Origin of the sequence: Pseudomonas sp. A-RE-19 (assembly GCF_019956555.1) — a bacterium.
Lineage (GTDB): Bacteria > Pseudomonadota > Gammaproteobacteria > Pseudomonadales > Pseudomonadaceae > Aquipseudomonas.
Genome location: NZ_JAHBDQ010000020.1, coordinates 1 through 97,537 on the forward strand (window position 1 = coordinate 1; position 97,537 = coordinate 97,537).

Annotated in this window: 87 protein-coding genes and 1 pseudogene; 35 read left to right on the forward strand and 53 right to left on the reverse strand. The window is 60.0% G+C overall.

The window, feature by feature from the left end; genetic code table 11:
• Window positions 1-155 precede the first annotated feature (155 nt).
• A complete protein-coding gene (locus KGB14_RS14130) occupies window positions 156-923 on the reverse strand; it encodes an SDR family oxidoreductase (RefSeq protein ID WP_052964181.1) in 768 nt (255 codons plus the stop codon).
• Between the two features lie 38 nt (window positions 924-961).
• Window positions 962-2,029, reverse strand: coding sequence for a phosphotransferase family protein (locus tag KGB14_RS14135; protein ID WP_223487432.1), 1,068 nt, complete (start codon window positions 2,027-2,029; stop codon window positions 962-964).
• Window positions 2,030-2,218: 189 nt separating this feature from the next.
• Between KGB14_RS14135 and KGB14_RS14140 the strand changes: the two genes are divergently transcribed.
• Complete coding sequence (locus KGB14_RS14140; protein ID WP_223487433.1) at window positions 2,219-2,614, forward strand: DUF4280 domain-containing protein; 396 nt, start codon at window positions 2,219-2,221, stop codon at window positions 2,612-2,614.
• A 202-nt stretch (window positions 2,615-2,816) separates the two neighbouring features.
• Here the strand turns inward: KGB14_RS14140 and KGB14_RS14145 are convergent, their stop codons facing one another.
• The 13 genes from KGB14_RS14145 to tssB all read right to left on the reverse strand — a co-directional run bounded on the left by KGB14_RS14145 (window position 2,817) and on the right by tssB (window position 17,419).
• Entirely contained in the window at window positions 2,817-3,359 is a 543-nt protein-coding gene (locus tag KGB14_RS14145; RefSeq protein WP_223487434.1) for a toxin-antitoxin system YwqK family antitoxin, read from the reverse strand.
• Between the two features lie 12 nt (window positions 3,360-3,371).
• A complete protein-coding gene (gene tssI / locus KGB14_RS14150) occupies window positions 3,372-5,381 on the reverse strand; it encodes a type VI secretion system tip protein VgrG (RefSeq protein WP_223487435.1) in 2,010 nt (669 codons plus the stop codon).
• A 43-nt stretch (window positions 5,382-5,424) separates the two neighbouring features.
• Window positions 5,425-6,093 carry an endonuclease/exonuclease/phosphatase family protein gene (locus KGB14_RS14155; RefSeq protein WP_223487436.1) on the reverse strand — a complete coding sequence of 223 codons (669 nt, stop codon included), beginning with the start codon at window positions 6,091-6,093 and terminating at the stop codon, window positions 5,425-5,427.
• A gap of 73 nt (window positions 6,094-6,166) precedes the next feature.
• On the reverse strand, window positions 6,167-7,183 hold the full coding sequence (locus KGB14_RS14160) for a hypothetical protein (protein WP_223487437.1): 1,017 nt from the start codon (window positions 7,181-7,183) through the stop codon (window positions 6,167-6,169).
• Window positions 7,184-7,245: 62 nt separating this feature from the next.
• Entirely contained in the window at window positions 7,246-7,995 is a 750-nt protein-coding gene (locus KGB14_RS14165; RefSeq protein ID WP_223487438.1) for a hypothetical protein, read from the reverse strand.
• Window positions 7,996-8,071: 76 nt separating this feature from the next.
• Window positions 8,072-8,959 (reverse strand): hypothetical protein, encoded by an 888-nt coding sequence (locus tag KGB14_RS14170; protein ID WP_223487439.1) that lies wholly within the window; start codon window positions 8,957-8,959, stop codon window positions 8,072-8,074.
• Window positions 8,960-9,011: 52 nt separating this feature from the next.
• On the reverse strand, window positions 9,012-11,555 hold the full coding sequence (gene tssH, locus KGB14_RS14175; RefSeq protein ID WP_223487440.1) for a type VI secretion system ATPase TssH: 2,544 nt from the start codon (window positions 11,553-11,555) through the stop codon (window positions 9,012-9,014).
• Between the two features lie 2 nt (window positions 11,556-11,557).
• Window positions 11,558-12,583, reverse strand: coding sequence for a type VI secretion system baseplate subunit TssG (gene tssG / locus KGB14_RS14180; RefSeq protein WP_223487441.1), 1,026 nt, complete (start codon window positions 12,581-12,583; stop codon window positions 11,558-11,560).
• Window positions 12,547-14,340: a type VI secretion system baseplate subunit TssF gene (gene tssF / locus KGB14_RS14185; RefSeq protein ID WP_223487442.1), complete on the reverse strand. Its 1,794-nt coding sequence runs from the start codon at window positions 14,338-14,340 to the stop codon at window positions 12,547-12,549. Before tssF ends, tssG begins: the two co-directional genes overlap by 37 nt.
• The gene (tssE, locus tag KGB14_RS14190) at window positions 14,324-14,767 is read right to left on the reverse strand and encodes a type VI secretion system baseplate subunit TssE (protein ID WP_223487443.1); all 444 of its coding nucleotides are present in this window, start codon (window positions 14,765-14,767) and stop codon (window positions 14,324-14,326) included. Before tssE ends, tssF begins: the two co-directional genes overlap by 17 nt.
• 15 nt (window positions 14,768-14,782) lie before the next feature.
• Window positions 14,783-15,280 carry an Hcp family type VI secretion system effector gene (locus tag KGB14_RS14195; protein ID WP_223487444.1) on the reverse strand — a complete coding sequence of 166 codons (498 nt, stop codon included), beginning with the start codon at window positions 15,278-15,280 and terminating at the stop codon, window positions 14,783-14,785.
• 74 nt (window positions 15,281-15,354) lie between these two features.
• The gene (tssC, locus tag KGB14_RS14200; protein WP_223487445.1) at window positions 15,355-16,842 is read right to left on the reverse strand and encodes a type VI secretion system contractile sheath large subunit; all 1,488 of its coding nucleotides are present in this window, start codon (window positions 16,840-16,842) and stop codon (window positions 15,355-15,357) included.
• Window positions 16,843-16,870: 28 nt separating this feature from the next.
• Complete coding sequence (tssB, locus tag KGB14_RS14205; RefSeq protein WP_223487446.1) at window positions 16,871-17,419, reverse strand: type VI secretion system contractile sheath small subunit; 549 nt, start codon at window positions 17,417-17,419, stop codon at window positions 16,871-16,873.
• 228 nt (window positions 17,420-17,647) lie between these two features.
• Here tssB and KGB14_RS14210 point away from each other — a divergent pair, with 228 nt between their 5' ends.
• The 5 genes from KGB14_RS14210 (at window position 17,648) to tssA (ending at window position 25,314) form a co-directional block, all read left to right on the forward strand.
• Complete coding sequence (locus KGB14_RS14210; protein ID WP_223487447.1) at window positions 17,648-18,097, forward strand: type VI secretion protein; 450 nt, start codon at window positions 17,648-17,650, stop codon at window positions 18,095-18,097.
• Window positions 18,098-18,284: 187 nt separating this feature from the next.
• Window positions 18,285-19,616: a type VI secretion system baseplate subunit TssK gene (gene tssK, locus KGB14_RS14215; RefSeq protein ID WP_223487448.1), complete on the forward strand. Its 1,332-nt coding sequence runs from the start codon at window positions 18,285-18,287 to the stop codon at window positions 19,614-19,616.
• A gap of 18 nt (window positions 19,617-19,634) precedes the next feature.
• The gene (locus KGB14_RS14220) at window positions 19,635-20,402 is read left to right on the forward strand and encodes a DotU family type IV/VI secretion system protein (protein ID WP_223487449.1); all 768 of its coding nucleotides are present in this window, start codon (window positions 19,635-19,637) and stop codon (window positions 20,400-20,402) included.
• Window positions 20,399-24,229: a type VI secretion system protein gene (locus tag KGB14_RS14225; RefSeq protein WP_223487450.1), complete on the forward strand. Its 3,831-nt coding sequence runs from the start codon at window positions 20,399-20,401 to the stop codon at window positions 24,227-24,229. The genes KGB14_RS14220 and KGB14_RS14225 overlap by 4 nt, the downstream gene beginning before the upstream one ends.
• Entirely contained in the window at window positions 24,226-25,314 is a 1,089-nt protein-coding gene (tssA, locus tag KGB14_RS14230) for a type VI secretion system protein TssA (protein ID WP_223487451.1), read from the forward strand. The genes KGB14_RS14225 and tssA overlap by 4 nt, the downstream gene beginning before the upstream one ends.
• On the opposite strand, the gene KGB14_RS14235 is transcribed toward tssA, so the two are convergent.
• Window positions 25,311-26,282, reverse strand: coding sequence for a 2-hydroxyacid dehydrogenase (locus KGB14_RS14235; protein WP_223487452.1), 972 nt, complete (start codon window positions 26,280-26,282; stop codon window positions 25,311-25,313). The two genes, tssA and KGB14_RS14235, sit on opposite strands and share 4 nt — an antisense overlap.
• Window positions 26,283-26,747: 465 nt before the next feature.
• Between KGB14_RS14235 and KGB14_RS14240 the strand changes: the two genes are divergently transcribed.
• Complete coding sequence (locus KGB14_RS14240) at window positions 26,748-28,028, forward strand: serine/threonine transporter (RefSeq protein ID WP_223487453.1); 1,281 nt, start codon at window positions 26,748-26,750, stop codon at window positions 28,026-28,028.
• A 205-nt stretch (window positions 28,029-28,233) separates the two neighbouring features.
• Complete coding sequence (locus tag KGB14_RS14245; protein WP_223487454.1) at window positions 28,234-29,910, forward strand: SulP family inorganic anion transporter; 1,677 nt, start codon at window positions 28,234-28,236, stop codon at window positions 29,908-29,910.
• Window positions 29,911-29,961: 51 nt separating this feature from the next.
• Here KGB14_RS14245 and acnB read toward each other — a convergent pair whose 3' ends face one another.
• Complete coding sequence (gene acnB / locus KGB14_RS14250) at window positions 29,962-32,562, reverse strand: bifunctional aconitate hydratase 2/2-methylisocitrate dehydratase (RefSeq protein WP_032835413.1); 2,601 nt, start codon at window positions 32,560-32,562, stop codon at window positions 29,962-29,964.
• Between the two features lie 565 nt (window positions 32,563-33,127).
• Here acnB and KGB14_RS14255 point away from each other — a divergent pair.
• The gene (locus KGB14_RS14255) at window positions 33,128-33,598 is read left to right on the forward strand and encodes a DUF1289 domain-containing protein (protein WP_223487455.1); all 471 of its coding nucleotides are present in this window, start codon (window positions 33,128-33,130) and stop codon (window positions 33,596-33,598) included.
• Window positions 33,599-33,692: 94 nt separating this feature from the next.
• On the opposite strand, the gene KGB14_RS14260 is transcribed toward KGB14_RS14255, so the two are convergent.
• Window positions 33,693-34,556 carry a universal stress protein gene (locus KGB14_RS14260; protein WP_223487456.1) on the reverse strand — a complete coding sequence of 288 codons (864 nt, stop codon included), beginning with the start codon at window positions 34,554-34,556 and terminating at the stop codon, window positions 33,693-33,695.
• A gap of 159 nt (window positions 34,557-34,715) precedes the next feature.
• Here KGB14_RS14260 and KGB14_RS14265 point away from each other — a divergent pair, with 159 nt between their 5' ends.
• Window positions 34,716-35,324: a tRNA-(ms[2]io[6]A)-hydroxylase gene (locus tag KGB14_RS14265; protein WP_223487457.1), complete on the forward strand. Its 609-nt coding sequence runs from the start codon at window positions 34,716-34,718 to the stop codon at window positions 35,322-35,324.
• A gap of 117 nt (window positions 35,325-35,441) precedes the next feature.
• On the opposite strand, the gene KGB14_RS14270 is transcribed toward KGB14_RS14265, so the two are convergent.
• The 6 genes from KGB14_RS14270 to KGB14_RS14295 form a co-directional block, all read right to left on the reverse strand.
• Window positions 35,442-35,930, reverse strand: a complete 489-nt coding sequence (locus KGB14_RS14270) for a GFA family protein (RefSeq protein WP_223487458.1) — start codon at window positions 35,928-35,930, stop codon at window positions 35,442-35,444.
• A gap of 199 nt (window positions 35,931-36,129) precedes the next feature.
• Window positions 36,130-36,747 carry a DNA-3-methyladenine glycosylase family protein gene (locus KGB14_RS14275; RefSeq protein WP_223487459.1) on the reverse strand — a complete coding sequence of 206 codons (618 nt, stop codon included), beginning with the start codon at window positions 36,745-36,747 and terminating at the stop codon, window positions 36,130-36,132.
• Between the two features lie 75 nt (window positions 36,748-36,822).
• Entirely contained in the window at window positions 36,823-37,635 is an 813-nt protein-coding gene (locus tag KGB14_RS14280) for an isocitrate lyase/phosphoenolpyruvate mutase family protein (protein WP_223487460.1), read from the reverse strand.
• 45 nt (window positions 37,636-37,680) lie between these two features.
• On the reverse strand, window positions 37,681-38,763 hold the full coding sequence (locus KGB14_RS14285) for a bifunctional transcriptional activator/DNA repair enzyme AdaA (protein WP_223487461.1): 1,083 nt from the start codon (window positions 38,761-38,763) through the stop codon (window positions 37,681-37,683).
• A 112-nt stretch (window positions 38,764-38,875) separates the two neighbouring features.
• Complete coding sequence (locus KGB14_RS14290; protein WP_223487462.1) at window positions 38,876-40,912, reverse strand: bifunctional DedA family/phosphatase PAP2 family protein; 2,037 nt, start codon at window positions 40,910-40,912, stop codon at window positions 38,876-38,878.
• Between the two features lie 298 nt (window positions 40,913-41,210).
• Window positions 41,211-41,423 (reverse strand): DUF1059 domain-containing protein, encoded by a 213-nt coding sequence (locus KGB14_RS14295; RefSeq protein ID WP_223487463.1) that lies wholly within the window; start codon window positions 41,421-41,423, stop codon window positions 41,211-41,213.
• A 281-nt stretch (window positions 41,424-41,704) separates the two neighbouring features.
• Here KGB14_RS14295 and KGB14_RS14300 point away from each other — a divergent pair, with 281 nt between their 5' ends.
• Window positions 41,705-42,514 carry an NYN domain-containing protein gene (locus KGB14_RS14300; RefSeq protein WP_223487464.1) on the forward strand — a complete coding sequence of 270 codons (810 nt, stop codon included), beginning with the start codon at window positions 41,705-41,707 and terminating at the stop codon, window positions 42,512-42,514.
• 14 nt (window positions 42,515-42,528) lie between these two features.
• Here the strand turns inward: KGB14_RS14300 and arsA are convergent, their stop codons facing one another.
• From arsA to KGB14_RS14330, 6 genes are all read right to left on the reverse strand, one after another.
• Window positions 42,529-44,289, reverse strand: a complete 1,761-nt coding sequence (gene arsA, locus KGB14_RS14305; protein ID WP_223487465.1) for an arsenical pump-driving ATPase — start codon at window positions 44,287-44,289, stop codon at window positions 42,529-42,531.
• A gap of 151 nt (window positions 44,290-44,440) precedes the next feature.
• A complete protein-coding gene (gene phnE / locus KGB14_RS14310; protein WP_223487466.1) occupies window positions 44,441-45,208 on the reverse strand; it encodes a phosphonate ABC transporter, permease protein PhnE in 768 nt (255 codons plus the stop codon).
• Complete coding sequence (locus tag KGB14_RS14315) at window positions 45,205-46,032, reverse strand: PhnE/PtxC family ABC transporter permease (RefSeq protein WP_223487467.1); 828 nt, start codon at window positions 46,030-46,032, stop codon at window positions 45,205-45,207. The genes phnE and KGB14_RS14315 overlap by 4 nt, the downstream gene beginning before the upstream one ends.
• Window positions 46,026-46,829, reverse strand: coding sequence for a phosphonate ABC transporter ATP-binding protein (locus KGB14_RS14320; RefSeq protein ID WP_223487468.1), 804 nt, complete (start codon window positions 46,827-46,829; stop codon window positions 46,026-46,028). The genes KGB14_RS14315 and KGB14_RS14320 overlap by 7 nt, the downstream gene beginning before the upstream one ends.
• Complete coding sequence (locus tag KGB14_RS14325) at window positions 46,826-47,677, reverse strand: putative selenate ABC transporter substrate-binding protein (RefSeq protein WP_223487469.1); 852 nt, start codon at window positions 47,675-47,677, stop codon at window positions 46,826-46,828. The genes KGB14_RS14320 and KGB14_RS14325 overlap by 4 nt, the downstream gene beginning before the upstream one ends.
• Before the next feature lie 250 nt (window positions 47,678-47,927).
• Window positions 47,928-48,995 carry an alpha/beta fold hydrolase gene (locus tag KGB14_RS14330; protein ID WP_223487470.1) on the reverse strand — a complete coding sequence of 356 codons (1,068 nt, stop codon included), beginning with the start codon at window positions 48,993-48,995 and terminating at the stop codon, window positions 47,928-47,930.
• Window positions 48,996-49,286: 291 nt separating this feature from the next.
• On the opposite strand from KGB14_RS14330, the gene KGB14_RS14335 reads away from it, so the two are divergent.
• Entirely contained in the window at window positions 49,287-49,631 is a 345-nt protein-coding gene (locus KGB14_RS14335) for a cupin domain-containing protein (RefSeq protein ID WP_223487471.1), read from the forward strand.
• Window positions 49,632-49,651: 20 nt separating this feature from the next.
• On the opposite strand, the gene KGB14_RS14340 is transcribed toward KGB14_RS14335, so the two are convergent.
• The 4 genes from KGB14_RS14340 to KGB14_RS14355 all read right to left on the reverse strand — a co-directional run bounded on the left by KGB14_RS14340 (window position 49,652) and on the right by KGB14_RS14355 (window position 53,118).
• Window positions 49,652-50,323 carry a class I SAM-dependent methyltransferase gene (locus KGB14_RS14340; protein ID WP_223487472.1) on the reverse strand — a complete coding sequence of 224 codons (672 nt, stop codon included), beginning with the start codon at window positions 50,321-50,323 and terminating at the stop codon, window positions 49,652-49,654.
• A 123-nt stretch (window positions 50,324-50,446) separates the two neighbouring features.
• Window positions 50,447-51,079, reverse strand: coding sequence for a TetR/AcrR family transcriptional regulator (locus KGB14_RS14345; RefSeq protein WP_223487473.1), 633 nt, complete (start codon window positions 51,077-51,079; stop codon window positions 50,447-50,449).
• Window positions 51,066-51,917 (reverse strand): 3-hydroxybutyryl-CoA dehydrogenase, encoded by an 852-nt coding sequence (locus tag KGB14_RS14350; protein ID WP_223487474.1) that lies wholly within the window; start codon window positions 51,915-51,917, stop codon window positions 51,066-51,068. The genes KGB14_RS14345 and KGB14_RS14350 overlap by 14 nt, the downstream gene beginning before the upstream one ends.
• Window positions 51,918-51,933: 16 nt before the next feature.
• Complete coding sequence (locus tag KGB14_RS14355; RefSeq protein WP_223487475.1) at window positions 51,934-53,118, reverse strand: acetyl-CoA C-acyltransferase family protein; 1,185 nt, start codon at window positions 53,116-53,118, stop codon at window positions 51,934-51,936.
• Window positions 53,119-53,249: 131 nt separating this feature from the next.
• Here KGB14_RS14355 and KGB14_RS14360 point away from each other — a divergent pair, with 131 nt between their 5' ends.
• Window positions 53,250-54,260: an AraC family transcriptional regulator gene (locus tag KGB14_RS14360; protein ID WP_223487476.1), complete on the forward strand. Its 1,011-nt coding sequence runs from the start codon at window positions 53,250-53,252 to the stop codon at window positions 54,258-54,260.
• On the opposite strand, the gene KGB14_RS14365 is transcribed toward KGB14_RS14360, so the two are convergent.
• Complete coding sequence (locus KGB14_RS14365) at window positions 54,202-55,173, reverse strand: LysR substrate-binding domain-containing protein (protein ID WP_223487477.1); 972 nt, start codon at window positions 55,171-55,173, stop codon at window positions 54,202-54,204. The two genes, KGB14_RS14360 and KGB14_RS14365, sit on opposite strands and share 59 nt — an antisense overlap.
• Window positions 55,174-55,399: 226 nt before the next feature.
• Between KGB14_RS14365 and KGB14_RS14370 the strand changes: the two genes are divergently transcribed.
• Genes KGB14_RS14370 through KGB14_RS14380 form a run of 3 tightly spaced genes read left to right on the forward strand, consistent with a single transcriptional unit; the run spans window position 55,400 to window position 58,787 of the window.
• Window positions 55,400-56,695 carry a dicarboxylate/amino acid:cation symporter gene (locus KGB14_RS14370; protein ID WP_223487478.1) on the forward strand — a complete coding sequence of 432 codons (1,296 nt, stop codon included), beginning with the start codon at window positions 55,400-55,402 and terminating at the stop codon, window positions 56,693-56,695.
• 10 nt (window positions 56,696-56,705) lie between these two features.
• A complete protein-coding gene (locus KGB14_RS14375; RefSeq protein ID WP_223487479.1) occupies window positions 56,706-58,232 on the forward strand; it encodes an amino acid racemase in 1,527 nt (508 codons plus the stop codon).
• A gap of 12 nt (window positions 58,233-58,244) precedes the next feature.
• Complete coding sequence (locus KGB14_RS14380; protein ID WP_223487480.1) at window positions 58,245-58,787, forward strand: DinB family protein; 543 nt, start codon at window positions 58,245-58,247, stop codon at window positions 58,785-58,787.
• 81 nt (window positions 58,788-58,868) lie between these two features.
• Here KGB14_RS14380 and KGB14_RS14385 read toward each other — a convergent pair whose 3' ends face one another.
• Together KGB14_RS14385 and KGB14_RS14390 are read right to left on the reverse strand one after the other, a co-directional pair.
• Window positions 58,869-59,198: a DHCW motif cupin fold protein gene (locus KGB14_RS14385; RefSeq protein ID WP_223487481.1), complete on the reverse strand. Its 330-nt coding sequence runs from the start codon at window positions 59,196-59,198 to the stop codon at window positions 58,869-58,871.
• A 127-nt stretch (window positions 59,199-59,325) separates the two neighbouring features.
• Complete coding sequence (locus KGB14_RS14390; protein WP_223487482.1) at window positions 59,326-59,607, reverse strand: hypothetical protein; 282 nt, start codon at window positions 59,605-59,607, stop codon at window positions 59,326-59,328.
• Window positions 59,608-59,838: 231 nt separating this feature from the next.
• Here KGB14_RS14390 and KGB14_RS14395 point away from each other — a divergent pair, with 231 nt between their 5' ends.
• Window positions 59,839-60,426: a LysE family translocator gene (locus KGB14_RS14395; RefSeq protein WP_223487483.1), complete on the forward strand. Its 588-nt coding sequence runs from the start codon at window positions 59,839-59,841 to the stop codon at window positions 60,424-60,426.
• Window positions 60,427-60,477: 51 nt separating this feature from the next.
• On the opposite strand, the pseudogene KGB14_RS28555 reads toward KGB14_RS14395, so the two are convergent.
• The 3 genes and pseudogenes from KGB14_RS28555 to KGB14_RS14410 form a co-directional block, all read right to left on the reverse strand.
• Window positions 60,478-60,567, reverse strand: a pseudogene (locus tag KGB14_RS28555) (metal ABC transporter ATP-binding protein); the annotation flags it as partial.
• A 21-nt stretch (window positions 60,568-60,588) separates the two neighbouring features.
• On the reverse strand, window positions 60,589-61,422 hold the full coding sequence (locus tag KGB14_RS14405; RefSeq protein WP_223487484.1) for an AraC family transcriptional regulator: 834 nt from the start codon (window positions 61,420-61,422) through the stop codon (window positions 60,589-60,591).
• 34 nt (window positions 61,423-61,456) lie between these two features.
• The gene (locus KGB14_RS14410; RefSeq protein ID WP_223487485.1) at window positions 61,457-61,960 is read right to left on the reverse strand and encodes a VOC family protein; all 504 of its coding nucleotides are present in this window, start codon (window positions 61,958-61,960) and stop codon (window positions 61,457-61,459) included.
• A 345-nt stretch (window positions 61,961-62,305) separates the two neighbouring features.
• Between KGB14_RS14410 and KGB14_RS14415 the strand changes: the two genes are divergently transcribed.
• From KGB14_RS14415 to KGB14_RS14430, 4 genes are all read left to right on the forward strand, one after another.
• Window positions 62,306-62,761: a (2Fe-2S)-binding protein gene (locus KGB14_RS14415; protein ID WP_123359700.1), complete on the forward strand. Its 456-nt coding sequence runs from the start codon at window positions 62,306-62,308 to the stop codon at window positions 62,759-62,761.
• 24 nt (window positions 62,762-62,785) lie between these two features.
• Window positions 62,786-64,954 carry a xanthine dehydrogenase family protein molybdopterin-binding subunit gene (locus tag KGB14_RS14420; RefSeq protein WP_223487486.1) on the forward strand — a complete coding sequence of 723 codons (2,169 nt, stop codon included), beginning with the start codon at window positions 62,786-62,788 and terminating at the stop codon, window positions 64,952-64,954.
• 1 nt (window position 64,955) lies between these two features.
• Window positions 64,956-65,534, forward strand: a complete 579-nt coding sequence (locus KGB14_RS14425) for a hypothetical protein (RefSeq protein WP_223487487.1) — start codon at window positions 64,956-64,958, stop codon at window positions 65,532-65,534.
• A gap of 73 nt (window positions 65,535-65,607) precedes the next feature.
• A complete protein-coding gene (locus KGB14_RS14430) occupies window positions 65,608-66,231 on the forward strand; it encodes a GGDEF domain-containing protein (protein WP_223487488.1) in 624 nt (207 codons plus the stop codon).
• On the opposite strand, the gene KGB14_RS14435 is transcribed toward KGB14_RS14430, so the two are convergent.
• Window positions 66,222-67,499 carry an amidase gene (locus KGB14_RS14435; RefSeq protein ID WP_223487489.1) on the reverse strand — a complete coding sequence of 426 codons (1,278 nt, stop codon included), beginning with the start codon at window positions 67,497-67,499 and terminating at the stop codon, window positions 66,222-66,224. The genes KGB14_RS14430 and KGB14_RS14435 overlap by 10 nt on opposite strands.
• Entirely contained in the window at window positions 67,496-67,921 is a 426-nt protein-coding gene (locus tag KGB14_RS14440; RefSeq protein WP_052964256.1) for a VOC family protein, read from the reverse strand. The genes KGB14_RS14435 and KGB14_RS14440 overlap by 4 nt, the downstream gene beginning before the upstream one ends.
• A gap of 114 nt (window positions 67,922-68,035) precedes the next feature.
• Here KGB14_RS14440 and KGB14_RS14445 point away from each other — a divergent pair, with 114 nt between their 5' ends.
• Complete coding sequence (locus KGB14_RS14445; protein ID WP_223487490.1) at window positions 68,036-68,902, forward strand: LysR family transcriptional regulator; 867 nt, start codon at window positions 68,036-68,038, stop codon at window positions 68,900-68,902.
• A gap of 179 nt (window positions 68,903-69,081) precedes the next feature.
• Here the strand turns inward: KGB14_RS14445 and fabI are convergent, their stop codons facing one another.
• The 8 genes from fabI to gloB form a co-directional block, all read right to left on the reverse strand.
• On the reverse strand, window positions 69,082-69,876 hold the full coding sequence (fabI, locus tag KGB14_RS14450) for an enoyl-ACP reductase FabI (RefSeq protein WP_007906751.1): 795 nt from the start codon (window positions 69,874-69,876) through the stop codon (window positions 69,082-69,084).
• A gap of 21 nt (window positions 69,877-69,897) precedes the next feature.
• A complete protein-coding gene (locus tag KGB14_RS14455; RefSeq protein WP_223487491.1) occupies window positions 69,898-71,508 on the reverse strand; it encodes an ABC transporter ATP-binding protein in 1,611 nt (536 codons plus the stop codon).
• Between the two features lies 1 nt (window position 71,509).
• Window positions 71,510-72,529, reverse strand: coding sequence for an ABC transporter permease (locus KGB14_RS14460; RefSeq protein ID WP_008074378.1), 1,020 nt, complete (start codon window positions 72,527-72,529; stop codon window positions 71,510-71,512).
• A 1-nt stretch (window position 72,530) separates the two neighbouring features.
• Entirely contained in the window at window positions 72,531-73,604 is a 1,074-nt protein-coding gene (locus tag KGB14_RS14465; RefSeq protein WP_223487492.1) for a microcin C ABC transporter permease YejB, read from the reverse strand.
• A gap of 4 nt (window positions 73,605-73,608) precedes the next feature.
• A complete protein-coding gene (locus KGB14_RS14470) occupies window positions 73,609-75,450 on the reverse strand; it encodes an extracellular solute-binding protein (RefSeq protein WP_223487493.1) in 1,842 nt (613 codons plus the stop codon).
• Window positions 75,447-77,279: an extracellular solute-binding protein gene (locus KGB14_RS14475; RefSeq protein ID WP_223487494.1), complete on the reverse strand. Its 1,833-nt coding sequence runs from the start codon at window positions 77,277-77,279 to the stop codon at window positions 75,447-75,449. Before KGB14_RS14475 ends, KGB14_RS14470 begins: the two co-directional genes overlap by 4 nt.
• A gap of 218 nt (window positions 77,280-77,497) precedes the next feature.
• A complete protein-coding gene (locus KGB14_RS14480) occupies window positions 77,498-78,943 on the reverse strand; it encodes a transglycosylase SLT domain-containing protein (RefSeq protein WP_223487495.1) in 1,446 nt (481 codons plus the stop codon).
• Window positions 78,944-79,042: 99 nt separating this feature from the next.
• Window positions 79,043-79,810 carry a hydroxyacylglutathione hydrolase gene (gene gloB, locus KGB14_RS14485; protein ID WP_223487496.1) on the reverse strand — a complete coding sequence of 256 codons (768 nt, stop codon included), beginning with the start codon at window positions 79,808-79,810 and terminating at the stop codon, window positions 79,043-79,045.
• A gap of 65 nt (window positions 79,811-79,875) precedes the next feature.
• Between gloB and KGB14_RS14490 the strand changes: the two genes are divergently transcribed.
• The 5 genes from KGB14_RS14490 to KGB14_RS14510 all read left to right on the forward strand — a co-directional run bounded on the left by KGB14_RS14490 (window position 79,876) and on the right by KGB14_RS14510 (window position 85,277).
• Entirely contained in the window at window positions 79,876-80,634 is a 759-nt protein-coding gene (locus tag KGB14_RS14490) for a methyltransferase domain-containing protein (RefSeq protein WP_223487497.1), read from the forward strand.
• Between the two features lie 91 nt (window positions 80,635-80,725).
• Window positions 80,726-81,178 (forward strand): ribonuclease HI, encoded by a 453-nt coding sequence (gene rnhA, locus KGB14_RS14495; protein WP_003180633.1) that lies wholly within the window; start codon window positions 80,726-80,728, stop codon window positions 81,176-81,178.
• A 209-nt stretch (window positions 81,179-81,387) separates the two neighbouring features.
• Complete coding sequence (gene dnaQ / locus KGB14_RS14500) at window positions 81,388-82,146, forward strand: DNA polymerase III subunit epsilon (RefSeq protein WP_223487498.1); 759 nt, start codon at window positions 81,388-81,390, stop codon at window positions 82,144-82,146.
• 246 nt (window positions 82,147-82,392) lie between these two features.
• Window positions 82,393-84,648 (forward strand): Orn/Lys/Arg decarboxylase N-terminal domain-containing protein, encoded by a 2,256-nt coding sequence (locus tag KGB14_RS14505; RefSeq protein ID WP_223487499.1) that lies wholly within the window; start codon window positions 82,393-82,395, stop codon window positions 84,646-84,648.
• A gap of 14 nt (window positions 84,649-84,662) precedes the next feature.
• Window positions 84,663-85,277, forward strand: coding sequence for a GNAT family N-acetyltransferase (locus KGB14_RS14510; protein WP_223487500.1), 615 nt, complete (start codon window positions 84,663-84,665; stop codon window positions 85,275-85,277).
• On the opposite strand, the gene KGB14_RS14515 is transcribed toward KGB14_RS14510, so the two are convergent.
• Together KGB14_RS14515 and KGB14_RS14520 are read right to left on the reverse strand one after the other, a co-directional pair.
• Complete coding sequence (locus KGB14_RS14515; protein WP_223487501.1) at window positions 85,243-86,136, reverse strand: LysR substrate-binding domain-containing protein; 894 nt, start codon at window positions 86,134-86,136, stop codon at window positions 85,243-85,245. The two genes, KGB14_RS14510 and KGB14_RS14515, sit on opposite strands and share 35 nt — an antisense overlap.
• Before the next feature lie 88 nt (window positions 86,137-86,224).
• Window positions 86,225-86,461: a hypothetical protein gene (locus KGB14_RS14520; RefSeq protein WP_223487502.1), complete on the reverse strand. Its 237-nt coding sequence runs from the start codon at window positions 86,459-86,461 to the stop codon at window positions 86,225-86,227.
• 184 nt (window positions 86,462-86,645) lie between these two features.
• On the opposite strand from KGB14_RS14520, the gene KGB14_RS14525 reads away from it, so the two are divergent.
• Both KGB14_RS14525 and KGB14_RS14530 read left to right on the forward strand, forming a co-directional pair.
• Window positions 86,646-87,206: an NADPH-dependent FMN reductase gene (locus tag KGB14_RS14525; protein ID WP_223487503.1), complete on the forward strand. Its 561-nt coding sequence runs from the start codon at window positions 86,646-86,648 to the stop codon at window positions 87,204-87,206.
• 261 nt (window positions 87,207-87,467) lie between these two features.
• Window positions 87,468-88,751 (forward strand): arsenic transporter, encoded by a 1,284-nt coding sequence (locus KGB14_RS14530; RefSeq protein WP_223487504.1) that lies wholly within the window; start codon window positions 87,468-87,470, stop codon window positions 88,749-88,751.
• A 107-nt stretch (window positions 88,752-88,858) separates the two neighbouring features.
• Here the strand turns inward: KGB14_RS14530 and KGB14_RS14535 are convergent, their stop codons facing one another.
• Window positions 88,859-89,809 (reverse strand): DUF1853 family protein, encoded by a 951-nt coding sequence (locus tag KGB14_RS14535; protein WP_223487505.1) that lies wholly within the window; start codon window positions 89,807-89,809, stop codon window positions 88,859-88,861.
• 122 nt (window positions 89,810-89,931) lie between these two features.
• On the opposite strand from KGB14_RS14535, the gene KGB14_RS14540 reads away from it, so the two are divergent.
• The 6 genes from KGB14_RS14540 to pepN are packed head-to-tail and all read left to right on the forward strand — an operon-like array spanning window position 89,932 to window position 96,449.
• On the forward strand, window positions 89,932-90,822 hold the full coding sequence (locus tag KGB14_RS14540; RefSeq protein WP_007988608.1) for an NAD(+) kinase: 891 nt from the start codon (window positions 89,932-89,934) through the stop codon (window positions 90,820-90,822).
• On the forward strand, window positions 90,819-91,793 hold the full coding sequence (locus KGB14_RS14545) for a metallophosphoesterase (RefSeq protein WP_223487510.1): 975 nt from the start codon (window positions 90,819-90,821) through the stop codon (window positions 91,791-91,793). The genes KGB14_RS14540 and KGB14_RS14545 overlap by 4 nt, the downstream gene beginning before the upstream one ends.
• Window positions 91,790-92,662, forward strand: a complete 873-nt coding sequence (locus KGB14_RS14550) for a rhomboid family intramembrane serine protease (protein ID WP_223487506.1) — start codon at window positions 91,790-91,792, stop codon at window positions 92,660-92,662. The genes KGB14_RS14545 and KGB14_RS14550 overlap by 4 nt, the downstream gene beginning before the upstream one ends.
• A 31-nt stretch (window positions 92,663-92,693) precedes the next feature.
• Complete coding sequence (locus KGB14_RS14555) at window positions 92,694-92,954, forward strand: YeaC family protein (RefSeq protein ID WP_223487507.1); 261 nt, start codon at window positions 92,694-92,696, stop codon at window positions 92,952-92,954.
• Window positions 92,951-93,781 carry a DUF2797 domain-containing protein gene (locus tag KGB14_RS14560; RefSeq protein WP_223487508.1) on the forward strand — a complete coding sequence of 277 codons (831 nt, stop codon included), beginning with the start codon at window positions 92,951-92,953 and terminating at the stop codon, window positions 93,779-93,781. The genes KGB14_RS14555 and KGB14_RS14560 overlap by 4 nt, the downstream gene beginning before the upstream one ends.
• A gap of 10 nt (window positions 93,782-93,791) precedes the next feature.
• Window positions 93,792-96,449 carry an aminopeptidase N gene (pepN, locus tag KGB14_RS14565; RefSeq protein WP_223487509.1) on the forward strand — a complete coding sequence of 886 codons (2,658 nt, stop codon included), beginning with the start codon at window positions 93,792-93,794 and terminating at the stop codon, window positions 96,447-96,449.
• Window positions 96,450-97,537: the final 1,088 nt, after the last annotated feature.

Sequence of the window (97,537 nt, forward strand, 5' to 3'; positions counted from 1 at the left end):
GCCGAAGGCTGCGATCTTTTGATCTTGTTTCTAAAAGCTGAATCAAGATCAAAAGATCGCAGCCTTCGGCAGCTCCTACAGAGGGAATTATGTGCGCACACGGGAAACAAAAAAGGCAGCCTTTGGGCTGCCTTCGGTTTATTCGCAGAACCGGATCAGGACAAGAACCCGCCATCCACATTCAACGAAACCCCGGTCGTGTAGCTCGACGCATCACTTGCCAAGTACAACACTGCACCAGCCATTTCACTCGGGTCCGCCACACGCTTGAGCGGAATCTGTTGCAGCGCCGTTTGCAAAATGGCGTCGTTCTTCACCAGCGCCGAAGCGAATTTGGTATCGGTCAGACCCGGCAGCAGGGCGTTGCAACGGATGCCAAACTGCGCGCATTCCTTGGCGAAGACTTTGGTCATGTTGATCACGGCTGCCTTGGTCACCGAGTAGATGCCCTGGAAAATCCCCGGCGAGATGCCGTTGATCGAGGCGACGTTGATGATGCTGCCGCCACCGTGTTCGCGCATCAACTTGCCGGCTTCCACCGACATGAAGAAGTAGCCGCGAATGTTCACGTCGACGGTTTTCTGGAAGGCGCTGAGGTCGGTGTCCAGTACGTTGCAGAACTGCGGGTTGGTCGCGGCGTTGTTGACCAGAATGTCCAGGCGCCCGAATTGTTCGCGGATGGCGGCGAAGACTTGGGTGATCTGCTCCATTTCACCGATGTGGCAGGCAATGGCGGTGGCCTTGCCGCCGGCGGCGATGATCGCGTCGGCGACGTGCTGGCAACCGTCGAGTTTGCGGCTCGAGACGATCACGTGGGCGCCTTGCTGCGCGAGCAGTTTGGCGATGGCTTCACCGATGCCGCGGCTGGCGCCGGAGACGAAAGCGATCTTGCCGTCGAGGTCGAACAACTGAGTCTTGGACATGATTTTTCCTTGTTTTTGGGCCCGATCAGCGGCCGTGATCAGAGGCTGGATTTCGAGATGACTTGCAGGCTCATCTGCTCCAGCAGTTTGTTCATGTGAATGAACTGCGCGAAGCGTTTGTCCTGGGTCTGACCATGGAAGAAGCGGTAGTAGATCTGCTGCACGATGCCGGCCAGGCGGAACAGGCCGTAGGTGTAGTAGAAGTCGAAGTTGTCGATCTGGATGCCGGCGCGCTCGGCGTAGTAATCGACGAACTCACGGCGAGTCAGCATGCCGGGCGCGTGGCTTGGCTGGCGGCGCATCAATTGCACCGGCGCCGGGTCGTCGGCTTCGATCCAGTAGGCGAGGGTGTTGCCCAGGTCCATCAGCGGGTCGCCGAGGGTGGTCAGTTCCCAGTCCAGCACGCCGATGATCTGCATCGGGTTGCTCGGGTCGAGGATCACGTTGTCGAAGCGGTAATCGTTGTGGACGATGCTTGACGTCGGGTGATCGGCCGGCATCTTGTCGTTGAGCCAGTCCTTCACCGCCTCCCACTTCGGTGCATCCGGGGTCAGGGCTTTTTCGTAGCGCTCGCTCCAGCCTTTGATTTGCCGGGCGACATAACCTTCGGGTTTGCCCAGGTCACCCAGGCCATAGGCCTTGTAGTCGACCTGATGCAGTTCTACGAACTTGTCGATGAAGCTCTTGCACAAGGCTTCGGTCTTCGCTGAATCAAGGCCCAGCTCCGGCGGCAGTTCGGCGCGCAGGATGATGCCCTTGACCCGTTCCATCACATAGAACTCGGCGCCGATCACCGATTCGTCAGTGCAGTGCACATAGGCTTTGGGGCAATAGGGGAAACCGTCCCGCAGCTGATTGAGAATGCGGAATTCGCGGCCCATGTCGTGGGCGGACTTGGCCTTGTGACCGAACGGTGGCCGGCGCAGGACGAATTCCTGTTCGGGGTATTCCAGCAGGTAAGTCAGGTTCGACGCACCGCCCGGAAACTGGCTGATCACAGGCAAGCCGCTCAGGCCCGGAATGTGCGCCTTGAGGTACGGATCGATCAGGCTGGCATCGAGCTCTTCGCCGGAGCGGATACGGGTGGACTGGTCAGTAAGCGCCATGCTTATCCCTTCTGCTTATTTTGGAGGCCAGACATCATTGGCTAATCTAATGGTGCGCCGGGGTGGTCACAAGCGCGGCACGGTCTTATAGGTTAGCGTGTTGCCGGATAATCAGCGTTCCTGATGTGCGCGAACAGGCTCGGCGGACTATGGTTCAGGGGAGTACCGCTTCGAGGAAGGAGATTCGACATGGGCTGTCCGCAAGTTTGCGCCACCGCGACCCTGCAATGCAGTTTCGGCGCGGCGCCGGCAGTACTCAACGTGCTGCCGGTGAACCGCATAATGACCGGTGGCATGCCGGCGGCGAACATCATGGACCACATTCCGCTGGTGAACGTCATGCCGTTCGGCACATGCATGAGCATGGCCAACCCGATGGTCGCGGCCGCCACCGCCGCAGCGCTTGGAGTACTGACGCCAATGCCATGCATCCCGGCCACCGCCACCCCCTGGATTCCTGGCGGCGCGCCGACCCTGCTGCTGGGCGGCATGCCGGCCATCGACGCCAACAGCACCCTGATGTGCAACTGGGCCGGAGTGATCAAAATCGCGATGCCGGGCCAGATGCAGATGCTGATTCCCTGACTCACACGATCAAACTGTGGGAGTGGGCTTGCTCGCGAAGGCGGCATGTCGGGCGGCATTGAAGTTGAATGTGCCGGCCTCATCGCGAGCAGGCTCGCTCCCACAGGGGATTTCGGTTGAACACAGTATTGGTGTAAGACTGAGATCAAAATGTGGGAGCGAGCCTGCTCGCGATATGGCCATGACATTCACCACAACAGGCTCAGGCCTCAGCAGGATCACTCCAGCGCCTGAACCACCAGCGCACCCTCGAAATCGGCTTGCCCTCGGCGTCCAGTGGTCGCCCATCGGCGGCGAAGCCTTGTTCCGGTTCGAGCAATTGGCCGTTGAGATAACGGGCCTCGACGGCGGGTTTGCCATTGGGATGAAAGCGCTGATACCGGCCCTCGCGCACACCATCGCGGTAGAACTCGGCTTCGGCCAATTGCCCATCGGGAAAGTAATTGAACGCCTCGCCATGCAGCAGCCCTCGGCGGTAAGTCGCCTTGCGCTGCAGCCAGCCTTGCGCCGCATAGAAACTGGCGATCCCCTGCAGCTTGTCACGGACAAACGGCAGCTGCGCCGAGACCTTGCCGTTAGGGTGGTAGAGCAGCGTCATGCCTTGAAGCTCGCCCTGGCTGTAGTGCAAATCGGCTTGTGCGCGCCCGTCATCCTTGATGTGCAGCGCCCCGTCGAGCTGGCCATCGAGTAAGCGACCTTTGAGCTGTTTATCGTTCTGCTGCAAATCCAGCGGCGTGACGGCCATGGGTTCTCCTTGTCAGTTGACCTGCACCAGACCACCCTTGATGGTCAACATGCCGCCACCATCCACGGTTTGCGAAGCGGCGCCCTTGTTGGTCAGGCTGATCCCGGCATCGTTGGTCATTGTCGTGCCGGCCTTGTTCTCCAATGAGGTGCCAGCCTGATTGCTCAGGGACGTACCGGCCTTCTGACTGATCGAGGTGCTGGCCTGAGCCGCCAGATCGGCGCCACTCTTGATCGTGAAGCTGCCGCCGCTTTGCAGGGTCAGGGTGCCCGTCACTTTGATGGTCAGATTGCCGTCCACCGTCAGGCTGTAATCACCGGTGACCTTGTGCGTGTAATTGCCACCGGTGCTGTGGGTCTGATCAGCACCCACGGTCACCGTGCGACTGTCCTTCACATCGAGAGTGTCGCTCCCCGTCTGGATGGTCACGCTGCGTTTGCCTTTCTCCAGGGTCACGGTCTCGTCGCCTTCTTTCACCGTGCGGGTGCGGGCGTTCTGTACCGTGAGGGTTTCGTCGTGGCCGACAGTGGCAGTGGTGTCGTTCAGCACGTTGATCTTGAAATCCTTCTGCGCCTGGAGAAACACCTCTTCGGCGTCCTTCTTGTCCTCGAAGCGCAATTCGTTGAAACCGCCGCCGCCCTTGGACGATTGGGTCTTGATCCCGGACTGGGTCTGATTCGCCGGCAGCGCATAGGGCAGGGCGTTGTCGCCGTTGTAGACGCAGCCGGTCACCAGCGGTCGGTCTGGATCACCATCGATAAACGTCACGATGACTTCCTGGCCGATCCGCGGTACGAACTGCATGCCGAAACCCTTGCCGCTCCAGGGCAACACCACCCGCACCCAACAGGAACTGGCCTCGTCGTTCTTGCCGTCGCGATCCCAGGGGAACTGCAACTTGATGCGGCCGTATTCGTCAGTCCAGATTTCTTCACCGGACTTGCCGACGACGATGGCGGTCTGGGTGTGCATTCGCGGCTTCAGTGTGGTTCTCGCCGGGCGAAAAGGCGTGGCCTTGGGGATGGCTTCGAAGCGGTTGCGATAACTGTCATGGCTGGCTTCGTGAGTCACCGCTGTCACCACCCAATCGATATTCAACGTCGAATCATCGTGCCCGGCGAGGGTGAACCAATGCCCCGGCACCAGCCAGCGGCAGTCGCTCTCACCGACAAAGCGCTTCTCCTGACTGCGCAAACCGTCGACCCGTTGCTTGGTCAGCGCATCGCCCCGAGCCTTGGCGTTGTAACCGCCTGGATGCTCGTATATCGACCGTGGCCCGGCCACCGCTTCAGCCTGGCCGTACAGCGAAGTGGTCGGGGTGGTGAACTCGTAATCCGTCGCTCGATACACCCCGGCCACCGCCTGTACGCAGACCTGCCCGGAGCGAATGCCGTGCAGTTCACGTTCGCCCAACTGCTGGCCGAGATAGCTCACCTTGGGTCCATTGGGTATCGGCACAAACGCATCGTTACTGTCACCCAGCACCAGCGTGTGCTTGCCGGCTTCGTGGGTGAAAAACCAGAAAATGCCTTCTTCTTCCAGTAACCGCGAAACGAACGCGAAATCGGTTTCGCCGTACTGCACGCAGTATTCGCGCGGGGTGTAGCTGCCGGTGAGTGAGAGTTTGTAGTCGGTGAAGGCGTGGGCCTTGAAAATCGTGGTGACGATGTCTGAAGTGCTGAGGTTCTGGAACACACGGTTGTTGCTGGCCAGGGTCAGCCACCAGAGCCAGGGCCGTAGCACGAGTTGATAGCGTTCGGCGGTTGCATCGGCGGGCAATTGGCGGATTTCGGCGACCAGCGCATCTATCGGGCGGGTGAGGGCGTCGTTGTGCAACGTGGTAGTGAGGTGGGTGGCGATGGCGCTGGTCAGAGTGAGCGAGGCGCCATCGTTGAGTCCGTTCAAGGTCTGCGAACCCAGCGCATTGAGGGTTTCTTCGCCGGACAGCGACTCAGGGAATAGCGCCGACAGCGAGGCGGCGGTGAGGGAAAGGCTGGTATTGCTGTCGGTGGTGCGGGGCATTGGGTGGCCTCAAGTGGATATAACCGATTGCGGGGCATCTGCTTCAGGACGAGACGTCAAACAGAATAGGACGATGATCCGGCCCGCTCATATCGAATTCATTGGCCAGCCCGGTGATGTCAATTGTGGTGACTTTCACGTCTGCGGATGCGAGTACCCAATCCAGTATTCCGCCCTTGGCGTGGGTCTGTTGTCCGCCCCAGCATTCGTATGCGAGCCCCGCGGTTTCCACTTGACCGACATTGGCATAATCCAGGTTCATGTCTCCCGTCACGACCCAGCGCCCACCCAGAGCTGTGCAGGATTTGAGCTGGCTTTTGGTGAGACCGTTCTGTCCGGATTTGAAGTGTGCGAGAAAAACATATCCGGTGTAGCCGTTCACTCCTGTCGCCGCGATGGCAATCAGATCCCTGTTCAAACCAAATAGTTTGCCTTGACTACAAATCTCGATCTGCGCGAATTCACTGACCATGACAATGTAGGCGTTCGAGTATCCACCCGCAAAAGCGGCAACCCTGTAGCTTGGATAAATTTCCGCCAGGTTGGATGCATAGTTATTGACTTGGGCTGAATGCACTTCGCACAAAAACAGAAGGTCAACGTTCCACTCCTTGTTCGAACAGCACTTGCTGATGAAAAAGTCCACCTGCGCCTTTTTTTCGAGTGTAGAAGAACCGCCATTCTTTTCGATGTTGAAGCTTGCGATTCGCATGTGTCACCCTTGTTTAAGTCACGACGGTGGTGTGAGGATTGCATTGGCTGTTCTTATAAGAAGTCCATCGGCGTCATGCCCTGTCTGGAAATTTTGTTTTCACAAATAATCGAAGCGCTGCCCGTGACACAGTCGGTATGGGGCAAAGGATCTCGAGCCCGGCCTCGGACCAGTAAGTGAAGTTTTTTGCGAGGGGGTGGGTCGAGGTGCTCGATGGTTTCGCGGGGTTATTGGAATCCCACACATCAATCGCAATACCCAGTCCTGTCTGTATCACCCCCAAGCTGGAGCCCACGCAAACAAAATAATGGTCATATTCTGTCGACCCCATAACAGCGATTTCATAATTGTCGAAAAACTGGTCGAACACCAAGCTATGCACGACCGCGGCTGAACAGTGCAGGCATCTACCGAATTTTTTTGGGGCCCTCATGACTATTGCACCGAACAGAGCCCAGAACTCCGGAGCGCGTAGCCCTTGTTTGTCGATGATCGGTTCTCTTTTTAATAGACCCGATACGACGCCTCTTGGGATATCAGCGTATTTGTTGTCATCGGTGTATTTGTAGACGCCATGTTTGCCGGTGGGCAGATCAGTAATAGCTATTTTCGACCATTCTGCTTGATGCCTGCTGATTTGAACCAGCAGGGCTGATGGGTCTTGGCTGGAGGAGCTGCTGGAGGAAGTGGCTGGGCTGCTGGAAGAGGAGCTTGCAACGTTCAAGCCGACAGGCGGCCGCGAAGGAGCAATAGCGACAGTTGGTATCCCAAGGCGTGGCGAAGACGAGCTGGTTACCACCGGGAGAGAGAGGATGGGTGGGTTAGCCTCCCTAGTGTATTTGTTCAGGTTTGCGTAAAGCGCCGAGGTGGGCTTGAGCTGAACATAACTGACCCCACTGTAGTTGAATGCTTCAAGGCAGGCGCCGAGGAATGTGTCGATCGCTTGCTTGAGGAGCCTGTCATCGCCCTGGATTTTAAGCAGTAAACGAAGGACGAAGGCTGCAGACTTGCTTTGTTCACTTTTATTGATGTGCCAGCGGATCGAGTCCCATGCTTTGATTGCCTGATCTATTGCCTCTCGGTAAGTCATGATCAATCGCCTTCCTGTTTTAGAGTGGCACTCGGGCTCTGGTATCGAGGTTCCTGAGTTCTCTAATAAGTGAAAAATGGCACGTAATCGACCCAGGATGTCCATTGCAAAGACTGCGTGCTATAGGTCTCTGTCAAACCGTTTCGAATACTGGTTTGGAGGTAAAAGTTAAAGGTTCCATTGATATTGATGCCGATGACCTGGCATGCATTTCCCCTTCGTGCTGTATGTAATGACTGCACGAGAATATAGGCGTCGGGGTTTTGCCCATTACCGGACTGTTCAGCCACTTCAGCGACTTCGGGTCTGAGCCAGGCGTTTTTTTGCAAAGCCATCCCAATGTCGGATTGATTGATGAGTTTACCCAGTCGGTTGAACTCATTATCTGCATTGGGCTGCAAATGCACCATCGAGTAGAGATTTCCGGTCCACTTCAAAATTAATACGGAACAACCGGTCTGTTGTTCTGTTACCCATAGTTTATTCGTTGCGGCCGGTACTTGTGCGGTCAGATTCAGGCGAGTGGGTGTCGTTGCAATATGGCCGCGCATCGGACTGATCAGGCCAGTGCAGCGGACGACGGCATCGGGTACGACTACCGGCAGGCCGGTATTGAGGAACGTCGAGACATGATGTTGAGTGGGTGAAATACGTATTTCACCCTGATAGGCCCCGAAATACAGAGGGACGCTTTGAGTATCTGCGCCCGCTAACCCAATAACATAGACAGCATTTGCATTCAGAACTCCTAGTGGTTGAGTGCACAGGTTGTGGAGCATGCTCCGTGCGTGAAGCGTATCCGCGGCGGCCATCGTTTATTCCTTTTTCTGAATACAGGTTGTTCCGATGTCGGGGCGGCGTGTTTTGGCATTCAGTCCCGATAGTCGTTTACACATTGGAAATCAAGGTTGTTCTGCCCATGCAGGCGGTTTGCCCACAGGCGCGAGTGCGATCATTCCAGGCCCGTTTACCCAGCAGTGCTGCGCCGTGCCTTGGGCAATAAATCGCTCCGCAGGTCGTGCATCGGTGCCAGGCATGAAATGGATTGCTGCGCAAATACCCATGGGCCTCGCCGCATTCAACACACAGATCACCATATGTGTTGACCATGTTGATGAAGGCAATCTGGGTGGCATGCAACTCGCCGATATTCAGGGTGACTTCCTCCAGATGTTCATCCCAAATGTCCCAACAGGCATGCTTCAGGGGCTTGTCGTTACCGGTGACCTTTTGAATAAAGATGCGTGGTCTGCCCGGCTGTGCCGGTTTCAGACTGATGGCGAAGTGGTCCCAGGCGAACCATGCATGGGTTCGCATGTGCAACTGGTACTGATCGCTGACAACACCTGGCCGCAAACCGTTACGCTTTGCGATGATACTGGCGAGCGCCTCTAAACACGTCGCTTGGGCGCCCGGGTTGCCGCCGCTGGCGGCGGCAAAGTTGGCCCGGAGTGTGTTCAGTTCGTTTGCGCAATTAGGAAAGGTCGTAACTGTCGCTGTCCGTTTTATACCGTGATAAAGAAAGAATTCGACATTTTCTTCTTCGTCGTCCGGAACGAACACTTTTTGCACTTCTTCATCCAGTGTGATGTCGAAAAGGGCATCGCATATCATTTGAGGGGAGTTCGCGTCGCTCATCGCAAGCACTGTTCCCGTCAGCGCGAAGTTCCAACAGGCCCCCGGACCTATGGCATGGGCGCCGGGTATGACGATGCCATCTCTGGAAAGCGTGAAACTACCCAGCCTTTTGATTTGTTTGGGCGTTAGATGTGGCATACGCAAAATCCGTGGTTTAGAAAATGATCATGAACCGGGCGTTTCTCATTCCTTACTCCAACACCCACTCCGCCAACTTCCCCGTCACCTGCGTCATCAACACATTCTCAACATCCCTCGCACCCGCCGCACTGCACTTGGCCAACACCGCCTGCACAATCCCGGCGTCAAATTCAAACTGCTTCCCGGTCGCGGCCTTATACCGCCCGCGCAATTTCTCCAGCTTCGCCAACACAATCCCTTCCAGCGTCGCCTCATCCAGCGGCCGATACGCCACCACCGTCATGCGTGCCAGAAACGCTGGCCGAAACGCTTTCAGCAACACTTTGTGCAACGCCTCGTTGAAGGCATCGGTGCCCAGTTGCGCGGTCGGCGTATCGAGCAGCAATTCAGCACCGACGTTGCTGGTGGCCAGCATCACGGTGTTTTTGAAGTCCACCACCAACCCGGTGCCATCTTCCATGACGCCTTTGTCGAAGACGTTGTAAAAGGCTTCGAGCACATCCGGGTGGGCCTTTTCGATTTCGTCGAGCAGCACCACCGAATAGGGTTTGCGTCGCACCGCTTCGGTGAGCACGCCGCCACTGCCGTAGCCGACGTAGCCGGGCGGGGCGCCTTTGAGTTGGCTGACGGTGTGGGCTTCCTGGTACTCCGAAAGGTTGATGCTGATCAGGTTACGTTCGCCGCCATACAGCGCGTCGGCCAACGCATAAGCGGTTTCGGTCTTCCCCACGCCAGTAGGGCCGACCAGCAGGAATACTCCGACCGGTTTTTGCGGGTCGGTGAGGCCGGCGCGGTAGGCTTGCAGGCGTTGGGCGATGGTGTTCAGCGCGGTGCTTTGGCCCATGACCCGCAGGCCCATGCGCTGGCCGAGGGTACGTACGGCATGGGCTTCGTCGGCGAGCATTTTGCCCACAGGAATGCCGGTCCAGCCGGCGATCACGGCGGCCACGGTTTTTGCGTCGACCTGTTCCGGCACCAGCGGATCATCCTGGCGAATGGCGTCCAGACCGGCCTCGAGTCGTACCAGTTCGGCGGCCAGATGATCGATGCGGCTATCGGTGGCTTCGTCCGGTTTGTCGTTGTCGGCGCGCTCACTCAAGGTGAGCAGTTCGCGGCGGGTTTCCAGCAGTTCGCGCACGGCAATCCGTTCTTCGTTCCAGCGGATTTCCAGGTCGCGAATAGCCTGCACGTTACCGACGGATTCGGTTTCCAGCAGGGTGATGCGTTCACGGTGATCGAGCCCCGTGGCCTGTTCGCGACGCAGCCGCTCGACTTCGTCTTTGAGGCTTTGCTGGCGATGGCGCAGGCTTTCCAGCGGTGGCGGCACGTCGTGCTGGCCGAGGGCGACCCGGGCGCAGGCGGTGTCGAGCACGCTGATGGCCTTGTCCGGCAACTGGCGTCCGGAGATGTAGCGGTGGGACAGTTTCACCGCTTCGTGAATCGCTGCGTCGAGTACCTGAACGCCGTGGTGCTGTTCGAGTTTCGCGGCCACGCCACGGAGCATTTCCACGGCGGTGGTTTCGTCCGGCTCCTCGACTTGCACTAACTGAAAGCGCCGGGCGAGGGCCGGGTCTTTCTCGAAGTATTTTTTGTACTCAAGCCACGTGGTCGCGGCCAGGGTGCGCAACTCACCACGGGCCAGCGCCGGTTTGAGCAGGTTGGCCGCGTCGCTGCCACCTTCCGCGCCGCCAGCGCCAATCAGGGTGTGGGCTTCGTCGATAAACAGAATGATTGGTTTATCGGCGCTGCGTACTGCGTCAATCACGCCTTTGAGCCGCTGTTCGAACTCGCCTTTGACCCCGGCACCGGCCTGCAACAGGCCGAGGTCGAGTACCCGCAGGCTGACTTCCTGCAGCGACGGCGGTACATCGCCGGCGGCAATCCGCAGGGCCAGGCCTTCGACTACTGCTGTCTTGCCCACGCCCGGCGCGCCGACCAGAATCGGGTTGTTCTGCCGACGCCTGAGCAGGATGTCGATGCACTGACGAATTTCGCCGTCACGCCCGACGATGGGGTCGATGCGCCCGGCGTGGGCGTCGGCGGTCAGGTCTTGGGTGAACTGGTCGAGGACCGAGTCCTGTTTCGGCTGCGGATGGCCGGCATTGACAGGCCGCGTGCCGCCGACGTGTTCGCGCGAGCTTTCAGTCCATTCCAGCAGGTTGCTGCGTAATGCTTCCCGCGGAATTTTCAACAGTGAAGAGGCGCTATTGAGCAGCAGGCTGCGGCGTTCATCGCGGTCGAGCAAGGCCAGCAGCAGCAAGCCGGAACGGATGCTCTCGAGGCCGAGTACGCTGGCTTGAACCACTGCGTCTTCGAGCAGGCCGATGGTTTGCGCCGAGAGCGCCGGGGTGCGGGTGCTGCCGGATTTGAACAGCTCAAGGGCCTTGTTGATCTCCGCCGTCAGGGCATCGCGCTCCAGACCGAAGCGAGGCAGCAGCCAGGCGAAGTCACCGCCCTCGATGTCCAGCAACTCAAGCAGCAGGTGTTCGATTTCGACGTAATGGTGACCCCGTTGCAGGCAGCGTTGCGCGGCTCGTTCGAGGGCGCGGCGGTTGTCCGGGTTGAGGCGTCCGATCAGGCTGGCCAGTTCCATGTTCAGGTGATCTCCAGCTGACGAAGGCGGGTCTCGATCTGTTGCACGGCGAGGCTGGGCTGGCGTTGCAGACCGCCGTTCCAACTGAGCAAGGGCGGGGCCTGGCGACCGAGTTTCATCGGGCTGGCACCACGCACCAACAGCACCAGCGTGCAGTCCAGATCGGGGCCGAAATACAACGCGCTGAGGCTGGCCAGTGCTGGATGGGATTCGCCGTCCGGCAGAAACCGCGCCGCCTGTACCGAGGTCAGCGGGCCGACGGTCAGGCGGATGCCGGCGTGTTCATCCCAGACCCGGGTGCCGGCGACGGCACTGCGACCCAGCTGCAGATTGCGCCCACCCGGTTGCAGGCGGCTGCGACTGGCCGGTGGAATGTCACGCCAGGCACCTTCGTAGGCGCTGAGTGCAACCGGCAGTTCGAAGTGCTCGCGCACGATCGCGGCGAAACCGGCGAGGGAGCGACGACCGTCGGCAAACAACGCGCTGCACGCCAGTACGGCGGAATCGGGGACGGCCTGACGTTCTTGCAAGGCTTTGGGCAACAACCCGGTCAGCGCCCGCAGTTGCGCCTGCACCGGGGACGCGCCGGGGGCCGTGAAGCCGACGGCAATCCGGTGTTTGCGCATCACCTTGTACAACAGGCTGAGCAAGCGATGCTGGAACAGGTCGAGGAACTCGGCCGGTGCATGGTCCTTGGCGCGGGCGCGTTGTTGCAGCCATTCCTGGTAGGCGTAGGGCAGGGGGCCGTCCGGTCCGCCGAGGCCAAACACGGGGGTGGTGAGCGTCGGTGGCTGGCCCGCGTCCTGGGTCAGGCTTTCGATTTCGCTGGCGGAAAAAAGCGGCGTCAATGGCCCGCGCAGACGCAGGGCTTCTGCCTGGGGCGCGGTGCCGTTGCCCAGGGATTCGGCTTGCGGGTGTTCGCGCTCCAGCAGCAGTAATGCCTGCAACAATTCGAACGCCTGCGGATCGCGTCGCAGCTTCTGGCTCAGGCTCAGAGGGACAGCGGCATGCCGGCTTGGGGTTGCCATGTCTTGACCTCCTTGTCTGACTGGACCAGTACCGTACGCACGAAGCGATTGGCCGTGGCATAGAGTGAAAAGAATTGCGCCAGCACCGCTGAGAACAACACGGCGCTGCTGCCGACAAAATGCTGCGGATCGAGTTGCAGTTGAACTTCCAGCCCATTGCGCCAGCCGCGCCAGGCGTCTTCGCCGACATGGGCGATCACCCGTTCGCAACCAAGACTTAACAAGCCTTCGATCTGCCGCAGGGCGCTGGCCTCGTCGCGCAGGTTGTGTAACTGGAGGATTTCCTTGAGGGCATCCAGCGCCTGCGGCCCCTCGACCAGAGACAAATGATTGAGGGTCAGTTGCGACACCAACCGCCAACGGGATTCACCATCCAGTCGCGGCGAACTCTGCGGGCTGGGTGGGTTGCGCAGGCGGGCCCAGGCCACTGGCCCCGGTCGTTCAAAACCCAGTGGTGTGCCGGCCGGCAGGCTCTGGGCCAGGTGTCGGTTGGTACACAGCAGTTCGGCGGTGAGGCTGTATTCAGTGGCCTCGGACAACGGATCGAGCCGGGTGTCCACCAGGCTCACCATCAGGTCGGTGCCCAGACGATTCGGGGTCATGCCGCTGACCCGTCGCGCGTGCCAGTAGCACTGCTTTTCACCACCAATATGCTGGCTGCCGTAATAGGCGGGAACGCGTTGCACACCCTGACTGGAACTGGCGCGCATTGCCCGGATGCTGTGGATCTCGACGCTGTTTTCCCGGTGGCTGTCGGCGACCAGGCGATATTCGCTGCGGGTGCCGTCCGGGCGCAGGGGCTCCGAGGTGCGTGGAAACAGGTTGATCACCGGCGTGCAGCCCAGGGCAATGTCACTGGCCTGAAGATGCAGGCGGTTGGCCGGGGCGCGGTCGAAGACGATGTACAGGTACAGCGTCTGGCTGTCGCTGGCGGCTCCGGCCAACGGGATATCGAAGAAATTGAATTTGTCCGGGAAGGCGAAATACTCGGCGAGCAGGCGCATGCCCGGATGCACACCGTCCTCGTCCGGCAGCAGCACTTCGTCGCTGGCGAACCCGACGATAGCTGGCAGCCCCGTCAGCACTTTCGGCACGCTGCCGACGGGGCCGGCCAGCACCTTCACCGCATGGGCGCCGAGCAGGTCATACAGGCAGGCGTTGATCACCGGGGAGGCAGCCAGGTGCACGCGCAACTGTTTGATCGCCAACGCCGACCACTGGCTTTCGCCGAGGCAGCGCAGGCTCAGGCGCAGGGCCGAGCGCGCTTGCGCCACGCCGGTCAAGGCCTGGGCTTCGTCGCTGCCCAGCAGCAGTGCTTCATTGATTTCCACCGGCCACAATCGAACCGCGGCGCTGGTACGAAAGTGGATGCTTTCGCCTTTGAGGGTGGTGACAAACAGCGGTGTATCCCTGGGTAGCGGGTAACCGCCGGCCAGGTTGCCTTTGCTCGGATCCGGTTCGAACTGCACGATCGCGCAGGACGGCAACGGTCGCATGGCCAACGGGTAAAGCTGTTCGAGCAAGGCATCGCTGAATTCGGCGTAGTCGTCATCGAGCCGCCGTTGCAAGCGCGCGGCGAGCAAGGCGAAACCTTCGAGCAGTCGTTCGACATGCGGGTCGGGGCATTCACCGGGGGACAGTTCCAGGCGTCTGGCGACCTTGGGATAACGTTCGGCAAAAATACTCCCGGCGTGCCGCAGCCAGGTCAGTTCGCGCTGGTAGTAATCGAGCAGTTGCGGGTCAATCGAGTCGCTCATGACGCACCTCAAGGCCATCGCTGACCTTCTCGATGACAAATGCCACGGGCCAGTGCTGCTGGCCGCTGCGCAACTCGCCCAGTAGCCGAATGCTCAGTTGCTGCGGATGGCCGGGGACCGGATTGACCTGAACCTCGCCCAGTCGCAGGCGCGGTTCAAAATGGGTGATCGCCTCGCGGATTTCCCGCGCCAACTGACGACGGTCATCGCTGCGCTGCTGTTGCAAGGCGGTCCAGTCAGCGATGCCGTAGTCGAGAATGCTCGGCGGAGAGGTCAGTGGGCGTTGGCCGCGTCGGGTATTGAACAGCCGCAGCAATTCCGTGTGCACCGAGTCGAGCAGCCCCTGGCGATCGAACACCTGCACGGTGTCGACCTCGCTTGAGGCGAGGCGCTCGAACAACGGTGGGAGAATGCCGGTGCCTGCCATGGCCGACGCGTCCGCTTACTTGACGAGCTTGTTGGCGGCCATGTCCCAGGTCGAGGCGGCCGTGCCTTCCTTGGTACCGTCGTCTTTCTGGGCCGTGAGTTCCCACTTGATCTTGGTGAAGTTCAGCGACAGGGTTTCCACCGGTTTGCCACCCGTACCGCCGCTGACGCTGACGTTGGACAGCACGACGTTGTTCAGGGTGTAGATGATGAACGGCATCAGCTGACCGCTGCCTTCGGCGGCGTTGCGGCCGATGGTGATTTTGGCTTCGGGGATCGGTTTGCCGGCGCAGCAATACTCGTTGAGGGAGGGCGTCGAGCTGTCGACGAATTTGGTCAGGGTGAACTCGCCGATGTGCGGCTTGCCGGAGGTACGCTCCGAGTTGCTGACGTCGTTGGTCACCTGCATCGCCACGTTGTGGCTGTATGACATGACTTCGATCTTGTCCTTATAACCCTCGAGCAGGCTATCGCCTTTGATGTCGCCGCCGAGGTCGAGAATGATTGCATCCATCGCATGAAACTCCTGAAAGTAATCGTGCTAGATAAGCAGGGGGAATCCCGCCGGGTTGGCCGGCGGGAGGCAGGTCAGGCAGCTACCGGTGGTGGCAGGGTCGCGACCAGGCGGATCGACGCGGTCAGCTCTTCGAGCTGGAAGTGTGGCCGCAGGAACACCGTGGCTTTGTAGGCGCCCGGTTTGCCGGCCACCTCGGTCACGTCCACCCGGGCTTCACGCAACGGGTATTGCGCCTTGATCTCTTGCGGCGCGTTGTCGTTGATCAGCACGTAGTCGGCGATCCAGTTATTGAGGTACGTCTGCACATTGTCACGGGTCATGAAACTGCCGACCTTGTCGCGCATGATCACCTTCAGGTAGTGCGCGAAACGCGACGCCGCGAGCACGTATGGCAGCATCGCCGAGATCCGCGCGTTGGCGTTCGCCTCATTGGTGTTGTAGAGCTTGGACTTGTTGGTGGTCTGGCCACCGAAGAACACCGCCACGTCGCTGTTTTTCTTGTGACACAGGGCAATGAAACCGAGGTCGTTGAGTTCCTTCTCACGCCGGTCGGTGATCGCCACTTCGGTCGGGCATTTGAGCGACAGATCGCCAGAGGTGGTGCGGAAGGTATGGGCCGGCAGGCCTTCGACCGCACCACCGCCTTCGGCACCGCGAATCGCCGCGCACCAGCCGTATTTGGCGAAGGCTTCGGTGATCCGTTGCGACAAGGCCCACGCGGCATTGCCCCACAGGTATTTGCCATGGTCGCTGCCGTTGACGTCCTCGACGTAGTTGATGCCTTCCACCGGTGATGTGTCAGGACCGTAAGGCAGGCGCAGCAGGAAGTGCGGCAGCACCAGCGACACATAGCGCGAGTCTTCGCTTTCGCGGAACGAGCGCCATTTGATCAGCTCCTGGCTTTCGAAGACTTTCGACAGGTCACGCGGCACGGCCAGTTCGGTGAAGCTGTTCATGTCGAACAGTCGAGGGCTGGCGGCGGCAATGAACGGCGCGTGAGCGGCCGCGGCGACGTTCGAGAGTTTCTCCAGCAGGCCGATGTCCTGCGGGTGCCGGCCGAAGGTGTAGTCACCCACCAGCAGGCTGAACGGGTGGCCGCCGAAGGTGCCGTATTCCTCTTCGTAGATCTTCTTGAACAGCGCGCTCTGGTCGAACTCGACGGCTTTTTCCAGATCGTTCTGCAGCTCTTTCTGGGTCACGTTGAGCAGGCGAAGTTTAAGCCGGGAACTGGTTTCGGTGTTCTTCACCAACAGATGCAGGCCGCGCCAGGAGGCTTCGAGTTTTTGCAGGTCCGGGTGGTGCAACACTTCGTTGAGTTGAGCGCTGATCAGCTCGTCGATCTTGCTGATGCGGTCGTTGATCATCGCCACGGTGTCCTTGTCGATGGCCATGCCTTCGTCGAGTACCTGGGTGGCGAATTCCGCGAGCATGTCGCGGGCGTAATCCTGCTGGCTGTCGTCATGGGCCATGCGGCCTTTGGCGATTATTTCATCGAGCAGAGACAAGGTCTGGGCGGCACTGTCGCTGGCTTGGCTCTGGGCGGCGGATGAGGCGGGCATGGCGAATTCTCCCTAAGTGGATGAACGATCAAGCTTGCGGTTCGGCCGGTGCTTCTGCATCGCCTGCGGGGGCAGGGGCGGCGGTTTCCGGGCGGGCCGACTTGATCTCTTGCAGTCCCTCGGTGTTGGCGATCACATCGCGCAACAGCTTGTCCAGATCATCGTTGCCATCGAGCTTGGTCAGCAGATCGCGCAGACGCTGGCGCGCTTCGAACAGGCGCCGCAGCGGAGTGACCTGCTCGACCACCTTGACCGGGTCGAAGTCGTCGATGTGTTTGAAGTTGAGCTCGATGTTGAGTTTGCTGTCGTCGCCGCTGAGGGTGTTGGTGACCTGCAAGGTGGCGCGCGGGCCGATCGAGGCGAGCACTTCGTTGAAGTTGTCGCGGTCGATTTCGGTGAAGCGCCGTTCATTCAGTTTCGGGAGTGGCTCCAGAGGCTTGCCGGAGAGGTCGGCAAGGATGCCGACAACCAACGGCAATTCTTTCTTCTCGATCGCGTTGCCGATTTCGACGTCGTAGGTGATTTGGACCCGGGGCGGGCGAACCCTGTCGAGCTTGTGCTGAGTACTTTCTGCCATGGTGGCTGACTCCGATGCATGAGGCGGGCGCAATGCATCGGGAGGCCCGTTTCATCGCATTCCCTTACTGGACCGTAGGTTAGAAAGGGAGGGCAGAGGACCTGTCATTCCTTTGACGAACCTTCCACATTCGTCGTGCCGACCGAACTACCCAAGACGCTAGAACAGGTCTATAAAAAAGCAAACAAAAAACAATTTTGGACCGTGTCGAGAAAAGGAAAATTCATTTTGGACACACGTTTTTTTTCGTTCGTTTTGTTCCTGTCACTCGCCGGGTGTTCGTTGTTCGGGCCTCGTGTCGATCTCGATAGCCTGACGCTGGACGTCGCCCCCCGCGCCAACGATGACACGCCGATCGCGGTGGACTTCATTGCGGTGAACGATGTGGATCTGCTCAAGCAGTTGTCGGGCATCACCGCCCGGCAGTGGTTCGCCGAACGCGAGCAGTTCCAGCGCGACTACCGACAGCTGATGACGGTCTGGGGACTGGAGCTGGTGCCCGGTCAATTCATCGACAAACAACCCTTCCCGCTGGGGGGCACGCGGGCGGCTGGACTTTTAGTCTTCGCCAGCTATAACACTCCCGGAGCACACCGGTTACGGCTGGATGATCAGAGCAACGCCTGGCTCAAGTTCGACAGTCGCGAGATGACGCTGGTCAGCGACCACCCGAACTGAACACAGAGGTCAAGGTGCGCAAACATGTGGGAGCGAGCCTGCTCGCGATGACAGCAGCACATCCAGCATCCATGTTCGCTGACCCACCGCTATCGCGAGCAGGCTCGCTCCCACAGGGGCTACGGTGTTCAAGCAGGGCCAGGCCGCCATTCCTAGCGCGGCGCCACGAGAGGTCGAAGGGAATCGTATGAGTCTGCTACCTGACGCGGTTTGCTGGCATGAGGGCATGCAGTTACTGCCCCAGCATTTTCAGTTGCAAGGGCTGCGGGCCGAGGCGCTGGTGGCGCATTTTGCCCAGGCCTGTAATCCGTGGTTCTGGGGCGTGACTCGCGTTGAATTCGATCCCTCGGCATTGAGCGGCGGGCTCGTACGACTGATCAATTTACAGGCGACCTTGCCGGACGGTTTGCCGGTCAATCTGCAAGCCGGTGTGGGGCCGATGCTGGAGCTCGACGTCAGTGAAGCGATCGACGCCACGGACAACGCCACCGTTACCGTTTACCTGGCGATCAGTCCCCTGTGGCGCGCCGGTCAGCTGCTACCGCTCAAGGGCCGATTGCAATCGGTGGTCGGCGATGCGTTGCCGGACCTCACGAGTGGCGAGTACCCCGAATCGATCACGGTCTGGCGTCCGAATCCGCGTTTGTGCACGCAGTTGAACAAGGCAGATTCCGTCTGCCTGCCACTGCTGAGAATTCGCAAGGAAGGCGGTGGCTTTCTTCAGTTGCCTTACACCCCGCCGACACCGTGCCTGTTGCCCGAGTCGGTACTGGGGCGACGCGTGGCCGGGCTGTGCGCCAGGGCGCGGGAGAAATGCATGTTCCTCGCCGGTCGTTTGCGTCAGGCGCAGCAGGCCGGCAATCAGGACGACTCGCTGGAAATTCGCCGCCAGTTGACGGCGCTCTGGGCGCGGCTGCCGGAAGTCGAAGGCCTGTTGAATAGTCGAGTGGCCACGCCTCAGGCGCTATATGGCTTGTTGCTCGGGCTGGCCGGTGCCTGGTCGGCGCTCGATCCACTGGCCGGTGTTCCGGCGTTCGCTCCATTGGATTTTCTTGAGTTGCAGCGCGGCTATGAGGCGGTGCTCGACTGGCTTGAAAAGACCCTCGAACTGATTCGCGCCGGTTATCGCAGCCTGGCGTTCGAACGCAATGAACAGACCTTCTCGATTCAATTGCCCGACGACCAGCCGAGCCAACGGCTGGTCATCGGTTTGCGCATGCCCAACGGTGCCAGCGAGCAGGCCGCGAGCGAATGGTTGGGCGGGGCGATCATCGCGTCGCAGCCGCACATTGCGCTGCTCAGCCGCCAGCGCATGAGCGGTTTGTCCCATCAAGCCATGAGTCGCAATGAACAAGTGGCCTACAGCGTTGGCGACGACACGCGATTGTTTGTGGTGACGGCCGAAGGCCAGTGGTTCGACGGGCAGTTGCCGTTGCTGATTGCCGCACCGGCTTCCAGGCTGGCCAGCAGTCCATGGCAAGTGGTGTTGTTTGTGGCCCAGGCGAGTGAAAGTGCCTGATCAAGGAAGGAACGTCCTATGTCTGAGGGCAATGTCGGTTCGGGTACACGAGGTCTCCACGAAGCGCCGCTGAGCAGTGCTTTTCGCCAGGCCTGGCAGCAATGGTCCCAGGACTGGAACCAGTTGCCCAAGGACAGCGAGGACGAGGCGCTGGTGGACGCGGTGGTCGAACTGTCGACGCAGATCTCCCAACGACTCTGGCGAACCGCATTCGCCAAAGTCGGTGACGCCGCCACCGAGCAAGTCAAAGCGCTGGTCTACGCCTTTGTCGCGCTGGTCGATGAAACCTTGCTGTTTACGCCTTGGCCGGGCCAGTCGGCCTGGCAGGAAAAACCCCTGGAGTCGCGGCTGTACGCCAGCCGTCAGGCCGGTGAACGGATACCGCTGGCGATCAAGGAACTGCTGGACGAGCAAATCCCCACCACCCGCGATCTGGCCAATGTCTATTTGCAGTGTCTGGTGCTGGGATTTGAGGGGCGCCTGCGCGGTGAACAGAATCAGGCCCAGCATGAAAAATGGCGCTTGGCGCTGTTCACTTTTGCCTGGCAGCACGAGGCGGATTATGCCGACGTTACTGCCCGGCTCGAACAGCCTTCAGTCGTGCCGCCGGTGCAATTGCCGATGCGCCTTTCGTTGCCCGATGGTTTTCGCCTGGGCCTGGGGATTTTCGCCATGGTGTTGCTGCTGACCGGGTTGGGGCAGTTGTTCTGGCGTGACATTCGTCTGGAGCTCGAACCGGTCTTGCAGATGACCGATTCCGTCGCCGCCTCGGAGCAAGACTCATGAGCACGCTGGGAATTATCGGCCTCATCATCGCCGTGCTGTTGGTGCTGGCGATTGTCGGGGTGGCGGTCTGGTGGTTGCGCACGCAAAGCGGTGCGGCGATTCGCAGTTTTTACCTGGCGGTGCGGCACATGGAGCAGGAGCAGGGCGCCCAGGACCGCTACCAGATTCCATGGCTGTTGATGCTCGGCAACGAAACCCAGGGCACCCAGTTATGTACTCAGTGGCGCTTGCAGCCCACCGACAAACCGGCCTGGTTCGGTCGCTGGTGGTCGGACCCTGAAGGTGCCGTGTTGGTGGTGCCACAGGCGCTGTTTTTGCCGGATGAGGGTATGAACCTGCAACGGGGCGGCTGGTGGCGCTTGTTGGGATTGATCCTGCGTTTGCGCAGTCAGCGTCCGCTGGACGGGGTGATCTGGACGGTGCCGGTCAGTCGACTGGGCAACGTCGAGCAAGCCGCGACCCTCGGGTTGGCGGCGCGTCGACGCTTCATTGATCTGTTGCAACGGTTCGGGCTGAGCCTGCCGGTGTACGTGATCATTACCGGCATGGAAGAGTTGCCGGGCTTTCAGGAATTGATCAGTGCGCTGCCGGTCGAGGCCCGCGAACGCACATTGGGCTGGTCCTCGCCTCACGGGCCCGATGCGGTCTGGCAGACGCAATGGAGCGATCAGGCGCTGGATCAGGTCAATCGGGCCTTGTCGGAATCGATCATCGAAATCGGCGCCTTGTCCGGGCAGTTGAGCAGTGAGCTGTATGGCTTGCCGGAACGTTTCGAAGCCTTGCGGCGCCATCTGCAAAGCCTGCTGGAGCCGGTTTTCCAGGGCAATGCGCAAGGCGAGGCACCGCGTTTTCGTGGTGTTTATTTCACCGCCAACCAGCCTTCGGACGACGCCGCTGACGGGTTTTCGGCCTACGACAGCGGGTTGCAGCAGAGTGCTTTTGCCCGGCAATTGTGGCAGCGGCGGGTGGTCGCCGAGCGCGGTCTGGCTCAGGTGGTGCCACGCCTGTTACGTCTACGTCAGCGCTGGCAGCGCGTGACCGGTGGGGTGGCGCTAGTGGTCGCGGTGGTCTGGAGCGCGGGCATGCTGTGGGTCTGGCAGGACTCGGTCAAGGAGGCCCATGAACTGTCGCGCCTGTTGCAAGGGGCGCAGAAAAATTACGCGGCGGTCACGGATGAGTCTCATCGGCTGGAGTCGACCCGGCGCAATGTCCAGGGTTTCTGGCGAGTGCTGGAAAAGGCGCCGGGCTGGAGCTTCACCTCGGTGGTATTCCCGACCTCCTGGTTCTCATCGCTGGATGTGCAATTGGAAAACGAGTTGCACCTGACCGCCCGCAGCCATTTGTTGCTGCCATTGAGCGAGCTGTTGAGCGCGGATCTGGCGCAACTCAAAACCATCCGCAACACCGAACGACGGGGCAACGTCGAAAGCGAAGATCCGGCCCAATGGCAAAACTACGTCAAGGCCACGGATCTGGTGGAGCGTGCGGTGAATCTGGAACAGCAGAACCAGTGGTTTCATCAGGCCCTGAACAACACCAAGGCGCCTCTCGAAGACCTGGTGTTGCTGAGCAACCACGCCTTGTCCTTGAACCTCAACGCCGGCACCTTACGTCGCGCCGGCTTTTACAACCGGGTACTGCTTGATGCCGACAACAGTGACTTGAAAGCGCTGGACCTGACCGTCGAGCGCCCGGTGATCGAGGAGAATTTCCTCGGCCTGATGGAGCGCTGGCTGGACCAGTATTTCCTGGCCGACAATTTCGTGCGCCAGGCCGGTTATCTGCGCTTGCATCTGGAGCGGCTGGAGGCCGGCAGTGGCAATTCCCTCACCGAGCTGGAAGATCTGCGCGCGCTGATCGATGACTTGCAAGCGCTGATCGGCCTGACCAACTCAGCATGGAGCCGAGGCAAGGGGCAGGATCTGGTGCCCGGTTACCGCGTGATGATGGACAAAGTGCGCCAGAGCACTCTGCTTGGCCCACAGGTCGAACAGCAGTTGGATCAGCAGGCGTCGAAGCTGCAACAGAGCTTTCGTGATCAGTGGATCGCACAGGCCGGTGCCAGAGGGAATTTGTTGGTGCAGCAAGGCAGCGGGCAGCTGGAGTTACAGGAGCATGTGAGCCAGCTGAACAACGCGGTGCAGGCGCTGTTCAAACGTGACTTTGTGGCCATCGCCTTACAGGCCGATCGGTCCGAAGCCCCGGATGGGCAGGGGCAGGGCGTTGATGGCGATGACCTCGACAGTGCGCTGAACTATTTCGCCAGCTACAAGAGTTACGCCGCCGAAGAGCTGCCGCGCATTCCCCCTGCGTATCGCGGGGCCTTGCTGCAAGCGGCCGAAGGCGCCGTGGTCAAGGCCATGTTGTCGAGCCTGAGCGAGCACAATGCTCAGGTGCATAGCGGTGTTTTCAATGTGCAGGCTTCCCAGGCGATTGCCTTGCAGAAAGCCTTTATCGAGGTGCGTCGCAGCGATCTGGCCACGCGTTTGCAAAGTGCCTTGAACCGCCGCGCCCTGGCCGAAGTCGCCAGTGGCCTCGATGAGGTCGTCGCCCAGCCGCTGTTCAGCGGGCGCACCGAAATCAGCCAGTGGGACGGCTCGAAAAACCTCGGGCTGCAATTGTATGGCGCCAACGACGTGCAGGATTTGAAACTGAGCCTCAAGCAGCAATTCAACACCATGCTCGGCATTACCGAGCGACGCACCTCGGCGCTGGAGTGGCTGAAAGTGCAGCAACAGAATCTTTCGGCGCTGGACTATGAGCGCGTGACGCAGTTCATTGCGCTCAACGACGAACTGCTCAAATACAAGGAGCAGAATCCCGCCAGCTCGCCGGCGCAGATCGAGCAGTTGGTGAGCCGCGACTTCATCGAAATGGACGCGACGTCCTGTGTCCAGATCCTGCAAACCGCCAACCTGTCTGGCGGACGCGGAACATTGGCGTTGCGGGCGGTGGAGCTGCAACAAACCGCCATGCAACGCTGCCAGTTTCTGCAACAGCAACAGGCGGCGGCAGCGTGGAACGACCTCGCCAACTATTTCAATCAGTACCTGGCGGAGCGCTTTCCGTTTGCCAATGGCCTTCAGGCCTCTGATGCCGACCCAGCCCGAGTCCAGCATCTGTTGGAACTGATCGACAAGCGTTTGCCAGTGGCGCAGGCCGGATTGTTGCTGAGCCAGACCCCGGAGCGCCTGGCCGCCGAGGACTTTCTCAATCGTCTGAAGCAAGCCAGCACCTGGCTGGGCCCGATGTTTGTGCGCGATAAAAGTGGGGTGCTGGGGGTGGAGATGGACGTGCGCTGGCGCACCGACCGAGAGGAAGAGCGCGGTGCCGATCAGGTCATTGCCTGGGGCTTGAATGCCGGCAATCAACAGATCAGCTACCCCGGCGAGCCCCAGCAGAACCTGCGCTGGATGGTCGGCCAACCGATTCGGCTGAGCTTGCGTTGGGCCAGAAACGGCTACCAGCGCCCGGCCAACGATCCGTTGCAGCCGAGCCTGGTGGTGCGGGATCTGGAAGCGGGCTGGGAGTACGGCGGTCCGTGGTCGTTACTGCGTTTGATGCGTTCGCATGGGTCGGTGCAGCGCCAGCCGAGCATGGACTACACGGATTTTCCGTTGACCTTGCGCCTGCCCGTGACGACGCAGTCCAGCACTGCTGAGCAAACCCTGATGTTTGTGCGCCTGTCGTTGATGACCCAGGGCTCGAAATTGCCGCTGTCCATTCAGCCCTTGCCAACCCGGGCTCCGCGCTCACCGTTCACGTTGACGAGATCGACCGCGGGCATTGAAGCTCCTGACATCGACCCCCAAAAGGAGGGCTTGTGAATCAACCTTCAACACCGTTGCCGGAACTGATTACCCAACTGCTCGAACCGATCAGCGTGGAGGCCCCCTGTGGCCAGGACCTGCGTTATGAGCCTGAGTTCGACCGGTTGCGCGAACTGCGTCGTGAAGATGACACCAGTTTGCCCACGGGGGTGTGGCAGTCGTCGATCAAGCGCGCCCAATGGCCGGAACTGGAAAAACTGACCACCAGCCTGCTGCTTGAACGCAGCAAGGATTTGATGCTCAGCGCCTGGCTGGGTGAGGCCTGGCTGCATCAGGACGGACTCGAAGGCTTGCCGGGCAGCCTGGCGCTGGTTGCCGGGTTATGCGAGCGCTATCCCGAGCATCTGCACCCACAGGCTGAGGACGGCGATCAGTCATGGCGGGTGATACCGCTCGAATGGCTGGCTCGACGCTACGCTGAAGTGTTGCTGACCCGAGTGCCGTTGTTCGAGCCGCGCAACAATGAATTCGATAGTTTCTGCCTGGATGCCTGGCGTCGGTTGCAGCTGCAACAGGTACAGGCCAGTGACAGTAAAACGGCCAAGACTTCGGCCGAGAACGCGCGTAACGAACAGAAAAAACTCACCGAACAAATTCGCGCCACCCCGTTGTCCTTCTGGTTGCGCAGCCAGGGCACGCTGCTGCTCAGCCAGCAGCACCTGCAACGCCTGGAGGTGTGGAGCGACGCCTATCTCGGCAACCAGGCCCCAGGCTTCAAAGCGTTGCAGGATGTGATCGAAGCATTGTTGACGCTGGTTCAGGAGTTCATCGCCATGCATCCACGAAAACCGACCCCGGCGCCTGTCGAAACGCCTGCGGTAGCGGCATCGAGCCCGGTCGCCGTGCCGGACCTCATCCCCGCACCTCAGGCGTTCAGCGAGCCGGCGAGTCGTGAAGAGGCGTACAGGCAACTGCTGTTGATCGCCGACTACCTGGCGCGCACCGAACCCCACAGCCCGGTTCCCTATCTGATCAAACGGGGCGTGGAGTGGGGCAACAAGCCTTTGAGCGAGTTGCTTGGAGAACTGATCAGCGCCGATGCCGAATCCCGGCGACTCTGGACGCTGTTGGGCGTCCTTTAATGGGTGTGCTGGACGGCTGCCGACGGCGGCGGTAAAGCAATGGGCGTGAGTACCGGTTGACCGGAAAAGTACGCCGTCAGGTTTTTTCCGACCAGTTCCACAGTGCCTTGGGTGGCCTCCGGGGACAATCCAGCGACATGCGGGGTCAGAATCACGTTGGCCAACCGCTTGAGGGCGTCCGGCACCTGGGGTTCGTTATCGAAGACATCCAGCGCGGCACCGGCAATCCGTCGTTGCTCCAGCGCGCTGACCAGGTCCGCCGTGACGACCACACTGGCCCGGGCGATGTTGACGATAAATCCGTTGGGCCCTAGAGCGTCGAGTACCTGTCTGTTGATCAGGTGTTGGGTGCCGAGCCCGCCGGGGGCGGCGATTATCAGAAAATCCGAGTGGCGTGCCAGTTCGGCAGGCGTCGAGCAGAAGCTGTAGGGCACGTCGCTGCGATGCTGGCGGTTGTGGTAACTCACCGTCATGTCGAAACCGTTGGCGGCACGTTTTGCGATAGCCATGCCGACGGCACCGAGGCCCAGGATGCCCAGGCGTTTGCCGGCCAGGGACGGGCGCATGATTTTCGGCCACTCGCCCCGACGCACGGCGGCATCGGCCCGAGGGATGTCCCGGACCAGTGACAGCAACAACGCCATGGCGTGGTCGGCGACGGAAGATGCATTGACGCCGGCACCGTTGGTAACGGTGATGCTGCGGTCGGCGGCGGCTTGCAGGTCGACGTGCTCGTAGCCGGCACCGATCACGCAGATGATCTTGAGGTTGGGCAGGGCGGCGATTTCATCGGCGTACAGGCCCAACGGGCCGCGCGTCAGCACCGCATCGATCTGACTGCCCTGTCGGGCAATGGCGGCGGCGCGTTCGGCCGGGGTCGGGGCCAGGATCAAATGAAACCCCTGATGTTCGAGAATCGGCAGGTATTCATTGATGGTTTCAACCAGTACCAGAACAGTTACAGGCATGCTGGGCTCCTGTGGGCAGCGGAATTTCGGGGGCTCGAACGTCGCTTCAGATTGCTGACCTCAGAGCGGTTTGGCAATGGCCAGGGTTTTTGGCTCCCGGAGGCGGAGCTGGCGAAGCCTGCGATCCTTCTATAGACAACACTAGATCAGTGCGAGGCAGATTGAGAGGATTTGTCCGCTGCTCGTAGGAGTGAGGCTTGCCCGCGAAGAACGATAACGCGGTATTGCTGATGGACCGAGGCGACTGGTTCGCGGGCAAGTCGGATCGCCGCACCGCTCGCTCCTACAGGAGGACGCAGGCGCCAACGGCATCTGATCCGCATAACCGTTGCTCAGCTAAGTCTTTGCTTCTGCTGATTAATCCCGGACAATCGCGCCCCTGTTTCGGCCAGGGCGCTGCCTGTCGGGTTTTTCCGACTCGTCCTGACCGGGTGGCAAGTGACCGGAAAGCGGAGATCCGACCGGATGAATGATCAGGCCAATAGCGTCGACGAACGCTATGTAGCGGCAACACCAGCAAGCCTCGAAAGCTGGAATCGCCATGACACCACCTGGATGCTGGGCCTGTTTGGCACGGCGATCGGGGCGGGTACCCTGTTTTTACCGATCAACGCAGGCCTGGGCGGCTTCTGGCCGTTGCTGGTCCTGGCGGTGTTGGCGTTCCCCATGACGTTTTACGCCCACCGTGGCCTGACCCGCTTTGTGCTGTCCGGTCGCGAAGGCGCAGACATCACTGAGGTGGTGGAAGAACACTTTGGCATCAAGGCCGGTGCGCTGATCACGTTGCTGTATTTCTTCGCGATCTTCCCGATCCTGCTGATCTACAGCGTGGCCCTGACCAACACCGTGGGCAGTTTCCTCGAACACCAACTGCACATCATGCCGCCGCCGCGCGCCGTGCTGTCGTTCGTGCTGATTCTCGGCCTGCTGGCGGTGGTGCGTTGCGGTGAGCAGGTGATCGTCAAGGCCATGAGCCTGATGGTGTATCCGTTCATCGTTGCGCTGCTGTTCCTGGCGGTGTTCCTGATTCCCCATTGGAATGGCGGCATCCTCAGCACCGCGTCCACGCTGCCTGAGCCCTCGGCGCTGCTGCACACCCTGTGGTTGGCGATTCCGGTAATGGTGTTCTCGTTCAACCATTCGCCGATCATTTCGGCGTTCTCGGTGGACCAGAAACGTCGCTATGGCGTGCATGCCCAAGAGCGCAGCTCGCAGATCCTGTCCCGTGCCCACGCCTTGATGGTGGTGATGGTGCTGTTCTTCGTCTTCAGCTGCGTGCTGACCCTGTCGCCCGCGCAACTGGCGGAAGCCAAGGCGCAGAACCTGTCGATCCTGTCGTACCTGGCCAACCACTTCAGCAATCCGACCATCGCCTTTGCGGCGCCGTTGATTGCCTTCGTGGCCATTTCCAAATCGTTCCTGGGCCACTACATCGGCGCCAGTGAAGGCTTGAAGGGCCTGATCGTCAAGAGCGGCAAACGCCCGACGCCGAAGACCCTGGACCGTATGACCGCGGCGTTCATGCTGGTGGTGTGCTGGATCGTCGCCACGCTGAACCCGAGCATTCTCGGCATGATCGAAACCCTCGGTGGCCCGGTCATCGCGGCGATTCTGTTCCTGATGCCGATGTACGCGATCCGCAAAGTGCCGGCCATGGCGCGTTACCGTGGTCAGGCGTCCAATGTCTTCGTGACGGCGGTGGGCCTGGTGGCGATTTCCGCGTTGGTCTACTCCCTGACGGCTTGATGCATGCCCTGTAGGAGCGAGGCTTGCCCGCGAAGAACGATAACGCGGTATGCCTGATGGACCGAGACGACTGGTTCGCGGGCAAGCCTCGCTCCTACAGGAATCAGTGCAACCTGATCCAGAGCACACCATTCCAGGGGATTAACGACTAAGCTGCGGGTTGCATTAGCGCATCATCGTGGAGCGCTTTCTCTGGAGACGCTTTATGGCAGGTGCCACTGGCGCAGCGGCGCAACCCCGTGCCGATACACCCAATCGCTGGCTGGACGTTTTGGCCGGCCTGTCGATTGCCGGTTTGTTGTTACCCGAGGCGGTCGCCTATTCCAGCATTGCCGCGTTACCACCCCAGGCCGGGGTCATTGCGTTGTTTGCCGGTCTGCTGTGCTACGGGCTGTTAGGCACCAGCCGTTTTGCCATCGTTTCCGCGACTTCTTCCTCCGCCGCCGTTCTGGCTGCTTCCACTGCCACGCTGGCCAACGGTGATTCCGCCCTGCGTATGACCCTGGCGATCGGTCTGGTACTGGTAACCGGTGGGTTCTTCTTGCTGGCCGGGCTGCTCAGGCTCGGCAGCGTGACCTCGTTCATTGCCAAACCGGTATTGCGCGGCTTTGCCTTGGGCCTGGCGATGACCATCATCCTCAAGCAGGTGGCGAGCGCCGTCGATGTGCATTTGAACAGCGGCAGTCTGATCCACCTCGTGCCCCAGTTGCTGGAGCAGTTGCCACAATGGAATCGCGTCGGCGCGCTGGTGGCGGTTGTGTCATTGGTGGTGCTGTGGCTGTGCGCGCGGGTCCGGCGTTTGCCCGGAGGTTTGCTGGTGGTGGCGCTCGGCATTGCGACCGGCCAGTGGCTGAACTTGCCGGCCTACGGGGTGAATCTGATCGGTGTGATCGACCTGAGCCTTGAAGTGCCCGGGCTGCCAGTGTTGCCGTTTACCGACTGGCTGCGTCTGGGGGAATTGGCGATTGCCATGGTGATGATTCTGTATGCCGAGTCTTACGGATCGATCACCTCGTTTGCGCTCAAGCACGGTGACCGGGTTTCCTCGAACCGCGATCTGCTGGCCCTCGGTGCGGCCAATCTGTTGTCCGGGCTATTCCATGGCATGCCAGCGGGTGCCGGTTACTCCGCGACGGCGGCCAATGAGGCAGCGGGCGCCAGTTCGCGCATGGCCGGCGCGGTGGCGGCGGGGGTGGTCTTGCTCATCGTATTGACGGTACTGCCCTACATCGCCCTGACCCCCGAGCCGGTGCTGGCCGCCATCGTCATTCATGCCTTGGCGCGCGGTTTGAGCCTGCAGCCATTGGGGCGCTATTTCATCTGGCGCCGCGACCGTTTGCTGGTGATCTGCGCGGTGGCGGCGGTGCTGGTGCTGGGGGTGCTGGACGGCTTGCTGGTGGCGGTGGTGATCAGCGTGATGCTGATGCTGAAACAAATGTCTTCGGCGGATATTCAAGTGTTGGGGAAAATGGGCAGCGGTCACGATTACGTCGATCTGCAACGTCATCCTCACGCCGTGGAAACCCCCGGCATATTGATCGTCAGGCCCAGCGAGCCACTGTTTTTCGCTAACGTGGAACGCATTCTGGGTGGTGCGCTGCACCTGGCCCGGCACTCAGAGTCACCGGTGCATACGATTATTCTCAGTCTCGAAGAGTCGCCCGACCTGGACGGCACCAGCATCGAAGCGCTGGAAGCGTTCTTTTTGCAGGTGCGGGCGCTGAACATGTTGTTGATCCTGGCGCGGCTCAAGGACCAGGCTCAAGCGGTACTCTCGATATTGCCCGCACGGGAGCGCGAACAGGTCATTCTCAGCGACCTGAGTGTCGACGTTGCCGTACAACAAGCGCTCACGTTGGCCGGACGGGTGTCGCAGGCATAAAAAAACGCCGCTCATCTCACGATGGGCGGCGTTCTTTATTGCTGTGTAACGTTAGGCTTGAACGACCGGGATGTTGGCGTTCGCAGCAGCTTCACGGAACTCGGCGATCTGGTCGAAGGACAGGTAGCGGTAAACATCGGCCGCCATGCTGTCGATCTTGCCAGCGTATTCCATGTACTCCTCGACGGTCGGCAGGCGACCCAGGATGGACGCAACGGACGCCAGCTCGGCCGAAGCCAGGTAGACGTTCGCGCCGTCACCCAGACGGTTCGGGAAGTTACGGGTCGACGTCGACACCACGGTGCTGTTCGGCTCAACGCGTGCCTGGTTACCCATGCACAGCGAGCAGCCTGGCATTTCCATGCGTGCGCCGGCCTTGCCGTAGATGCCGTAGTAGCCTTCTTCGGTCAGCTGGTGAGCGTCCATTTTGGTCGGCGGCGACAGCCACAGACGGGTTGGCAGCTGACCCTTGACCTGTTCCAGCAACTTGCCGGCAGCGCGGAAGTGACCGATGTTGGTCATGCACGAACCGATGAACACTTCGTCGATCTTCTCGCCAGCAACGCTGGACAGCAGACGGGCGTCGTCCGGATCGTTTGGCGCGCAGAGCACAGGCTCTTTGATGTCGGCCAGGTCGATTTCGATGACTTCGGCGTATTCGGCGTCAGCGTCGGCAACCATCAACTCAGGGTTGGCGATCCAGGCTTCCATCGCTTGAGCACGACGTTCCAGGGTACGCACATCACCGTAGCCTTCACCGATCATCCAGCGCAGCAGGGTGATGTTCGATTGCAGGTATTCGGTGATCGACTCTTTCGACAGCTTGATGGTGCAACCGGCAGCCGAACGTTCGGCCGAGGCGTCGGACAGCTCGAAAGCCTGTTCGATGCTCAGGTTGTCCAGGCCTTCGATTTCCAGGATGCGGCCGGAGAAGGCGTTCTTCTTGCCTTTCTTCTCGACGGTCAGCAGGCCAGCCTGAATCGCGAAGTAAGGGATGGCGTGAACCAGGTCACGCAGGGTGACGCCCGGTTGCATCTCGCCTTTGAAGCGCACCAGGATCGATTCCGGCATGTCCAGCGGCATCACGCCAGTGGCAGCGGCGAATGCGACCAGACCGGAACCGGCCGGGAACGAAATGCCCATCGGGAAACGGGTGTGCGAGTCACCACCGGTGCCGACGGTGTCCGGCAGCAGCATGCGGTTCAGCCAGCTGTGGATGATGCCGTCGCCCGGACGCAGGGAAACGCCGCCGCGGGTCATGATGAAGTCAGGCAGGGTGTGGTGGGTGGTCACGTCGATCGGCTTTGGATACGCCGCGGTGTGGCAGAACGACTGCATCACCAGATCAGCGGAGAAGCCCAGGCACGCCAGGTCTTTCAGTTCGTCACGGGTCATTGGACCGGTGGTGTCCTGAGAACCCACGGTGGTCATTTTCGGTTCGCAGTAAGTACCAGGACGAACGCCTGCGACGCCGCACGCCTTGCCGACCATTTTCTGCGCCAGGGTGAAGCCCTTGGTGCTTTCGATCGGGGCATCCGGTTTCTTGAACAGGTCGAACGCTGGCAGACCCAGTTCGGCGCGAGCCTTGTCGGTCAGACCACGGCCGATGATCAGCGGGATACGACCGCCGGCACGGACTTCGTCCAACAGCACAGGGGTCTTCATTTCGAAGGTGGTGATGACTTCGTCGGTACCGTGCTTGCAGACTTTGCCAGCGTGCGGGTACAGGTCGATCACGTCGCCCATGTTGATGTTGGTCACATCAAATTCGATTGGCAGTGCGCCGGCATCTTCCATGGTGTTGTAGAAGATCGGAGCGATCTTGCTGCCGAAGCAGAAGCCGCCAGCGCGCTTGTTCGGCACGAAAGGAACGTCGTCGCCGAAGAACCACAGCACCGAGTTGGTGGCCGATTTACGCGACGAACCGGTACCGACCACGTCACCGACGTAGGCGATCGGGAAGCCGCTGTTGCGCATTTCTTCGATCTGCTTCATCGGGCCGATGGAGCCTTGTACGTCCGGCACGATGCCGTCGCGGGCCATTTTCAGCATGGCCAGGGCGTGCAGCGGGATGTCCGGGCGGGACCAGGCATCAGGAGCAGGGGACAGGTCGTCGGTGTTGGTTTCGCCAGTCACCTTGAACACACGCAGGCTGATCTTGTCGGCCAGCACAGGGCGGTTCTTGAACCACTCGCCGTCGGCCCAGGATTGCAGAACGCCTTTGGCGTGAACGTTGCCGTTCTTGGCGCGTTCAGCGACGTCGTGGAAAGCGTCGAACATCAGCAGGGTGTGCTTGAGTTCTTCTGCGGCTACTGGCGCCAGTTCGGCGTCGTCCAGCAGATTGACCAGCGTCACGATGTTGTAGCCGCCCTGCATGGTGCCGAGCAGTTCAACAGCGCGCTTCTTGTCGATCAGAGGGGATTTGGCTTCGCCTTTGGCGAGGGCAGAGAGGAAACCGGCCTTTACATAGGCCGCTTCGTCCACTCCAGGTGGAACGCGATTGGTGATCAGGTCAACGAGGAAAGCTTCTTCGCCAGCCGGGGGATTTTTCAGCAGCTCGACCAGGCCTGCAGTTTGTTCGGCGTTAAGCGGCTGGGGAACGATACCCAGTGCTGCACGCTCTTCGATATGTTTGCGGTAGGCTTCAAGCACAGTTATTACCCTCATCAGTGGTCCCAAATGGGTGTCCGGGACGCTCATCCCGAAATTGCCGTACTCATGCGCTGCGTGGCGTTGTGGGCCGCTTAGCCAGAATTACCGGCAATTCCTTACAGAAGCTGCTTTCAAAGTTTTACGCCTGCAGAACGGGGAGCTGATGAGGGTTGGCGTTGGGCTTTTCACCGCTGAAAAACCCTTCGCCAACACCGCTCTGAAGGAACGACTGTGCTCGTGACGCTTTGAAAACAGCTTCTAACGGACATTGGCGCCTTAAAAGGCTGGCTGATTCTACGGCAAAAAAAAATTAAAGGTAAGTGAGGGTCTATTGGACTTTGGTGGCGAGGCGCGTTGTGGGCCTACGTGTGCGAGGCAAGGCGCGGGATGCTGCTAATGGTTGTTCCCTTGGCAAATCCCGCAACGCAGCCTCGCGCACGTAGGCGCGCAACGCGGCCGTCACTAAAGTCCAATAGACCCTCCGCCCTGAATTTTGAGGGGTGATGAATGTTAGACAAAGGGCTAACATGCCGACCTGTTCTGCTTTCCCGTGTTTTGCCTACCTATGCCCAATCAGACCATCAAGACCCCCTGCGTCGGCCTCTGCTCCACTGTTTACGGTGACCTGGTGTGCCGTGGCTGCAAGCGTTTCCACCATGAAGTGATTCACTGGAACGGTTACAACGAGGAAGAAAAACGCGCGGTGTGGCTGCGTCTTGAGCAACTGTTGTCGCAGGTGATGGCCAGCAAGGTAGAGATTTTCGATCCCGCGTTGCTGCGTCTGCAGCTGGAACAGCGCAAGATCCGCTTTGTGCCGCATCAGTCGCAATATTGCTGGGCTTATCAGCTGATCGCCCGGGGCGCGCGGGTCATCAACAATCTGGAAGCCTACGGGATGGTGCTGCTGCCGGAGTTTCGCGACTGGAACCTGCCGGAACTGCGTGATGCCATTGATCGGGAATTTTTCCTGCTTTCGGAGGCGCATTACCAGCGCTACATTGCGCCGGGGTTTCTCAAGGATGCCTTTGGCGGCTGATTTTTAAAGTCAAAAGATCGCAGCCTTCGGCAGCTCCTACAGGGGAATGCGATCCATGTAGGAGCTGCCGAAGGCTGCGATCTTTTGATCTTGCTTAATGCTGGGTCACGATCTCCTCCAGATGATCCATGATCGTATCCGGCTTGAGCACCAACACATCGCTTTCCAGCGCATCGAGCACCACTTCCGCGGTATTACCGATCAACGCCCCCGACAACCCGGATCGTGCCACGGTGCCGATCACCGTCACGGCCGCGCCCAGTTTATGGGCCATGTGCGGAATCAATACATCCGCCGGACCTTCCGCGATATGCAGGTGTTCGTCATCAATGTCGAACTCGGCCTGAAAGGCTTTGCACTGCTCGCGATAGCGGGCCTCAATGGTTTCGCTGAGCTGAAACGTCGGGTCGGCCGCCGACAGCATCGGCGACGGATGGGCACTGATCACATGCAAATGAGCCTTGGCCAGGCTGGCGATGTCGTAGCCATGGTCGACGATGCTGGTATGCAAGGTGCGGTGTTCGCCGTCGACGTTACCGACATCAATGGCCGCCAGGATCACGCCGCCGGTCCAGGGTTTCGAGGTTTTCACCAGCAGCACCGGAGTGGGGCAGGAGCGCAGCAGTTTCCAGTCCGCCGGGGTCAGCAGGGCCTTTTTCAGCGGGCTGTCGGGGTAATGCTGCTTGACCACCAGCCCGCAGCCTTCGGCTTGCTGCACAATGACGATGGTTTGGTGCAGGCTTTCGTTCCAGGCCTGTTCAGTGGTGACGCTGTAGCCGTCAGCCACCAAGGAGGCCTTGAGCACGCCGAGCATGCCGGCGTGGTCATGCTTTCTATCGCAGACCAGCAGGTGCAGATGAGCCTGGGTCACGCCCGCGATCAGTTTGGCCCGTTTGAGCGCCAGGCTTTCCGAGTGTTCGGGTTCGATGACCACCAGAATGCTGCGAATGGCTTGCATGATCGGGTTCTCCTGAAAGGTAAAAACACTGCGTTGGACAACTATAGTTGCTGGTCGGACATTCGTGACTTGATGCATATCAACGGTCGCGACTGGTGGTCTGTCGGCAGGCCGGTATAATCGGCGCCCTTCGTTTTGAACCTTTTATCCGTGAGCCCCATGATCCTTCCCGAAATTCACGAGTTCCTCGGTTGCCCCACGCCCGATGGCTGGGTCCAGGCTGCGCTGGCCGATCAGGAAACCTTGCTGATCGACCACAAGAACTGCGAATTCAAGGCCGCCAGCACCGCGCTGAGCCTGATTGCCAAGTATCACTCCCACGTCGACCTGATTAACATGATGTCGCGCCTGGCCCGGGAAGAACTGGTGCACCACGAACAAGTCATGCGCCTGATGAAAAAGCGCAAGATCGAGCTGCGTCAGCTGTCTGCCGGGCGTTACGCCTCGGGGTTGCGCAAAGTGGTGCGCAGCCACGAGCCGGTGAAACTGGTGGACACGCTGGTGGTCGGTGCCTTCATCGAAGCCCGCAGCTGCGAGCGTTTCGAGGCGCTGGTGCCGCATCTGGATGAAGAACTGGGCAAGTTCTACTTCGGTCTGCTGAAAAGCGAGGCGCGGCATTTCCAGGGTTACCTGAAACTGGCCTACCAGTACGGTGACGCCAAGGACATCGCGCAGGTGATCGACAAGGTCCGTGACGCCGAGCAGGCGTTGATCGAGTCGCCGGATGTGGAGTTTCGTTTCCATAGCGGTGTTCCAGCTGCAGCATAATTCCCCGTAGGAGCTGCCGCAGGCTGCGATCTTTTGATCTTGATCTTTGTTCGTTTCACCGCCGCCAGGATCAAAAGATCGCAGCCTGCGGCAGCTCCTGCAGGGTGTGAAAGGAGGCTAACGGCTCAAACCCAGGCGCTCATGCCATTGGGCGATGGATTCTTCGGGATAGACGTCGAATTGCTGGTCGCCCGGATGCGCCTCGACTTCCACCCACGGTGCCTTGGAGCCGAGCATCAGATGCGTGTGTTCCGGCGGTACCGGCAAGGGCGTGTCGATGGCCGAGGCAAACGGATGAATCAACTCCGGCCATTCAGGGCTGAACAGCCATAATCCCGAGCCGCAAAGCGCGCAGAAATGCCGCTCGGCAGTGCTGTGGCGGGCGCGCTTATCACCGTCCTCCTTGAGCCGCGCATGGTAAATCGAGACGTGCTTACGGCCGCGCACCTTCAGGCTGCCGGCATCGCCCCCCAGGTTGATCGCATAGCCGCCACCGCCCTGGGTCTTGCGACAGATTGAGCAATAGCAGCGCTGATAAGGGTAGGGGTGGGCGCTGGTCAGGCTGAACGACACCGCGCCGCAATGGCAGGAGCCTTCGAGCTGCATGGGAACCTCCGACGGGGCTTGGGATGGTTCAAGACAGCCTAGACCGTCAGGGTTACTGGGTCGTTGAATTTGTGCGGGATGTGCCGGCGTTATCGCGAGCAGGCTCGCTCCCACAGGGGATTTTCGGTGAATACATTATTTGTGAGCATTGAAGATCAAATGTGGGAGCGAGCCTGCTCGCGATGAGCGATAACGCGGTCTACCGGTTAGGCACCCGCCACAAATACCACGCCGCCACCGTCCGATAAGGGCTCCACGCCAAGCCGATATCAATCATCTGCTTACGAGTCGGCTGTACCTCCAACCCCTTCAGCCGTCGATAACCTTCGCGCACGCCAAAGTCATCGGCCGGCAAAATGTCCGGCCGCTCCAGGCTGTAGATCAGCAGCATTTCCACCGTCCAGCGACCCACCCCGCGCAAGCTGATCAAGCGCTCGATCAACGCTTCATCGTCCATGGCCAGGGCCGTGGCGTAATCCGGCACCACGCCGTCCAGAGTCGCTTGAGCGATACCCTGAATGGTCGCGATCTTGCTGGCGGAAAATCCGCAACCGCGCATTTGATCGAAGCCTGTCGCCAGAATCTGCTCAGGTCTGGGGAAGGTGCTTGCCGGAAATAACGCCAGCAGCCGGCCGACAATCGCATCGCCGGCCCTTGCATGCAGTTGCTGATAGGCAATCGCCCGCACCAGCGACTCATAAGGATCGCGGGCCGCATGGGGCTGATGGAGGCAGGGGCCGATGGCGCTGATGTGGCGTTGCCAGTCGGCATCGAGGGCCGAGAGAAATTCGCTAGCCAGTAGGTAGGTGTCGGGCATGGAGCATCCTGAAGCGCGGGTGACTGCGGGGAAGATTAGCCCTCACCCCGCAGCGCCGCACTCCATTGCTTGCGGTCAAACTTTGCCGGTTGAGGTCAGCAAGGCATTCACTTGGCCATAAGTGAAGGCCTTGAGGTCACTGCTATCGAGTTTTCCGGTTTCCAGAAAGCTTTTGGCCAATGACGCCATGGCGCCGTAGAGGAATTCGGCGATGCTTGAACCGGCGCTCAAACGGCGTACACCAAGGGCTTGCAGTTCTTCAGGCGAAGGCAGGCCCGAGAAACCGAGCACATTCACCGGCAGCGTCGTGCCATGGCACAGCGCTTCGATTTCATACGCCGCCGTGACACCCGCTGCGAACAGCCCGTCGGCACCGGCCGCCTGATACAGCGCGGCCCGCTTGAGTGTCTCTGCGACGCGATCTTCGGCCGGCACCAAGCCCCTGAGGTACACGTCGGTGCGAGCGTTGATGAACAGCTTCACGTCCCGGCGATGGGCGACCTGGCGAGCGATTTCGATCTTGCGCGCCAGCAGCTCGGGCGGCGAAGCACCGTCCTCAATATTGATTCCCACAGCACCGGCGGCAATGACGGCATCGATCACTTCTGCGACGCGACCCAGATCATCGGAATAACCCGCCTCAATATCCACGCTCAACGGCACGGTGATGACCCGAGCGATGGATTCGACAGTGGAAACCAGCCGTTCAAGCGGCAGGGTGTTGCCATCCGGATAACCGTGAACCCAGGCTACCGCCGCGCTGCTGGTGGCGACGGCCTTGCTGCCCAGCTGTTCCACCAGTCGCGCCCCGGTAGCGTCGGCGACGTTGGTCAGAATCAGCAGGCCACTCTGGTGCAATTGGTGAAATTGATTGTCGAGTGTGTCCATCGGATGTCCCTCCTTATGACGTTGTTTGAATAGACAGTGGAGTGATCAGAACGCGAGTTGTTGGGTGATTTGCACCGCGGCGCTTTCCAGCCTGAGCAGAAACGCCTTGCGCGGTTGTCCTCCACCATAGCCGGTCAACGAGCCGTCCGCACCGATCACCCGGTGACAGGGCAGGATAATCGCCAGACGGTTTTGTCCGTTGGCCATGCCCACGGCGCGACTCGCGCCGGGTTTGCCCAGTTGCGCGGCGATGGCGCCGTAGGTGCTGGTCTGGCCGTACGGAATTTTCATCAGCTCGGCCCACACCTGCCGGGCGAAAGCGCTGCCGGGCAGGTGCAGCGGCACATTGAATCCGGTCCGTTTGCCGGCAAAGTATTGCGTCAGCTCTTCTTCGATCTGCTGCAAATGTCCGTTGTGACCGGGGGCCACGGCGTAGCCATAACGGTTTTGCAGTTCTTCGATTTCCTTGGTCAGTGCCGGTCGATCGAGAAACTCCAGCAGCACCAGCCCACGCTGTTCAGCCATGGCGATCATCGGCCCCAGCGGCGTGGTCAATCGGGTGAACAGCAGCGGCTCGCTGTGGGCGGCGCGGCCAGGGGTGATGTGGAACGACTTTTGAAACGCATCGCGAAAACCGCTCAAGGATTCGTAGCCGGAGTCGAACGCCGCGTTGTCGATGGATTCGCCCTGTTTGATGCCACCGAGGGCGATGCCCAAGCGCCGGCTGCGCAGCCAGGCGTGAAAGGTCATGCCGAAATGCTGCTTGAACCAGCGGCGAAGTTTCAGCGGTTCGATACCCTCGACGAGCAACTGCGCATCAGTCCAGCGCAGTTCGGGATCGGCGTCCACGGATTTGAGCAGCCGCTGCACCCAGTCCGGCGCGATGGCCGCAGCGTCCAGCGGCTTGCAACGCAGGCAGGCCCGATAGCCCGCCGACATCGCCTCATCGGCATGGGCGAAGAACTCGACGTTTTCCGGCTTGGGTTTGCGCGCCGTGCAGCTGGGGCGGCAGAAGATGCCGGTGGTTTTGACCGCGGTAAAGAACACCCCCTCGTAGGCGGTGTCGCGTTCGAGCATGGCGCGAACCATCTCGGCGTGGGGCGGAAGCACAGCGTTTTGTAGGTTCATGGGCTGAGCATAGGGCGCGTCGCTTAAGGTCTCCACCGGAAAATCGACAGAGAATTCAAACGTCAATCGATGGTCCTCTGGACCAGTTAAATCCACAGCCCTGAACGGTCATTCATTCCTGTTTCTCTTTGTGGCGAGCTAACAGGACTTGCCCATCCCAATCCGCATCGGCCGCTCCTTCGGTCCGCGAAAAGAGCCGCCCACCGTCAAGTACGGCCTCTAGCGTTCTGCGCGGTGCATTCGCATCGGGCTGTGTTGACGTCAACGTGACGAGGGATAGGGGATGATAGAAGCGCTCCTCGACAACCGAGCCAATCCATAGCGGTATAGTTCGCCCGTTGGTGAGCTCGAAATCCACGACCCACAGTCGAAGCACCAGGCGCGAACCGGTGTGGGCACCATCGCTATACGGTCGAACGAGAGTCAGACCGGGAAGGCGACCACTGGCGAAAAGAGGAATGACTGGAAGATCCGCAGGGTCAGCCTGGGTGCCAAACCAATTCAGGGTATTCAACAGTGTCCAGGTCGCCGAGGTGCGCCATCCGTTGCGCTGCAGGACATCTTGCAGGTCCTGCAGGCCACCGGCCCACTGGAACGTCAGTGGCTCATTCGTCTCGCCAGTGAGATCGATACGTCGCACCGGCAGCTGCTGCCAGTCTGACGCCCACCAATCGGTGGCGGCCATGGTCAACGTCCCCACCTTGACGGCATAACGACTGCTGTCCGTCGTATGACTGTGATGAATATTGAAACCGCCGGCGAGAATAAGAGCCACACATCCGAGGGCGAGCAGCCCCGCTGACCCAATGCGCTCGGCCTGCTGTCGCAGGTAGAAAAGGCTGAGTAGCGCCAGCCACGCGGATCCGAATGCCAGCCCCCCGAGCACGTCGGAAAGCCAATGCGCACCGAGGTAGAGGCGCGAGAATGCAATGAGAAATATCAGGGTGGCTGCGCAAAGAGTGACCACGACGCGCAGTGCCGGAAGGCTATCGCGCGTAGTGAGGAAGGCGAGGAAACCGTATAGCACGACATCGATCGTGCTATGGCCGCTGGGGAAGGAAAAGGCACTCCACCCGGAATGGAGCAGCTCTGCGGGGTGAGTTCGATACAACGCGACTTTAATGACAGTGTTGAGCCCCAAAGCGCCAACGATTGCAACCAGCCAATAGGCTGCTGTACGCCAGGCGCGTCTCCACATGAGCCACAGCAATACAACAATCGTGACCGCCACCACGACCTTGGTGTCGCCAAGCTCTGTGATGGCGATCATCAGCGCATCGCCTGGTGTTGTGCGAAGCTCCTGGAGCGCGCGGTATATCGCGCTATCTGCAAGCAGCAACGGGTCACCGTTGATGACGTCCTCAAGGACACCGAAGAAAAGCCAGGCGGCACCGACGAGCAGGACCGTCGGCAGCGCAAGAACCCGTGCTGCGGGTCGTGAAGGATCGAGGAAGCCAGTGAGGCGGCGGCTCAGCCAGGTGTCGTGGGTGCTGGCCCAGCTTCGCAACCGCTGTATTGCGACGATCAGGTAGGGTATGCCGCGACGTAGCGTCCAGCGCACGATATGCAGGACTATCCAGCCTGTTGCGACTAGAACGACCAGCAGGATCGCGAGCGGTTTTGCTGCCGCACCGAGAATGCTGAACGTCACGCCGAGCAGTACACCCGGCAGGATATGTGACGGAGCCCAGGCGAGCGCCGACGCGACATTGACGGCATAGAACCGACTGGCCGCCATCCCCAGCATGCCGGCAAGGAGCGGAACGAAGGCGCGGACGCCCGGTGTGAAGCGCGCGAGAAAGACACTTTTGTCGCCATGACGGGTGAAAAAGGCTTCGCTGCGCTGAATCAGTGTGGGATGCCGGTTCAGCGGCCAGAGACCAAGAATCTCGCGGTGGTATCGGTGCCCAAGCCAGAACGAAAGACCATCACCCGCGATAGCGCCTGATGTGGCGGCAATCACCAACGGCCAGAGCAATAATATGCCGCTCGGCACCAGGGTGCTGAGCGCGAGGATCACGGCTGTGCCGGGAACGACGACACCGATGATCGGGATTGACTCGGAAAGTGCCAGGAGAAACACCGCCAGATAGGCGACATGCGGGTGCGCCGTCAGGAACTCGATGATCGATGAGACCAGGGGCGTCATATTTCGCGGGCTGCCTATGGAATATCAGTGAGGAGGCGATTGACGCGGGTGTCTGTAATTCCCGGCTGCACAATCAGTTTGCGCAACAGACCAAGCATAGCTACTCATTGGCTATCGCTCCCTCCACCGGTTGCTTTTGGCCCGCCAGGATCAAGGCGCACAAGCTCTCCAAAACCCCAAAAATCCTCCGTAGGAGCTGCCGAAGGCTGCGATCTTTTGATCTTGCTCTTCACCAGACCGCCAAAGATCAAAATCAAAAGATCGCAGCCTTCGGCAGCTCCTACAGAGGATCTCTTTGTTAAGCGGTACGCGGTGCTTCAACAGGCGGGGTGCCGTCGTGAAACATCGTCTTCAGTTGAGCACGCAGTTGCGGTGAGTCTGTGTGCTTGTGAACACTGACCGCATGCTGTGCAGCGGCCTCGAGCAGTTCGTTTTCAGAGTCTGCGGACAGCGCGACCGAGCATTTGGCATCGCTTGGAAACTCGCGGCAGTCGATGTATTTACGCGCCATGATCTTCTCCTCCTTACGACGAAGGCAGGCCGGGGCCTGCAGGAATGATCACTCGACGCGCCCCCCTGCATCAAACACGATTGCAGGTCGCATCGGGTGTGCCAACTTTTAAAGTATAGGCCCGCCACAACAGGGGACAGGCTCATCAGCCTGGGTGGCCGAATTCGACCTATAGTAGCTTCATGCCATCGGCCGCTATGGGGCGATGGCAGGTTATTCGCTGACCGCTTGTTCATCCGTGATTTAACGGTCTGTTGAAGGCCACAACTCAAGGACTGTCCATGGCCACTCACATCCCCAGTCACACGCAAAAACACTTGGCAGTGTTAATCGACGCCGACAATGCCCCGGCAGCCATTGTCGAAGGTTTATTCGAAGAAATCGCCAAGTACGGCGTCGCCAACGTCAAGCGGATCTATGGCGACTGGACCGGTCCGCAGTTGGGTGGATGGAAAAAGGTGCTACTCGATCATTCTATTCAGCCGATTCAACAGTTCGCTTACACCAAAGGTAAGAATGCAACAGACAGCTCCTTGATTATCGATGCAATGGACCTGCTGTACACCCGACGCTTCGACGGTTTCTGCCTGGTTTCCAGCGACAGTGACTTCACCCGTCTTGCTTCGCGGTTACGAGAAGAAGGTTTGACCGTCTACGGGTTTGGTGAAGAAAAAACCCCAAGACCGTTCGTGTCGGCCTGCGACAAGTTCATCTATACCGAATTGCTGCGTGGCGAAGTGTTTGTTGCTGCGAGCAATGGACATAATCGCCCCGAACCTGAGCCATCCGCCGCTATCGAAGCCGTCAAACCCGCCAGTACCCCCGAGGTAAAAAAGAAACCCAAGGCACCCGTAAGTTTCATCGCAAAGATCCTGGATGACATTGCCGATGAGGACGGCTGGGCTCCCCTGGGTGCGCTGGGCACTAACATCAGCAAATTGAGACCTGAATTCGACCCCCGCACTCATGGTTATAAAAAACTCAGTGAGCTGATCAAGGGGTATCCGGATGTGTTTGAACTGCAAACGAGAGGAACGTCGGGAGTGGGTGGTTCAATACTCTATGCCCGGCACCGACAGCCGAGCTCGTAGTACAGCTGGCCGCCTCAATCCAACAGGTGCTTCAGCGCGGCGACGCCAACAGGCGGCTCCGCCGTCCAGGGCACCACGATGACGGCATGGCGGGTCAGGCCGGCCACTCGCGCCATCTGCTTGCGCTCGCTATCCAGGCGCGCTCCAAGCAATGGGTCTTCGGTGTCTGTGGCGAGCAGAGACTTGTTGACCACCCAGGCAAACGGTTCGATTTCGGCCCTGCGCAAGTCATCCTGCAGCGCTGCCGCCTGAGACACCGGCGTGGATTCGGGCAGCGTCACCAGGACGATTTTGGTGTAGTCCGCATCTTGCAGGCGCATCAAGGGCGTGACGATATGGTCCGAGGCCTTGCCTTTGAATTCCCGAACCATCTGGCGGTGATAGGCGCCTGTGGCATCCATCAGTAGCAGCGAGTGACCCGTGGGGGCGGTGTCCAGCACCACGAACGAGGTTCTGGCTTGAGCAACCACGCGGGAGAACGCATGGAAGACCGCGACCTCTTCGGTGCAGGGGGAGCGCAGATCCTCAATGAGCAAGGCTTTTTCATCTTCCGTCAGGGTTGGTCCGCGGGAAGCTACGATCTTGTCCACGTAATTCCGGGTCTCGACCTTGGGGTCAATGCGACCCACGCTGAGTCCTTGCACATCGGCGTTGAGGGTTATAGCCAGATGCGCCGCAGGATCCGTCGTACTCAGGTGCACGGACTTGCCGTGCTGGACCAGGCCCAGCGCGATGGCGGCGGCAATGGTGGTTTTACCAACACCCCCTTTGCCCATGACCATGATCAACCCGCGCTTATCATTCGCAAGCTCGGCAACCAGTTCCGAAAGCTTGTGATGTTCGAGGCGTGAGGGCACGTGGTTTGCGGTGTTTGTTGGCCGAGCAGGCTCCGGGGCAAGTAGCCCGCGCAGCGCGGGCAAGCCAACGGAATCCACGGCCTTGAGCGCAATGTAGTCGGTTGCAAGCTGGCGCAGCGAAGCGGGCATCTCGTCGAGCGCCTGATTGCCCATGGCTTCGATGGCGGCTGCGATCGGGTCATTCAAGTCGCTGCGTTTGAACACAGCGTTCACGACCAGACGTTGGTTTTCCAGACCCAGCTCACGAAGCTCGTCGGAGGAACGTGCAGCCTCAGCGAGCGCGCCTCTGTCAGGCCGAGCCACTAGCACGACGGTGGTCAGGGCCGGATTATTGAGCGCAGCCAACGCCTGATTGAAAAGCTGCTCCTGCATTTTCAAACCCGAGTGCGGCCCCAGGCATGACGCACCACGATCATTGCCCTCCAGAAACCCGCTCCAGGCTTTGGGCAGGCTCAACAGCCTGAGCGTGTGCCCTGTGGGAGCGGTATCGAATACCACGTGGTCATAGGCCGCGCCGCCTTGCGCAAGGAGGTGGGCGAACTCATCGAAGGTTGCGATTTCGGTCGTGCATGCTCCCGAGAGTTGCTCGCGCACGATGGCAATGTCTTGATCGCTTGCCTGAGCGCCCATTTGCTCGACCACTCTGGCTCGGTAGTCGATTGCTGCGGCCCCGGGGTCAATGTTGAGCACGAACATTCCGGGCACGCCCGGCACGGCTACAGGCTGATTGCTCAGCTCAACGCCGAGCATCTCATCGAGGTTCGAGGCGGCGTCTGTGCTGACCAGAAGCACTTTCTTGCCTGTATCAGCCAATGCGATTGACACCGCTGTGGAGACCGACGTTTTGCCAACCCCGCCCTTGCCCGTGAAGAACATGTATTGGGTGGGCTGATCGAGCAGCTTGATGGATGGCTGCATGGCACTCTGACCTCGCTCTCGGAGCACAGCTGGGGTTCAGAGTTTAGACCGATGTTCAGCGTCTCCACCTTAATCTGATGAATCAAGTGGGAAGTTCTTGATGCAGGTCATAAAGCCAGCCCGGTAATGCCTCGCGGTTGCGCGACAGCAGTCAGGCCTTGACCCAACGTTGACGGCTCCAACTGCTCAATGTATCGACGGCGAAGACCAGTAACAGCATGGCCAGAATCACCGTGCTGGCTTGCGCTTCCTGGAACAGGCTGAGGCTGACATAGAGCATTTGCCCCAACCCACCGGCGCCGACGAAGCCGAGCACACTGGCCATGCGGATATTGTTTTCCCAGCGGTACAGGATGTAGGCCAGTAGCTGTGGCAACAGGTTGGGCAGTGTGCCGTAACAGAAAGCCCATACGGGATTGCCGCCCTGCAGGCGGATGGCTTCGGCGGGTTCTGGTGGAGTGTTTTCCAGCGCTTCGGCGAACAGCCGGCCGAGCACGCCAGTGGTGTGCAGGGCTAATGCCAGGGTGCCGGCGTTGGGGCCGAGCCCTGCGGCGAGGACCATCAAAGCAGCCCACACCAGTTCCGGAACCGCGCGCAAAGCGTTGAGTACAAGACTCGACGCGCTCTGCAGCGGCCAGCCGAAGCGCCCGGCCGCGGGCAATGCCAATAACAGGCCGAGTACCGCTGCGAGCAGGGTGCCCAGGGCGGACATGGCAATGGTTTCCAGGGCGCCGTGGCCGATCGCTCGCAGATGACTCGAGCTCAGGTCCGGGCTGAGGAAGCGCTGCGCATAAGCGCCCATCTGGTGCAGGTTGCCGCTGTCGCCGAGCTCGCCGAGATTGATGCCCAGATAGTCGAACGAGGCGACGACTGCTGCGCCGATGCACAGGACCAGTAGCACGTTGAGCAGACGATTCATGCCAGCCTCCAGCGCAGCAGGCGGCTGAGTTGATCGGCGAGCAGTACCAGTACAAGGAACGTCAGTAACAAACTGGCCACTTCACCGCCGGCGAACATGCGCAACGACAGATCCATTTGCTGGCCCAGGCCACCGGCACCGACGAAGCCCATCACCACCGAGGCGCGGATGGCACATTCCCAACGGTACACCGTGTATGACAGCAGCTCTGCTGCGACATTGGGCAGGATCCCGTAGCAAAAGGCTGCGAGCCGACCGCTGCCGGACTGCAGGAGTGCGTGCACCGGACGCTGGTTCACCGACTCGAAAATTTCCGCGTAGACCTTGCCCAACATGCCGCTGTAGGTAATGGCAATGGCCAGTACCCCGGCAGTCGGGCCGAGGCCGACGGCGCGCACGAACAGCAGGGCCCAGACGATTTCCGGCACGCTGCGCAGGAAGATCAGTAAACCGCGTACGGGCCAGCGTAACAGTTGACCCCAATAGCTCGGCTGGCCGGCACGGGAGGCAGCAGACAGCGACAGAGCACGACTGGCCAGCAGGCTGGCGGGAATGGCCAACAGCAACGCCAGGGCCATGCCCGCCGTGGCAATAGCCAGGGTCTGCAGGGTGGCTTGTAACAGCAGTTCAATGAACTCATCGCCATGGGCCGGCGGCCAGAAGGCGGATACAAACCGGCCCATCTCGCCCTGACTGTCACTTGCCACCAGCACACTGAGGTCCAGCTCGCTGAAGTGGATTCCCGGCCACAGCAAGACTAGGGCCAGCAAGGTGAACAGCAGGCGAGGGCGGGTGGCAGGGTCTCGGGTATCGCGTGTCAGCATCGGGGAATCTGCACGCTCAAGGGGGACGGGAACGGAGGAACCGGCGAGGATTGCAGTTGCTCATTGGCGTAGAGCTTGTCGAGCAGCTCGCGGTCGACTTCGCTGGCCTGAAGGTCGAACAGGATCTGTCCATCACGCAGACCAATGATCCGCGAAAAATGCGCAAGGGCCAGTTCCACCGCATGCAGGCTGGCGACCAGGGTGACCTTGTGCTCACGGGCATGGCTGCAGAGCACCGAAAGCGTGTGCTGGGCCAACACCGGATCCATGGCCGAAACAGGTTCATCGGCCAGCAACACCTCGGGCGCTTGATACAACACGCGGGCAATGCCGACGCGCTGTAGCTGTCCACCGGACAGCTGCTGGCATTTAGCGAACAACTTGTCGCTCAGGTCCAGTTTGGCCAATGCCGCGCGTGCGCCCGGAATATCCAGCGGATGCAGCAGGTTCAGCAGGCTCTTGCCAACACCCCACTGACCCAGCTTTCCGGCCAGAACCGCAGTGACCACGCGCTGGCGCGGTGGCAGGGGAGGCGACTGATGGATCAGACCGATGCGGGCGCGCAGACGCTGACGCTGACGGGCAGAAAGCTGCCAGGCTCGCTCGCCGAGCACCTGCAGCTCGCCGTTACCCGGTCGCAGGGCGGTGGCCAGCAGGTTAAGCAAGCTCGACTTGCCCGCGCCGGACGGGCCAATGATGGCGACCTGTTCGCTGGCACCAATGTGCAGGTCCACGCCACGCAGCGCCTGGACGCCGTTGGCGTGGGTAAGGCTGACCTGGGTCAGGTGTAATGTCATTTGAGCAGTTCGGCGGCGCGTGCGGCTTCTTCGATACCCTTATAGTTCTCAGGCTTGGTTTCGATGAATCGGCTGGCGGCCTGCAGATCCAGAATTTCCTTGTCCGCAGGCTTCGCCGGATCGAGCGCCAGGAAGGCGGCCTTTATCTTGGCCGCCAGCGCTGGGTCAAGGGTCCCGCGCACTGTCCAGTTGTAGTCGAAGTAGGCTGGGGTGGTCGCAAACACCTTGACCTTGGTGGTGTCGACCTTGCCGGCGGCGACCAGTTTTTCCCATACGCTGGCGTTCAGCACCCCGGCGTCTACCTTGCCGGCCTGTACCCAGGCGACAGTGGCGTCATGGGCGCCGGAGTAGCCGACGTGGCTGAAGTAAGTTTCAGGCTTGATGCCGTCCTTCAACATGAAATAACGCGGCATGAGACTGCCTGAAGTGGAGGACACCGAACCGAATGCAAAGGTCTTGCCCTTGAGGTCGGCGAGGGATTTGACGGCTGGGTCGGCAGTGATGAATTTGCTGGTGAATTGGGCGTCCTGTTCGCGCTGTACCAGCGGAATGGCGTTGCCGGTTTTCAGGCGTGCCTGCACGAACGTGAAGCCGCCTAGCCAGGCCATGTCGATTCGGTCGGTGGCCAGCGCCTCGACCACGGCCGGATAGTCGCTCACGGGCACGAACTCGACTTTCATGCCTGTTCGCTGTTCCAGATAAGCACCCAGCGGCTTGAACTTGCGCAGCAGTTCGGTAGGCGCTTCATCGGGAATCGCGCTGACTCTCAGGGTGTCGGCGGCCTGTGTCAGCAGGGTGCAAAACGACAGGGTCAAGCCGATGGCCGATGCCAGGGTACGCTTGAGCATGGAAGATCTCCGGTCCATTAACGCAAGAATGATTGAGCGCCAGGCACACGCTGATAGCGGCATGGCGCTTTGTGAGGGTAGACGAGGCAGAGCGATATTGACCGCTTTTGGCTCAATTGCAATCTGTCGACAGCCAGTGCTACCGCTCGTATTTCGGATTCAGACCGTGCAAAGAAAACGGCTCGTTAAATCAACGAGCCGTTGTTGTGACGGTGCTTATCGGGGGAAGTATACGGATGTCAGATCGAATTCAAAGGTGATCTGCATCAATCACCGCTTTGGCGAACGCCTGTGGGTCTTCCTGCGGCAGGTTGTGGCCGATGCCGCCGTTGATCAACCGGAACTCATATTTGCCGGTAAAGCGCTTGGCGTAGTCCTCGGGAGCAGGGTGCGGCGCGCCGTTGGCATCGCCTTCAAGGGTGATGGTCGGCACGCTAATGGACGGCGCCGTCGCCAGTTTCTGCTCTAGCGCTTCATATTGGCTTTCGCCTTGAACCAGCCCCAGGCGCCAGCGGTAGTTGAATACGGTGATGTCGACATGGTCGGGGTTCTCCAGCGCCTTGGCGCTGCGGTCGAAAGTGGCGTCATCGAACGCCCATTTCGGCGAAGCCAGTTGCCATATCAACTTGGCGAAGTCATGGGTATTTTTCTCGTACCCGGAGCGACCGCGGTCGGTGGCGAAGTAAAACTGATACCACCACTGCAATTCGGCCTTGGGTGGCAGCGGGTTCTTGCCGGCCGCCTGGTTACCGATCAGATAGCCGCTGACCGAGACCAGCGCCTTGACCCGTTCTGGCCACAGCGCCGAGACGATGTCGGCCGAACGCGCGCCCCAGTCATAGCCACCGAGTACGGCCTGTTTGATCTTCAGCGCATCCATAAAATCGATGACGTCACTGGCCAGCGCGGCCGGTTGGCCATTGCGAACGGTTTTTTCGGACAGAAAATGCGTATCGCCGTAGCCACGCGCATACGGCATCAGCACTCGATAGCCCTTTGCGGCAAGCAAGGGGGCGACCTGGTCATAGCTGTGAATATCGTACGGCCAGCCGTGCAGAAGAATGACTACCGGCCCATCGGCCGGGCCTGTTTCGGCGTACGCCACATTCAGCAATCCGGCGTTGACATGCTTCAGCGGGCCGAACGCAGAGGGTGCCGCATCAGTGGTGCCGGCACTGATCACGGCTGGCTGTGCGGCTGCGGTCGTTTGTGCGTGGGCCGCACCGAGAACGCTGAACAGGGTAAACGCGAGAATCGACGAGCCGACCAGGCGGCGGCGAGTTTTGCCGGGTTTGTTGTTCTGCAGTGCCATCTTCATGGTGATGTCTCCGGTGCAAACCGTTGGCCAGGGGTTCAGGCTGATCCCCTTCAAACCTTGGCTTCATTTGAACGCGGCGACGTATCTGGCCTGTGTCGAATTGCAGGCCAGATGAAAGCTTATGTACGGAGCAGTCATTCAGACACACTGTGATACATAGGGCCAGGCAGGCATGTCCCCTACATGGCGGGAGGACAAGGGTGGATCGCTACCGTGACAAGTGCATGCGATCACACCTTTCAGGGCGTCTACTCTTTCGATAGGCCCTGTATGTACTGAGAGGACAGCACTATGAGCAACGAACAGGTGGCACCTGAGACGAAAGGCGTTACGGTGCAGTTACTGGCAACGATTGACCTGAGCCCCGAGATCGAGGGCATGGCAGGGCGCCAACTTAGAATGCGTAAGGTGACCATCGAGCCTGGAGGCGTCTTCGGGCCGATTCACAACCATATCGACAGACCAGGCACCGTCTACATACTGCAAGGAACGATCACTGACCATCGAAATGGAGTCGCCACCGACTATGGGCCGGGAGTGGGCTGGCCCGAAGACAGGAACACCACGCACTGGCTTGAGAACAGAGGCACGATTGCGGCGGTGGAGATCTCGGTCGATATTGTCAGGCAAGCGTAAGCTCAGGCCTGACGTGCTGATCATCCCCGTTGCTCCGCCACCAACAGCAACGACTGCGGCACAGGACTTTGCGGGTGCTGCGGCTCCTGCAGGCCGGCCAACTGAAAACCGGCCATGTCCAGCGCATTGAGCCAACTGGACAATGTGCGGAAGTACCACGGCATGGGTTGCCACTGCCCCTTGAACCCAGTGAAGGTTTCCTCCCGCCAGCCATCCTGATAGTCGCCCGCCGCCGCGGCCCACGGATGCAGCGTCTGGATCACCAGCGCGCCGCCAGGGGCGAGCAGGGCGTTCATGGCGGCGAGCAGAGGGATGATGTCCTGGTGCAACAGGGCGAAGTTGGCACAGATCAGGTCGTAGTTGCTGCCGACGTCCACCTTCGCCTCCACCAATGCTTCATAGCTCGCCACATGCACCCGCGAAGAGCCCGCCGCCCGTGCCGCCTCGACCAGCGTCGCATCGCCATCCACACCGACCGCCTCGACGGCCCGTTCAGCCAGGGCACGCAACAGCCAGCCCTCGCCGCAGCCCAGGTCGAGCACACGCTCGGGTTGGCGGCCCAGTACCGCCAGCAGGATCGCCTGGTCGGTGACCTTGAGGCGGCTTTCGATGGTGCCGGTGCGGATAGCCTCGATCCAGGATTGGGCGTTGTGGTGCCAGCTCTGGAGCAGGGTGGATTCGGGGGCAGGCATTTCGATGTCCGGAGTTGTTGGGTGGTGAAAGGATAGGACAAATGCTGGTGTAAAAAATAAAGTCTGCGGGGTAGCGCTGAGTGATTCTGGAACGCTTTCAATCCTCGCTGTACTGCGGGCCGGTTAAATTTTTTTTTCTAGAGGCGGGGCGAGGCTTATCGCCTCAGGTGGGCGTCTTGGCGCCAGCAACCGCTCGATGGCGCCACTCACCATGTTTTCCAGCAGATTATTGCGCTCTCGTTCATCCAGCGAATAGTGCGTCAGCCAACTGGGCGCACTGTTGAGCAAGGCGGCAATGGCATGACCGGCGGCCAACAGGCCCTGTTCACTGAATCGGAGTCGGACACCGAGCATCAGCAGCAACTTGCGTTCGTACTGCTCGCGCAGTTGCCGGACTCGTGCCTGCTGCTCTTCATTCAGGCAGCCGCCGTCGCGCTCCACCAGGCGAAAATGCCAGGGCATTTCCTGATGCAGATTCAGGTGCGCGCGGATCAATTGATTGAGTCTGTCGCGTTTTGCCGGGGCCGCTTGTTCGATGCGCCCCAGGGTGGCCAGCAGCTCTTCGTAGAACTCCTCGATCAAATCGAGCAGCAAGTGCTGCTTGCTGGGGTAATGGTAATACAACGAGCCCGGAGCGAGCCCCAGGCAGGTCGCGAGCTCACGCATGCCGACCTGACCGAAACCCTTGCTGGCAAAGAGCACCAGCACCTTGTCCCGGTATTCGGCGAAACGTGAGCAACGCTCAGGCATAGGCATGGAAGCCACGCCCCGTTTTGCGTCCCAGGTAGCCGGCGGCGACCATTTCCTTGAGCAGTGGAGCGGGGCGGTATTTGCTGTCGTTGAAGCCGTCGTAGAAGGCTTCGAGGATGGCCAGCACGGTGTCCAGGCCGATCAGGTCCGCCAGTGCCAGCGGGCCGATCGGCTGGTTGCAGCCCAGGCGCATGCCGGCGTCGATGTCTTCGGCGCTGGCCAGGCCTTCCTGAAACACCAGGATGGCTTCATTGATCATCGGCACCAGAATCCGGTTGACCACGAATCCCGGACGGTTGCCGGCGGTGATCGCGGTTTTGCCGAGTGCGGTCGCCATGTCCAGCGCCAGGGCGTGGGTGGCATCGCTGGTTTGCAGGCCACGAATCACTTCGATCAGGCCCATGACCGGCACCGGGTTGAAAAAGTGCAGGCCGATGAAGCGCTCAGGCTGGCTCACGCTGGCAGCCAGTTGGGTAATGGACAGCGACGACGTGTTCGAGGCGATCACGCATTCCGCGCTGACCTGCGCGGCGATTTGTTGCAGCACGCGCAGTTTCAGGTCGAGGTTTTCGGTGGCGGCCTCGATCACCAGTTGCACGTTTTGCAGGCTGGTGTAATCGGTACTGGTGCGAATCTTGTCGAGCGCAGCGAGCTTTTGCTCGTGTGTCAGCGTGTTTTTGGCGACCTGCCGATCGAGGTTTTTATCGACGGTCGCGATTGCCTTTTGCAAGGCACTCTCGGAGATGTCGATCAAGGTCACGTGGAGGCCGGCCAGGGCGCAGACTTGCGCGATGCCATTGCCCATGGTGCCGGCGCCGATGACGCCAATGGTCTGAAGATTCATGCGCATGTCCTTGTGATCAAACCCGTTCGAACAACACTGCGATGCCTTGGCCGCCGCCGATGCACATGGTCGCCAGGGCGTAACGGCCTTGGCAGCGGTGCAATTCGTGAATGGCTTTGGTGGCGATGATCGCGCCTGTGGCGCCCACCGGATGGCCCAGCGAGATGCCCGAACCGTTGGGGTTGACCTTCTGCGGATCGAAGCCCAGCTCTTGCGCGACGGCACAGGCCTGGGCGGCGAAGGCTTCGTTGGACTCGATTACATCAAGGTCGGCAACGGTCAGACCGGCGCGCTTGAGCACCAGGCGGGTGGCGGGAATCGGTCCCAGCCCCATCATTGAAGGTTCAACGCCTGCGTGGGCATAACCCACCAGTCGGGCCATGGGCTTGAGGCCTTGTTCCTGAACAGTTTGGCCCGTGGCCATGATCAGTGCGCCGGCACCATCATTGAGGCCGGATGCGTTGCCGGCGGTGACGCTACCGTCCTTTTTGAAGGCGGGTTTCATGCGGCTCAATTGCTCGGCGTCGACCTCGGCCCGTACATGTTCATCCGTCGCAAACGAAACCGTCCCTTTGCGGGTCGCTATTTCGATCGGCACGATCTGCCCGGAAAAGCGCCCTTCGGCAATCGCCCGGGCGGCACGCTGCTGGCTGAGAAGCGCCAATTCATCCTGGGTCTGGCGCGTGATGCCATAGTGTTCGGCGATGTTTTCAGCGGTGATACCCATGTGGAAACCGGCAAACGGGTCTTGCAGTGCGCCAAGCATGTAGTCGACGGCCTGCATGTCGCCCATCCGTGCGCCCCAGCGCGCGTGCGGCAACAAGTACGCGCCTCGGCTCATGGACTCGACGCCACCTGCCAGCGCAGCGCCCGCATCCCCCAGCATCAAACTTTGCGCGGCACTGACAATCGCCTGCAAACCCGAACCGCAAAGGCGGTTGACGTTGAAGGCGGGCGTCTCTTTCGTCAGGCCGGCATTCATCGCTACGACCCGGGAGATGTAGGCATCGCGCGCCTCGGTCGGGATCACATGGCCCATCACCGCATGGCCGATGTGTTCGGGCGCCAGGCCCGATCGTTCGATAGCGGCGCGGCAAACGTCGGTTGCCAACTGAATGGGCGGCACATCCTTGAGTGAACCGCCAAAGCTGCCGATGGCAGAACGGACGGCGCTCACTACAAAAATATCGGAATGGTTCATGTTGGCTCTCTGAATAGGTCTTTTTTGTTGGGCACGAGTCTAGAATCAGCAGCGCCACTGGCCTATGCCAAAACTGTTCAAGGGTGATGGCGTTTTTTGCCATATTCAGATGTGACGAGAGAGGCATTCAAATGCGGGAAACGGATTCGGTGGCGGTTTACTTCATGTACCCCATGATCCATGCGCTACGCGAGGAACCGCAGCGTCTGCGGGCAGTTCTTGAACAGGTGGGAATTGATCCGGCACTGATGGACCAGCCGACGGCACGGGTGCCGGCCACGGCTTTCGCCGCGTTGTGGCTGGTGCAGATTCGTGAGTTGAACGACGAATTTTTCCAGTTGGACTCCCATGGCATGCCACCGGGCAGTTTCGCCTTGATCTGTCGGGCATTGATTCAGGAGCCGACGCTGGAAAAAGCCATACGTCAGTGCCTGGCCAATTTCGCCCTGTTCCTGCGTGATTTTCACGGCACGTTAAGTGTGCGGGGCAAGCGTGCGGTCATCAGCTTGCAGACCCTTTCGCAGAACAGCGAGGTCAGCCGGTTGGGCGAAGAAACGTTTCTGGTATTGATGATCAGTCTGTTGTGCTGGCTGGGTGGGCGGCGCATTCCTATCGATCGGGCGGACTTTCGTCATCAGCGTTTGTCGCTGCGTGACGATGCCATGCTCTGGGGCCCCAACCTGACCTTCGGCACTGAACGCACCGAAATCGAGTTCGCCAGTCACTACCTGCAACTGCCGGTGATTCAAGACCTTGCCTCGCTGAAAGTGTTTTTACGCACCGCACCGCAATGGCTGGTGATCCGCTTCCGCAACCAGCATGGGCTGGCATCGCAGGTTCATCAGCGCCTGCGCCACAGCCATTACGGCGAATGGCCGACCTTGCAGGCCTTCGCCCTCGAGCAGCACCTGAGCCCCAGTACCTTTCGCCGGAAACTGGGGCGTGAAGGCTGTTCGTATCAGGAAATCAAGGATGAAGTGCGACGCGCGGTGGCGTTTGAACGGTTGCGCCAGAGCAAGGCGAGCATCAGCGACATTGCCGAACAGTTGGGATTTCAGGAACCGAGTGCGTTTCATCGGGCGTTCAAGAAGTGGACGGGGGAGAGCCCGGGGCGGTATCGGGCGCGGTTTCAGGATCGTTAGTGGGCAAACGTAACGAGGCACTTTCCAGGGTTTTCCAGAGATTGCGCATCGTCGGATTTTGATTGGCGATTGCACAGTACGATCGGATTTGCAGGCGCGTGCTCCATTCTTCGCCACCCGCTCTGACCAATAGTCCTCGTTCCATTTCGTCGACGACCGCGCTTTGCGGCAACCAGGCCACGCCGTAGCCTTCGATAGCCATGCGCATCAGCAGCATCGCCATATCCGCTTCATAACAGCGCTCCAGCGCGACCGGTGCTGGACCGTTCTTGATGACGATGTCAGCAACGCGCCCCAGAAAAGTCGTTGCGGTGTAGGCGAGGTAGGGGACGGGCTTGCCGGCGCTGCCAGGCAAGCGGAACAGCGGTTCGCCTCTATCGTTTGCCGCGCACAAGGGGATGAAGGCATCGTGGCCTAGCACCAGGCTGCCGAAACGCTCAGGGTTCAGCAGGATGGGCGCAAGAGGGTGGTGATAGACCATCATCAAATCGCAACTGCCTTCCTCTAACGCGATGACGGCATCATGAATATTGGCGGCGACCACCCGTGCATTGAACTGCTCATTGTGTTGTTGGAACTGCGAGAGCCATTTAGGAAGAAAGGTCATCGAGAGGCTGTGGCCAGCCGTGACCTGGATGGATCGTCCCGGCATCCGCTCTACCTCGCGCAATGTCGAGCGCAATCTCAGTAAGCCTGCCAGCGCCTCTCTGCTTTCTTCACAGAAGGTGATTCCGGCAGCCGTGAGCTGGACGGGATAGGTGCCACGGTCCACAAGCTCGACCCCCACCCACTCCTCAAGTGACCGGATACGGCGTGACAGTGCCGACTGAGTCACACACCGGACCTCCGCCGCGCGCGAGAAATTCTTCAATTCAGCAATCGCCAGAAGATCATCCAGCCATTTGATTTGCATATCGGGGTCTCCCGCTGTGAGAGCGCCATTTTACGTCGCAATTGCCTGGGTCATCGCGGCTGTTCACAAACTATTCCAAAAGCGCATGGGCCTAGCAGGATTACTCATCATGCCTGGTCGATCCGGTCCTTAGAATCATCACGGCACCGATGCCCCTCAGAGCATTGGGCGAATCAAATTGACCCTGCCAAGTAAAAAAATCTAAAAACTACTTGAGGACAGCTCCGTGAAGAAAAATAAGCTTCCACGTCGAATTGCGATTGGCATTGCGCTGGGCGTGCTGGTGGGTTGGGCGTGTCACCATTTCGCAGGGAGCGAACAAAGTGCCAAAGAGATGGCCGCTTACTTTTCGATGGTCACCGACATTTTCCTGCGATTGATCAAGATGATCATTGCCCCCCTGGTATTTGCGACGCTGGTCGGTGGCATCGCCAGCATGGGCAATTCTCGTTCCGTGGGACGGATCGGCATGCGGGCGATGGCGTGGTTCGTGACGGCTTCAGTCATCTCACTCATGATCGGAATGGGGCTGGTTAACCTGTTTCAACCCGGTGCCGGGCTGAATATGGAGGTTGTCCAGCATGCGGCGGCTGCCGTGCCAGTCAACACGGGGGATTTCAGTCTCAAGACCTTTATCAGCCATGTGTTTCCTCGCAGTATTGCCGAGGCCATGGCCAACAATGAAATCTTGCAAATTGTGGTCTTTTCGCTGTTTTTCGGGTTCGCCCTGGCGGGTGTAAAACGCGCTGGCTACACGAAGATAACGGACTCCATCGAGGAGTTGGCGAAGGTGATGTTCAAGATCACCGACTACGTGATGGCTTTCGCGCCTATTGGTGTTTTCGCGGCCATCGCCTCCGCCATTACTACCCAAGGACTTGGTTTGCTCGTCGATTACGGCAAGCTGATTGCTGAGTTCTACCTGGGAATTGCCATCCTCTGGGCTGTGCTGTTCGGCGCGGGATACCTGTTCCTCGGACGTTCGGTTTTTGAACTCGGCAAGCTTATTCGTGAGCCGATCCTCTTGGCGTTCTCGACCGCCAGCAGCGAGTCGGCCTACCCCAAAACCATTGAAGCTCTGGAGAAGTTTGGCGCTCCAAAACGGGTGTCCAGCTTTGTGTTGCCCCTGGGTTACTCGTTCAACCTTGACGGTTCGATGATGTACCAGGCGTTCGCCATCATGTTCATTGCCCAGGCGTACAACATCGACCTGAGTTTTACCCAGCAACTGCTGATTCTTCTAACGTTGATGGTCACAAGTAAAGGCATGGCGGGTGTTGCACGTGCCTCGGTTGTCGTAGTCGCTGCGACGCTGCCCATGTTCAATCTTCCTGAGGCAGGCCTGTTGTTGATCATTGGCATTGACCAGTTTCTGGACATGGCTCGCACGGCCACCAACGTTGTGGGGAACAGTATCGCAACGGCCGTCGTCGCCCGATCCGAGCCTCACGAAGAACCCGTGGAGGAGGGCGAAGCACACGCTCCAGTCCGGTCTCGATCCGAACCGGTTTCGGTTGCTTGAGGAGTGGGTCATGAAGGTTAAAGCGAAGTCGACCAACAAGGCTTCTGTTGTCCGCAAGCTGGGTATTGTCGGTGGGCTGGGGTCACTGGCCGGGGGCGATCTTTTCTATAAGTTGGTCAAGTCCAGAGCGGTTCTGGAGGACCAGGGCCGATACCATTTCCTGTTTGAGCAGCACCCTTTCAAGGACGTGCTGCTGCCCCTGGACAAGGGCGCGAGCATGACTTCGCGCAAGTTCTATGTGTTCCAGGTGTGCAAGTCGTTTGAGGACAGTGGTTTCGATGCCGTGATGCTTCCATGTTTCGCCAGCCATACCTTCCGCGCTGAAATCCAGGAGGAGCTTGGCATTCCTGTGCTGGACATGATGGCTGCTTTGACCCGGCACGTTAGCCACGTCGTCGAGCCGCAAACGACCTTGGGTGTCATTGCCTCTGACTTTGTCCGTCATTGCGGATTGTTCGAACGACATTTCGAAAAGGATTTCAAGGTCGTTTACCCGGACCCAGAAGCGCAATCGGCGTTGATGGAGGCCATGTACGGCCTGAACGGCATCAAGGACGGTCACCTCGAAGGCGTACCTCTTGAAGCGGTTTACCAGGCTTGCCTCTCATTACAGGCGCAGGGAGCCACGGTGATCCTGCCCGGCATGACAGAGCTTTCGCTGGTCTGCGCTGACCTGCAGCGTCGAGGGGTGGCCGTCCTGGACATCAATGAAATCTACGCGAACTTCGCCACACTGGAGAGAGGACAGCCAAGACGTCCTCCCTTCAAACTGGGCATCGTGGGCGGTGTCGGGCCTGCTGCCACTGTGGACTTCATGGCCAAGGTGGTCGCCAATACGCCTGCGGGGAAGGATCAGGAACACATCAAAATGGTGGTCGAGCAAAACCCTCAAATACCGGACCGAACGGCCAATCTGCTACGAGATGAAACGGACCCCACGATGGCGATGTATGCAACCTGCAAGCGTCTCGAAAGCGCGGGCGCCAATGCCATCGCGATACCTTGCAATACCGCCCATGCGTTCGTCGAACGTATTCAGACGCACCTGAGGGTGCCCATCGTGAACATGCTGACCGAGACGGTGGAATGGATAGTGCAAAAATATGGTTCGGGTAAGGCGATCGGTCTTTTGGCCACATCAGGTACCGTGCAAAGTCAGGTTTATCACCAGGCTGCACGTCGCGCCGGGCTGCAAATCCTCACGCCTGGCGTTGATTACCAAGCGATGGTCATGGAAGCCATCTACGGCCAGCGAGGCATCAAGGCCGGATTCACCGAAGGGCTCTGCAAGGAACAGCTGCTGCTGGCAGCCGAACACCTGTGTGAGTTGGGGGCGGGGGTGCTGATCCTGGGGTGTACGGAATTGCCCCTGGTGCTCGACCATTGCGAGGCGTTTGAAATCAATGGGCACACCGTGGCGCTTGTTGACCCGACCACGATCCTGGCATTGAAGTGCATCGCGTTGGCGGAAAATACTGACAAGCTGAGCGCCCCGAGAATCCCGCGGAGCGTGGAGCGCTTATCAAATACCCACTGAAAGGATGAGCACATGAGCCGTACTGGCCATATCTGCCTGATGGCGACCTATAACAAATGGATGAACGAAAAGATCTATGGGGCGGCGGGGTGCTTGTCCGATGATGAACTCTCAGCTGATAAAAAAGCGTTCTTCGGCTCGATTCTCGGGACGCTAAACCACGTAGCGGCCGGAGACACGGTGTGGCTAAAGCGATTCGCCAAGCATCCAGCGAACTACTCGGCATTGGAGCCGGTGAGGCAACTGTCTGATCCGAAAAGCCTCGACCAATTGTTGTTCTCTACGATTCGAGAGCTTTCAGTACATCGCGAGAGGCTTGATCAGATAATCGTTGAGTGGGCTCACGCAATGACAGAGCCCGATCTGGACCATACCCTCCATTACGCCAGCTTGAAGGGGGGCGTGTCCGAGAAGGATTTTTACAGCCTGGTGATGCATTTCTTCAACCATCAGACCCATCACCGCGGCCAGGTGACTACCCTGCTTTCGCAGGCTGGTATCGACATCGGTGATACAGATTTAGTCGTCCTCATCCCATCCCGATCCAGCGCATGAGAAAAGTTCGATAGCAGCATTCCGAATCCACAACCCAAAAGGGCAATGCGGTTCGGATCGCTGCAACAGTATTGCCCTGGCTTAATCCACGATGAAAAGCTTCGCGCCACTGGTGGTGAACGAGCGATGTCCCTCGGCGTCGTTGCCCACCTGATAGCTCATCCCGGGGGTCAGGGTGAACTGGCGGCCATCCTCCAGTTCCGTATGCAACTCGCCTTCCAGGCACAACAGGATATGGCCTCTCCAGCACCAGTGATCGGCCAGATAACCGGGACTGTATTCAACCATTCGCACCCGGGTCGAGCCAAACTGGCAAGTCCGCCAGTAGGCTGTACCCGTTTGTCCGGGATGCTTGACTGATTCGACAGTCGACCAATCGGTCGTACCAAAGGGAATTGCCGTCAGATCCATCGTTGCCTCATCGATAAAGGAGCGTCCATGGACCCTACCTCTGCAGTGGCGCTTTCGATAGGCACAGATGATCTGCATTTACAGGATACAGGCGACAAATGGCCGAAATCGTTTCGCTGGCGCTCTCTTAATTTTTGCACTCCGCCGCCACCACATGGCAGGTATTCGGTGCGCCACCGGATCGGCCGGCATAGCGCATGCAATTATCCAGGGATTTTTGGCGAGCCAGGTTCAGGGTGGAGCCCCAAGCCAGGCCGCCCTCGCCGGTAGCGGGTAGCGCTTCGGCATAGCAGCTTGAGCCTTTGTTTGAAGCCGAATGGCCTGCACATCCCGTTGTCAGCGCCAAGTTGATGGCGAGCAGGGAAGGCAGGATCCATGACGAGTATTGGCGCGCTGTTTTTCTGGTCATCCCGTTTCCCCGGCATCAAGAGGTTAGAGGCGTGCGTTTGGTCGTGCTCTATTCAGATTAGACGGTGTTGCACCTGCCCTTGAGCCGGTTTAGCGGTCTTTACGCATTGGGCCGACGCATGTCTGTGGCGGACAGGCATCGCGCTACATTCGAGGGGTGTTTTCTTCAATACGTCGTTCAGGCATCTCATTACCTTGAGGCCTGGTTCACTTGAATTGAAGAAGGTATGCAATGAGTCTGATTCTTTCCATGGCCGCGTTTGCCCTGGCGGCTTCCATTACTCCGGGGCCGGTGAATATTGTGGCGTTGAGCTCTGGCGCACAGTTTGGTTTCCGTGCCAGTCAGCGGCATGTGGCCGGAGCGACCCTGGGTTTCGTGCTGTTGTTGGTGTTGATGGGGTTGGGGTTGCATGAGGTGTTGCAGCGATGGCCGGCGCTGACACGGGTGGTGCAATGGGCGGGGGTGGCGTTTTTGCTTTTCATGGCTTTCAAGTTGGCCACCGATAACGGTCAGCTCGATGCCAAGGAGTCAGGTCAGGCGCCGTCAATGCTGTATGGCGCGGTGATGCAATGGCTCAACCCGAAAGCCTGGCTGGCCTGCGTGGCGGGCATGGGCGCGTTTGTCGCCGATGGCGAAGCGCGGCTGGTGTGGCAGTTTGCGGCGGTGTATCTGGTGATCTGCTACGTGTCGGTGGGTTGCTGGGTGTATGCCGGGACGTTCTTGCGCGGCTATCTGAGCAATCCGGCGGGGATGAGGTTGTTTAACCGAGTCATGGCGTTGTTGCTGGCGGTGAGTGCGGTGTATTTGCTGTTGCCGTAGGTCTGGAGAGTGTTCCTGCGCCGATCACAACGTAATTTGCACCAAGTTCCCCTGTGGGAGCGGGCTTGCCCGCGAAGGCGGCGTGTCATTCAACAATGATGTTGGCTGACCTGACGCCTTCGCGAGCAAGCCCGCTCCCACAGGGAATCTGGGTCGTTTGAGTCAGCCGCGATACTGCCCCGGTGTCGCCGCCAGGTGCTGTTTGAACGCACGCTGAAAATGCGCCTGATCAGCAAACCCCGCTTCCAGCGCCACATCGACGATCAACTGGCCGCTACGCAGTCGATCCCGGGCGAACTGGATGCGCTGGTTGACCAGGAACGCATGAGGCGTCATGCCGTAATGCTGCCTGAAGGCGCGGATCAGGTAGGACGGCGACAGTTGCGCCGCTTCGCAGATGTCCTCGAGCTTGAGCGTTTGCGTGCAGTTGTCGCGGATGTAGTCGGCGGCCCGCTCCAGCTTGAAATTGGGCTCGCGCAGGGGTTGATCAACGGGGTTGAGCCGTTGTTGTACGTCGGTGAAAAACTCCACCGCCGCGCTGTGCTTGCGCAGCACGTCTTGTTGCGGATCGACCAATACGTCGTACAGGTTCTTCAGACCGGCGAACAGCCCAAGGTCACGATTGTGAGTGATGGAAAACCGGCGAAACGCCGAGTCCTGGCTGAAGCCGAGCTGATGCTGTAAATCGGTCAGCCAGGGTGTCTCGACGTACAGCATCAGGTACGACCACGGCTGGTCGTCGATCGGATTGCAGGCATGTACATCGCCTGGATTCATCAGCACCACGGTGCCGGCACTGACCTGATACTCCGATTGCTCGTGGATATAGGTGCTGCGCCCGGCGGTGATCGCGCCAATGGAAAAGTGTGCGTGGGAATGCCGGGCGTAGCAGACCTCGCGACCGTCAGCGATGGAGCGGGCTTCGATGAAGGGCAGGGCGTCGTCACGCCAGAAGCGTGGGGCTTTGTCTGCATCTTTGGCGATGGTGTGCTTCATCCTGGCGTCCTCGGCAGTTCAGCGTTGGAGTGTATTAGCTCTCGCCGTCAAAGGCTCGTTGCAGCGTGGCGATGTCGAGTTTTTTCATTTGCAGCATCGCCGCCATGGCGCGCTGGGATTTGGCGGTGTCGGGGTCTTTCATCATGTCCATCAGCACGACCGGCACAATCTGCCACGACACGCCGAATTTGTCCTTGAGCCAGCCACATTGCTGGGCTTCAACGGGACCGCCCGCGGACAGGCGCCCCCAGAAGTGGTCGACTTCTTCCTGTGTGTGGCAATTGACCTGGAATGAAATCGCCTCATTGAACTTGAAAACCGGGCCACCGTTAAGGCCCGTGAAGCTCTGCCCATCGAGTTCGAAGCTGACCGTCATCACCGAACCTTCCGGCCGGCCATGGATTTCCTGACCCGCCTTGCCGTAATGGGTGATGGCGGCGATTTTTGAATGATCGAAGATCGCGCAGTAAAACGTCGCGGCTTCCTCAGCCTGATCGTCGAACCACAGGCAGGGCGTGAGTTTTTGAACGCGGTGCATGGCGGTGCTCCTCTGCGGGTTAATCACTCTGGCTTATCAGCGTAGTCAGCCTGTGGTGGTCCGGTTGTGCCATAGATCGACAAGTCGTGAGAATCGGCAGCGACCGGTGGTCGATGAACATGGCTTGTGGGGCAAATTGCGCTTAGCTGTAGGGATAACCCAAGGCGCGCGTAACCGCCGACCTTGCAGGAGCGAAGCTTGCTCGCGAAGGCGTCATTGCTGTCACACCGCGTTATCGTTCTTCGCGGGCAAGTCGGATCGCCGCACCGCTCGCTCCTGCATAAAAATGATGGCGTCGAGGCAGAAGCGCCCCTTCAGAACACCGTGAGTCTGAGGAAACCCGCAATGTTGACCCTTAACATCAATGGCAAAGACCAGGAACTGGATGTCCCCGCGGACATGCCGTTGCTCTGGGTACTGCGCGATGTCGCGCACCTGACGGGCACCAAATTCGGTTGCGGCATGGCCCAGTGTGGCGCCTGCACCGTACACGTCGACGGCGCGCCGCTGCGCTCCTGCATCACGCCCGCCACGGCAGTGGCCAACGGCCAGAAAATTCTCACCATCGAAGGCTTGTCCGCCGATGGCTCGCACCCCGTCCAGCAAGCCTGGGCCGAACTCGATGTGGTCCAGTGCGGTTATTGTCAATCCGGGCAGATCATGTCGGCGGCAGCCTTGCTGGCGAAGATCCCCAAGCCCACCGACAGTGACATCGACCAGGCGCTGTCCGGCAACATCTGCCGCTGCGGCACCTACCCAAGAATCCGCGCCGCGGTCAAACGCGCCGCCGAAATCGGTTGATACCACGTCGAAGGGAGCTGACCAATGAACCGTATCAACCCTGTTTCACGTCGCGGTTTTCTCAAGGGCAGCGCAGTGCTGGGCGGCGGTCTGGTGGTGGCGTTTGTCATCCCGGGTGCCAATCGCTTTGCCTTCGGTGCCGAGAATCAAGGAGACGTCTTCGCGCCCAATGCCTTTTTACGCATTGGCAATGACAACAGCATCACCGTGCTGCTCGGCCATTCGGAAATGGGCCAGGGCATCTGGACCGGCCTGACCATGTTGATCGCCGAAGAGCTGGACGCCGACTGGTCGAAAATCCGCGTCGAACATGCGCCGGCCTCGGCGGCCGAGTATGGCCTGCCGGCGTTTGGCGGAATGCAGATCACCGGTGGTTCGACCTCGACCTGGATGGAGTTCGATCGCTATCGCCAGGCCGGGGCGGCGGCGCGCCTGATGCTGATCGAGGCGGCGGCCAAGCGTTTTGACGTGGCACCTTCGCAGATTCTCACCGAATCGGGCGTGGTCATTGCCGGCGACAAACGCGTCACTTACGGCGAATTGGCGGATGACGCCGGCAAGCTGCCAGTGCCGGATCCAGCCTCGATCAAGTTCAAGGAGGCCAAGGACTGGAAAGTCATCGGCAAACCCACCAAGCGCCTCGACACCCCGGAGAAAATCACGGGGCGCGCCAAGTTCGGCATGGACGTGCAATTCGACGGGCTCATGACGGCGATGGTCGCTCGTCCACCGGTGTTCGGTGGCAGCGTCAAATCCTTCGAAGGCGCTGAAGCGCTGGCGATGCCGGGCGTGCACAAAGTGGTGCAGGTGCCCACGGGGATCGCGGTGATTGCCGATCATTATTGGGCGGCGAAGCTGGGGCGCGATGCGCTGAAGATCGAATGGGACCTGGGGCCGAACGCCGGACTGGACAGCCAACAGCTGCTGGAAAGCTTTCGTAAACTCGCCGCCACCCCGGGCACCTCGGTCAGCCAGGCCGGCGATACGGCGGCGACGCTGGGCAAAGCGGCGAAGACGATTGAGGCTGAATACAGCGTGCCGTACCTGGCCCACGCACCGATGGAACCGCTCAATTGCACGGTGAAAATCTCCAAGGACAAATGCGAAATCTGGACCGGCACACAGTTCCAGACCCTGGATCAAATGATCGCGGGGAAGATCACCGGGCTCAAACCCGAACAGGTCGAAATCCACACCCAATTCCTCGGCGGAGGTTTCGGTCGTCGGGCCAACCCGACCTCGGACTTTGTCAGCGAAGCGGTGTATGTCGCCAAGGCGGCGGGCGAGCCGGTCAAAACCGTCTGGTCCCGAGAGGATGATATTCGCGGCGGTTACTATCGCTCGGCGTTCCTGCATCAGGCGCGCATCGGGCTGGGTGCCGACGGCATGCCGATGGCCTGGAAACATGTGCTGGTCGGGCAGTCGATCATGGCCGGGACGTCGTTCGCGGCGACCATGGTCAAGGATGGCGTCGATAAAACCTCCGTCGAAGGCGTGGCCGACAGTCCTTACCTTGAGGGGCTGGCCAATCACCAGATAGATCTGCATTCACCGCAAACCGGCATCAGCGTGCTGTGGCTGCGGTCGGTGGGGCACACCCACACCGCATTCGTCATGGAGTCGTTGATCGATGAACTGGCAGATGCGGCCGGAAAGGATCCGGTGGAATACCGGCGAGCCTTGCTCAAGGCGCATCCACGGCATTTGGGCGTGCTGAACTTGGCGGTGGAGAAAGCCAACTGGAAAGCGCCATTGCCGGACGGCCATGCATTGGGCGTGGCGGTGCATGAGTCTTTCGGCAGTTATGTCGCCCAGGTGGCCGAGGTGTCGCAGGACAACCTGGCGATTCGCGTGCACCGGGTGGTGTGCGCAGTGGACTGCGGCATTGCGGTCAACCCGCAGAGCATCGCCGCGCAGATGGAGTCAGGCATCACCTTTGGCCTGGGATTTACCTTGCACAGCAAACTGACGTTCAAGGACGGTCAGGTGCAGCAGTCCAATTATCACGACTATCAGGTCCTGCGCCTGAACGAGATGCCCGTGGTCGAGGTGCATATCGTCCCCAGCAGCGACAAACCCGGCGGCATCGGCGAGGTCGGTGTACCGCCCGTGGCACCGGCCGTGGCGAACGCGGTGTTTGCGTTGACCGGGCAGCGCCTGCGGGAACTGCCGCTGCAACTGTCGGGGGTGTGAGATGAGACGACATGTGTTTCTTGGCGCGGTGATGCTGATCGGCCTGGGTGGCTATGCTTCGGACCTGTTCGCTGACGATAAAGAGGCGGTGAAGGCGTTCGAGACGGTGCAGAAAGTGTTTCAGAGTCCGCGTTGTCAGAACTGCCATATCCCGGGCGATTCACCGTTGCAGTTCGCCGCCGGTATTCCTCACGCCATGAATGTAGTTCGCGGCCTGGATGGCAAGGGCTCGGCCGGTTTGCCTTGCTCTACTTGTCATGCTGAAAGCAACCCGCCGGCCAGCTATGGCCCTCACGCGCCACCCGGAGCGCCGCATTGGAGCCTGCCGCCGGCCACACACAAGATGGCCTGGATCGGCCTGCCGGCCGACAAGTTGTGCGCGATGATCAAGGACCGTTCCAGTAACGGCGATCGTGATTTTGCGGCGCTGATCAAGCACGTCAGCGACGACAAGCTGGTGCTTTGGGGCTGGAATCCGGGTGAGGGGCGGGCGCCGGTGCCGGTGCCCCACGATATCTTTGTCACCCAGTTCAAACTCTGGGCCGATGCTGGAGGGCCGTGTCCGGTGGCGGGTAGCTGACCAGCGGCGCGTTTATAGGGAGTCATATCGGGTGTGAACGACTCTAACGTTCATATCCATCAAGGAGTGAGTGATGTTAACCCCAGGCAAACCGGTTAAACGCGGCGCTGGCGCAGACACTTTGCGTGCGCCGAACGTCCTCGACAGCGCCGTGCAGGATCGCGATGTACTGCGCGACTTGGCGCGCAAGGCCGAGCAAGCGCTGATGGGCGTGCAGATGGCGAGCATGGATGAGCTGACGCTGCTCTCCAATCGTCATGGCTTTGAGGCCTTGGCTCAGTTGGGGCTGGAGGCCTGTCAGCAGTTGGGCAAGCCCGCGACGCTGCTGTTCTTCGACCTTGATGACTTCAAGCACATCAACCAGCTGTATGGTCGAGCCGAGGGCGACAATGCCCTGAAAACCTTCGCCGATGTGCTACGCATCGCCTTTCGCGAAAGCGATGTGATCGGCCGACTGGGCAGCGATGAGTTTGCCGCCTTGTTGACCGGCGCCGACACCGTGGAAATCGCCGCGATCAGAGCGCGCCTCGAAGAAATACTCGATGAACGCAATGCCACGGCGCATCGTGGCTATGACATTCGCTTCAGTATCGGGCAGATCGAGTTTGATTCAGGGCTGCACCAGACAGCGCAAGACTTGCTGGCCTTGGTCGATGAGGCGCTGCGCGCCCGGCGGTTCGACGCTCGTCATTGTTGAATGGCGCCCTGCAGGACCGCTGCAACGTGCTCGGCCGTTCGCAACAGCCGTCCATCGTCTCTGAACTTTCCGATCATCTGTAGCCCGACCGGTAACAGGGCTTGGGCGCGCCTCAGCGGGATATTCACTTGCGGCCAGCCAAAGGCCCCCCAGAACTTGATGAAGTCCGACGGTCCGGTGCTTTCCAGCCCTACCGGCGCGACCATCCCGCAAGAGGCGCCGAGCATGGCGTCGAAGGGTTGGCAAAGCTCATTCAGACGGGGGGCAAGATTGGCCAGACGCGCCTTGGCAGCGGATTCCTGTTCCCAAGTTGTCGCCGCCGCCCGCTCGAACATGGCCAGTGTCGAAGGGCTCAATTGTGTCCGCTGTTGTTGAAATTCCTTCGCCAGTGAGCGGGCACCTTCGCAATCGTTAATCAACTGATGATCGTCGAACACACCGGCAAACTCATCCGGCAGCGGCACTTCGCTCACATGATGGCCAGCGCTGCGCAACTGGTCCGCGGCCTGCTCCAAAGCGCGGGCCACCTCGGGGTCCACCTGATCCCAGCGCGAGGTGCGGCAGAAACCCAATTGCAACGGAAGCCGCTCGACGTCAGGTACCACGAACCCGGGAATCAACACCCGCGCCACCAGGTGCAGATCGCGCACCGATCGTCCATACCAACCGACGGTGTCGAAGCTCGGCGCCAGCGGCTTTACACCTTCCAGCGACACCAGGCCCAACGACGGTTTGAAGGCGAAGAGGCCGCAGTAGGACGCTGGCTTGAGCAACGAGCCGGCGGTCTGGGTGCCCAGCGCCAAGGCAAAGAACCCCGCCGCCACCCCGGCCGCCGAGCCCGCGCTGGAGCTGCCCGGCGTGCGAGCGAGGTCATGGGGATTGCGGGTCGGGCCGGTGTGCATGTACGCAAACTCGGTGGTGTGGGTCTTGCCCATGATCAGCGCTCCGGCCTGGCGCAGCAGCGCCACTGCGTGGGCGTCCCGGGACGGCTGATGGCCGGTATAAATGGGTGAATGGAATTGCGTGGGATAGGCCGCGGTGTCGAAGATGTCCTTGATGCCCACGGGGACACCGGCCAGCAGGCCATGACCGTTGTTTTGCGCAGCATCGGCGCGTACCTGGCGAGCATCGAACGAGACGAAGGCCTGGATATCCGGCTCCTGCGCCTGAATGCGCTCAAGAAAGGTTTCGGCGATGGCGGCAGCGGTTGTATCGCCATTGCCCACCGCTTCGCTGAGGCTGGTGGCGTCAAGGGACGGGCGGATCATTTGGCGAACAACTGATCGATATTCTTGAACGCCTTGAACTCCAGGGCGTTGCCGCAGGGGTCGAAGAGAAACATCGTGGCTTGTTCGCCCACCAATCCCTGAAAGCGAATACCCGGCTCGATCACGAAGCGCGTGCCAAGGGCTTTCAAGCGCTCGGCCAGGGTCTCCCATTCCTCCATCCCCAAGACCACACCGAAATGCGGCACCGGTACATCGTGGCCATCCACGGCATTGGTATGGGCGGCTTCCTGAGAAGCGTTTTTCGGTGCCAGATGAATCACCAGTTGATGGCCGAAAAAGTTGAAATCGACCCAGTGATCGCTGGAGCGACCTTCTTCCAGGCCGAACACTTCGCCGTAAAAACGCCGGGCGGCGGCCAAATCGTAAACCGGGATAGCCAAATGAAAAGGGGACAGTTGCATCGGACGTGCCTCGACAGGTTGAGAGTTGAGATCGAGTTTAGTCCTGTGCTTTTTGATTGAAAGACGATAGTTTTTGCAGCGAGCTCAAATTATTTCGATCAATTGGAGAGCCGCATGCTGCGGGAACTGAAAACCTTCATTGCCGTCACGCGTTATGGCACGTTCGCGGCGGCCGGCATGCACATCGGCCTGACCCAGTCGGCGGTCAGCGCGCAGATCCGCAACCTCGAACAAGCGTTGGGGATACGCCTGTTCGATCGCACCGGACGTCAGGCGATTCTCAACGCGGCGGGGCAGCGGGCGTTGCCGATGGCTCGGGAGATGCTTGAGACCTTCAGCCGCATGGCGGTCAGTGACGACGTCGGCGAGTTTCGTGGCGAATTGAAGATCGGCGCGGTGGCCACCGTCCAGACCGGGTTGTTGCCGCGAGCATTGTTGCGACTCAGGCAACAAGCGCCGTTGCTGGAGGCGAAACTGGTGCCGGGGGTTTCCCTGAATCTGTTGAGTCAGGTGGACACCGGCGAAGTGGACCTGGCGATTCTGATCAAGCCGCCATTTGAGTTACCCAAGGAATTGTCGGCGCAAGTCATCCGCCGGGAGCCGTTTGTGCTGATCGTACCGGCAGATCTTGAGGGAGACGACCCGCTATTGTTACTCGCCAACCACCCTCACGTGCGCTACGACCGCAATTCGTTCGGTGGGCGCCTGGTGACTCGCTTTTTGCGCGAGCAGCAGATTGATGTGCAGGTGGCTCTGGAGCTGGACGAGCTGGAGGCCATCGTCAAAATGGTCGAATGCGGGCTGGGTGTTTCGCTGTTGCCCGAGGCGGGGCTGTGGCTTGAGCATGGGGCGAAGGTGCGGATCATCCCGTTGGGTGAGCTGACGTTCTACCGGGAGATCGTGCTGTTGCAGCGTTATAGTCAGCGCACACAACCGATCCAGCAGTTGTTTGCGCGGTGTTTGACACCGATCGACGACTGAACACTAACCCGTGTGGGAGCGAGCCTGCTCGCGATGACAATGTCAGACGCACTGCATGTATCGACTGACGAACCGCTATCGCGAGCAGGCTCGCTCCCACAGAGGGATTGCATCGATTTTGAAATGGCAGGCATAAAAAACCCGCCTGAAGAGGCGGGTTTTTCACGGCTAACCGAAGATCACTCTTCGATGTTGCCCATGGCGGTGGTGTTGAAGCCGCCGTCTACGTACATGATTTCGCCGCTGATGCCGGACGCCAGGTCCGAGCACAGGAAGGCGCCGGCGTTGCCGACTTCGTCGATGGTGACGTTACGACGCAGCGGGGTTTGCGCTTCGTTGGCGGCCAGCATCTTGCGGAAGTTCTTGATGCCGGAAGCGGCGAGGGTGCGGATCGGGCCAGCCGATACGCAGTTGACGCGGGTGCCGTCCGGGCCCAGGGAGCCGGCCAGGTAACGCACGCCAGCTTCCAGCGAAGCCTTGGCCATGCCCATCACGTTGTAGTTCGGCATGGTGCGCTCGGCGCCCAGGTACGACAGGGTCAGCAGGCTGCCATTGCGGCCTTTCATCATTTCGCGGCCAGCCTTGGCCAGGGCCACGAAGCTGTAGGCGCTGATGTCGTGAGCGATGCGGAAACCTTCACGGGTGGTGGCTTCGGTGAAGTCGCCGTCCAGTTGGTCGCCCGGGGCGAAGCCGACGGAGTGCACGATGCAGTCCAGGCCGTCCCACTTCTTGCTCAGTGCTTCGAAGACCTTGGCGATTTCTTCATCGCTGGCCACGTCGCACGGGAAGCACAGTTCAGGGCTCGAACCCCAGCCTTGTGCGAATTCTTCGACACGACCCTTGAGTTTGTCGTTCTGATAAGTGAAGGCAAGCTCAGCGCCCTCGCGATGCATGGCGGCAGCGATGCCGGATGCGATGGACAGCTTGCTGGCGACACCGACGATCAGTACGCGCTTACCGGCGAGAAAACCCATGTGTTGCTCCTCTTTTCAGGTTTATTGCGCAGTGGCTGGTGCCAGAAAAGCGGCTTCCAGCAACTGCTGTGTATACGGATGTTTGGGGGCGGCAAAGATACTTTGCGCGTCTCCCTGTTCGACCACTTGGCCATGCTTGACCACCATCAACTGGTGGCTCAGCGCTTTGACGACAGCCAGGTCATGGCTGATAAACAAATACGTCAGGTTGTACTTGGTTTGCAGTGAACGCAGCAGCTCCACCACTTGGCGTTGCACGGTGCGATCGAGAGCCGAAGTCGGCTCGTCCAGCAAAATCAACGCCGGTTTTAGCACTAATGCCCGGGCAATGGCGATTCTCTGCCGTTGCCCACCGGAAAATTCGTGGGGGTAGCGGTGCCGGGTTTCCGGGTCCAGACCTACCTCCTTGAGTGCCGCAATAATCGCTTGTTCCTGTTCTGCCTCGGTGCCCATCTTGTGGATCCGCAGGCCTTCGCCGACGATCTGGCTCACGCACATCCGTGGGCTCAGGCTGCCGAACGGGTCCTGGAACACCACCTGCATCTCCCGCCGCAGCGGTCGAATCTGATGTTGCGTCAGGCAGTCTAGCTGCTTGCCTTCAAAACGGATGGCGCCTTTGCTACCGATCAGCCGCAATATTGCCAGGCCGAGCGTCGACTTGCCGGAACCGCTTTCTCCCACAATCCCCAAGGTCTGGCCCTGGGGCAGGCTGAAATTGATCCCGTCGACCGCTTTGATATGGTCCACGGTCTTTTTCAGAAAGCCTTTCTTGATCGGGAACCAGACTTTCAGGTCCTCGACCTGCAACAACGGCGGGCCAATGACATTGGTCGCCGGTTTGCCGCTGGGCTCCGCTGCCAGCAGTTCCCGCGTGTACGGATGCTGCGGCGCGCGGAACAATTCTTCGCACGATGCCTGTTCGACGATGCAACCGCGCTGCATGACACATACGCGATGCGCAATTCTTCGTACAAGGTTCAAATCGTGACTGATCAGTAACAACGCCATGCCCAGACGGGCCTGTAATTCCTTGAGCAGTTCGAGGATTTTCAGCTGAACGGTCACGTCCAGCGCAGTGGTCGGTTCGTCGGCGATCAGCAGTTCCGGCTCGTTGGCCAGGGCCATGGCGATCATCACCCGCTGGCGCTGGCCACCCGACAATTCGTGGGGCAGGGCCTTGAGACGCTTCTCCGGCTCCGGGATGCCAACCATTTCCAGCAGTTCCAGCGTGCGCTTGGTCGCGACTTTGCCGGTCAGGCCTTTGTGGATGCCCAACACTTCGTTGATCTGCTTTTCGATCGAATGCAGCGGATTGAGCGAGGTCATCGGCTCTTGAAAGATCATTGCGATCCGGTTGCCGCGGATGTGGCGGATGGTTTTCTCTTTCAGGTCCAGCAGATTCCGGTCGGAATAAGTGATGGTGCCGGAGGGGTGCCGGGCCAGCGGGTAGGGCAGCAGGCGCAGGATCGAGTGGGCGGTCACCGATTTGCCGGAGCCGCTTTCACCCACCAGCGCCAGGGTTTCGCCGCGCTTGATGTCGAAGCTGACGCCCTCGACCACCCGCTGCACGTGCTCACCAACGACAAATTCGACGGCCAGGTCGCGCACTTCGATCAGATTGTCCTGATTCATTTCACTTCCTCGGGTCGAAGGCATCGCGAGCGGACTCGCCGATGAACACCAGCAAACTCAACATCAATGCCAGCACCGCAAACGCACTCATGCCCAGCCACGGCGCTTGCAGGTTGGATTTGCCCTGGGCCACCAGTTCACCCAGGGACGGCGCGCCCGGCGGCAGGCCGAAGCCGAGGAAATCCAGGGCGGTCAGGGTGCCAATGGCGCCGGTCAGAATGAACGGCATGAACGTCATGGTCGAGACCATCGCGTTTGGCAGGATGTGGCGAAACATGATCGCACCATTCTGCATGCCCAGCGCCCGGGCCGCGCGCACGTATTCCAGGTTCCGGCCGCGCAGGAACTCGGCGCGCACCACATCCACCAGGCTCATCCACGAGAACAGCAGCATGATCCCCAGCAGCCACCAGAAGTTCGGCTGCACGAAGCTGGCGAGGATGATCAGCAAGTACAGCACTGGCAGCCCGGACCAGATCTCCAGAAAGCGCTGCCCGGCCAGATCGACCCAGCCACCATAAAAGCCCTGCAGCGCCCCGGCGATCACGCCGATGATCGAGCTGAGAATGGTCAGCGTCAAAGCGAACAGCACCGAAATACGGAAGCCATAAATCACCCGGGCCAATACATCGCGGCCCTGGTCATCGGTGCCCAGCAGGTTATCGGCGGACGGCGGTGCGGGAGCCGGGACTTTCAGGTCGTAGTTGATGCTCTGGTAGCTGTAGGGGATCGGCGCCCACAAGACCCAGGCGTCCTTGGCCTTGAGCAGTTCGCGGATGTAGGGGCTCTTGTAGTTGGCTTCCAGCGGGAATTCGCCGCCGAACGCGGTTTCCGGGTAGCGCTTGAGGGCCGGGAAGTACCAGGCGTTGTCGTAGTGCACCACCAGCGGTTTGTCGTTGGCGATCAGTTCGGCGCCAAGGCTTGCGCCGAACAAGATCAGAAACAGCCACAGCGACCACCAGCCACGCTTGTTGGCCTTGAACAGTTCGAAACGTCGGCGATTGAGAGGGGACAGGTTCATCTCAATGCTCCCGGCTTTCGAAGTCGATGCGCGGATCGACAAAGGTGTAAGTGAGGTCGCCGATCAGCTTCACCACCAGCCCCATGAGGGTGAAGATGAACAGCGTGCCGAAAACCACCGGGTAGTCACGGTTGATCGCCGCTTCGAAACTCATCAGGCCCATGCCATCGAGTGAGAAAATCACTTCCACCAGCAACGAGCCGGTGAAAAAGATCCCGATGAACGCCGACGGGAAGCCGGCGATCACCAACAGCATGGCGTTGCGAAACACATGGCCGTAGAGCACACGGTGGCGGGTCAGGCCCTTGGCCTTGGCGGTGACCACGTACTGCTTGTTGATTTCGTCGAGGAAGCTGTTCTTGGTCAGCAAGGTCATGGTGGCGAAGTTGCCGATCACCAGTGCGGTCACCGGCAGTGCCAGGTGCCAGAAATAATCGAGGATCTTGCCGCCGGTGCTGAGCTCATCGAAGTTGTTCGAGGTCAGGCCCCGTAACGGGAACCAGTCGAAATAGCTGCCGCCGGCGAACACCACGATCAGCAGAATGGCGAACAGGAACGCCGGAATCGCGTAACCGACGATGATCGCCGAACTGGTCCAGACGTCGAAGTGGCTGCCGTGTCGCGTCGCCTTGGCGATCCCCAGCGGGATCGACACCAGGTACATGATCAGCGTGCTCCACAGCCCGAGGGAGATCGACACCGGCATCTTTTCCTTGATCAGGTCGATGACCTTGGCGTCGCGGAAGAAACTGTCGCCGAAATCCAGCGTGGCGTAGTTCTTGATCATGATCCATAAACGTTCCGGCGCCGTTTTATCGAAGCCGTACATGTGCTCGATTTCCTTGACCAGCGCCGGGTCCAGGCCCTGGGCGCCGCGATAGGCGGAACCGGCCACCGACACCTCGGCACCGCCGCCGGCAATGCGGCTGGTGGCGCCTTCGAAGCCTTCGAGCTTGGCGATCATCTGTTCCACCGGCCCGCCGGGGGCGGCCTGGATGATCACGAAATTGATCAGCAGAATGCCGAGCAAGGTCGGGATGATCAGCAGCAGTCGCCGAAAAATATACGCCAGCATCTGATTACTCCGTGCCCGCAGGGTCGGCTTGCAGTTTGGTTTCGACTTCTATCGGCAATGTCGCGTTGGGCTTGACCCACCAGGTATTGATGCCGATGTCATATTTGGGCGAAACCTTCGGATGGCCGATGTGGTTCCAGTACGCCACGCGCCAGGTCTTGATGTGCCAGTTGGGGATCACGTAATAGCCCCATTGCAGCACCCGGTCCAGCGCTCGGGCATGGGCCACCAGGCTTTGGCGCGAATCGGCGTTGATCAGTTGCTCGACCAGTTGGTCCACCACCGGGTCTTTCAAACCCATGGAGTTGCGGCTGCCGGGTTTGTCGGCGGCGTCAGTCATCCAGTACTCACGCTGTTCGTTACCCGGCGAGTTGGACTGCGGGAAGCTGCCGACGATCATGTCGAAGTCCCGGGAGCGCACGCGGTTGATGTATTGCGAGACGTCGACCCGACGGATCACCAGATCAATGCCCAGATCACTGAGGTTGCGCTTGAACGGCAGCAGTATCCGCTCGAACTCGGTCTGGGCCAGTAGAAATTCGATGGTCACCGGCTTACCGTTGGCGTCGACCATTTTGTCGTCGACGATCCGCCAGCCGGCCTCTTGCAGTAATTGATACGCCTGGCGCTGCTGAGTGCGGATCATGCCGCTGGCGTCGGTCACCGGGTTCTGGAACGCCTCGCTGAACACTTGCTCGGGAATCTTGCCGCGGAACGGGTCGAGGATCGCCAGTTGATCGGCGTCCGGCAGGCCGGTGGCGGCCATTTCCGAGTTTTCGAAAAAACTGCGGGTGCGCGCGTAGGCGCCGTTGAACAGTTGTTTGTTGGTCCATTCGAAGTCCAGCAACAGGGTCAGCGCGTGGCGCACGCGCACATCCTGAAACACCGGACGACGCAGGTTGAATACAAAGCCCTGCATGCCGGTAGGGTTGCCATTCGGGATCTGTTCCTTGATCAACCGACCCTCGGTCACCGCCGGGATGTTGTAGGCATTGGCCCAGTTTTTTGCGGCCATTTCCAGCCAGTAATCGAACTGGCCGGCCTTGAGCGCTTCCAGCGCGACGGTGTTGTCGCGGTAGTAGTCGGTGGTCATCACGTCGAAATTGTAGAAGCCACGATTGACCGGCAGGTCCTTGCCCCAGTAATCCTTGACCCGCTCATAGCGCACCGAACGTCCGGCCTTCACTTCACTGACTTTGTACGGGCCGCTGCCCAGCGGCAACTCCAGGTTGCCTTTGTTGAAGTCGCGGGTCGCCCACCAATGCTTGGGCAGTACTGGCAATTGGCCGAGGATCAGCGGCAGTTCGCGGTTGTTGTTGTGCTTGAACTTGAACAGGACTTTGAGCGGGTCTTCGGCGATCACCTCTTCCACGTCGCTGTAATAGCCGCGATAGAGCGGGGCGCCGTCCTTGATCAGGGTCTGGAAGCTGAATACCACGTCTTCGGCACGCACCGGATGGCCGTCATGGAAGCGTGCTTCTGGACGCAGGTAGAAGCGCACCCAGCTGTTGTCCGGGGCTTTTTCGATTTTGCCGGCGATCAAGCCATATTGAGTGAACGGCTCATCGAGACCCTGTTTGGTCAGGGTGTCGTAGATCATGTTGATGTCGTCGGCCGGTACGCCTTTGTTGATGAATGGGTTGAGGCTGTCGAAGCCGCCGAATCCGGCCTCACGGAAGATTCCGCCCTTGGGCGCGTCGGGATTCACGTAATCGAAGTGTTTGAAATCGGCCGGGTATTTCGGCGGCTCGTTGTACAGGGTCAGGGCATGTTGCGGGGCGGCGCAGGCCAGCCCGGCGAACAACAGACCGCTGGCCTGCAAGAGCAGGGCGCGTACGGGTTTCATCGATCTTTCTCCGAAGATTTCAGCCACCACGCGCTCAGGCCCAGGGTGTAGGGCGGCGTCGTGACGAAGGCGAACCGGTTGCGGTAGGCCAGGCGGTGATAATTGAGGTACCAGTTGGGAATGATGTAGTGCTGCCACAACAGCACCCGATCCAGCGCCCTGCCGGCGGCCACTTGTGCATCGCGGGTCTGGGCGGCGAGCAGTTGTTCGAGTAAATAGTCGACCACCGGGTTGGCGATACCTGCATAGTTTTTACTGCCCTTGATCCCGACCTGGCTGGAGTGAAAGTACTGCCATTGCTCCAGGCCCGGGCTGAGGGTCTGGTTGAGGGTCATCAGGATCATGTCGAAATCGAACTGATCGAGGCGCTGTTTGTACTGGGCGCGATCGACCGTGCGCAGCCGTGCGTCGATGCCGATGCTGGCGAGGTTCTCGACGTAAGGCTGAAGGATGCGTTCCAGGTTCGGATTGACCAGCAGGATCTCGAAACGCAACGGTTGACCGATGGTGTTTTGTAGCCGCTGACCGTTGGGCTTCCAGCCGGCCTCGGCGAGCAGGCTCAAGGCCTTGCGCAAGGTTTCCCGGGGAATGCCGCGGCCTTCGGTCTGCGGCAGGCTGAACGGCTCGGTGAGCAGCTTGGCGGGCAACTGATCGCGATAGGGCTTGAGCAGCAGCCATTCATGACCGACAGGCAGCCCGGTGGCGGAGAACTCGCTGTTGGGGTAGTAGCTCATGGCGCGTTGGTAGGCGCCGCTGAACAGCGTGCGGTTGGTCCACTCGAAGTCGAACATCAGCCCCAGCGCTTCGCGGACCTTGGCCTCAGCGAAAGTTGGCCGTCGGGTGTTCATGAACAGACCCTGGCTCTGCGTCGGGATCTGGTGCGGGATCTGCGCCTTGATCACATCGCCACGGCGCACGGCTGGGAAGTTGTAACCGTTGTCCCAGTTCTTCGCCTGATGCTCGATGTAGATGTCGAACTCGCCGGCCTTGAACGCTTCGAAGGCCACGTCGCTGTCACGGTAGAACTCGACTTCCATGCGATCAAAGTTGTATTTGCCGCGATTGACTGGCAGGTCCTTGCCCCAGTAATCCTTGACCCGCTCGAAGACGATCTGCCGCCCGGGCGTTACCGAGGTAATGCGATACGGTCCGCTGCCCAATGGCGGCTCGAAGGTGGTGGCTTTGAAATCGCGACCTTCCCAGTAATGCTGGGGCAGCACCGGCAACTCGCCCAGGCGCAGGATCAGCAGCGGATTGCCGGCGCGTTTGAAGACGAAACGGATGCGCCGTGGGTTGAGAATATCGACCCGCGACACTTCCTGAAGGTTGGTGCGGTACTGCGGGTGACCTTCCTTGAGCAGCAAACGGTAAGAGAACGCTACGTCATAAGCGGTGATCGGCGTGCCATCGTGGAAGCGTGCTTCAGGGCGCAGGTTGAACACCACCCAGCTGCGGTCCTCGCTGTATTCCACCGATTGGGCGATCAGGCCATAACTGGAGGTGGGCTCATCGCCGGACGGCGCGTACTCGCCGGTGCCGACCATCAGCGTTTCGTTCAGCTCGTTGATGCCGTACTGCAGGAAGTTGGCGGTGGAAACCGGGCTTGTGCCTTTGAATGTGTAAGGGTTGAGCGTATCGAAGGTGCCAAACGCCATCACCCGCAACGTACCGCCCTTGGGCGCTTGCGGGTTGACCCAGTCGAAGTGGGTAAATCTGGCCGGGTACTTGAGCGTGCCGAACTGCGCATAACCATGGCTTTCGCTGATCGTCGCGCTTGCGGGGGAGCTCAAGGCCAGGCTGATCAGGAGCAGGAGGAGGGGACGCTTCAAGTCAGAGATCCGATCCAGGCGGCTTGGGCTTTGTGGCCCGTACAGTAACAGCTTGTATCGACAGGAAAAAGACGGGGCCTGAAAGCGATGTCGCGGCATAAAAAAGATCGCAGCCTGAGGCAGCTTCTACACCGATCATGTACACCCGCGATGATTGGATGTACGCATTATCTGTAGGAGCTGTCGAAGGCTGCGATCTTTTCGGCTTTACATCAATTTCAATTCGGCGAAGCAACCGTCAGCATCTGACCCGGCTTCAGCGCCTGGCCAACCCGAGGGTTCCAGCGCTTGAGGTGTTGCATCTCAACGTTGAAGCGCTTGGCAACCATGTACAGCGAGTCGCCTTGCTTGACTTTGTATTGGGTGGGCTGCTGGGTAGCCTGCTGCTTCTTGGAATTGGCTGCCACCACGGTGTTGACACGCCCGGAGCCGCGCTTGGCGGTGTCCTGCATCACCAGGGTCTGGCCGACCTTGAGGTTCTTGCCGTTCAGCTTGTTCCAGCGTTGCAGGTCCTTGATGTCGACCTTGTTGGCCTTGGCGATAGTGGCCAGGTTGTCGCCGCGCTTGACCCGGTAAGCGCGCTTGATGCTGGCGATTTCGCTGTCGTCTGCCCCTTCGAACACCGGCTTGAGCGGTCGCTGACTGATCAGCTCTTCAGGGCGCATGGTCGACAGGCTGGCGGTCAGCAGTTGCGCCTTGGACGTCGGCACCAGCAGATGCTGGGGGCCGTCGATGGTGGTGCGCTGCTTGAAGGCCGGGTTGAGCTGGAACAGTTCGTCTTCGTCGATGTTGGCCACTGCGGCAACCTTGGACAGGTCCATGCGCTGGTTGATTTCGACGACCTGGAAATACGGTTCGTTGGCGATCGGGTTGAGGTTCACGCCATAGGCTTCGGGCGACAGGACCACTTGCGACAGGGCCAGCAGCTTCGGCACATAGGCCTGGGTTTCCGCTGGCAGCGGCAGGTTCCAGTAGTCAGTCGGCAGACCGAGCTTCTCGTTACGCTCGATGGCCCGGCTGACCGTACCTTCGCCGGCGTTGTAGGCCGCCAGCGCCAGCAGCCAGTCACCGTTGAACATGTCATGCAGGCGGGTCAGGTAATCCATGGCCGCGGTGGTCGAGGCGGTGATATCGCGACGGCCATCATAGAAACGGGTCTGACGCAGGTTGAAGTAACGCCCGGTGGACGGAATGAATTGCCAAAGACCCACCGCGTCGGCCCGGGAATAGGCCATCGGGTTGTAGGCGCTCTCAATCACTGGCAACAGCGCCAGTTCCAGCGGCATGTTGCGTTCTTCAAGGCGTTCGACGATGTAGTGAATGTAGAGGCTGCCGCGTTCGCCGGCGTTTTCGAGGAAGGACGGATTACTGGCGAACCACAGGCGCTGTTGCTCGATGCGCGGGTTGACGCCCAGCCCGTCTTGCAACTGGAAGCCCTGGCGCATGCGCTCCCAGATGTCCTGCGGAATTTGCGGTGTCGGTTTTTCGCTGAGCCAGATGGGTTTTTGCTTGGCTCGAGCGGCGATATTCGGAGTGTGCGTCGCGTCGGTCTGCGGCGCATGGCTTGAACAACCCGCCAAAGTGGCGGACACAGCCACCGCGATGGCTTGAGCCAAGCGGGTCAATGCGTCTGAATTGATGGCTTTACGAATAGGTGACGACATTGGCTGGAAGTAAGTTCCGGGCAAAAATGTCGAGCGATTCTAGAAAGCGTACCCCCTGCGGTCAACCATTCAGAATTTTTGTACCATCGGGGGGACTGCTTAGAACGTATCTTTCCAAGCCCGTAGAGCAGCAAAAACCGCACTCGGAGCCCGGTTATCGGTTCCGTTCCGTTCGTCCACTTTTTCTTTAACGGATGTTTCGCCAGTACGCAAAAACGGGTTTGTGAGCTTTTCCAGTGCCAGCGTTGAAGGCAATGTGATGATTCCGGCTTCGCGTTGCCGAGTGACTTTGGCCAGGCGTTCGGCGGTGTCCGGGTTGCCCGGTTCGACCGCAGTGGCAAACTTCAGATTGCTCAGGGTGTATTCGTGGGTGCAATAGACCCGCGTGTCTTCGGGCAGCGCCGCGAGGCGGCTCAGCGAGTGATGCATTTGTTCGGGCGTGCCTTCGAATAGCCGTCCGCAACCAGCGGCGAACAGGGTGTCGCCGCAAAACAAATGGCCCTGGTGATAGAAGGCGATGTGCCCCAGGGTATGGCCGGGGACTTCGATGATGTCGAAGTCCCAGCCGAGCACGTTAATACGGTCATTGTCCTTGAGAGCCCTATCCCGCGCCGGAATGGTTTCACTGGCCGGGCCATAGACCGTCGCGTTTGTCGCTTTTTTCAGCTGCTCGACGCCGCCGACATGGTCATGGTGGTGATGAGTGATCAGAATATCGCTTAACACCCAACCCGGATGCGCCGCGAGCCAGGCCTGTACTGGCGCGGCATCGCCCGGATCGACCACGGCGCAGCGCTGGGTGCTGTGGTCTTGTAACAACCAGATGTAGTTGTCGGTGAAGGCGGGCAGGGCACTGATCTGTATCATCGTCGGATTCGCCAAGCGGAAAACATTGGCGCATCTTAGAACTTCCTGGCGCGTTGGAGAATGCAATGACCGATAAAGCGTTCGCTCAGGCTGATCCTGACTGGCTGGCATTGATCAGCGCGGCCCGTGAATGGCTGTCCGGCCCCATTGGGCAATTTCTGCTGGACGAAGAACGACGCATGCTCGAAGACGAGTTGGGGCGCTTCTTCGGCGGTTATCTGGTGCATTACGGTCCTTCGGCTCAGACGCCGCCGGCGGCGCCGCAGGTTCAGCGCAATGTGCGGCTCGGCGCGCCATTGCCAGGGGTGGAGATCGTCTGTGAAGAGCAGGCCTGGCCATTGAGCGAGCACGCCGCCGATGTGGTGGTGTTGCAGCACGGGCTGGATTTCTGCCTGTCGCCCCACGGTTTGCTACGCGAGGCGGCGAGCAGCGTGCGCCCCGGCGGGCATCTGCTGATTATCGGGATCAATCCCTGGAGCAGTTGGGGATTGCGCCACGTATTTGCCCATGATGCCTTGAGCAAGGCTCGCTGCATTTCGCCGTCGCGAGTCGGCGACTGGCTGAACCTGCTGGGCTTCGCGCTGGAGAAACGCCGCTTCGGGTGCTATCGTCCGCCGCTTGCGTCGCCCGCCTGGCAGGCTCGTCTGGCTGGCTGGGAACGCAAGGCCGGTGACTGGCAATTGTCGGGTGGCGGCTTCTATTTGTTGGTCGCACGCAAGATTGTGGTGGGCCTGCGGCCGTTGCGTCAGGAACGGCGCGAACCAATGGGCAAGCTGATTCCGTTGCCGATGGCCAAGGTCAACCGTCGTCATCTCGAACCGTAATAACGTTGAATATTCCCGGTCGGGTTTGCCCCGGCCTCGGGCATCGTCGGTCACCGATCGGCGAGCCACCGCATTTTCTGGATAGATTGGCATGAGCGATAGCGTAGAACTCTTCACCGATGGCGCCTGTAAAGGCAACCCTGGCCCGGGTGGCTGGGGTGCATTGCTGGTGTGCAAGGGCGTTGAAAAAGAACTCTGGGGCGGCGAAGCCAACACCACCAACAACCGTATGGAGTTGATGGGCGCGATCCGGGGCCTGGAAGAACTCAAACGCTCCTGCGACGTGCTGTTGGTGACCGACTCCCAGTACGTGATGAAAGGCATCAACGAGTGGATGGCCAACTGGAAGAAGCGAGGTTGGAAAACCGCGGCGAAGGAACCGGTGAAAAACGCCGACCTGTGGAAACTGCTCGATGAGCAGGTCAACCGCCACAACGTCACCTGGAAATGGGTGCGCGGGCACATCGGCCATCACGGCAATGAACGCGCCGACCAACTGGCCAATCGCGGTGTTGATGAAGTGCGTGGGTACAAGCAGGCTTGATTCACTGCTGATGCACCGCGTCGTGGCCAATCGCGAGCAGGCTCGCCCCCACATTTGATCTTCGTTGAGCACAAATGCTGTGAACCCCCGAATTCAATGTGGGAGCGAGCCTGCTCGCGATGGGTGCCACACGGTGTATCTGAAAGACCCCGGCGAGCGTGTTAACATCGCCGCTTTTGCACGATTGACCCGTTGAGAGCTGATCACTGATGGCCACCAGATCTGTTGTACTCGATACCGAAACCACCGGCATGCCGGTGACCGACGGCCACCGGATTATCGAAATCGGTTGTGTCGAGTTGATCGGTCGGCGCCTGACCGGCCGGCATTTCCACGTTTACCTGCAACCGGATCGCGAGAGTGACGAAGGCGCCATCGGCGTCCACGGCATCACTAACGAATTCCTGGTGGGCAAGCCGCGCTTCACCGAAGTGGCTGATGAGTTTTTCGAGTTCATCAAGGGCGCGCAGCTGATCATCCATAACGCGGCGTTCGACGTTGGCTTCATCAACAACGAATTCGCCCTGATGGGCCACCACGATCGCGCGGACATCACGCAACACTGCTCGATCCTCGACACCCTGATGATGGCCCGGGAACGTCACCCGGGGCAGCGCAACAGCCTCGATGCCTTGTGCAAACGCTATGGCGTCGACAACTCCGGCCGTGAACTGCACGGCGCCTTGCTCGACTCCGAGATTCTCGCCGACGTTTACCTGACCATGACTGGCGGCCAGACCAGCCTGTCGCTGGCTGGCAATGCGTCTGATGGCAATGGTTCCGGCGAGGGCGCGGACAACTCCGCCACGGAAATCCGTCGTCTGCCGGCCGATCGCCAGCCAACCCGGATCATCCGCGCCAGTGAGGATGACCTGGCCCAGCACATTGCGCGCCTTGAAGCCATCGCCAAATCCGCCGGCGCTCCGTCGCTGTGGCAGCAATTGGCCGAGGCCAAGGCTCAGGCCTGAAAAGATCGTCCGAACGCGGCCCGAGCCTTCGGCAGCGCCTACGCCAACCGTGTCGACCATCAATCAACGGTGGGCCCCGATCCTGTAGGAGCTGCCGCAGGCTGCGATCTTTTGATCTTCATAAACGCACCACCGGCATGCACTCAACGCCTCACTTCAGGGCATCGAGCTCGCCACATGCGCTCCAACCCTCTACCCTGAGGTTATTGGCAGGCCATGGTCTGCCGTCCCAGGACGCCGAGCCTCATGTATAAAGATTTGAAATTTCCGGTCCTGATCGTCCACCGTGACATCAAGACCGACACTGTTGCCGGTGATCGTGTGCGTGGCATCGCCCGGGAGCTGGAGCAGGAAGGCTTCAGTATCGTGTCGGCGGTCGATTACAGCGAAGGGCGTCTGGTCGCCTCGACTCATCACGGCCTCTCCTGCATGTTGATTGCCGCCGAAGACGCCAGCACGAATGCTCATCTTCTACATAACATGGCCGAACTGATCCGCCTGGCACGGGTTCGGGCGCCGGACCTGCCAATCTTCGCCCTAGGCGAGCAGGTCACCCTGGAAAACACCCCGGCCGATGCCATGGCCGAGCTCAATCAGCTGCGCGGCATTCTTTATTTGTTCGAAGACACCGTGCCCTTCCTCGCCCGTCAGGTCGCTCGCGCGGCGCGCAAATACCTGGACGGTCTGTTGCCGCCGTTTTTCAAGGCGCTGGTGCAACACACCGCCGACTCCAATTATTCCTGGCACACCCCAGGGCATGGCGGCGGCGTGGCGTATCACAAGAGCCCGGTAGGGCAAGCGTTTCACCAGTTTTTCGGGGAAAACACGCTGCGTTCGGATTTGTCGGTGTCAGTGCCGGAACTCGGTTCGCTGCTCGATCACACGGGCCCGCTGGCCGAGGCGGAAGCGAGAGCCGCCCGCAACTTCGGCGCCGATCACACCTTTTTCGTGATCAATGGCACCTCGACCGCCAACAAGATCGTCTGGCACTCCATGGTTGCCCGCGATGATCTGGTGCTGGTGGATCGCAACTGTCACAAGTCGGTGCTGCACTCGATCATCATGACCGGCGCGATCCCGCTGTACCTGTGCCCGGAGCGTAATGAGCTGGGGATCATCGGCCCGATTCCGTTGAGCGAATTCAGTCGCGAATCGATTCAGGCCAAAATCGACGCCAGCCCGCTGACCCAGGGCCGCGAGCCCAAAGTCAAGTTGGCGGTGGTGACCAACTCGACTTACGACGGTCTGTGTTACAACGCCGAACTGATCAAGCAGAGCCTGGGCAACAGCGTCGAGGTGCTGCATTTCGACGAGGCCTGGTACGCCTACGCGGCGTTTCACGAGTTTTTCGCCGGCCGTTACGGCATGGGCACCTCCCGCAGCGAAGACAGCCCGCTGGTGTTCACGACGCACTCCACGCACAAACTGCTGGCGGCGTTCAGTCAGGCGTCGATGATTCACGTTCAGGATGGTGGTGCCCGGCAACTCGATCGCGACCGCTTCAACGAAGCGTTCATGATGCACATCTCGACTTCGCCGCAGTACAGCATCATCGCTTCGCTGGACGTGGCCTCGGCGATGATGGAAGGGCCGGCCGGGCGTTCGCTGTTGCAGGAAATGTTCGACGAAGCCCTGAGTTTTCGTCGGGCCCTGGCCAATTTGCGTCAGCACATCGCCGCTGATGACTGGTGGTTTTCCATCTGGCAGCCGCCCTCGGTGGAAGGCATCGAACAGGTGATCACCGAAGACTGGCTGCTGCAACCCGACGCCGATTGGCACGGCTTTGGTGGCGTAACCGACGACTATGTGCTGCTCGACCCGATCAAGGTCACGCTGGTGATGCCGGGGTTGACGGCGGGCGGCGCTCTGAGTGCGCGGGGGATTCCGGCGGCGGTGGTCAGCAAATTCCTCTGGGAACGCGGGCTGGTGGTGGAAAAGACCGGGCTGTATTCGTTCCTGGTGCTGTTCTCGATGGGCATCACCAAGGGCAAATGGAGTACGTTGCTGACCGAGTTGCTGGAGTTCAAGCGCAGTTACGACGCCAACATCAGTCTCGCCACTTGCCTGCCGTGCGTGGCGCAGGAAAATGTGGCGCGTTATCAGGGCATGGGCCTGCGTGATCTGTGTGATCAACTGCACGCCTGTTATCGCACCAATGCCACCGCCAAACACCTCAAACGCATGTACACGGTACTGCCGGAAGTCGCGATGAAGCCGGCGCACGCCTATGATCAATTGGTACGCGGGGAAGTGGAGGCCGTATCGATCGATGCTCTGGACGGGCGGATCGCGGCGGTGATGCTGGTGCCATACCCGCCGGGGATCCCGTTGATCATGCCCGGCGAGCGTTTTACCGAGTCGACCCGCTCGATCATCGATTACCTGGCGTTTGCCCGTACGTTCGACAGTAGCTTCCCCGGGTTTGTCGCCGATGTGCATGGCTTGCAACATGAAGACGAGGGCAATGGACGGCACTACACCGTCGATTGCATCAAGGAATGAGGACCTTTGCGAGTATGCAACCCGTCATGAATCCCAAGTACCCAGGCCTCTCGGTGCGTGTCGCCGATGAGGGTTTTGCGGCCTATATCTGGGGCAGTGATTTCAGTTTTGAAGTCGCCGCCTATGGCGCCGCGCAAATCGGCAAGCCGGTGGCGCAGTGGCCGGTGACGCCGATTACTCCGTATCGCAAGTGCTATGGCATCGATCCCGAGGAGTTCAGCAGTTTTCGCGATGCCGCCGACAGCGCGATTTTCATGGCCTATCTGGACGACGAGCCAGTGGGTCACCTGGTGGTCAGCACCAATTGGAACGGTTTCGCTCATATCGATGAGTTGGCGGTGCATGCGCCGGCCCGCCGTCATGGCGTAGCCAAGGCATTGCTGGACGTGGCGCAGTTCTGGAGTCGCAAGAAGAAACTGACGGGCATCATGCTGGAAACCCAGAACAACAACCTGGGTGCCTGCCGGCTTTATGAGCGTTGCGGCTACACCGTCGGCGGGATCGATCATCTACGCTATCGCGGTATCGACCCGAACACCGCCGAGGTGGCGTTGTTCTGGTATCGGTTGTTCGATAATCCGCTGGAAAACCCGCTCAGCTCGCCAGCATCGCCACGGCTTGTTCCGTGATGATGTCCAGTAAGGCCTGAACGGCCGGAGAGGGCTCGTGGTTCTTCAGGCTCAAGGCATAGAGGCTGATCGGGACGGCGGGCGCCAGCGGACAGACATCGAGCCCTGCCGATCTGGCGCCGAGGGCGGTAAACGGATCGACGACCGCCAGGCCTTCACCGGCCTCGACCATGCTGCGCATCATCTGATGAGTCTGGACCCGGGTCTGGATGACCGGGGCAGGGCGTAGCGCGTGCAGTTTGTTGTCCAGCGCCGGGCTGAGCGGGTCGTGACCTTCCAGGCCGACCATCGACTGGCCGGCCAGGTCTTGCAGCGAGATGTACTTCTGCTTCGGTTGCAGCCAGCCATGGGGCGCCAGCAGCTGGAGCTTGCCCTGAGCGATGACCTGGCAATGGATGTCGGCGTGTTCCGGGTCATGCAGGCTCAGGCCCAGATCGCTTTCACGCAGCAGCAGGCTTCTGACAATCTCGCGGGTCGGTTGGCTCAATAGGGTGCAAGGTGCGTCGGGGAGGCGTCGGCGCAGGGCCGCGATGCTCTGCGGCAACAGTTGTTGCGCCAGAGGCGGCGTACAGATAATTCGCAGGGGCGGGGCCAAATATTGCTTGAGGCTGCTGGCCAGTCGCTGGACCGGCTCAAGGGCTTCGTAGACGTGGGCGATCTCGACTTGCAACTCCCGCGCCTCGCGCGTGGCTTGCAGACGGCCACGCACGCTGGCAAACAGCATGAAGCCCAACTGATCCTCGGCATCACGCAGTGTGCGTTCAACCTCGGTCACCGGCAGCTGCAGCCATTCGGCGGCGGTGCCCAGGTGACCGGTCTGCAGGAGCGCCTGGATCACTTCGATATGACGTAAACGCATGCGTGAAGTCCATGTTCAGCAGGTGAGGGAGTCAGTCACTGAATCCTAACTCAAGTGCGAGCATATGACTTCTGCTCATAACAGCGGGTTATGAGGCAACGTTCGTTACAGGTTCGCGAGTGAGGGTGACGCCCGATTGCACCAGCACAAATTCGTTGTCGTCGAGTTTATTGACCCGGTCGCCAATGGCCAGCTTATAGGTGGTGACCGACGCAGGGCCGGCGAGGCCGTCGTGCGATGGGGTGGATTCCTGGAACTCATGCACGGAATAAACACGGCCTTCCGCGTCTCTTGCATGGAACTGACCGACGAGTACTGCTGCCATCTGCTTAGAACCTCTGGAGATAAATCACTCAATTTGCGGTGCTGTAGACCGTGGTTGGGCGAGGTAAGTTTTCCTACAGGAAAAAAATAGTCAGGGGCGGTGATTTTCCGTCGCCCGCTGGTTGAATCGTCATTTGATCATCTATAACTAGAGGCTCTTTCCATCGGACAGTCGAGAATCTTCCATGAGCAACGTCTATACGATCGCCGTTCTGGTCGGCAGCCTGAGAAAAGCGTCAATCAACCGCAAGGTCGCACTGGCGCTGGCCGAGCTGGCGCCTGCCCATCTGAAACTGAATATCGTCGAAATCGGTGATTTGCCGCTCTACAACGAAGACATCGATGGCGATTCACCGCCGGCAGCCTACAGCACTTTCCGACAACAAGTGAGCTCATCCGACGCGGTGCTGTTCGTGACCCCCGAATACAACCGTTCGGTGCCGGCGCCGTTGAAGAATGCGATCGACGTGGGTTCGCGTCCCTATGGCAAGAGCGCCTGGAACGGCAAGCCGGGTGCGGTGATCAGCGTTTCACCCGGTGCGGTCGGCGGATTTGGGGCCAACCACAATATTCGCCAGTCCATGGTGTTTCTCAATGTGCCGTGCATGCAGCAGCCGGAAGCCTATCTGGGCGGCGCCGGTTCAGCGTTCGATGAGGCGGGCAAGTTGTCAGAGTCGGTCAAGCCGTTCTTGCAGAAGTTCATCGATGCGTATGCGCTGTGGGTTGAGCAACATAAAAAGCAATGAGTTCTTTACCCTGCATTGAATAATCCGTGTGGTAAACCACAACCCCTGTGGGAGTGAGCCTGCTCGCGATAGCGGTGGTACATCCAGCATCGATGTTGGCTGATCCGCCACTATCGTGAGCAGGCTCACTCCCACAGGTTCTGCACTTTGACTGACTGGCGTTGGGGCAAGCCTCTCCCGCGACAGGTCTTCGCTTTACTACATATTCGAAAATCCATATATTCCACGCTTCGTTTTTCCTCGAGTTGGATCCAGGTCTCCATGTTCATAGCGTCGCTGATTTTCCTGCTGACCATCACCTTGGTGATCTGGCAACCCAAAGGCCTGGGCGTTGGCTGGAGTGCGGTATTTGGCGCGGTGTTGGCGCTGCTCTTCGGGGTGGTACACCTGAGCGATATCCCGCTGGTATGGCAGATCATCTGGAATGCCACTGGCACCTTTGTTGCGCTGATTATCATCAGCCTGCTGCTGGATGAGGCGGGGTTCTTTGCCTGGGCCGCGTTGCATGTGGCCCGTTGGGGGCGGGGCCGCGGGCGCAAACTTTTCGCTTATATGGTGCTGCTCGGTGCACTGGTGTCGGCGTTGTTTGCCAATGACGGCGCGGCGCTGATACTGACGCCGATCGTGATTTCCATGTTGCTGGCGTTACGTTTTTCCCCGGCGGCGACCCTGGCGTTCGTGATGGGCGCCGGTTTCATCGCCGACACCGCAAGCCTGCCGCTGGTGGTGTCGAACCTGGTGAACATCGTTTCCGCAGACTTCTTCGGCATCAGCTTCAACCGCTACGCCGCGGTGATGGTCCCGGTCAATCTGGTGAGCGTGGCGGCGACCCTGGCGATGTTGATGGCGTTCTTCCGTCGCGACATCCCCCGCGAATACGATCCTGAGCAATTGGCAGACCCCGCCACTGCGATTCACGATAACGCGACGTTTTATGCCGGTTGGGTGGTGCTGGCGATTCTGCTGGTGGGTTGTTTTGCCCTTGAGCCGCTGGGCATTCCGATCAGCGCGATTTCTGCGGTGTGCGCCGCCTTGCTGCTGGCCATCGCTGCCCGTGGCCACAAGATCTCCACGCGCAAGGTGATGAAAGAAGCGCCGTGGCAGATCGTGGTTTTTTCCCTGGGGATGTACCTGGTGGTGTATGGCCTGCGCAACGCCGGGCTCACCGGGTATCTGGCCGGTTGGCTGGATGGCTTTGCCCGTTACGGCTTATGGGGCGCGGCCATGGGCACGGGGGTACTGACGGCGTTGCTGTCGTCGATGATGAACAATCTGCCGACGGTGTTGATCGGTTTGCTTTCGATCGATGCCAGTCAGGCGACCGGTGTGGTGAAAGAGGCGATGATCTACGCCAATGTCATCGGTAGCGACCTGGGGCCGAAAATTACCCCGATTGGCAGTCTGGCGACCTTGCTGTGGCTGCATGTGCTGCAACGCAAGAATATCCGGATTGGCTGGGGGTATTACTTCAAGGTCGGGATTGTGTTGACGGTGCCGGTGTTGTTGGTGACGTTGGCGGCTTTGGCGTTGCGGTTATCCATCTAGACCGTGTCGGCCCATTCGCGGGCAAGCCTCGCTCCTGCGGTTTTGTGTCGCATGACCTGTAGGAGCGAGGCTTGCCCGCGAAGAGGCCAGTCCAGACGTTACAAAACTCAACCACTGCCCGGCACATTCGGCCAAAGATCGGACACCAGAAACAGCCGTTCGGCTTCTTCCCAATCCCCTTTGGCATTCTCTGTCAGCCGCACCATCAATTGCGCTGGCGCCAGCGGGTCCAGATCACTCAGCCATGCCTTCAGCTGCTCAACGCTCCAGGTCTGCTCTTCGGGATAGTGTGCCGGCGCGAGCCAGGCATGGCGGGGCAGGGGTTGCCAGCGACCGTATGGCCGCTGCACGACAAAATCCGCCCAGTCCTTCTGGTGCAGCCAGCTGCCGCGCAAATGCCGAGGGTGCGCGCCGCTCGGTGGTTCGCACTGACCCGGCCACGGATAGAGCAGATAGCCGCCCAGCCACAGATGCGCACTGAACTGCTGGATATCCAGCGACGCCAGCGCTGCACGACTTTCCGCCCGCGCGGAAATCGGCAATTGATGCTGGCTCAGGTGCTTCAGTTTGCGGTCCAGCCGATCATGACAACCTGGCCCGAGCCACTGCGCGGCGTCATGGCCGTCACCGTTCTGCGGCCCAAGATAGAGCTTGATCGCCAGTTCCAGGTGATGCACGCCATCGCGATCACGCAGCAGCATGTCCAGCTCGCCCAGGGTGTGGCCTTCACGGCGGATCGGCAGGTTGGCGGCAATCAGCTCGATGCCCGGCGCGTGCCGCACGGCGTACTGCCACAGCCGTTCGTAGTACAAACCCAGGCGCCGGGTCCTGGCCTGGGCCAGCCAGTGCAGCAAGTCGTAACTGTCACGATCCAGTTGCCTGAGCCAGTGTTCCAGGCGCTCCGGCGCCTGCACCCAATCGCTGCCGGCCAGCGGATGACGCTGCGGCCACGGGGTGACGCTGAGCATCGGCGGCGCGAGGATGACCCAGGCCAGGTCGCGCACTTCAGGGTGGCGCAACTGATGGGGTAACTGGAGCAAGTCTGGAAATAGGATCATGTTGCGAGCATAGCCTGAAACGCGAGCACACCGTTGTAGCTGAAAGGGTTTTGTCTACGCCGCGCTTTCGCCCATAATCGTGTTTTTCGCCGTCGCAGGCCCCGCGTCCTGATAGGAGCCCCATGGAGCAATTTCGTAATATCGGCATCATCGGTCGCCTGGGCAGTTCTCAGGTGCTGGATACCGTCCGCCGACTGAAACGGTTTCTGCTCGATCGTCACCTGCACGTGATCCTCGAAGACACCATCGCCGAAGTCCTGCCCGGCCATGGCCTGCAAACCTCGTCGCGCAAGATGCTCGGTGAAGTGTGTGACATGGTGATTGTGGTCGGTGGTGACGGCAGCCTGCTGGGCGCCGCACGGGCGCTGGCCCGACACAATATTCCAGTGCTCGGTATCAACCGTGGCAGCCTGGGATTCCTGACCGATATTCGTCCCGATGAGCTGGAAGTGAAAGTCGCCGAAGTGCTCGACGGCCACTATCTGGTGGAAAACCGCTTCCTGCTGCAAGCCGAAGTTCGGCGCCACGCCGAAGCCATCGGCCAGGGCGATGCACTGAACGATGTGGTGCTGCATCCCGGCAAATCGACGCGGATGATCGAGTTCGAGTTGTACATCGACGGTCAGTTTGTCTGCAGTCAGAAGGCCGACGGCCTGATCGTTGCCACACCGACCGGTTCAACCGCCTACGCCTTGTCAGCGGGCGGCCCGATCATGCATCCCAAGCTCGACGCTATTGTGATTGTGCCGATGTACCCCCATACCTTGTCAGGTAGGCCGATTGTGGTCGATGGCAATAGTGAGCTGAAAATCGTCGTGTCCAAAGATATGCAGATTTACCCGCAAGTCTCCTGTGACGGGCAGAATCACTTCACTTGTGCGCCCGGTGACACCATCACTGTCAGCAAGAAAGCGCAGAAGCTGCGGCTGATTCATCCGCTCGACCACAACTACTATGAAGTCTGCCGGACCAAGCTTGGCTGGGGCAGCAAGTTAGGTGGTGGAGGCGACTGATGCTCGATCCCGCGCGTAGCTACGACCTGATCGGTGACGTGCACGGTTGCGCTTTGACCCTTGAGCACTTGCTCGACCGGCTCGGTTACCACAAACAGGCGGGTGTCTGGCGGCATCCGTCGCGCATGGCGGTATTCGTCGGCGACATCATCGACCGTGGCCCGCGGATTCGCGAGGCGCTGCACATCGTCCACGACATGGTCGAGGCCGGTCAGGCGCTGTGCATCATGGGCAACCATGAATTCAACGCGCTCGGCTGGAGCACCCCGGCGTTGCCGGGCAGCGGCAAGCAGTTCGTGCGTGAACATACGCCGCGCCATGCCCGCCTGCTCCAGGAAACCCTGACCCAGTTCGAAGATCATCCCGAAGATTGGCATGACTTCCTGCAATGGTTCTATGAACTGCCATTGTTCGTCGATGCCGGACGCTTTCGCGTCGTGCATGCCTGCTGGGATGCCGGCCTGATCGAGCCGTTGCGCGGATTGTTCCCCGATGGCTGCATCGATGAGCACTTCCTCCAGGCCTCCGCGGTGCCGGGCAGTTTTGCCTGCACCGTGTTCGATCGCCTGTTGCGCGGCACCGACATGCGTTTGCCCCATGGGTTGACCATGACCAGTGGCGACGGCCTGACGCGTTCGTTTTTCCGCACCAAATTCTGGGAAGACGACCCGCAAACCTACGGAGACATCGTGTTCCAGCCCGACGCCTTGCCTGAGCCGGTGGCCCGCACGCCGTTGTCGTCCATTGAAAAAGACAACTTGCTGCGCTACGGCGTCGATGAGCCGCTGTTGTTCGTCGGCCACTACTGGCGCAGCGGCAAACCGGCGCCAATCCGCCCGAACCTGGCGTGCCTGGATTACAGCGCGGTGCTCTACGGCAAACTGGTCGCTTATCGTCTGGATCAGGAAACCCGTCTCGATCCACATAAGTTCGTCTGGGTCGATGTCGAGCGGCCGGAGGTGTTGCGATGACGGCGGTGGCGGTATTGCGTTTGCCTCTGGCGGTGGATTTGAGCGGGTTCGTCAAACTGTTGCAGCGCATGCAAGTGCCCCATCGGGTCAGCGAAGAGGCGGGCGAGCAAGTGCTGTGGGTGCCGGCCAACATCAGCGAAGACGTGCGTTCGTTGTATGAACGCTTTCCCGCCGGCGACCCCGATCAGCAACTGGACATCCCGATGGCGCAGACGTCGCAGCGTCCGGGCTTCGTCGAGCAGTTGCGCCATAGCCAGGCCACGGCGTGTGTGCTGTTGCTGAGCCTGATCGTCAGCATGGTGACGCTGCTGGGCGAAAATCTCGAGATGATGCGCTGGCTGACCTTCCTCGATTTTCGCGTGGTCGGCGAGTACATCCATTTCACACCCCTGGCCGACAGCCTGGCGGCGGGGCAGTGGTGGCGTCTGGTGACGCCGATGCTGATCCACTTCGGCATCTTGCACCTGGCCATGAACGGCATGTGGTACTGGGAACTGGGACGGCGCATCGAGTCGCGTCAGGGCAGCATCAACCTGATCGGCCTGACATTGCTGTTCAGCCTGGTGTCCAACTATACCCAATACCTTTTCAGCGGCCCGAGCCTGTTTGGCGGGTTGTCCGGCGTGCTGTACGGCCTGCTCGGGCATTGCTGGATCTTCCAGGTCCTGTCGCCGAACCCGGCGTATCGCCTGCCCCGTGGGGTGTTGGTGATGATGCTGGTGTGGTTGCTGCTGTGCCTGTCCGGGCTGGTGTCGATGATCGGTTTCGGCCAGATTGCCAACGCGGCCCACGTCAGCGGGTTACTCATCGGATGCTTCACCGGTCTGTTGGGCGGTTTGTACAACCGCCGTAAACTGACTTCCAAATAAGCTATGTGAATTAAAGAGCGCGGAGCCCTTGATGTCCTCTTTTAACGAAATGATCGAAAACATCACCCCGGATATCTACCAGAGCCTGAAACTGGCGGTGGAAATCGGCAAATGGTCCGACGGTGGCAAACTCACCGCCGAGCAACGCGAATTGTCCCTGCAAGCGATGATCGCCTGGGAAATCCAGAACCTGCCCGAGGAAGAGCGCACCGGCTACATGGGCCCGCAGGAATGCCAGTCGAAGTCGATTGAAGTGCCGAATATTCTGTTCAAATCGGATGCCATCCATTGATCGAGATTGGCCGCGGTGCAATCAGCAAAATGTCGGCGCGCCTTGACGGGTCGAACGTTCAGTACGCTTTTCGTCTGGACGACGCCGAGGTACCGGTCAATCCGTTGATCGGCACCACGGTGCGTCTGGAATACCTGGGTGCGATCCACTGCACCCATTGCGGGCGCAAGACCAAAACCAGTTTCAGCCAGGGTTACTGCTACCCGTGCATGACCAAACTGGCGCAGTGCGACATCTGCATCATGAGCCCGGAGCGTTGCCACTACGACGCAGGCACTTGCCGAGAGCCTGAGTGGGGCGAAAAATTCTGCATGACCGATCACGTGGTGTATCTGGCCAATTCGTCAGGGATCAAGGTCGGCATCACCCGCGCCACACAATTGCCCACCCGCTGGCTCGATCAGGGCGCCAGCCAGGCCTTGCCGATCATGCGCGTCTCGACCCGTCAGCAGTCGGGCTTCGTCGAAGACCTGTTCCGCAGCCAGGTCGCCGACAAGACCAATTGGCGTGCTTTACTCAAGGGCGATGCGGTGTCGGTCGACCTGGCGCAGGTTCGCGATCAGCTGTTTGAAAGTTGTGCGCAAGGTTTGCAAGGTTTGCAGGAACGATTTGGCCTGCAAGCAATCCAGACCATTACCGATGTCGAGCCGCTCGAGATCCGCTATCCGGTCGAGCAATATCCGGCCAAGATTGTCAGCTTCAACCTGGACAAGAACCCGATTGCCGAAGGCACGCTGCTGGGGATCAAGGGCCAATACCTGATTTTCGACACCGGCGTGATCAATATTCGTAAATACACGGCCTACCAGCTCGCCGTGCATCAGTAAGGATTCCAGCATGCGCACCGAACAACCGAAGATGATCTACCTGAAGGACTATCAGGCGCCTGAGTACCTGATCGACGAGACACACCTGACCTTCGAGTTGTTCGAGGACCACAGCCTGGTCCATGCGCAACTGGTGATGCGCCGCAATCCCGAACGTGGCCCGGGCCTGCCGCCGCTGGTACTGGACGGCCAGCAACTCGACCTGCTGTCGGTGACATTGGCCGACCGCGAGCTGAGCGCCGCCGACTATCAACTGACCGAGAACCACCTGACCCTGCATCCGACCAGCACAAGCTTCACGGTCGACACCAGCGTCCGGATCCACCCGGAAACCAACACGGCACTGGAAGGCCTGTACAAATCCGGCACCATGTTCTGCACCCAGTGTGAAGCCGAAGGTTTCCGCAAGATCACCTATTATCTCGACCGCCCGGACGTGATGAGCACCTTCACCACCACGGTGGTCGCCGAACAACACAGCTATCCGGTGCTGCTGTCCAACGGCAACCCGATTGCCTCGGGTCCCGGCGAAGATGGCCGCCACTGGGCGACCTGGGAAGACCCGTTCAAGAAACCTGCCTACCTGTTCGCGCTGGTGGCCGGTGACCTGTGGTGCGTCGAAGACACCTTCACCACCATGACCGAACGCTCCGTGGCGCTGCGCATTTACGTCGAGCCAGAAAACATCGACAAGTGCCAGCACGCCATGAACAGCCTGAAGAAGTCCATGCGCTGGGATGAAGAGGTTTACGGTCGCGAGTACGACCTGGACATCTTCATGATCGTGGCGGTCAACGACTTCAACATGGGCGCCATGGAGAACAAGGGCCTCAACATCTTCAACTCGAGCGCCGTACTGGCCCGCGCCGAAACCGCTACCGACGCCGCGCACCAACGGGTGGAAGCGATCGTTGCCCACGAATACTTCCATAACTGGTCGGGCAACCGCGTGACCTGCCGCGACTGGTTCCAGTTGTCGCTCAAGGAAGGCTTCACCGTGTTCCGGGACTCGGAGTTCTCCGCCGACATGAACTCGGCCACGGTCAAACGCATCCAGGACGTTGCTTACCTGCGTACCCACCAGTTCGCCGAAGATGCCGGCCCCATGGCCCACGCCGTGCGCCCGGACAGCTTCATCGAGATTTCCAACTTCTACACCCTGACCGTGTACGAAAAGGGCTCGGAAGTGGTCGGCATGATCCACACCTTGCTCGGCGCTGACGGTTTCCGCAAAGGCAGTGACCTGTACTTCGAACGCCACGACGGCCAGGCCGTGACCTGCGACGACTTCATCAAGGCCATGGAAGACGCCAACGGCGTTGACCTGACTCAGTTCAAACGCTGGTACAGCCAGGCCGGCACACCGCGTTTGGCGGTGAGCGAGTCCTACGACGCCGCGGCAAAAACCTACAGCCTGACCTTCCGCCAGAGCTGCCCGGAAACCCCGGACAAGGTTGAGAAGCTGCCGTTCGTGATTCCGGTGGAGCTGGGGCTTCTTGATTCGAAAGGCGCGGCGATTGCATTGCGTCTGTCCGGCGAAGCCAGCGCTCAGGGCACTTCGCGGGTTATCTCGGTGACTGAAGCCGAGCAGACCTTCACCTTCGTCGACATGGCTGAAAAACCACTGCCGTCGTTGTTGCGTGGCTTCTCGGCGCCGGTGAAGCTGAGCTTCCCGTACGACCGCGATCAGCTGATGTTCCTGATGCAGCACGACAGCGACGGTTTCAATCGTTGGGATGCCGGTCAGCAATTGTCGGTGCAGGTGTTGCAAGAGCTGATTGTCCAGCAGCAGAAGGGGGAAGCGTTGGTACTGGATCAGCGTCTGGTTACAGCGCTGCGTACCGTGCTGTCCGACGAGACTTTGGATCAGGCGATGGTTGCGGAAATGCTTTCGCTGCCGAGCGAAGCCTATCTGACCGAAATCAGCGAAGTGGCTGATGTCGAGGCCATCCATACCGCTCGCGAATTTGCTCGCAAGCAGCTGGCGGACAATCTGTTCGAACCGCTGTGGCAGCGTTATGAAGCTAATCGCGATCTGTCGAAAAAGACTCCGTATGTGGCCGAGGCAGAGCATTTTGCCCGCCGCGCGCTGCAAAACATCGCGTTGTCATACCTGATGCTCAGCGGCAAGCCGCAAGTCTTGGCGTCAACCCTTGAGCAGTTCGAGGCGTGCGACAACATGACCGAACGCCTGACTGCATTGGCGGTACTGGTGAATTCGCCATTCGAAGAACAGAAAGCCACGGCGTTGGCGAGCTTCGCCGAGCACTTCAAGGACAATCCGCTGGTCATGGATCAGTGGTTCAGCGTTCAGGCCGGCAGCACGTTGCCGGGTGGTCTGGCACGGGTCAAAGCCTTGATGCAACACCCGGCGTTCACGATCAAGAACCCGAACAAGGTGCGCGCACTGGTCGGCGCGTTTGCCGGGCAGAACCTGATCAACTTCCATGCGGCTGACGGTTCCGGGTATCGCTTCCTGGCGGATCTGGTGATTGAACTTAACGGCTTCAATCCGCAGATCGCCTCTCGCCAATTGGCGCCACTGACTCGCTGGCGCAAATACGACAGCGCTCGTCAGGCGTTGATGAAGGGCGAACTGGAGCGGATTCGCGCTTCGGGGCAACTGTCCAGCGATGTGTTTGAAGTGGTCAGCAAAAGCCTGGCCTGAGTTTGGCCTTGCTCCTTCAGGGTTCACACGGACCCTGTAGGAGCGAGGCTTGCCCGCGAAGGCGGCCTGATGGACGACCTGTCTCTTGCAGATGTACACCGATCAATTTGTGGGAGCTGGCTTGCTCGCGAAGGCGGCCTGATGGACGACCTGTCTCTTGCATGTACACCGATCAAAATTGTGGGAGCTGGCTTGCCTGCGAAGGCGACCTGACGGACGACCTGTCTCTCGCAGATGTACACCGATCAAAATTGTGGGAGCTGGCTTGCCTGCGATGGCGGCCTGATAGCCGACCTGTTTTTTGTTGGCTGAGTACATATCCATTCCTGCGGTAACGGCCACTTATGGTTCCGCTCTTACAGCGGGTCACTTTTGGCAAACGCCCCAAAAGTAACCAAAAGGTCTTGCCCCACCATTCGGTGCCTCGCTTAGGCTCGGCATGCCCTCACTCCGGCATTGCTCCGGGGGCCCGCCGCCATCGGCCATCCATGGCCGGGGGCGGCTACCGCGGCATCCTTGCCGCGGTGCCCCCTGCGCAATACCTGCGTTCGGCCTCTGGGAAAGGGGCAGACAGATCAAGATCAAGATCAAAAGCCAAAGCAACAGCAACCGCAAGATCAACAGCTTCGCGAGCAGGCTCGCTCCCACAGTTGGACTGGGTACATCCGGGGGAAGATTGGTCGGTTGACAGGCCGCCATCGCAGGCAAGCCAGCTCCCACAAAAAATCAGAGCACATCCAAAATCAGAGCACATCCGCCTTGCTTTTCACCACTCAACAGGCCGAGCGTTAGCTCGCCTGCAGCTTTTGATGTTGACGCACCGCCCCCTCGAGAGGCCGAGTGGAGGTTCTGCGTAGTGGGCAACCCGGCATGGATGCCGGGTTAGCCGCGCACGGCCATGGATGGCCGATCGCGGCGGGCCCACGGAGCAGGACCGGAGCGAGGGCATGGCGAGCCTAAGCGAGCCACCGAACGTCAGGGGCAAAAGCGCTTGGTTACTTGGCGCTTTTCCAAGTAACCCGCTGTAAGAGCGGAACCAATAGCCGCCGTGACCGCAGAAACGGATATGTACCCCAAACCCCAAACCC

Bases quoted from the DNA above. Each gene is read 5' to 3' on its own strand.
- KGB14_RS14130 (WP_052964181.1), bottom strand. From the start codon at position 923: ATGTCCAAGACTCAGTTGTTCGACCTCGACGGCAAGATCGCTTTCGTC.
- KGB14_RS14135 (WP_223487432.1), bottom strand. From the start codon at position 2,029: ATGGCGCTTACTGACCAGTCCACCCGTATCCGCTCCGGCGAAGAGCTC.
- KGB14_RS14140 (WP_223487433.1), top strand. From the start codon at position 2,219: ATGGGCTGTCCGCAAGTTTGCGCCACCGCGACCCTGCAATGCAGTTTC.
- KGB14_RS14145 (WP_223487434.1), bottom strand. From the start codon at position 3,359: ATGGCCGTCACGCCGCTGGATTTGCAGCAGAACGATAAACAGCTCAAA.
- tssI (WP_223487435.1), bottom strand. From the start codon at position 5,381: ATGCCCCGCACCACCGACAGCAATACCAGCCTTTCCCTCACCGCCGCC.
- KGB14_RS14155 (WP_223487436.1), bottom strand. From the start codon at position 6,093: ATGCGAATCGCAAGCTTCAACATCGAAAAGAATGGCGGTTCTTCTACA.
- KGB14_RS14160 (WP_223487437.1), bottom strand. From the start codon at position 7,183: ATGACTTACCGAGAGGCAATAGATCAGGCAATCAAAGCATGGGACTCG.
- KGB14_RS14165 (WP_223487438.1), bottom strand. From the start codon at position 7,995: ATGGCCGCCGCGGATACGCTTCACGCACGGAGCATGCTCCACAACCTG.
- KGB14_RS14170 (WP_223487439.1), bottom strand. From the start codon at position 8,959: ATGCCACATCTAACGCCCAAACAAATCAAAAGGCTGGGTAGTTTCACG.
- tssH (WP_223487440.1), bottom strand. From the start codon at position 11,555: ATGGAACTGGCCAGCCTGATCGGACGCCTCAACCCGGACAACCGCCGC.
- tssG (WP_223487441.1), bottom strand. From the start codon at position 12,583: ATGGCAACCCCAAGCCGGCATGCCGCTGTCCCTCTGAGCCTGAGCCAG.
- tssF (WP_223487442.1), bottom strand. From the start codon at position 14,340: ATGAGCGACTCGATTGACCCGCAACTGCTCGATTACTACCAGCGCGAA.
- tssE (WP_223487443.1), bottom strand. From the start codon at position 14,767: ATGGCAGGCACCGGCATTCTCCCACCGTTGTTCGAGCGCCTCGCCTCA.
- KGB14_RS14195 (WP_223487444.1), bottom strand. From the start codon at position 15,280: ATGGATGCAATCATTCTCGACCTCGGCGGCGACATCAAAGGCGATAGC.
- tssC (WP_223487445.1), bottom strand. From the start codon at position 16,842: ATGCCCGCCTCATCCGCCGCCCAGAGCCAAGCCAGCGACAGTGCCGCC.
- tssB (WP_223487446.1), bottom strand. From the start codon at position 17,419: ATGGCAGAAAGTACTCAGCACAAGCTCGACAGGGTTCGCCCGCCCCGG.
- tssK (WP_223487448.1), top strand. From the start codon at position 18,285: ATGAGTCTGCTACCTGACGCGGTTTGCTGGCATGAGGGCATGCAGTTA.
- KGB14_RS14220 (WP_223487449.1), top strand. From the start codon at position 19,635: ATGTCTGAGGGCAATGTCGGTTCGGGTACACGAGGTCTCCACGAAGCG.
- KGB14_RS14225 (WP_223487450.1), top strand. From the start codon at position 20,399: ATGAGCACGCTGGGAATTATCGGCCTCATCATCGCCGTGCTGTTGGTG.
- KGB14_RS14235 (WP_223487452.1), bottom strand. From the start codon at position 26,282: ATGCCTGTAACTGTTCTGGTACTGGTTGAAACCATCAATGAATACCTG.
- KGB14_RS14240 (WP_223487453.1), top strand. From the start codon at position 26,748: ATGAATGATCAGGCCAATAGCGTCGACGAACGCTATGTAGCGGCAACA.
- KGB14_RS14245 (WP_223487454.1), top strand. From the start codon at position 28,234: ATGGCAGGTGCCACTGGCGCAGCGGCGCAACCCCGTGCCGATACACCC.
- KGB14_RS14255 (WP_223487455.1), top strand. From the start codon at position 33,128: ATGCCCAATCAGACCATCAAGACCCCCTGCGTCGGCCTCTGCTCCACT.
- KGB14_RS14260 (WP_223487456.1), bottom strand. From the start codon at position 34,556: ATGCAAGCCATTCGCAGCATTCTGGTGGTCATCGAACCCGAACACTCG.
- KGB14_RS14265 (WP_223487457.1), top strand. From the start codon at position 34,716: ATGATCCTTCCCGAAATTCACGAGTTCCTCGGTTGCCCCACGCCCGAT.
- KGB14_RS14270 (WP_223487458.1), bottom strand. From the start codon at position 35,930: ATGCAGCTCGAAGGCTCCTGCCATTGCGGCGCGGTGTCGTTCAGCCTG.
- KGB14_RS14275 (WP_223487459.1), bottom strand. From the start codon at position 36,747: ATGCCCGACACCTACCTACTGGCTAGCGAATTTCTCTCGGCCCTCGAT.
- KGB14_RS14280 (WP_223487460.1), bottom strand. From the start codon at position 37,635: ATGGACACACTCGACAATCAATTTCACCAATTGCACCAGAGTGGCCTG.
- KGB14_RS14285 (WP_223487461.1), bottom strand. From the start codon at position 38,763: ATGAACCTACAAAACGCTGTGCTTCCGCCCCACGCCGAGATGGTTCGC.
- KGB14_RS14290 (WP_223487462.1), bottom strand. From the start codon at position 40,912: ATGACGCCCCTGGTCTCATCGATCATCGAGTTCCTGACGGCGCACCCG.
- KGB14_RS14295 (WP_223487463.1), bottom strand. From the start codon at position 41,423: ATGGCGCGTAAATACATCGACTGCCGCGAGTTTCCAAGCGATGCCAAA.
- KGB14_RS14300 (WP_223487464.1), top strand. From the start codon at position 41,705: ATGGCCACTCACATCCCCAGTCACACGCAAAAACACTTGGCAGTGTTA.
- arsA (WP_223487465.1), bottom strand. From the start codon at position 44,289: ATGCAGCCATCCATCAAGCTGCTCGATCAGCCCACCCAATACATGTTC.
- phnE (WP_223487466.1), bottom strand. From the start codon at position 45,208: ATGAATCGTCTGCTCAACGTGCTACTGGTCCTGTGCATCGGCGCAGCA.
- KGB14_RS14315 (WP_223487467.1), bottom strand. From the start codon at position 46,032: ATGCTGACACGCGATACCCGAGACCCTGCCACCCGCCCTCGCCTGCTG.
- KGB14_RS14320 (WP_223487468.1), bottom strand. From the start codon at position 46,829: ATGACATTACACCTGACCCAGGTCAGCCTTACCCACGCCAACGGCGTC.
- KGB14_RS14325 (WP_223487469.1), bottom strand. From the start codon at position 47,677: ATGCTCAAGCGTACCCTGGCATCGGCCATCGGCTTGACCCTGTCGTTT.
- KGB14_RS14330 (WP_223487470.1), bottom strand. From the start codon at position 48,995: ATGAAGATGGCACTGCAGAACAACAAACCCGGCAAAACTCGCCGCCGC.
- KGB14_RS14335 (WP_223487471.1), top strand. From the start codon at position 49,287: ATGAGCAACGAACAGGTGGCACCTGAGACGAAAGGCGTTACGGTGCAG.
- KGB14_RS14340 (WP_223487472.1), bottom strand. From the start codon at position 50,323: ATGCCTGCCCCCGAATCCACCCTGCTCCAGAGCTGGCACCACAACGCC.
- KGB14_RS14345 (WP_223487473.1), bottom strand. From the start codon at position 51,079: ATGCCTATGCCTGAGCGTTGCTCACGTTTCGCCGAATACCGGGACAAG.
- KGB14_RS14350 (WP_223487474.1), bottom strand. From the start codon at position 51,917: ATGAATCTTCAGACCATTGGCGTCATCGGCGCCGGCACCATGGGCAAT.
- KGB14_RS14355 (WP_223487475.1), bottom strand. From the start codon at position 53,118: ATGAACCATTCCGATATTTTTGTAGTGAGCGCCGTCCGTTCTGCCATC.
- KGB14_RS14360 (WP_223487476.1), top strand. From the start codon at position 53,250: ATGCGGGAAACGGATTCGGTGGCGGTTTACTTCATGTACCCCATGATC.
- KGB14_RS14365 (WP_223487477.1), bottom strand. From the start codon at position 55,173: ATGCAAATCAAATGGCTGGATGATCTTCTGGCGATTGCTGAATTGAAG.
- KGB14_RS14375 (WP_223487479.1), top strand. From the start codon at position 56,706: ATGAAGGTTAAAGCGAAGTCGACCAACAAGGCTTCTGTTGTCCGCAAG.
- KGB14_RS14380 (WP_223487480.1), top strand. From the start codon at position 58,245: ATGAGCCGTACTGGCCATATCTGCCTGATGGCGACCTATAACAAATGG.
- KGB14_RS14385 (WP_223487481.1), bottom strand. From the start codon at position 59,198: ATGGATCTGACGGCAATTCCCTTTGGTACGACCGATTGGTCGACTGTC.
- KGB14_RS14390 (WP_223487482.1), bottom strand. From the start codon at position 59,607: ATGACCAGAAAAACAGCGCGCCAATACTCGTCATGGATCCTGCCTTCC.
- KGB14_RS14395 (WP_223487483.1), top strand. From the start codon at position 59,839: ATGAGTCTGATTCTTTCCATGGCCGCGTTTGCCCTGGCGGCTTCCATT.
- KGB14_RS14405 (WP_223487484.1), bottom strand. From the start codon at position 61,422: ATGAAGCACACCATCGCCAAAGATGCAGACAAAGCCCCACGCTTCTGG.
- KGB14_RS14410 (WP_223487485.1), bottom strand. From the start codon at position 61,960: ATGCACCGCGTTCAAAAACTCACGCCCTGCCTGTGGTTCGACGATCAG.
- KGB14_RS14415 (WP_123359700.1), top strand. From the start codon at position 62,306: ATGTTGACCCTTAACATCAATGGCAAAGACCAGGAACTGGATGTCCCC.
- KGB14_RS14420 (WP_223487486.1), top strand. From the start codon at position 62,786: ATGAACCGTATCAACCCTGTTTCACGTCGCGGTTTTCTCAAGGGCAGC.
- KGB14_RS14425 (WP_223487487.1), top strand. From the start codon at position 64,956: ATGAGACGACATGTGTTTCTTGGCGCGGTGATGCTGATCGGCCTGGGT.
- KGB14_RS14430 (WP_223487488.1), top strand. From the start codon at position 65,608: ATGTTAACCCCAGGCAAACCGGTTAAACGCGGCGCTGGCGCAGACACT.
- KGB14_RS14435 (WP_223487489.1), bottom strand. From the start codon at position 67,499: ATGATCCGCCCGTCCCTTGACGCCACCAGCCTCAGCGAAGCGGTGGGC.
- KGB14_RS14440 (WP_052964256.1), bottom strand. From the start codon at position 67,921: ATGCAACTGTCCCCTTTTCATTTGGCTATCCCGGTTTACGATTTGGCC.
- KGB14_RS14445 (WP_223487490.1), top strand. From the start codon at position 68,036: ATGCTGCGGGAACTGAAAACCTTCATTGCCGTCACGCGTTATGGCACG.
- fabI (WP_007906751.1), bottom strand. From the start codon at position 69,876: ATGGGTTTTCTCGCCGGTAAGCGCGTACTGATCGTCGGTGTCGCCAGC.
- KGB14_RS14455 (WP_223487491.1), bottom strand. From the start codon at position 71,508: ATGAATCAGGACAATCTGATCGAAGTGCGCGACCTGGCCGTCGAATTT.
- KGB14_RS14460 (WP_008074378.1), bottom strand. From the start codon at position 72,529: ATGAACCTGTCCCCTCTCAATCGCCGACGTTTCGAACTGTTCAAGGCC.
- KGB14_RS14465 (WP_223487492.1), bottom strand. From the start codon at position 73,604: ATGCTGGCGTATATTTTTCGGCGACTGCTGCTGATCATCCCGACCTTG.
- KGB14_RS14470 (WP_223487493.1), bottom strand. From the start codon at position 75,450: ATGAAACCCGTACGCGCCCTGCTCTTGCAGGCCAGCGGTCTGTTGTTC.
- KGB14_RS14480 (WP_223487495.1), bottom strand. From the start codon at position 78,943: ATGTCGTCACCTATTCGTAAAGCCATCAATTCAGACGCATTGACCCGC.
- gloB (WP_223487496.1), bottom strand. From the start codon at position 79,810: ATGATACAGATCAGTGCCCTGCCCGCCTTCACCGACAACTACATCTGG.
- KGB14_RS14490 (WP_223487497.1), top strand. From the start codon at position 79,876: ATGACCGATAAAGCGTTCGCTCAGGCTGATCCTGACTGGCTGGCATTG.
- rnhA (WP_003180633.1), top strand. From the start codon at position 80,726: ATGAGCGATAGCGTAGAACTCTTCACCGATGGCGCCTGTAAAGGCAAC.
- dnaQ (WP_223487498.1), top strand. From the start codon at position 81,388: ATGGCCACCAGATCTGTTGTACTCGATACCGAAACCACCGGCATGCCG.
- KGB14_RS14505 (WP_223487499.1), top strand. From the start codon at position 82,393: ATGTATAAAGATTTGAAATTTCCGGTCCTGATCGTCCACCGTGACATC.
- KGB14_RS14510 (WP_223487500.1), top strand. From the start codon at position 84,663: ATGCAACCCGTCATGAATCCCAAGTACCCAGGCCTCTCGGTGCGTGTC.
- KGB14_RS14515 (WP_223487501.1), bottom strand. From the start codon at position 86,136: ATGCGTTTACGTCATATCGAAGTGATCCAGGCGCTCCTGCAGACCGGT.
- KGB14_RS14520 (WP_223487502.1), bottom strand. From the start codon at position 86,461: ATGGCAGCAGTACTCGTCGGTCAGTTCCATGCAAGAGACGCGGAAGGC.
- KGB14_RS14525 (WP_223487503.1), top strand. From the start codon at position 86,646: ATGAGCAACGTCTATACGATCGCCGTTCTGGTCGGCAGCCTGAGAAAA.
- KGB14_RS14530 (WP_223487504.1), top strand. From the start codon at position 87,468: ATGTTCATAGCGTCGCTGATTTTCCTGCTGACCATCACCTTGGTGATC.
- KGB14_RS14535 (WP_223487505.1), bottom strand. From the start codon at position 89,809: ATGATCCTATTTCCAGACTTGCTCCAGTTACCCCATCAGTTGCGCCAC.
- KGB14_RS14540 (WP_007988608.1), top strand. From the start codon at position 89,932: ATGGAGCAATTTCGTAATATCGGCATCATCGGTCGCCTGGGCAGTTCT.
- KGB14_RS14550 (WP_223487506.1), top strand. From the start codon at position 91,790: ATGACGGCGGTGGCGGTATTGCGTTTGCCTCTGGCGGTGGATTTGAGC.
- KGB14_RS14555 (WP_223487507.1), top strand. From the start codon at position 92,694: ATGTCCTCTTTTAACGAAATGATCGAAAACATCACCCCGGATATCTAC.
- pepN (WP_223487509.1), top strand. From the start codon at position 93,792: ATGCGCACCGAACAACCGAAGATGATCTACCTGAAGGACTATCAGGCG.